This is a genomic window from Paeniglutamicibacter gangotriensis Lz1y (assembly GCF_000348945.1).
Lineage (GTDB): Bacteria > Actinomycetota > Actinomycetes > Actinomycetales > Micrococcaceae > Paeniglutamicibacter > Paeniglutamicibacter gangotriensis.
In genome coordinates this window covers 57,672-173,014 of the sequence record NZ_AOCK01000003.1, presented here as the reverse complement: position 1 = coordinate 173,014, position 115,343 = coordinate 57,672, and the positions used below count along the sequence as shown (strand labels likewise).

General features: G+C 62.7%; 104 protein-coding genes and 3 tRNA genes (2 of these 107 cut by a window edge). 78 read left to right on the top strand and 29 right to left on the bottom strand.

Going from position 1 to position 115,343, the window contains the following annotated elements:
- The 7 genes from ADIAG_RS06100 to ADIAG_RS06070 all read left to right on the top strand — a co-directional run.
- On the top strand, positions 1–228 hold the 3' portion of the coding sequence (locus tag ADIAG_RS06100) for a DMT family transporter (protein ID WP_007270453.1). 762 nt of this gene lie to the left of the window's left edge; the window shows 228 of its 990 coding nt (coding positions 763–990); its start codon lies beyond the left edge, outside the window; its stop codon occupies positions 226–228.
- 184 nt (positions 229–412) lie between these two features.
- The gene (locus ADIAG_RS06095) at positions 413–1,798 is read left to right on the top strand and encodes a glycine--tRNA ligase (RefSeq protein ID WP_007270452.1); all 1,386 of its coding nucleotides are present in this window, start codon (positions 413–415) and stop codon (positions 1,796–1,798) included.
- A 4-nt stretch (positions 1,799–1,802) separates the two neighbouring features.
- The gene (locus ADIAG_RS06090) at positions 1,803–2,720 is read left to right on the top strand and encodes a GNAT family N-acetyltransferase (RefSeq protein WP_007270451.1); all 918 of its coding nucleotides are present in this window, start codon (positions 1,803–1,805) and stop codon (positions 2,718–2,720) included.
- Between the two features lie 325 nt (positions 2,721–3,045).
- Complete coding sequence (locus tag ADIAG_RS06085) at positions 3,046–3,480, top strand: GntR family transcriptional regulator (RefSeq protein ID WP_235045845.1); 435 nt, start codon at positions 3,046–3,048, stop codon at positions 3,478–3,480.
- A gap of 124 nt (positions 3,481–3,604) precedes the next feature.
- Complete coding sequence (locus ADIAG_RS06080) at positions 3,605–4,849, top strand: hypothetical protein (RefSeq protein WP_007270449.1); 1,245 nt, start codon at positions 3,605–3,607, stop codon at positions 4,847–4,849.
- Between the two features lie 397 nt (positions 4,850–5,246).
- Positions 5,247–5,615: a type II toxin-antitoxin system RelE/ParE family toxin gene (locus ADIAG_RS06075; RefSeq protein ID WP_007270448.1), complete on the top strand. Its 369-nt coding sequence runs from the start codon at positions 5,247–5,249 to the stop codon at positions 5,613–5,615.
- Complete coding sequence (locus ADIAG_RS06070) at positions 5,612–5,911, top strand: helix-turn-helix domain-containing protein (RefSeq protein ID WP_007270447.1); 300 nt, start codon at positions 5,612–5,614, stop codon at positions 5,909–5,911. Before ADIAG_RS06075 ends, ADIAG_RS06070 begins: the two co-directional genes overlap by 4 nt.
- Before the next feature lie 121 nt (positions 5,912–6,032).
- Here the strand turns inward: ADIAG_RS06070 and ADIAG_RS06065 are convergent, their stop codons facing one another.
- From ADIAG_RS06065 to ADIAG_RS06045, 5 genes are all read right to left on the bottom strand, one after another.
- Positions 6,033–7,187, bottom strand: a complete 1,155-nt coding sequence (locus ADIAG_RS06065; protein WP_007270446.1) for a calcium:proton antiporter — start codon at positions 7,185–7,187, stop codon at positions 6,033–6,035.
- 340 nt (positions 7,188–7,527) lie between these two features.
- Positions 7,528–8,517 (bottom strand): ABC transporter substrate-binding protein, encoded by a 990-nt coding sequence (locus ADIAG_RS06060; protein ID WP_007270445.1) that lies wholly within the window; start codon positions 8,515–8,517, stop codon positions 7,528–7,530.
- An 89-nt stretch (positions 8,518–8,606) separates the two neighbouring features.
- Complete coding sequence (locus tag ADIAG_RS06055; RefSeq protein WP_152426069.1) at positions 8,607–9,485, bottom strand: ABC transporter ATP-binding protein; 879 nt, start codon at positions 9,483–9,485, stop codon at positions 8,607–8,609.
- Between the two features lie 17 nt (positions 9,486–9,502).
- Positions 9,503–10,588: an iron-enterobactin ABC transporter permease gene (fepG, locus tag ADIAG_RS06050; RefSeq protein ID WP_007270443.1), complete on the bottom strand. Its 1,086-nt coding sequence runs from the start codon at positions 10,586–10,588 to the stop codon at positions 9,503–9,505.
- Positions 10,585–11,670 (bottom strand): iron chelate uptake ABC transporter family permease subunit, encoded by a 1,086-nt coding sequence (locus tag ADIAG_RS06045; protein ID WP_007270442.1) that lies wholly within the window; start codon positions 11,668–11,670, stop codon positions 10,585–10,587. Before ADIAG_RS06045 ends, fepG begins: the two co-directional genes overlap by 4 nt.
- Before the next feature lie 736 nt (positions 11,671–12,406).
- Between ADIAG_RS06045 and ADIAG_RS21365 the strand changes: the two genes are divergently transcribed.
- Together ADIAG_RS21365 and ADIAG_RS06035 are read left to right on the top strand one after the other, a co-directional pair.
- Positions 12,407–12,967 (top strand): hypothetical protein, encoded by a 561-nt coding sequence (locus tag ADIAG_RS21365; protein WP_161623940.1) that lies wholly within the window; start codon positions 12,407–12,409, stop codon positions 12,965–12,967.
- A gap of 472 nt (positions 12,968–13,439) precedes the next feature.
- Complete coding sequence (locus ADIAG_RS06035) at positions 13,440–14,684, top strand: ISL3 family transposase (RefSeq protein ID WP_007270440.1); 1,245 nt, start codon at positions 13,440–13,442, stop codon at positions 14,682–14,684.
- A gap of 548 nt (positions 14,685–15,232) precedes the next feature.
- Here ADIAG_RS06035 and ADIAG_RS06025 read toward each other — a convergent pair.
- Both ADIAG_RS06025 and ADIAG_RS20805 read right to left on the bottom strand, forming a co-directional pair.
- Positions 15,233–16,252, bottom strand: a complete 1,020-nt coding sequence (locus tag ADIAG_RS06025; protein ID WP_007270439.1) for an LLM class flavin-dependent oxidoreductase — start codon at positions 16,250–16,252, stop codon at positions 15,233–15,235.
- A gap of 491 nt (positions 16,253–16,743) precedes the next feature.
- On the bottom strand, positions 16,744–18,129 hold the full coding sequence (locus tag ADIAG_RS20805) for a reverse transcriptase family protein (RefSeq protein ID WP_007270438.1): 1,386 nt from the start codon (positions 18,127–18,129) through the stop codon (positions 16,744–16,746).
- A 571-nt stretch (positions 18,130–18,700) separates the two neighbouring features.
- Between ADIAG_RS20805 and dusB the strand changes: the two genes are divergently transcribed.
- The 13 genes from dusB to ADIAG_RS05955 all read left to right on the top strand — a co-directional run bounded on the left by dusB (position 18,701) and on the right by ADIAG_RS05955 (position 32,450).
- Positions 18,701–19,897 (top strand): tRNA dihydrouridine synthase DusB, encoded by a 1,197-nt coding sequence (dusB, locus tag ADIAG_RS06015; RefSeq protein WP_007270436.1) that lies wholly within the window; start codon positions 18,701–18,703, stop codon positions 19,895–19,897.
- An 11-nt stretch (positions 19,898–19,908) separates the two neighbouring features.
- Entirely contained in the window at positions 19,909–21,189 is a 1,281-nt protein-coding gene (locus ADIAG_RS06010; RefSeq protein WP_007270435.1) for a deoxyguanosinetriphosphate triphosphohydrolase, read from the top strand.
- A gap of 72 nt (positions 21,190–21,261) precedes the next feature.
- Positions 21,262–23,139 (top strand): DNA primase, encoded by a 1,878-nt coding sequence (dnaG, locus tag ADIAG_RS06005; RefSeq protein ID WP_043473689.1) that lies wholly within the window; start codon positions 21,262–21,264, stop codon positions 23,137–23,139.
- 65 nt (positions 23,140–23,204) lie between these two features.
- Positions 23,205–23,280, top strand: a tRNA-Asn gene (locus tag ADIAG_RS06000).
- A 68-nt stretch (positions 23,281–23,348) separates the two neighbouring features.
- A complete protein-coding gene (locus tag ADIAG_RS05995; RefSeq protein ID WP_007270433.1) occupies positions 23,349–24,809 on the top strand; it encodes a lipase maturation factor family protein in 1,461 nt (486 codons plus the stop codon).
- Positions 24,810–24,936: 127 nt separating this feature from the next.
- On the top strand, positions 24,937–26,619 hold the full coding sequence (locus ADIAG_RS05990; protein ID WP_007270432.1) for an ABC-F family ATP-binding cassette domain-containing protein: 1,683 nt from the start codon (positions 24,937–24,939) through the stop codon (positions 26,617–26,619).
- Between the two features lie 96 nt (positions 26,620–26,715).
- Positions 26,716–26,788 (top strand) — tRNA-Asn (locus ADIAG_RS05985).
- Between the two features lie 162 nt (positions 26,789–26,950).
- On the top strand, positions 26,951–27,823 hold the full coding sequence (locus ADIAG_RS05980) for a phage holin family protein (protein ID WP_007270431.1): 873 nt from the start codon (positions 26,951–26,953) through the stop codon (positions 27,821–27,823).
- A gap of 156 nt (positions 27,824–27,979) precedes the next feature.
- Complete coding sequence (locus tag ADIAG_RS05975) at positions 27,980–28,600, top strand: CDP-alcohol phosphatidyltransferase family protein (RefSeq protein WP_007270430.1); 621 nt, start codon at positions 27,980–27,982, stop codon at positions 28,598–28,600.
- The gene (locus ADIAG_RS05970) at positions 28,588–29,499 is read left to right on the top strand and encodes a DMT family transporter (protein WP_007270429.1); all 912 of its coding nucleotides are present in this window, start codon (positions 28,588–28,590) and stop codon (positions 29,497–29,499) included. The genes ADIAG_RS05975 and ADIAG_RS05970 overlap by 13 nt, the downstream gene beginning before the upstream one ends.
- Positions 29,500–29,591: 92 nt before the next feature.
- Positions 29,592–30,779, top strand: a complete 1,188-nt coding sequence (locus ADIAG_RS05965) for a glycosyltransferase (RefSeq protein WP_007270428.1) — start codon at positions 29,592–29,594, stop codon at positions 30,777–30,779.
- A 126-nt stretch (positions 30,780–30,905) separates the two neighbouring features.
- Positions 30,906–30,979: transfer RNA gene (locus ADIAG_RS05960), tRNA-Ile, on the top strand.
- 277 nt (positions 30,980–31,256) lie between these two features.
- Entirely contained in the window at positions 31,257–32,450 is a 1,194-nt protein-coding gene (locus tag ADIAG_RS05955; RefSeq protein ID WP_007270427.1) for a glycosyltransferase, read from the top strand.
- Positions 32,451–32,456: 6 nt separating this feature from the next.
- On the opposite strand, the gene ADIAG_RS05950 is transcribed toward ADIAG_RS05955, so the two are convergent.
- Complete coding sequence (locus ADIAG_RS05950) at positions 32,457–32,978, bottom strand: murein hydrolase activator EnvC family protein (RefSeq protein WP_007270426.1); 522 nt, start codon at positions 32,976–32,978, stop codon at positions 32,457–32,459.
- Positions 32,979–33,412: 434 nt separating this feature from the next.
- Here ADIAG_RS05950 and rpsB point away from each other — a divergent pair, with 434 nt between their 5' ends.
- The 6 genes from rpsB (at position 33,413) to ADIAG_RS05920 (ending at position 38,571) form a co-directional block, all read left to right on the top strand.
- Positions 33,413–34,342, top strand: coding sequence for a 30S ribosomal protein S2 (rpsB, locus tag ADIAG_RS05945; protein ID WP_007270425.1), 930 nt, complete (start codon positions 33,413–33,415; stop codon positions 34,340–34,342).
- A gap of 135 nt (positions 34,343–34,477) precedes the next feature.
- Entirely contained in the window at positions 34,478–35,317 is an 840-nt protein-coding gene (gene tsf / locus ADIAG_RS05940; RefSeq protein WP_043473682.1) for a translation elongation factor Ts, read from the top strand.
- A gap of 209 nt (positions 35,318–35,526) precedes the next feature.
- A complete protein-coding gene (gene pyrH, locus ADIAG_RS05935) occupies positions 35,527–36,270 on the top strand; it encodes a UMP kinase (protein ID WP_007270423.1) in 744 nt (247 codons plus the stop codon).
- 100 nt (positions 36,271–36,370) lie between these two features.
- Positions 36,371–36,928 (top strand): ribosome recycling factor, encoded by a 558-nt coding sequence (frr, locus tag ADIAG_RS05930; protein ID WP_007270422.1) that lies wholly within the window; start codon positions 36,371–36,373, stop codon positions 36,926–36,928.
- Positions 36,928–37,860, top strand: coding sequence for a phosphatidate cytidylyltransferase (locus ADIAG_RS05925; protein WP_007270421.1), 933 nt, complete (start codon positions 36,928–36,930; stop codon positions 37,858–37,860). The genes frr and ADIAG_RS05925 overlap by 1 nt, the downstream gene beginning before the upstream one ends.
- Before the next feature lie 126 nt (positions 37,861–37,986).
- Positions 37,987–38,571, top strand: coding sequence for a DivIVA domain-containing protein (locus ADIAG_RS05920; protein ID WP_043473804.1), 585 nt, complete (start codon positions 37,987–37,989; stop codon positions 38,569–38,571).
- Positions 38,572–38,744: 173 nt separating this feature from the next.
- Here the strand turns inward: ADIAG_RS05920 and ADIAG_RS05915 are convergent, their stop codons facing one another.
- The 3 genes from ADIAG_RS05915 to ADIAG_RS05905 are packed head-to-tail and all read right to left on the bottom strand — an operon-like array spanning position 38,745 to position 41,367.
- Positions 38,745–40,232: a sodium/solute symporter gene (locus ADIAG_RS05915; RefSeq protein WP_007270419.1), complete on the bottom strand. Its 1,488-nt coding sequence runs from the start codon at positions 40,230–40,232 to the stop codon at positions 38,745–38,747.
- Positions 40,229–40,654, bottom strand: a complete 426-nt coding sequence (locus ADIAG_RS05910; RefSeq protein WP_007270418.1) for a hypothetical protein — start codon at positions 40,652–40,654, stop codon at positions 40,229–40,231. The genes ADIAG_RS05915 and ADIAG_RS05910 overlap by 4 nt, the downstream gene beginning before the upstream one ends.
- Positions 40,651–41,367, bottom strand: coding sequence for a LytR/AlgR family response regulator transcription factor (locus ADIAG_RS05905; protein ID WP_007270417.1), 717 nt, complete (start codon positions 41,365–41,367; stop codon positions 40,651–40,653). Before ADIAG_RS05905 ends, ADIAG_RS05910 begins: the two co-directional genes overlap by 4 nt.
- A 380-nt stretch (positions 41,368–41,747) precedes the next feature.
- Here ADIAG_RS05905 and ADIAG_RS05900 point away from each other — a divergent pair, with 380 nt between their 5' ends.
- Together ADIAG_RS05900 and ADIAG_RS05895 are read left to right on the top strand one after the other, a co-directional pair.
- Positions 41,748–42,179 carry a sugar-binding transcriptional regulator gene (locus tag ADIAG_RS05900; protein ID WP_007270416.1) on the top strand — a complete coding sequence of 144 codons (432 nt, stop codon included), beginning with the start codon at positions 41,748–41,750 and terminating at the stop codon, positions 42,177–42,179.
- A 1-nt stretch (position 42,180) separates the two neighbouring features.
- A complete protein-coding gene (locus tag ADIAG_RS05895) occupies positions 42,181–43,077 on the top strand; it encodes a zeta toxin family protein (RefSeq protein WP_007270415.1) in 897 nt (298 codons plus the stop codon).
- A 33-nt stretch (positions 43,078–43,110) separates the two neighbouring features.
- On the opposite strand, the gene ADIAG_RS05890 is transcribed toward ADIAG_RS05895, so the two are convergent.
- A complete protein-coding gene (locus ADIAG_RS05890) occupies positions 43,111–44,307 on the bottom strand; it encodes a sensor histidine kinase (RefSeq protein ID WP_007270414.1) in 1,197 nt (398 codons plus the stop codon).
- 242 nt (positions 44,308–44,549) lie between these two features.
- Here ADIAG_RS05890 and ADIAG_RS05885 point away from each other — a divergent pair, with 242 nt between their 5' ends.
- Together ADIAG_RS05885 and ADIAG_RS05880 are read left to right on the top strand one after the other, a co-directional pair.
- On the top strand, positions 44,550–44,894 hold the full coding sequence (locus ADIAG_RS05885; protein WP_007270413.1) for a DUF485 domain-containing protein: 345 nt from the start codon (positions 44,550–44,552) through the stop codon (positions 44,892–44,894).
- A gap of 3 nt (positions 44,895–44,897) precedes the next feature.
- Positions 44,898–46,526 (top strand): solute symporter family protein, encoded by a 1,629-nt coding sequence (locus ADIAG_RS05880; protein WP_007270412.1) that lies wholly within the window; start codon positions 44,898–44,900, stop codon positions 46,524–46,526.
- A gap of 158 nt (positions 46,527–46,684) precedes the next feature.
- Here ADIAG_RS05880 and ADIAG_RS05875 read toward each other — a convergent pair whose 3' ends face one another.
- On the bottom strand, positions 46,685–47,206 hold the full coding sequence (locus ADIAG_RS05875) for an Lrp/AsnC family transcriptional regulator (RefSeq protein WP_007270411.1): 522 nt from the start codon (positions 47,204–47,206) through the stop codon (positions 46,685–46,687).
- A 186-nt stretch (positions 47,207–47,392) separates the two neighbouring features.
- Here ADIAG_RS05875 and pdhA point away from each other — a divergent pair, with 186 nt between their 5' ends.
- The 11 genes from pdhA to ADIAG_RS05820 all read left to right on the top strand — a co-directional run bounded on the left by pdhA (position 47,393) and on the right by ADIAG_RS05820 (position 63,381).
- Entirely contained in the window at positions 47,393–48,523 is a 1,131-nt protein-coding gene (pdhA, locus tag ADIAG_RS05870; protein WP_407636052.1) for a pyruvate dehydrogenase (acetyl-transferring) E1 component subunit alpha, read from the top strand.
- Positions 48,520–49,527 carry an alpha-ketoacid dehydrogenase subunit beta gene (locus ADIAG_RS05865; protein WP_007270409.1) on the top strand — a complete coding sequence of 336 codons (1,008 nt, stop codon included), beginning with the start codon at positions 48,520–48,522 and terminating at the stop codon, positions 49,525–49,527. The genes pdhA and ADIAG_RS05865 overlap by 4 nt, the downstream gene beginning before the upstream one ends.
- Entirely contained in the window at positions 49,524–50,885 is a 1,362-nt protein-coding gene (locus ADIAG_RS05860; protein ID WP_007270408.1) for a dihydrolipoamide acetyltransferase family protein, read from the top strand. The genes ADIAG_RS05865 and ADIAG_RS05860 overlap by 4 nt, the downstream gene beginning before the upstream one ends.
- A 233-nt stretch (positions 50,886–51,118) precedes the next feature.
- Positions 51,119–52,759: a peptide ABC transporter substrate-binding protein gene (locus ADIAG_RS05855; RefSeq protein ID WP_007270407.1), complete on the top strand. Its 1,641-nt coding sequence runs from the start codon at positions 51,119–51,121 to the stop codon at positions 52,757–52,759.
- A gap of 166 nt (positions 52,760–52,925) precedes the next feature.
- Positions 52,926–53,852, top strand: coding sequence for an ABC transporter permease (locus ADIAG_RS05850; protein WP_043473681.1), 927 nt, complete (start codon positions 52,926–52,928; stop codon positions 53,850–53,852).
- A 19-nt stretch (positions 53,853–53,871) separates the two neighbouring features.
- A complete protein-coding gene (locus ADIAG_RS05845; RefSeq protein WP_051059858.1) occupies positions 53,872–54,858 on the top strand; it encodes an ABC transporter permease in 987 nt (328 codons plus the stop codon).
- A 4-nt stretch (positions 54,859–54,862) separates the two neighbouring features.
- Complete coding sequence (locus tag ADIAG_RS05840; protein WP_007270404.1) at positions 54,863–56,563, top strand: ABC transporter ATP-binding protein; 1,701 nt, start codon at positions 54,863–54,865, stop codon at positions 56,561–56,563.
- A gap of 589 nt (positions 56,564–57,152) precedes the next feature.
- Positions 57,153–58,961, top strand: a complete 1,809-nt coding sequence (locus ADIAG_RS05835) for an ABC transporter family substrate-binding protein (protein ID WP_007270403.1) — start codon at positions 57,153–57,155, stop codon at positions 58,959–58,961.
- 117 nt (positions 58,962–59,078) lie between these two features.
- Positions 59,079–60,596, top strand: coding sequence for an ABC transporter permease (locus tag ADIAG_RS05830; protein WP_007270402.1), 1,518 nt, complete (start codon positions 59,079–59,081; stop codon positions 60,594–60,596).
- Between the two features lie 41 nt (positions 60,597–60,637).
- Positions 60,638–61,681: an ABC transporter permease gene (locus ADIAG_RS05825; protein WP_051059857.1), complete on the top strand. Its 1,044-nt coding sequence runs from the start codon at positions 60,638–60,640 to the stop codon at positions 61,679–61,681.
- Entirely contained in the window at positions 61,678–63,381 is a 1,704-nt protein-coding gene (locus tag ADIAG_RS05820; protein ID WP_007270400.1) for an ABC transporter ATP-binding protein, read from the top strand. Before ADIAG_RS05825 ends, ADIAG_RS05820 begins: the two co-directional genes overlap by 4 nt.
- Before the next feature lie 140 nt (positions 63,382–63,521).
- Here the strand turns inward: ADIAG_RS05820 and ADIAG_RS05815 are convergent, their stop codons facing one another.
- Together ADIAG_RS05815 and ADIAG_RS05810 are read right to left on the bottom strand one after the other, a co-directional pair.
- The gene (locus tag ADIAG_RS05815) at positions 63,522–63,986 is read right to left on the bottom strand and encodes a GNAT family N-acetyltransferase (protein ID WP_007270399.1); all 465 of its coding nucleotides are present in this window, start codon (positions 63,984–63,986) and stop codon (positions 63,522–63,524) included.
- A 37-nt stretch (positions 63,987–64,023) separates the two neighbouring features.
- On the bottom strand, positions 64,024–64,638 hold the full coding sequence (locus ADIAG_RS05810; RefSeq protein ID WP_007270398.1) for a TetR/AcrR family transcriptional regulator: 615 nt from the start codon (positions 64,636–64,638) through the stop codon (positions 64,024–64,026).
- A 226-nt stretch (positions 64,639–64,864) separates the two neighbouring features.
- Here ADIAG_RS05810 and ADIAG_RS05805 point away from each other — a divergent pair, with 226 nt between their 5' ends.
- A complete protein-coding gene (locus ADIAG_RS05805) occupies positions 64,865–66,028 on the top strand; it encodes an acyl-CoA dehydrogenase family protein (protein WP_007270397.1) in 1,164 nt (387 codons plus the stop codon).
- A 142-nt stretch (positions 66,029–66,170) separates the two neighbouring features.
- Positions 66,171–66,701 carry a MaoC family dehydratase gene (locus ADIAG_RS05800; protein ID WP_007270396.1) on the top strand — a complete coding sequence of 177 codons (531 nt, stop codon included), beginning with the start codon at positions 66,171–66,173 and terminating at the stop codon, positions 66,699–66,701.
- A 3-nt stretch (positions 66,702–66,704) separates the two neighbouring features.
- On the opposite strand, the gene ADIAG_RS05795 is transcribed toward ADIAG_RS05800, so the two are convergent.
- Together ADIAG_RS05795 and ADIAG_RS05790 are read right to left on the bottom strand one after the other, a co-directional pair.
- Positions 66,705–67,376 (bottom strand): response regulator, encoded by a 672-nt coding sequence (locus tag ADIAG_RS05795; protein WP_007270395.1) that lies wholly within the window; start codon positions 67,374–67,376, stop codon positions 66,705–66,707.
- A complete protein-coding gene (locus ADIAG_RS05790) occupies positions 67,373–68,965 on the bottom strand; it encodes a sensor histidine kinase (protein WP_043473676.1) in 1,593 nt (530 codons plus the stop codon). Before ADIAG_RS05790 ends, ADIAG_RS05795 begins: the two co-directional genes overlap by 4 nt.
- Before the next feature lie 245 nt (positions 68,966–69,210).
- On the opposite strand from ADIAG_RS05790, the gene ADIAG_RS05785 reads away from it, so the two are divergent.
- The 9 genes from ADIAG_RS05785 to ADIAG_RS05750 all read left to right on the top strand — a co-directional run bounded on the left by ADIAG_RS05785 (position 69,211) and on the right by ADIAG_RS05750 (position 77,932).
- Positions 69,211–70,218 carry a Bug family tripartite tricarboxylate transporter substrate binding protein gene (locus ADIAG_RS05785; protein ID WP_043473781.1) on the top strand — a complete coding sequence of 336 codons (1,008 nt, stop codon included), beginning with the start codon at positions 69,211–69,213 and terminating at the stop codon, positions 70,216–70,218.
- Positions 70,215–70,625, top strand: a complete 411-nt coding sequence (locus ADIAG_RS05780) for a tripartite tricarboxylate transporter TctB family protein (protein WP_007270392.1) — start codon at positions 70,215–70,217, stop codon at positions 70,623–70,625. The genes ADIAG_RS05785 and ADIAG_RS05780 overlap by 4 nt, the downstream gene beginning before the upstream one ends.
- 107 nt (positions 70,626–70,732) lie before the next feature.
- Positions 70,733–72,367 (top strand): tripartite tricarboxylate transporter permease, encoded by a 1,635-nt coding sequence (locus ADIAG_RS05775; protein ID WP_394366982.1) that lies wholly within the window; start codon positions 70,733–70,735, stop codon positions 72,365–72,367.
- Between the two features lie 151 nt (positions 72,368–72,518).
- Positions 72,519–73,745, top strand: a complete 1,227-nt coding sequence (gene dxr, locus ADIAG_RS05770; RefSeq protein WP_152426068.1) for a 1-deoxy-D-xylulose-5-phosphate reductoisomerase — start codon at positions 72,519–72,521, stop codon at positions 73,743–73,745.
- A complete protein-coding gene (locus ADIAG_RS05765) occupies positions 73,742–75,121 on the top strand; it encodes a M50 family metallopeptidase (RefSeq protein WP_007270389.1) in 1,380 nt (459 codons plus the stop codon). The genes dxr and ADIAG_RS05765 overlap by 4 nt, the downstream gene beginning before the upstream one ends.
- 326 nt (positions 75,122–75,447) lie before the next feature.
- The gene (locus ADIAG_RS05760) at positions 75,448–75,732 is read left to right on the top strand and encodes a ribbon-helix-helix domain-containing protein (protein WP_007270388.1); all 285 of its coding nucleotides are present in this window, start codon (positions 75,448–75,450) and stop codon (positions 75,730–75,732) included.
- Positions 75,733–75,802: 70 nt separating this feature from the next.
- Positions 75,803–76,042, top strand: coding sequence for a type II toxin-antitoxin system RelE/ParE family toxin (locus tag ADIAG_RS22645; protein WP_200859377.1), 240 nt, complete (start codon positions 75,803–75,805; stop codon positions 76,040–76,042).
- Between the two features lie 1,117 nt (positions 76,043–77,159).
- Positions 77,160–77,486 carry a helix-turn-helix domain-containing protein gene (locus ADIAG_RS22640; protein ID WP_407636051.1) on the top strand — a complete coding sequence of 109 codons (327 nt, stop codon included), beginning with the start codon at positions 77,160–77,162 and terminating at the stop codon, positions 77,484–77,486.
- On the top strand, positions 77,483–77,932 hold the full coding sequence (locus ADIAG_RS05750) for a hypothetical protein (protein WP_007270384.1): 450 nt from the start codon (positions 77,483–77,485) through the stop codon (positions 77,930–77,932). The genes ADIAG_RS22640 and ADIAG_RS05750 overlap by 4 nt, the downstream gene beginning before the upstream one ends.
- Positions 77,933–78,125: 193 nt before the next feature.
- Here ADIAG_RS05750 and ADIAG_RS05745 read toward each other — a convergent pair whose 3' ends face one another.
- The 3 genes from ADIAG_RS05745 to ADIAG_RS05735 are packed head-to-tail and all read right to left on the bottom strand — an operon-like array spanning position 78,126 to position 79,807.
- A complete protein-coding gene (locus tag ADIAG_RS05745) occupies positions 78,126–78,581 on the bottom strand; it encodes a GyrI-like domain-containing protein (RefSeq protein WP_321162810.1) in 456 nt (151 codons plus the stop codon).
- Between the two features lie 8 nt (positions 78,582–78,589).
- A complete protein-coding gene (locus ADIAG_RS19995) occupies positions 78,590–79,507 on the bottom strand; it encodes a VOC family protein (RefSeq protein ID WP_007270382.1) in 918 nt (305 codons plus the stop codon).
- Positions 79,508–79,516: 9 nt separating this feature from the next.
- Positions 79,517–79,807 (bottom strand): hypothetical protein, encoded by a 291-nt coding sequence (locus ADIAG_RS05735; protein ID WP_007270381.1) that lies wholly within the window; start codon positions 79,805–79,807, stop codon positions 79,517–79,519.
- A gap of 325 nt (positions 79,808–80,132) precedes the next feature.
- On the opposite strand from ADIAG_RS05735, the gene ADIAG_RS05730 reads away from it, so the two are divergent.
- From ADIAG_RS05730 to ADIAG_RS05700, 7 genes are all read left to right on the top strand, one after another.
- Positions 80,133–80,432: a YciI family protein gene (locus ADIAG_RS05730; protein WP_007270380.1), complete on the top strand. Its 300-nt coding sequence runs from the start codon at positions 80,133–80,135 to the stop codon at positions 80,430–80,432.
- Between the two features lie 169 nt (positions 80,433–80,601).
- Positions 80,602–81,747 (top strand): flavodoxin-dependent (E)-4-hydroxy-3-methylbut-2-enyl-diphosphate synthase, encoded by a 1,146-nt coding sequence (gene ispG, locus ADIAG_RS05725; protein ID WP_394366983.1) that lies wholly within the window; start codon positions 80,602–80,604, stop codon positions 81,745–81,747.
- 43 nt (positions 81,748–81,790) lie between these two features.
- The gene (locus tag ADIAG_RS05720) at positions 81,791–82,609 is read left to right on the top strand and encodes a GNAT family N-acetyltransferase (protein WP_235045843.1); all 819 of its coding nucleotides are present in this window, start codon (positions 81,791–81,793) and stop codon (positions 82,607–82,609) included.
- Positions 82,610–82,687: 78 nt separating this feature from the next.
- Positions 82,688–83,503, top strand: coding sequence for a hypothetical protein (locus ADIAG_RS05715; protein WP_149620302.1), 816 nt, complete (start codon positions 82,688–82,690; stop codon positions 83,501–83,503).
- Positions 83,504–83,671: 168 nt separating this feature from the next.
- Positions 83,672–84,379 carry a hypothetical protein gene (locus ADIAG_RS05710; RefSeq protein WP_007270376.1) on the top strand — a complete coding sequence of 236 codons (708 nt, stop codon included), beginning with the start codon at positions 83,672–83,674 and terminating at the stop codon, positions 84,377–84,379.
- Between the two features lie 492 nt (positions 84,380–84,871).
- On the top strand, positions 84,872–86,671 hold the full coding sequence (locus ADIAG_RS05705) for a proline--tRNA ligase (protein WP_007270375.1): 1,800 nt from the start codon (positions 84,872–84,874) through the stop codon (positions 86,669–86,671).
- A gap of 3 nt (positions 86,672–86,674) precedes the next feature.
- Positions 86,675–87,490 carry a sulfite exporter TauE/SafE family protein gene (locus ADIAG_RS05700; protein WP_007270374.1) on the top strand — a complete coding sequence of 272 codons (816 nt, stop codon included), beginning with the start codon at positions 86,675–86,677 and terminating at the stop codon, positions 87,488–87,490.
- 166 nt (positions 87,491–87,656) lie between these two features.
- On the opposite strand, the gene ADIAG_RS21180 is transcribed toward ADIAG_RS05700, so the two are convergent.
- On the bottom strand, positions 87,657–88,520 hold the full coding sequence (locus ADIAG_RS21180) for an Ltp family lipoprotein (RefSeq protein WP_007270373.1): 864 nt from the start codon (positions 88,518–88,520) through the stop codon (positions 87,657–87,659).
- Between the two features lie 304 nt (positions 88,521–88,824).
- Between ADIAG_RS21180 and ADIAG_RS05690 the strand changes: the two genes are divergently transcribed.
- Entirely contained in the window at positions 88,825–89,277 is a 453-nt protein-coding gene (locus ADIAG_RS05690) for a hypothetical protein (protein WP_007270372.1), read from the top strand.
- A 178-nt stretch (positions 89,278–89,455) separates the two neighbouring features.
- Positions 89,456–89,887: a DUF6069 family protein gene (locus ADIAG_RS05685; RefSeq protein ID WP_007270371.1), complete on the top strand. Its 432-nt coding sequence runs from the start codon at positions 89,456–89,458 to the stop codon at positions 89,885–89,887.
- Positions 89,888–89,940: 53 nt separating this feature from the next.
- On the opposite strand, the gene ADIAG_RS05680 is transcribed toward ADIAG_RS05685, so the two are convergent.
- Entirely contained in the window at positions 89,941–91,197 is a 1,257-nt protein-coding gene (locus ADIAG_RS05680) for a hypothetical protein (RefSeq protein ID WP_152426067.1), read from the bottom strand.
- A 119-nt stretch (positions 91,198–91,316) separates the two neighbouring features.
- On the opposite strand from ADIAG_RS05680, the gene rimP reads away from it, so the two are divergent.
- The 5 genes from rimP (at position 91,317) to rbfA (ending at position 97,012) form a co-directional block, all read left to right on the top strand.
- The gene (gene rimP / locus ADIAG_RS05675; RefSeq protein ID WP_007270369.1) at positions 91,317–91,892 is read left to right on the top strand and encodes a ribosome maturation factor RimP; all 576 of its coding nucleotides are present in this window, start codon (positions 91,317–91,319) and stop codon (positions 91,890–91,892) included.
- 1 nt (position 91,893) lies between these two features.
- Positions 91,894–92,868, top strand: a complete 975-nt coding sequence (gene nusA / locus ADIAG_RS05670) for a transcription termination factor NusA (protein WP_043473673.1) — start codon at positions 91,894–91,896, stop codon at positions 92,866–92,868.
- Between the two features lie 207 nt (positions 92,869–93,075).
- Positions 93,076–93,426 carry a YlxR family protein gene (locus ADIAG_RS20780; protein ID WP_007270367.1) on the top strand — a complete coding sequence of 117 codons (351 nt, stop codon included), beginning with the start codon at positions 93,076–93,078 and terminating at the stop codon, positions 93,424–93,426.
- 165 nt (positions 93,427–93,591) lie between these two features.
- Positions 93,592–96,465, top strand: coding sequence for a translation initiation factor IF-2 (gene infB, locus ADIAG_RS05660; RefSeq protein ID WP_043473669.1), 2,874 nt, complete (start codon positions 93,592–93,594; stop codon positions 96,463–96,465).
- Positions 96,466–96,577: 112 nt separating this feature from the next.
- Positions 96,578–97,012, top strand: coding sequence for a 30S ribosome-binding factor RbfA (rbfA, locus tag ADIAG_RS05655; protein WP_007270364.1), 435 nt, complete (start codon positions 96,578–96,580; stop codon positions 97,010–97,012).
- A 144-nt stretch (positions 97,013–97,156) separates the two neighbouring features.
- Here the strand turns inward: rbfA and fmdA are convergent, their stop codons facing one another.
- The 3 genes from fmdA to ADIAG_RS05640 form a co-directional block, all read right to left on the bottom strand.
- Entirely contained in the window at positions 97,157–98,416 is a 1,260-nt protein-coding gene (fmdA, locus tag ADIAG_RS05650; RefSeq protein WP_007270363.1) for a formamidase, read from the bottom strand.
- A gap of 47 nt (positions 98,417–98,463) precedes the next feature.
- On the bottom strand, positions 98,464–98,754 hold the full coding sequence (locus tag ADIAG_RS05645) for an FmdB family zinc ribbon protein (RefSeq protein WP_007270362.1): 291 nt from the start codon (positions 98,752–98,754) through the stop codon (positions 98,464–98,466).
- 68 nt (positions 98,755–98,822) lie between these two features.
- Positions 98,823–99,458 carry an AmiS/UreI family transporter gene (locus ADIAG_RS05640; protein WP_007270361.1) on the bottom strand — a complete coding sequence of 212 codons (636 nt, stop codon included), beginning with the start codon at positions 99,456–99,458 and terminating at the stop codon, positions 98,823–98,825.
- A gap of 283 nt (positions 99,459–99,741) precedes the next feature.
- Here ADIAG_RS05640 and ADIAG_RS05635 point away from each other — a divergent pair, with 283 nt between their 5' ends.
- Positions 99,742–99,975 (top strand): hypothetical protein, encoded by a 234-nt coding sequence (locus ADIAG_RS05635; protein WP_007270360.1) that lies wholly within the window; start codon positions 99,742–99,744, stop codon positions 99,973–99,975.
- A gap of 2 nt (positions 99,976–99,977) precedes the next feature.
- On the opposite strand, the gene ADIAG_RS05630 is transcribed toward ADIAG_RS05635, so the two are convergent.
- Positions 99,978–101,081, bottom strand: coding sequence for a ScyD/ScyE family protein (locus ADIAG_RS05630; protein ID WP_007270359.1), 1,104 nt, complete (start codon positions 101,079–101,081; stop codon positions 99,978–99,980).
- Positions 101,082–101,794: 713 nt separating this feature from the next.
- Complete coding sequence (locus tag ADIAG_RS05625) at positions 101,795–102,526, bottom strand: alpha/beta fold hydrolase (RefSeq protein ID WP_007270358.1); 732 nt, start codon at positions 102,524–102,526, stop codon at positions 101,795–101,797.
- 73 nt (positions 102,527–102,599) lie between these two features.
- On the opposite strand from ADIAG_RS05625, the gene ADIAG_RS05620 reads away from it, so the two are divergent.
- A complete protein-coding gene (locus tag ADIAG_RS05620; RefSeq protein WP_043473667.1) occupies positions 102,600–103,298 on the top strand; it encodes a helix-turn-helix transcriptional regulator in 699 nt (232 codons plus the stop codon).
- A gap of 214 nt (positions 103,299–103,512) precedes the next feature.
- Here the strand turns inward: ADIAG_RS05620 and ADIAG_RS05615 are convergent, their stop codons facing one another.
- Positions 103,513–104,922: an MFS transporter gene (locus ADIAG_RS05615; RefSeq protein ID WP_007270356.1), complete on the bottom strand. Its 1,410-nt coding sequence runs from the start codon at positions 104,920–104,922 to the stop codon at positions 103,513–103,515.
- Positions 104,923–105,165: 243 nt separating this feature from the next.
- Between ADIAG_RS05615 and truB the strand changes: the two genes are divergently transcribed.
- The 3 genes from truB to ADIAG_RS05600 are packed head-to-tail and all read left to right on the top strand — an operon-like array spanning position 105,166 to position 106,966.
- The gene (gene truB, locus ADIAG_RS05610) at positions 105,166–106,044 is read left to right on the top strand and encodes a tRNA pseudouridine(55) synthase TruB (protein WP_043473758.1); all 879 of its coding nucleotides are present in this window, start codon (positions 105,166–105,168) and stop codon (positions 106,042–106,044) included.
- A 59-nt stretch (positions 106,045–106,103) separates the two neighbouring features.
- Positions 106,104–106,478 carry a hypothetical protein gene (locus tag ADIAG_RS05605; RefSeq protein ID WP_007270354.1) on the top strand — a complete coding sequence of 125 codons (375 nt, stop codon included), beginning with the start codon at positions 106,104–106,106 and terminating at the stop codon, positions 106,476–106,478.
- The gene (locus ADIAG_RS05600) at positions 106,475–106,966 is read left to right on the top strand and encodes a hypothetical protein (RefSeq protein WP_007270353.1); all 492 of its coding nucleotides are present in this window, start codon (positions 106,475–106,477) and stop codon (positions 106,964–106,966) included. The genes ADIAG_RS05605 and ADIAG_RS05600 overlap by 4 nt, the downstream gene beginning before the upstream one ends.
- Positions 106,967–107,060: 94 nt before the next feature.
- Here ADIAG_RS05600 and ADIAG_RS22360 read toward each other — a convergent pair whose 3' ends face one another.
- Entirely contained in the window at positions 107,061–107,678 is a 618-nt protein-coding gene (locus ADIAG_RS22360; protein ID WP_007270352.1) for a DUF937 domain-containing protein, read from the bottom strand.
- A 175-nt stretch (positions 107,679–107,853) separates the two neighbouring features.
- Between ADIAG_RS22360 and ADIAG_RS05590 the strand changes: the two genes are divergently transcribed.
- From ADIAG_RS05590 to narJ, 5 genes are all read left to right on the top strand, one after another.
- Positions 107,854–108,801 carry a bifunctional riboflavin kinase/FAD synthetase gene (locus ADIAG_RS05590; protein WP_007270351.1) on the top strand — a complete coding sequence of 316 codons (948 nt, stop codon included), beginning with the start codon at positions 107,854–107,856 and terminating at the stop codon, positions 108,799–108,801.
- Positions 108,802–108,868: 67 nt separating this feature from the next.
- Complete coding sequence (locus ADIAG_RS05585; RefSeq protein WP_043473756.1) at positions 108,869–109,612, top strand: class I SAM-dependent methyltransferase; 744 nt, start codon at positions 108,869–108,871, stop codon at positions 109,610–109,612.
- A gap of 354 nt (positions 109,613–109,966) precedes the next feature.
- Positions 109,967–113,683 carry a nitrate reductase subunit alpha gene (locus tag ADIAG_RS05580; RefSeq protein WP_007270349.1) on the top strand — a complete coding sequence of 1,239 codons (3,717 nt, stop codon included), beginning with the start codon at positions 109,967–109,969 and terminating at the stop codon, positions 113,681–113,683.
- Positions 113,683–115,314: a nitrate reductase subunit beta gene (gene narH / locus ADIAG_RS05575; protein WP_007270348.1), complete on the top strand. Its 1,632-nt coding sequence runs from the start codon at positions 113,683–113,685 to the stop codon at positions 115,312–115,314. Before ADIAG_RS05580 ends, narH begins: the two co-directional genes overlap by 1 nt.
- Positions 115,311–115,343, top strand: the 5' end (the start) of a protein-coding gene (gene narJ / locus ADIAG_RS05570) for a nitrate reductase molybdenum cofactor assembly chaperone (RefSeq protein ID WP_007270347.1). Its footprint extends 624 nt past the window's final position; the window shows 33 of its 657 coding nt (coding positions 1–33); it begins with the start codon at positions 115,311–115,313; its stop codon lies beyond the right edge, outside the window. The genes narH and narJ overlap by 4 nt, the downstream gene beginning before the upstream one ends.

Genomic DNA, 115,343 nt, shown 5'->3' with positions numbered 1-115,343 from the left:
TGTGTGTTCATCGGGCTTTCCGCGTTCCTGGTCAAACACCTGGGAGTACTGTTGACCGGATTGGGAATGATCTGTGGGCAGCTGGTGGGCTCGCTGCTCATCGACGTGATCGTGCCTGCCCCCGGCTCCGTCGTTAATGCAGCTACCGTCGCCGGGACGCTGCTGACCCTGACCGCGGTGGCCCTGGCATCGACTCCCGGCAGCATGCTTCGGCGACTACGGAGTTAAGACACCGGTTGCAACATTCTTCTCGGGCGCGTCTTCCCACTGCCGTGGTCGGGGCGCTGTACTGAGGAGGAGCGGCGGCGGAAGCTAAACTCGGACTTCAGTTGGCAAACACGTTAGGCTTAGCGGGTATGTTTTCGCCCAAAACGGACCGCAACCAGCGGCCTCGTGAACCATTGGAGTTGTTATGGCGCCTCAGTCAAAGCTCGATCAAGTCATTTCCCTCGCCAAACGGCGCGGCTTCGTTTTCCAGGCCGGTGAAATCTACGGTGGCTCCCGCTCTGCTTGGGACTACGGACCCTTGGGCACCGAGCTGAAGGAAAACATCAAGCGTCAGTGGTGGCAGACCTTCGTCCGCGGACGCGAGGACATGGTGGGCCTTGATTCCTCCATCATCCTGCCCAAGACCGTCTGGGAAGCCTCCGGTCACGTCGCGACATTCACCGACCCGCTGGTCGAGTGCACCTCCTGCCACAAGCGCCACCGTCATGACCACCTCGTGGAAAACTTCGTCACCAAGAAGAAGCGCGAACCGGTCGACGGCATGAGCGAAATCGCCTGCCCCGACTGCGGCACCAAGGGCCAGTTCACCGAACCGCAAATGTTCTCCGGTCTGATGAAGACCTTCCTGGGACCTGTCGACACCGCAGCCGGCATGGCCTACATGCGCCCGGAAACCGCCCAGGGTATCTTCGTGAACTTCAACAACGTGCTCACCGCCTCGCGCAAGAAGCCGCCCTTTGGCATCGGCCAGATCGGCAAGGCGTTCCGCAACGAGATCACCCCGGGCAACTTCATCTTCCGCACCCGGGAGTTCGAGCAGATGGAAATCGAGTTCTTTACCGCTCCCGAGGACGCCCCGGCGTTCTTTGATACCTGGGTCGAGGACTGCTGGGCCTGGTTCCTGGACTTGGGCATCAACGAGGAGAACCTGCGCCGCTTCGATGTCCCTGACGGGGAGCGCGCCCACTACTCGGAGGCCACCATCGACTTCGAATACCGCTTCGGCTTCCAGGGCTCGGAGTGGGGCGAGCTCATGGGCGTTGCCAACCGCACCGACTACGACCTCTCCTCGCACTCCAAGGCCTCGGGCACCGAACTGTCCTACTTCAACCAGGCCACCGGCGAGCGTTACACCCCGTACGTGATCGAGCCGTCCTTCGGCCTGACCCGTTCGATGATGGCCTTCTTGGTCGATGCCTACGTCGAGGACGAGGCCCCGAACGCCAAGGGCGGGGTGGACAAGCGCACCGTGCTGAAGCTCGATCCGCGCCTGGCACCTGTCAAGGCCGCGGTGCTTCCGCTCTCGCGCAACGAGGACCTGTCCCCGAAGGCCAAGGCACTGGCCGCCGAGCTGCGCAAATCCTGGAACATCGACTTCGACGATGCCGGGGCCATTGGCCGCCGCTACCGTCGCCAGGATGAGATTGGTACCCCGTTCTGCATCACCGTGGACTTCGACACCCTCGAAGACCAGGCCGTGACCATCCGCGACCGCGACACCATGACGCAGGAACGTGTGGCGCTGGATCAGGTGCGCAGCTACCTCTCCGAGCGCCTCAACGGAGCCTAGGGCCATGTCGAGACTCGAATTCCGCCCCTGGACCGACGGGGATGACCTGGCACTGCTGCAGATCCTCGGCGATCCGGCGTCCCCGCACGCCCACCAGGACCGGACGATGTTCCGCAAGGATTCGAACGCACCGTTCAGCCGGGCACTGGTGGCCACCGATCAGGGTGTCGCCGTGGCCGCGGCCGTGGTGTTCGCCTCCACGCTGCACCCCACACGGCTGTGGCTCTATGTGGAAGTGGCGCGCGAACACCGGCGCACCGGGTTGGGCACTGAACTAGTGACGCGTCTGCGCGCCTTGGTTCCGCGGGACCAGCCGGCCGAGCTCAAGGCCCGCTACACCGTGACCGCCGGAACCGACGCGGCCACCGCCGCGGGGTTCTGTGCTTCGCTGGGCATGAGCGAAATCCAGGTGGCCCGCGACGTCGTGGTGGAGCCCGGCGGCCTGGCGCTGCCGCTTTTCGATGACGACGGGTTGACCCTGGATGACATCGGCACCGGCAGCGTCGAGCTGACCAAGCTGGTGGTGGAGTTCTACAACTCCATCCACGGCTGGGATCCGGCGAACATGACGTTGGGCAGTGCGCAGAAGATGCTGCTCGATGACAACACCGGAGCCCAGGGCGTGATCGTGTTCCGTGACAGGCCCAAGGCCAAGGGCGGGAAGATCCTGTCCTTTGCCATCAGCTACACCCCGGCACGCGTTGACGCACCGGCCGATGTGTTGCTGGGTTGGAACCCGGAGCTGAGCCAAGACGATTCGGCGGAGCCGATCCGCGGGATGCTGGCGATGCTGGCCCACCAGTACCCGGTGAAGCTGGAGGTCGACGGTTCCATGGTCGTGCTTTCCTCGCTGATCGACGTGCTGGTTGCCGCGAAGCACGCGACGGTCATTGCCACCACGCACATTGTGGCGACCGCGTAACACCAAGCAGTCAACGCCGATGGCGTCGGTTCGTATCCCTCACGGGGTGGGAGCCGACGCCATCGTTGTTTATCCGGTGCCGCTTATCTACGGGTAAATGTCGGTGCTGCTCAGCCCATGAATTCGAGCAATCCCAGGTACACGTTGAACGCGGGCGCGCTCTCGGGATCAGCTGTCGAAGCTTCCGCCCATTCCTTCTGCAAGAGCACGGGGGAAGCCTTCAGAGTTGGGTCGTGCCCATTTGCGGTCTTGTATCAGAGTCTTGACACAACGGGGTAAGGCTGCTTGTATTGTCGCACTGATACAAGTTGGGGGGGTGGGATTCGTGAAAGCGTCGATGGCGTCCGGCGGAATTTCCCGCCCACCGACTTCGTTGAACGAGCAAGCCATAGGAGCCGGCTCGATCATCGTTGACCCGGCCCATCCGTCGGGTCCAGCCGAACAGGTCCGCAGTCAGCTCACCGCGCTCATCCACGGAGGAGTACTTCCGGCCAACGCCAAGCTGCCCACCGTGCGGCAACTCGCCGGAGACCTGCGTCTGGCCGCCGGTACGGTGGCCAAAGTCTACAAGGATCTGGAGGCCGCGGGGCTGGTTCGCACGGGTAGGGCCGCCGGAACTCGGGTGAATCCGGGCCAGGGCCTGGCCGAACCGGCACTCGTTGAGGCGCAGATTTTTGCCCATGCTGCCCAAACCGCGGGCCTGAGTCTCGAACAGGCACAGGGATTGCTCGCCGTGGGGTGGGACCGTACGGCCAGCTGAAAATTTCGTATCATCTCCGCCACCACCTGCCGGCGTCCGCACGCCAGGTGGCGGGGCATCGACACAGCGTCGAAGTCTGCGGATGGCGGACCCCTGCGGGTCCTGGCACATGGTGGGATGAACGATGGAAATTCTGACAAGTACGAACCTGATTTTGATAGCAGCGACGATCCTCGTGGCGGGTCTGGTGTGGGTGGTCATCCGCTCCGTGCCGCGCACCCGCGGCAAACTCAAAGCGGAAACCGCAAAACTTGATTCGCCAACCCGGAGAGCCGCCGCCACGCTGCTGGCCGGATGGGGTGCTGCCGCGGGTTGGGCGCTGGGTGCGGGGATTGCGGTTTACCTGGCGTCGCGGGTGGCCGCCAGTGTCTGGCTGAGGGCGCGGACTGATGCGGATCTTGGGCCATACTATGATGCAACCGAGGAAAATTTCCAAGGTTTCATGGCCTGCCAGAGGTTGCCAGAGTCAAGCTCCGGGGCCACGGAGACCGAGGTTCAACACTGCATGGATGCGCTGGGGGAGGCGCCCATCGGCCCGCCGGAAGTTAATGACGCGTGGCCATTATTGTTGGGATGGATTTCGCCCTTGGTTGCTGCGCTGGTCGTCTTGGGCCTGTTGGCACTGCTGTTGGCCCGCCGCCGTGCTGCTGCCGCCGGGGAGCTCGCGGTTCATTCTGCGGCGCTACGCCCGCGGGGCATCATGAGCTTTGGTCCACGCTGGGCCCTGGCCATCCCCGGGATCGCTGCCCTCTTGCTGGTGGGATTGCTCGTGGTCACCGGCCTGAACTCCAGTCCGGACAGCTGGGGCAGATTTACCCAGCTGGTGGTCCCACGCAACAGCTCGGCGGCTGCCCCGGATGGGGGATACGGGCTGCCGTTGACCCCTGGAACCGAATCGACGTTGTTCCCCGGGTGGTTCTTCGGTATCCCGCTCATGGTGGTGGCCCTCGTACTTCTGCTCACTGTGGGCATCTTGCTGCGTTCACTGGCCCAGTCACCGAGGCCAGTGGATCCGAGCATTCTGGAGATTGACGACCTGGCCCGCACGCTAAAGGCCAAGTTTGTTGCCGGAGTTTCCGGAGCAGGATTACTGACCGTGCTGGGGTCGATGGGAATCCATACCGGCGGTGCCATGCTGACCATGGCGGGGGATGTGCGTCAGGTTGAAGGCCAGGCTGAGTTCTTTTATCACGACAGCATGCTTAGCGGTGTTTACCTTGCCGTTGCCGGCTTGCTGTTCTGGGTGCTGGCGATACTGATGCTGGTCCTCGCCGTCTCCGCAATGATTGAGCTGGTGGCGGCACGTTCGTTGGCAGTTGCAGTGGCACTGGATGAAGAAAATCAGGGCACGACATTTGGTACCCACTGAGCCCTCCACGGCAAGGAACAGAGAGATGAACGCGCCGCGGGCTCCGTTTCGCTTTCCCATCGGCAACGTGAAAAGGAGTCATCGGACGTGCTAGGTGCCGCGCATCCTGAGGTGAGCATGGCACCGACCCCAACCATACGGGGGTCGGTCCAGGCAGGCCGATGTTGATTGAACCTGTACGCGGGAATGCGTTGCCAGTCCCGCTGGTCGGGGAACCGTTTGGTTCCTGATCGCAGGTGAGCCGGTGTGGGTAAACATTTCCGCCAAGGGTCATCACGGCAGTCGCAAAAGGCGCATCGCCGGCTGAAGCGTTGTTTGCTCCTGAAGCAGAACTCAAGTTATCCCGAATGTCCGATATCCGTAGCTTCGGATATCCTGTCCTTGGTATGCTTCGGATATGAGGTGGACGGTACTATTATCCGACGAAGTTCGCACGTGGTACGTGGGATTGAGCCCGTCGGGCAAGGCGGCCACAGATCGGATCATCGAACGCTTGGCCACCTACGGATATATGTTGCGGATGCCCCATTCGAAGCCGTTGGGCGATGGGCTGCACGAGTTGCGGTTTGTCGCCGAGGACGTTTCTAGGCGCATCACTTACGTACTTGACCGGGAACATCAGGCAGTGACATTGACGACGTTCCGCAAGCAGCGGCTGAATGAGCGGGCGGAAATTCTTCGGGCCAGACGTGCTCAGTCAGCACATGAAAAGGCACGAGCTGCTGACAAACATGAAGCTATGAAAAAGGGCAGGAAAAAACCATGATGACCAACAGCACACCCTGGGAAAAGGTTCGCGACGATTCGCTGTCGACCATGACTGCCGGCGAGCGTGAAGAGTACGATGCTGCTGCCATCGAAGCCGAAGCTCGGCTGGAACTGGCGGAACTCGTTTACAGTGCCAGGAAGGCAGCAGGTCTCTCACAGACCGAGTTGGCACGTCGTGCCGGAACCCGTCAGTCCGTAATATCTGCCATCGAAAATGGTGCACAAGCTCCGGGTGGGGTCATGCTATCGAGGATCGCGCACGCTCTGGGTGGTTCGCTTCGCATAGCCGCATAACCTCCCCTCGAGAGGTTGTTGGGTAGCTTAGCCCCGAAGCATCCGCGGACGCGAACCAAGGGCCTTCAGTTCGGTGGACCGCCGCTGATACCGACCGGTCTGCTGGGTTGGAATGCCTAGATCATGAAAACACCGTGATGCCGTAGACGGCGAAGAGCACCAAGTGGGCGGCGCCGCTGACGGCTGTGACTTTCTTCGCTGCAAAAGTCGCCACCGACAGCAGCAACGTGATGCCCAGCAGGGCCAGCCCCACGGGGGACTCGGCCAGAACTACCGGCTGGCCGGTGAGCAGACCGATGATCAGGACCGCGGGAATCGTCAGGCCGACCGTGGAGACCAGGGCACCGTGGCAGAGGTTGCTGACCCGTTGGATTTCTCCTTGCATTGCTGCGCGCACCGAGGTGATTGATTCGGGCAGGAACACGATCATCGCGATCAGGATGCCGGACAGGGCCACCGGGGCACCGAGACGGTCCAGACCGTCATCGAGCAGCGTGGCCATGTCGTGGGAGAGCAACACGATGGGCAAAACCGTCACGACCAGCAGCCCCAGCCGCAGCAGGATCTCGGTGCGGTGCTTGGCGAGGATGACGGTGATGTGTTCCCGCTCCCGCGGCACAGCGGCTCCGAGCGACGGGGCCGCGAGGAGTCGCGGGTCAACTTCGCGGAAGTTCTCGGCCTGCTGGCCCATCTGCCGGATGAGGAAGAAGGCATAGAGGCCAAGGGTCAAGACGATGATGGGGATTTCCTGGCCCACCGTGTAGGAACCCGCGTCTCCGATCAAGGCGGGCAAGGCGAAGGCCAAGGAAACCAAGACGACGAGCATGCCGAGGTAGGCGGAGGCTCCGGTGCGGTTGTGTTCCATATCCCCGTGCCTGATGCCGCCGACCAGCAGGGACAGCCCAATGACAGCATTGAGGATAATCATCGACACGGCCATCACCGAGTCACGGGCGATCGTGGCATGCTCACCGGGCCCAAGCATGACCGCGGAAATGAGCACCACCTCGATCAGCACGATCGAGAGTGTCAGCACCAAGGAGCCGTAGGGGTCGCCAAGCCGGCGGGCGAGGTGCTCTGCCTCGTGCACCACGCCGAAAGAACAAATGAGGATGACACCGACGATTGCGGCAAGGACCAGCACCAGTGGCGCGCCGGGCAGCGGGGCTTCGAGCAGTGGCCCGGCAGCCAGCATTGCAAGGACCGCGCCCCAGCCGATGCCCAGGCGCATCATGGCCGAGCGCGTGAAAATGGATCGGTTGGTAGTGGAAAGCATGGGGATGAACCCTATTCCACGAGGTCGTCCTCGTGTTCAGTGTTTCGAACGGGCCGTCCCGTCCGTATTCCTTTCAGTCGCGCCTAGCGGGCAAACGACTGCTGCAGCGCCGCGGTGCACAATGCGGGCGGCGTCCACCACCGAGGATATGCCAATCGGCGGGCGGAGCGGGAATCGGGCCACCGAGCCGGTGGCCAACCGGTTGCCGGAACCAGGCAACCGAAGGCAAAAACTTTCCCGCCGCAGGGGCCCGATGAAGCGGACCCCGGCGGCGGGAACGGCCGGGCGGCCAACAGTCGTCGCGCCGCACGGCGCCCGCCGGGAACCCGCGGAAAATCGGTTAAGACGCCACGGGTTCGGCGGCCTCGAGGACCTCGATCAGCTCATCGAACCACTGCACGTAGCTGGCGTAGGTGAAGGGACGCTTGTCATCCCATTCGACGACCTGTCCGGCCTTCACCGCGGGCAGGGCACTGAATACCGGGTGGTCCTTGACCTGTTCGGCGGTGCCGGAGTAGCTGAGCACGATGTCGGCTGGGTAGTCGCCGACCTTTTCCCAGCTCAGTGAGGCCCAGCCGCTTTTGTCGGTGGGCCCGGTGAGGGTGAAGCCCAGTTCCTCCAGCAGCGCCAGCTGGCCCAGGGATTTTTGGCCGACATACAGTTCGTCGTAGCCGTTGAGGGCAATGATCTTTAGCTCCGGTTTCTCCTGGGCCAAGGTCTTGAGGGTCGCCAGGCGTTCGTTGAATGCGTTCTTGGCGGAAATCGCCGCCTCGGATTCGATGTCCCCACCCAGGGCCTTGGCCAACGATGCGTAGTCCTCGATGACCTCCTGGACGGGGCGGCTGCCGAACTTCACGGGCAGGAACGGGGCCGTCGCGGTGGCATCCGATTGGACCTTCTCGTCCCACCAGGTCCACCCGGAGCCGTCGGTGTTGCCGAAGCCGACGATGACGTCCGGTTTCAGGGAGAGTAGCTTCTCGAGGTTGAACTCGGCGTCCTTGCCGACGATGGCCATCTGGCTGACATCGGCGTTGCCCACGGACAGGCCACCTTCCTCGGTAAGCCCGAAGCCGAAGACTCCGGTGGGGCGTACCCCGTAATCCCACAGGGCCGCGGCGGAATAGGCATCAACGACAATCGAATCGGGCGCTTCATCCAGGGTGGTGGTCTTGGAGAACCCGGTATCTGTGAAGCTCCACGGGCCGGAGGAGGGACTCGTGGCAGTGGAAGTGTCTGCCGCGGCACCGTTGGATGCGCCGCACCCGGTCAGCGCGATTAATGCGGCCATTGATGTCGCGGTCAGGAAGGTACGACGGGTGGGTGTTCTCATGGTGCGGGTATTCCTTTGCAGCGGTGCGGGCCGACCGGGAACCGGCCGACTTTGGTGGGTGTTCGTGGGGGAGAATCCCGGTGCCGGGCCTACTCCTCGGGGTGGCCCAGCGGGATGACCAGCGGGGTGTGGGAGACGGGGTCCTGAATGATGCGGCAGGGCAGGCCGAAGACCTCCTCGACCAGTTTCTCGGTCACGATCTCGGCCGGGGCGCCTTCGGCGATGATCGCACCGTCCTTCATCGCGATCAGATGGTTGGCGTAGCGGCAGGCATGGTTCAAATCGTGCAGCACCGCGACGATGGTATGTCCGCTGCCGCGGTTCAGCTTCCGGCACAGCTCCATGATTTCGATTTGGTGGGCGATGTCCAGGAAGGTTGTGGGTTCATCAAGCAGGAGCAGCGGGGTTTGCTGGGCGAGGACCATGGCCACCCAGACGCGTTGGCGTTGTCCACCGGAGAGCTCGTCCACCAGCCGTCGGGAGAGTTCGGTGGTGTTGGTGGCGCGCAGCGCCTCGATGGTTGCTGCCTCGTCGTCATCGGACCACCGGGAGAGGATCTTCTGGTGGGGGTAGCGGCCGCGGGCCACGAGGTCCGCGACGGTGATGCCATCGGGGGAGATCGAACTCTGCGGCAGCAGCCCCAGCCGCGTGGCGACCTGTTTGGCCGGGATTGAATGGATCGGCTTGCCGTCCAGGATCACCCGTCCGGAGCTGGGCTTCAGCAACCGGGAGAGGGCGCGCAACAGCGTGGACTTGCCACAGGCATTCGGCCCGATGATCACGGTGAAGGAACCGTCCGGCACGCAGACGTTCAAATCCTTGGAGATGACGCGTTGATCGTAGCCCAGGGTCAGGTCGTGTCCGGAGAGCCGGCCTGCGGTCGGGGCGGGGTTTGGTGCTGGGGCGGTTCCGGTGCGCGCCAGGGTGCCGGCCGGTGACGTGGACACCGTGGTGGTGTTGGTGTTCATCTGCTCTGTGGTTCCTCTCATTGTCGTTTGGCCTCGCGGATCAGCAGCCAGATCAGGTAGGCGCCGCCGAGGCTGACGGTGACCACTCCGACCGGCAATGCCGTATCGGTGAAGGCCCGTTGGGCGATCAGGTCGCTGGCCAGCAACAGCACTGCGCCGAGAACCGCAGCAGGTGCCATACGGACCCCCGGGGTGCGCGCGAGGCGCCGGGCCACCTGTGGGGCAGCTAAGGCGATGAAGGCAATGGGACCGGCCGCGGCGGTGGCCAATGCGGTGAGGCCGACCCCGACCACCATCAGCAGTAGCCGGGAGGATTCCACACGGATTCCCAGGGCGCTGGCCGCGTCGTCACCCATTTCCATCATCTTCATCCGCGGAGCCAAGGCGGCGGCCGCGGCAAAGAAAACAGCCGTGACAAGCAGTGCCGGCACCCCCTGTTCCCAGCCGATGGCATTAAGCGAACCGGCGCCCCAGATAGCTGCAGACATGGCTTCTTCGAGGTTGGCGCGCAGGATCAGCCAGGTGTTCACCGAGGCGAGGAAGGCGCTGAAGGCAATGCCGACGATGATGAGCCTGAAGCCCTGGGAACCGCGCTTGTAGGCCAAGAGGTACACCATCGCGGCGGTGGCCAGACCCCCGGCCAAGGCGCCGACGGCGACCTGAAGGTAGCCGCCGCCGAGCACCAGGATGACCAGCAGTGCGCCGGTGTAGGCACCGGTGTTAAAGCCAATGATGTCCGGGCTGCCCAGGGGGTTGCGGGTCATGGACTGGAAGATCGCACCGCTGGCACCCAGTGCGGCCCCGAGCAGCAGGGCCATCAGGACCCGCGGCAGACGCCACGTGAGGACCACAAGTTCGCTCTGCTCGCTGCCCTGGCCAAGCAAGGTGCGGACCACCTCGCCCAGAGTCAACGTGAAGTCTCCGGTCGCCAGAGCATAGAGCGCCAGTGCGATTCCCGCAATCGCCAGCACGGAGCAAACCAGCATGGTTCGCAGTTCCAGACGCAGGGTGAAACGGCCGGTGCGCGAGGTCAGGATCTTGTGACCGGGGCCGAAATCCACACCGGTTTCAGGAGGTGTCGCCACCCGAGTCCACGCGCTCACAGCCCACTCACCTTGCTGCGGCGGACCAGCCAGATCAACACCGGGGCGCCGATGAACGCGGTGATGACGCCGACCTGCAATTCACCGGGAGGGATGACTACCCGCCCCGCCACGTCGGAGACCAACAAGAGAATGGGGCCCATGGCCAAGCTGTAGAGGATGATCCAGCGCTGGTCAGGGCCCACGATCCAACGGGCGATGTGGGGGATCATGAGCCCGATAAACCCGATCGGGCCTGCGGCAGCGGTGGCGGCTCCGCACAGGAGCGTCACAGCAATGATCACCACGGTGCGGGTGCGGTTGATGTTGGCACCCAGCGCGCGGGACATATCGTCGCCCAGCGACAACGCGTTCAGGGCCCTGGCACAGAAGAAGGCCATGATGAGGCCCACGACGATGAACGGTGCAATGGTCAACGCCATTTCAAGCGTGCGGTTGTTCAGCGAGCCGGCGCCCCAAAAACGCATGCGGTCAAACGCCGCTGGGTTCAGCAAGGTGATGCCGTTGGAAATGCCACCGAGCACGGCGCCCAACGCCACCCCGGCAAGTGTCAGTCGCACCGGTGTCACCCCGCCGCGTCCACGCGATCCGATCACATACACGGCGACGGTGGTGATGATTGCGCCGCCGAAGGCAAACCAGATGTAGTCCTGGATCGAGGTCAGTCCGAATACGGCGACGGCAATCACCACGGCGAAAGCAGCGCCCGCGTTGACACCCAGGATGCCAGGATCGGCCAGCGGGTTGCGCGTTAATGCCTGGATGAGCGCACCGCCGACCGCCAGGGCCAGTCCGACCATGAGTCCGACGATGGTTCGCGGGACCCTCAGCTCGTTGAGGATCACCAGATTCTCCGGGCTGCCGCTGCCGGCCAGGCCGCGAAAAACCTCAACGGGGGGAATCGCTTTGGCCCCAACCGCCAGGGAAAGCAATACAACCGCGCACAGTGCGGCAAGGGCTAGCAGGAGCCCGGAGAGCCGGGAAGTGTTGGAATCCGCCAGGCCCGAGCTTTCCTCGGCGGGTTCTGCCTCGGGGGTCGCCGCTGCGCGTGGAGCGGCCGGGCGTTGCAGGAAAGTGGTCATTCAACAATCCGATTGATTAGGTAACGCTAACCTTATCGTCGGCGCAATAGATCACGCTACCATGTGGATATTGCTTGGCCGACGAAGATGACCAAACTCGTCGCCGGGCATCGACTTTGGCCGGCAGTGGCAGGTGGGGGCCGGGCTGGCGCTGGCGAACCACCGTTGCAGCCACGCTGGCGGTCGCACCTTCCGCCACGTGCGCCGGGTTTTCGTCTCATAGCCCCTGTGGACCTTCTGCGTGGTCCCCACAAACTCCGATTGGAAGGTAATTCACCCGCTGTTGGTGGCGAGCCGAGAGTCTTGCCATTGCGTGTTGCCACGGACCATTTGCCTAGTGACGTCCGGTCCATGAATGATGTGGACGCTCCGCTGAAAGGCACTCGTTGTCCCTGAACACTCGCCGCATCCTGGGCTTTGCCAAACCAATGACGGATCACCCGGAGCCGGGCTCTGCCGTCACAATCTCGGGCTCCGAGCGCGACATCGTTCGGTCCTCCGGTTCCGATTAATCAGCCACTGACCGTTGGCGGGCGTGTTGTGGAAACGGACGTCGACACTGATCTGCTCGCCTCGATCCAGTGAGCAGATCCGTGTCGAACCGGTTGAAATCCCGGGCGGTGACTCATCCACGGGCAAGGTCAGCGCATGAGCAGCCACCCACCTAATGAAATAAATCCCGGTGGTGCACCGCGTGCGTCGGACCTGTGGTTCCTGGGGAGACTACGCTGAAACGATGAGACAGAGAACGCCCGTGCTCCCCGCGAAAACGCTGAGAACCGCTTCAATCATCATTCTGGCATTCGCCGTTGCACTGGTGCTCTTTGGGCAGACAATGTTTCAAACCGGGAGCAAACCTGTAACAACCGCCCGAGATCTTCAATCTTCGGGCCTGCCGGGCACCGTAGTCGATGCCCGGGTCCAAGTAGGACGCATTGAAAGTGGCTCGTTGAGTGCCGGCCCCGTTGAACTGACGTTTATTGGTTCCGAGGGGCAGGAACACGTCATAGAGACGAACCACTTTCCCCGCTTCAATCCGAACATCAACTCCAAGCGCGGCTGGATTGATGAGTTTCCCACCAAGGATCAGATCATCGCCCAGCCCGTCACCTACCGGCTGGGAGAACATCCCGCGGTCGAACTGACCAGCAATCTACAAACGCTCGCCACTGCGGGCTGGAGCTTTCCAAACTATCTTGGGTTGGCGTTGATGGTGCTCGGCGGAGGGGCCGCTATCGGTGGGGTCATCAGCCTACGGCGGGCCCTGCGCCGCATCAAGGCAACAGACGATCGCTAGTATTCCGCCAGGCGAGGGTGCATGGATTCGCCACGGAGCAACAGCCGTGAACTTGCAGCAGGCCGAGGGCACTCCGTCTTATTCGAGGGGTCGGGTAGTAGTCATCGAGCACAATAATCCGGAGGGGTGCCGAGCAGAATTCGCTGAAATGGATCTGTGGACGCTGGCGCCGTGCGGAGGAAATGAGCGGAAACTGGCTTGGTGCAGGCTGAGTGAACACGGTTCCACCGTGATTTGAGCAAGCACGCCGGCACGTCTTCTATCCGTCTGTCTATGGCGTCGGGGTACTGACCATAGGGGTAAACGTCATTAATCTTGCGCAGCTGCTCGTGCTCAGGAGGAGCCCGCGGTGGTGGCTTTTTCGGCTCTCCGGACGTAAATGTGGGTCAGAGAAAACGTGGTAAACGAGAAAGCATGGGCAACCCGGTAAGTTTGTAAGTTCCTCAACCATCAAACTTCACCGGAGTTACCCATGCGAGCTACCACTCTACTCAATCGCGTCCTCAAATTCAGCGGCACCAACATCACCACCGTCGAATTCGATGGTCAAGGCCCGGTCATCGCCACGGTGAAACTCACCGCCCGGAAGAAGCTTTCCTGCCCGCACTGCCCCTTCATCACCAAGGCCGCATACGACACCCGGTGGGCCGAATCCACGTGGCGGCACCTGGATCTGGGCGGCACCCCACTGGTCCTGAAAATGCTTCGCCGGCGGCTGCGCTGCCCCGAGCACGGAGTCGTGGTCCAGGCCGTTCCTTTCGCCCGCCCCAACGCGAGATTCACCCGAGACTTCGAGGACCTCGTCGCCTGGCTGGTCACCCGGGCGGACAAGAGCAGCGTTTCGGCCTTCACCAGGATCGCCTGGCGCACCGTCGGAGCCATCTGTGAACGCGTCGTGGAGGAACAACTCGATGACACACGCTTTGAGAATCTGGTGAGCCTGGGAGTGGACGAGATCTCCTGGAAGAAACACCACAACTACCTCACCCTGATTTCGGACCACGAAACCTCCACCATCCTCTGGGGAGCAGCCGGAAAGAACGCCGCCACCCTGGATAAATTTTTCACGGAAATCGGCCCCGAAAACACTCAAAGCATCGAGGCAGTCAGCATGGACATGGGAGCGGCATTCATCAAATCAGTAACGAAGAATGCACCCGATGCCGCCATCTGCATTGACCCGTTCCACTGCGTCCAGCTGGCCACCAATGCCCTGGATGCCGTCCGTCGCGCCTTCTGGCAAAAGGCCCGTGAACTACCGGACCAGGCCTTCGCCAAAAAGTACAAGGGCAACCGCTGGGCCCTGCTGAAAAACCCCGGGAAGCTCACCGATATGCAGGACGCGACCCTGAAGCAAATGGAGGAGGACGGAGGGGAACTGTGGGAGGCCTACCTGCTCAAGGAATCCTTGCGGGAGGTCTTCGCCGGGGACCTCGAAACAGAGGACGTCATGGGCATGATCAGTCAATGGTGCGACGCCGCAACCGCCAGTGGGATGGCCCCTTTCATGAAGACCGGGGCTACCCTGCGAGGACACATGGAGGGCATCTACCAAGCGGTTACCCGCAAAATAAGCAACGGCAAACATGAGGGCCTAAACAACAAAATCAGGACCATGACCCGACGTTCCTACGGGTTCCATTCACCGGAGGCCACGCTGGCACTGATCATGCTCGCTTGCGGGCCTGTCACCACCCGGCTCCCGTACCACAAATGACGCCACCCACATTTACGTCAGGAGAGCCGCTTTTTCTAGCGCCGAGAGGTTATTTTCGCGTGGCGCTGCTTCGACTGGACTTTGTTTGGGGGGACAGCTGTTTCTTCCAGCCGATTCCCCAGGCGAAGTTCGCGATCACGGTCATGACGCGGGCGTTGTAGTCCGCTCCCAGTCTGTTGGGACGCTTGATAAGTTCTCGTTGCGTGGCATTCTCGGTGGGTCTGCCTCTCGAAAACCAGACCCAGTCGTTGCTCTAGTCCTTGCGGACTTGGCTCTTTCGATAGGCGAGGACAGACTTGACGAGGAACCGAAACTGAACGAGGCAAGCACCTGCAAGGAAAACGAACCCTAGGATTCGGAGGAAGCCCTCAGGGCTGCGCACTAAGGAGAACGCACCGAGGAGCAGCACTGCGGTCAACAGGAATGTTCTGTTGATTCTCATGCGGGGAGTTTATCAGCCAAGATCTCCGGGACAGGAAACCCGACGACTAATCGCTGTTGAGGAGTCGGAGGGGCCTTAGCGCGCAGGTTCCGCAACGGGACGCTGGCTATTTCTTCCAACCGATCTCCCTGGCGATGTTCGCGATCTCGGTCATGACGTGGGCGTTGTAGTCCACTCCCAGTTGGTTGGGGAGTGCGAACAGCACATAGTCGGCCTCGGAGATCGCCTCGTCGGCCATGAACTGTGCCGCGACCTCTTCGGGGGAGCCCGCGTAGGTGGGGCCCGAACGTGCCCGGGAGCCGTCAAGGACTCCGACTGAGTCGCCACTTTCGCGGCGTCCGAAGTAGATTTCGTCCTTGTCCGTGGTGATAGGGAAGGCGCTGCGCGTCACCGCGGTCTTCCCTCCGGTGCTGTGTCCGCTGGCCGCATAGGCGTCCTTGTACTGGCGCAGCTGGTCGGCCTGCAAGACGTGGAAGGGTCGGCCGTCGTCTTCGAGCAGCAGGGTGGAGGAGAGCAGGTTCATGCCCACCGCGGCGGTCCACAGCCCGGCGCCGATGGTTCCCGCGCCCCACCAGATCCTGTTTTCCAACCCCGGGGAAATCGGGTTGATCGGCAGCCGTTCGTCCGCATCGTGGTGAGGACCGCCGGGAACCGGATGGGCAAGGCCCGCTCCGGTGATGGCGTGACGGAAGCGGGCGGCGCGTTCGCGGGTCTCGTTGGCCCAGTCGTTGCCCGGTTCCAGGTCGTATCCGAATTGGTGTTGCCCGTCGCGGGCAGGCTCGGGTGAACCACGGCTGATGCCCAGCTGCAGGCGCCCGTTGCTGATGGCATCGGTGGCCCCGGCCATCTCGGCCATGTACAACGGATTCTCATAGCGCATGTCGATCACCCCGGTACCTACCTCGAGGGTGGTGGTCTTCGCCGCCATTGCAGCGAGCAGCGGGAAGGGGGCGGAAAGTGAGTTGCCGAAGTGATGCACTCGCATCCAGGCGCCGTCGAATCCGGATTCCTCGGCAGCGACGGCCAAATCAAGCATCTGGCGTACGGCATCGGCACCGGTGGGCACGGGAGAGTTGCTCGAACCACCCGAATGACCGAAGGTTAGAAACCCGATCTTCTTGGACACGTTTGCTCCGTTCGATGGTTACGTGCGGGGCCTCCCGCTGTCAGTTACAAGCTGTGCGAGCGAAAAATCATTCCATCATGAAATTGAACTAGAGCAGCACGCGGTCCGGGACTACTCATACGACAACTCTGGTCTGCCGCTGACAAAATTGAACGGGACGTTATTACTGGTTTTCTGGTTTTCGCCCCACGGGATCAAACGGACTTCCTGTACCCCTGTGGAGCCGCCCCAGCCTGACGCATAGGAGAATGCCAACATCGTCAAAGTCAGAACTCAGTGTAGGAGAGCACCATGTCAGCTCGGAATTATGGGCCCTCAGTACGACGACGAAGAAAATTTAGAACCACAAGTTCAGATTCAACATAGAGCTGACCGGTGGCGACAATTAGTTTCGCCTGCCAATAACCACGAAGTATGTGGAAGACGCGGTCGGCTTCGATGGGTATCAGTCTTGACGGGGGATGCCAGGGCCCGGGCATCAATTCGACGCTTCACCACTGGATTCGATAAAACTCCTGCAGCAGTTTGGCTCCTCTGTCTGGATTGAGAGTGGCTACCCAAGAAATATGTCCCAGGAGGTAGCTGCGGAAATCAGCGTGTGCTCCCCGGTTTTGCGATTCTGGTCCGTACGAAAGGCAGTTGTGGAGGACTGCCTTGAGCCGGTCAAAGTCCGCACGAGTCACATTGGTGTGCTTGTTGACCACCACGGATGTTACCAATTGCCGAACACTGGCTGGGCGTACACGTGTCTTTAGCCGGTTGGCTTCGTGGCCCTCAGCTTCAACGATGCTCGTGGCAGTCCGAATGAAAGCTTTGGTACGCCGTCCTAGTTCCATGCCGCCGCTAAAGGCAAGGTCATCGGCATAGCGGGTGTAGCGAGCATCGAACTTATCCGCGAGACCCGAGAGGCGCGAATCCAGCCTCCGTAAAGATAAATTGGCAACCATGGGTGAAGTTGGTGCACCTTGTGGAAGATGCGGCCGTGAGAGTGCCTGTCGTAACGCAAAACGCTCGTTGAGGTCGCCGCCGGGAGGCATCAGGGACAGTACCCGAGGCGGAACTGCGTGCGTGCAAATGCCGGTGAGTCGATGCGCTACGGCTTCAGTAAATCCAGCCTGCCGCAGCGTGCCAAATACCCGCCCGGCGGGGACCTTGGCGAAAAATGTCACCAAATCTAAACTGACCACCACGTCCTGACCGGTGTGCTGTGCCGCGCCTGTGCCGGCGCTTCGGCCTGGAACAAATCCGTGTGCGGCACCATGGAGCTCAATGGGGTACAGCAGTTCCCGCAGAACGGTTCTCTGAATGGTCCGCAATCGCGGGGCAGGAATCTCCAGCAAACGCGGAAGCCTGCCCGGGCGCTGCCGCCACTCGTAGCGGTAATGCTGAAGCTTCCCATCTGCCCTCCGGTTCCAATGCTGCGGATCAGCAAACCATTCCAACTCCCCGGATGTGAGCTCAAGCATTGCCGCGAGACTGGCCAGGGTGTCAAGGCGGGGAACTCTGGGCTGACTGTTTTCCCGGGCTGCCGCAGGCCGAAGTACAAAGTTGGCCACGCGAATTGGTTTTCGTTGATGAATTGCCTTGGCTACGGCCTCAGCGAAAGGCTCACACAGGAGGATCGCTGCGGCCAGTTCGCGCGGAGCGTCCACCGGCGGCCGTGGATACACCTGCAGAATCTGGGTTGCCAGGGGACCCAGCCAACGTCGTCTTGCGCCTAATACATGGGTACCGGCATTGACGAGTTCGGTCTTTGACCACTGCGGGGAACCGAGGAAGCCCTGCGCCAGTATCGCTGCTACGGAGGACGCGGTGGGGTGGGGCGTGCGCTTCAACGTTGCCGAGGCACGAGTCACCGGGGCATAGTCAGGTGTCATGGGGTGCGATGGCTTCTCGATGACCTAGCTATCTGTGCGGGTGCCGTGCTGCGCGGAGCGCAGAGACGCACCTGCGGTGCATGGATCAGGCAATACTGCATACCCCGGGGTATCCCCGGAGAGGAACGCGTACTAAAAGACGCATCCCACCTCATCAAAGAAACCATCGCATAGTGCCATGCTAACCGAAGGCCATGGCACTGGCGCGGGGCTCGCCAGTGGGATCACGAGCTCCAGTTCCAAACCGACCGACTGTCCCGATCGCCGTTTGATGCCACCCATCCGATGCTCCTGGACCCATGGGGCTCCTCCGCGCTGTCGAGTCGTCGGACCGATCGTAGCTGTGTTCAGTCGGACGTCATCCCTCTACGTGGTGGATCAAGTGGTCTATCTTGGGTCGGTTCATCCAAGCCGTCGCCACGCGACCAAGTAATTGGGTTCACGTGTTTTCCTTTGCCTGCAAACGTTTTCAGACATGGTCGAATGGTGACAGCCCACGGAATATTCCCCTGTGATGCACAAGTCTGCCCAGTAACGTCGCGGATTTGCTTCTATTTGAGAGAATAGGTAGGTGACTGTTATTGCCGATGCACCCGAAAACGCCGCGCCTACCCCGGCGAAGCTTGAGCTGCCCCCGTTAAAACTGGGAAAGCACACCATTGAGACCCCGGTGATCCTGGCCCCCATGGCCGGCATCACCAACAAGGCCTTCCGACGGCTCTGCCGCGAATACGGTGGCGGCGTGTACGTCACGGAGATGGTCACCTCCCGGGCTTTGGTGGAACGAAACACCGAATCGATGCGCATCATCTCCCATGATGACGACGAATCCCTGCGCTCAATCCAGCTCTACGGGGTGGACCCCAAGACCGTCGGCGCAGCAGTGCGCCTGATTGTCGAAGAAGACCGCGCCGACCATATCGACTTGAACTTCGGCTGCCCGGTTCCCAAGGTCACCCGCAAGGGCGGGGGAGCGGCGCTTCCCTGGAAGACCGACCTGTTCACTGCCATCATCAAGGCTGCCACCACCGAGGCAGCCCGCGGCGATGTGCCCTTGACCATCAAGATGCGCAAGGGCATCAACGAGGACCACCTCACCTACATCGAATCGGGCAAGATCGCCCGTGACCACGGTGTTGCGGCTGTGGCCCTGCACGGGCGCACCGCCAGCCAGTACTACTCCGGCAAGGCCGACTGGGACGCCATTGCGCGCCTGCGCGAAGCCCTTCCCGACATGCCGGTGCTGGGCAACGGGGACATCTGGAGTGCCGAGGATGCGGTGGCCATGGTCGAGCAGACAGGTGTCGACGGCATCGTGGTGGGCCGCGGCTGCATGGGCCGGCCCTGGCTCTTCGGTGACCTGCAGGCCGCCTTCGAAGGAACCGACACTCGCTTCCGTCCCGGCCTGGCCAAGGTCGCCGAGACGGTCTACCGTCACGCTGAGCTGCTGACCGAGTACTTCGAAGATGAATTCAAGGGCCTGCGCGACATCCGCAAGCACATGGCCTGGTACTTCAAGGGCTACCCAGTGGGCAGCGACATCCGCTCCGCACTGGCCCAGGTCCCGACCCTTGAAGTGCTGCGCGAGTTGCTGGACCAGCTGGATCTTTCCATGCCCTACCCGGGCAAAGACGCCGAGGGTCAGCGCGGACGCGCCGGTTCCCCGAAGAAAACCCACTTGCCCGACGGCTGGCTCTCGACCCGCGAAATGAACGAGAACCACAAAGCCATGATTGCCGCGGCCGAACTCGACATCTCCGGCGGCTAAGGAAAACAACCATGGATATACCCGGATACAGCGAAGCGGACCAGGAACGATGGGCCCCCGAACCGCCCAAGAAGGCCTACCGCACCTCGTTTGAACGAGACCGAGCCCGGGTGCTGCATTCCTCGGCACTACGCCGGCTCGGCGCCAAGACCCAGGTCGTTGCCCCGTCCTCGGACGACTTCGTACGCACCCGGCTGACCCACTCCCTAGAAGTGGCCCAGGTGGGCCGCGAGCTCGGTGCCACCTTGGGCTGTGACCCGGACGTGGTGGATACCGCCTGCCTGGCTCACGATCTGGGCCACCCGCCCTTCGGACACAACGGGGAGTCGGCGCTCAACGACCTGGCCGGCGGCATTGGCGGGTTCGAGGGCAACGCGCAGACCCTGCGCCTGCTGACCCGTATCGAAACCAAGACCTTCAGGCACACCGGTGCCTCCGCGGGGCTGAACCTCACCCGCGCCACCCTAGATGCTGCGTGCAAGTACCCGTGGCTGCGCGCGGATGCCCCGCAAAAAAACGGTAAACAAACAGGAAAGTTCGGCGTGTACGCCGACGACGCCCCGGTGTTCGACTGGTTGCGTGCCGGCTCCGGTGCCCAACCCCGGCAAACCTGTGTCGAGGCCCAAGTCATGGACCTGGCCGATGACATCTCCTACTCGGTGCACGACGTCGAGGACGCCATCAACGCCGGGCGCTTCCAGCTGCGCTGGATCAACGACCCGGACCAGCGCGCCCGGGTCATCGGATTCACCCGCCAGTGGTACCTGCCGCAGGTCGAGGACGAGGTCATCGACGAGGCCTTCAAACGCCTCGAAGCCACCAACGAGTGGGTGCCGCACAGCGACGGCTCACGCCGCTCCATGGCCGCGCTGAAGGATATGACCAGCCAATTCATCGGCAGGTTCTGTCAATCGGCCATCGACGCCACCCGCGAGCAGTTCGGGCCCGGCGCGCTCACCCGCTTCAACGCAGCGCTGATCGTCCCCGAATCCACCGAGCACGAGATCGCCGCCATGAAGGGCCTCGCGACCGCCTTCGTGATGACCAGCGACGAGCGCAAGCCGATCTATGCGCGGCAACGTGAAACCCTGACCGAACTGGTGAACCTGCTGGCCGAGACCGGGGACAAATACCTGGAACCGATCTTTGCCGCAGACTGGCGAGACGCCGGAGACGACGCCGCCCGGCTGCGCGCGGTCATCGACCAGGTGGCCTCGCTCACCGATGCCTCGGCCATCGAATGGCACTCCACCTTGGTGCTGGGCAAAAGCTTTTCCGTCCCGCTGTTCTAAGGTCCCGCGCCTGGATCCACAGCCGGCTGACCGGTGGCGCTCGCATTTGCAAAGGTCATTAGACTGGAGGGCATGGCAGGCCTGATTAAGCGTGAAGATATCGACGAAGTCCGCAACCGCACGGACATCAAGGAAGTCATCGACGGATATGTGACGCTCAAATCCGCGGGTGTCGGCTCCTACAAGGGGCTGTGCCCGTTCCACGACGAGCGTTCCCCGTCCTTTCACGTGCGTCCGCAGGTCGGCACGTTCCACTGCTTCGGCTGCGGGGAATCCGGTGACGTCATTGCCTTCCTGCAAAAGATGGACCATGGCACCTTCTCCGAGACCGTTGAGCAGCTGGCCGCCCGCGCCGGCATCGAACTGCACTATGAGGACGGTGGATCGGGCCCGCGCCGCGAGGATATCGGACGGCGCCAGCGCCTGCTCGATGCCCACAAGATCGCCGAAGAATTCTTCCGTGAACAACTGGCAACCCCCGGTGCGGCCGAGGGCCAGAAGTTCCTCTCCGAGCGCGACTTCGATGCCGAGGCTGCGGCCCAGTTCGGTGTCGGCTACGCACCCCAGGGCTGGGACGCGGCGCTCAAGCACCTGCGCGGCCGCGGGTTCCAGGACGAGGAGCTCAAACTCACCGGAATTTTCTCCGAGGGCAACCGCGGGATCTACGATCGTTTCCGTGGCCGGCTCATCTGGCCCATCCGCGACCTGACCGGGGCGACCATCGGCTTCGGTGCACGCAAGCTGTACGAGGACGACCAAGGTCCCAAGTACCTCAACACCCCCGAGACACAGCTGTACAAGAAATCTCAGGTCCTCTACGGCGTCGACCTGGCCAAACGCGAGATCACCAAGACCCGCCAACTGGTGGTCGTCGAGGGCTACACCGACGTGATGGCTTGCCACCTCTCGGGCGTCGGGACGGCGGTGGCCACCTGCGGTACCGCCTTTGGTGCGGACCACATCAAGATCGCCCGCCGGCTGCTGCGCGATGACGGATCCGGCGGCGAAGTCATCTTCACCTTCGACGGCGACGCCGCAGGCCAGAAGGCCGCGCTGCGCGCCTTCGAGGAAGACCAGAAGTTCATCGCCCAAACCTACGTGTCGGTGGAGCCCACCGGCGCTGATCCCTGCGACCTGCGCCAGACCCGCGGTCCCGAAGCGGTCCGTGAGCTCATCGATTCCAAACGTCCCCTGTTTGAATTTGCGATCAAGGCCGGGCTGAAGAACTACAACCTGAACACCGTCGAGGGCAGGGTTCAGGCGTTGCGCACCAGTGCCCCGATCGTGGCAGGTATTCGAGACTCCGCCATCCAGCCCGCCTACGCCCGCGAGTTGGCCGGCTGGCTGGGCATGGACATGGAGGACGTCAACCGGGCCGTGGGAGCGGCAGTGCGCCGCAACAAGATGCCCAAGTCCGCCGAACCGGCCTCACGCAACGCCGGCCACGCCGCCACGGAACAGCCTTCGGGGCCGGCGTACTCCCGCCCGGACCCGCGCGACCCGGTCTCCCGGATGGAACGCGAAGCCCTGGAAGTGGTGCTGCAGCAACCCGCGCAGCTGACCGCACAACAATGGCAGGCGTTCTATGATGCCCGCTTCATGGCCCCGGCCCACGCTGCGGTGCATGATGCGGTGCGCGCCGCCGGGCAGTCCGGTGCCACACCCTCCCAATGGGTCGAGGCGATCCGGCAGGAAGTCCCCGAGCCGTTGCGCTCATTTGTCTCGGAACTCGCCGTCACCCCGTTGCCGGCCAACAGCAACGAGGCGCTCATGCGCTACTGCAACGACATCATCAACCGCCTCTTCGAGCTGCAGATCACGCACCTTAAAGCGGAGAAGATGGGGGAGCTCCAGCGCATGGATCCTGCCGGGGATCCGGAAGGCTTCCAGCGCATTAACCGAGAACTTCTGGAGCTAGAATTACGTCGCAGGGCGCTGCGCGAGGAATAGTTTTCACGCGTCAAGGAACGATTTTTGTTTTCCATAGACGTTGTGTAAAGTATTACCCGTTGCCTTCCCCCGTAGCTCAATTGGCAGAGCGTCCGACTGTTAATCGGAAGGTTACTGGTTCAAGTCCATTCGGGGGAGCCAGAACGGGGAATCCCGGACCGTGAGGTCCGGGATTCCGTCATTTAACACCTATTCCGTAAGCCGCAGGGATGGCCGAGACGGCCCGCCGGATCTACGCTGGGCCCATGGAATGGCTGGTGGCCCACGACTACTACACGGCCCGTGAAATCCTGCAACGCGGGGTCGCGGCAATCTACCTAGTTGCCTTCATCTCCACCCTGAACCAGTTCAGGGCCCTGGCCGGCGAACACGGATTGCTACCCGTGCCCCAGCTGTTGGACGGGGCAGGTGCACGAGGCCCCTCGTTGTTCAGCCACGTCGGCTATTCAGACCGGAAACTGGTGGCCGTATGTGCCGCCGGTCTGGTCATCTCCTCGCTGCTGGTGGCAGGACTTCCACAGGCCGGCCCACCGTGGCTGGTGCTGGTTGCATTCCTGGCCCTGTGGGGCCTGTACATGTCGATCGTGAATGTGGGACAGGTGTTCTACGGTTTTGGCTGGGAGATGCTGCTGCTGGAGGCGGGCTTCACCGTGGGCCTGCTTGGCTCCCGGCAGGTTCCGCCTCCCGTGCCGATCTTGCTGCTGGTCGCCTGGCTGGTATTTCGCGTGGAATTCGGTGCCGGCATGATCAAATGGCGCGGGGACCCGGCGTGGCGAAACCTCACCGCCATGTATTTCCACCACCAAACCCAGCCGATGCCCGGTCCATTCAGCAGGACGGCCCATCTGGCTCCGAACTGGTGGCATCGCTGCGAAGCCGCGGGAAACCACGCTGCCCAGTTGGCGATCCCGTTCCTGCTTTTTGCGCCTCAACCTTTCGCAACAGTCGCTGCAGGTATCATCATGGTCACACAGTTGTGGTTGGTATTGACCGGCAACTTCGCGTGGCTGAACTGGCTCACCATCGTGCTGGCTTGCGCCCGGATTAGTGACCCGGTGTTGTGGCAGATTTTCGGCCGGTCGCCGCAGGAATCGGGTCCGCAGCCTGCGACACCGATTTGGTGGACCATGCTGGTGCTGGCAGCAACACTGCTGTTGGTGGTGCTTTCCCTTCCGGCGCTGCGCAACTTATTTTCCTCCCGCCAGCGCATGAACGCGTCGTTCAACCGGTGGCAATTGGGCAACGCCTACGGAGCTTTTGGTTCGGTCACCCGGGTGCGCATTGAGATCGTCATCGAGGGGACCGAAGATACTTCGCCGAACTCGGCAGCCTGGCATGAATATGGGTTCAAGGGAAAACCTGGGGACGTGTCCAGTCGCCCGCGCCAATTCGCGCCCTATCACCTGCGTCTGGACTGGATGATGTGGTTCCTGCCGTTGGGCTCGATCCACCAGCGTTGGTTTCACACATTGCTGGATAGGCTCCTGCAGGCCGATGCCCGGACCTTGGCCTTGTTGGGCCGTGATCCGTTCTCCGGTCGGGCGCCGCGCTTCATCCGGGTGCTGACTTACCACTACCGTTTTGCCACCGCTGCAGAGCACCGGGACACCGGGGACCATTGGGTGCGCGAGGGACGGCTGCTGGTGATCGGCCCCGTCGCCCGCTCATGATCGGCGGCACTGCGCGTTGGGCTGGCCCCGTGAAGGCTCGTGGCCGGGCCTCCCGCAGTTCCGCGCGCTACAGGCACGTACCTGCTGCCCGGCGACAGGCAGGTCCCCGGATCAGTAGGATGTAACGGTGGCTCACATCGACGTATCCGACATCCATTACTTCCTCTCCGACGGAACCCAATTGCTCGGCGGTGTCACCTTCAAGGTGACCAGCGGCAGCAAAACCGCACTGATCGGCCCCAATGGCGCCGGAAAGACGACGCTGTTCAGGATCATCGCCGGCGACATCAAGGCCGATGAAGGCGCGATCAGCCGTTCCGGAGGCATGGGCATCATGCGCCAGTTCGTGGGCCAGGTCCGGGACGAATCCACGGTGCGTGACTTGCTGGTCTCCACCGCATCGGCCGACATCGTCGCCGCGGCGAAGGCCGTAGATGAAACCGAGCTCCTGATGATGGAGTCGGAGGATGAAAAGGTTCAGATGCGCTACGCGCAGGCCATCATCGACTGGGGGGATGTTGGAGGATACGAACTGGAAACCGTGTGGGACAAGGTCTGCACGGCAGCCCTCGGGGTGTCGTTCGAGCGGGCCTCCCACCGGCTTGCCTCCACGCTCTCCGGCGGCGAACAGAAACGTCTGGTGCTCGAAGCACTCTTCGAGGGGCCGAACGAGCTACTGCTGCTTGATGAGCCCGATAACTACCTCGACGTCCCCGGCAAGCGCTGGTTGGAAGCAACGCTGAACGAATCACCCAAGACGGTCCTGTTCATCAGCCACGACCGCGAACTGCTCAACAATGCCGCAAGCCGGATCGTCACGTTGGAGCCGGGGCATTCCGGGGCTACCGCGTGGGTCCATGGTGGCTCGTTCGGTTCCTACGTCGAGGCCCGCCGCGAACGCAATGAGCGCTTCGAGGAGCTGCGCAAGCGCTGGGACGAGGAACACGCCAAGCTCAAGGAGCTGGTGAACATGTACAAGAACAAGGCGGCCTTCCGTTCCGACATGGCCAACCGCTACCACGCGGCCCAAACACGCCTGGCAAAGTTCCTCGAAGCCGGGCCGCCCCAAGCCATCCCGCTGGAACAAAACGTGAACATGCGACTCAAGGGAGGACGCACCGCCAAGCGTGCCATCGTCGCCGAGAAGCTCGAGCTGACCGGGCTGATGAAGCCATTCAGTAACGAAATCTGGTTTGGCGACCGCGTGGCGATCCTCGGCTCGAATGGTTCGGGCAAGTCCCACTTCCTACGGCTGCTGGCGTCGGGCGGCACCGACCCCGAACGTGAACACTTGCCGGTCGCCGACTTCGAGATCGCCGAGGTCCCGCACAACGGCACCGTCAAACTTGGCGCACGGATCCGGCCTGGCTTCTTCGCCCAGACCCACAGCCGACCGGACCTCATGGGCAGGACCTTGCTGACGATCCTGCATCGCGGTGACGAACACCGTTCCGGCATGGCACGTGAAGCGGCCTCGGGAGCCTTGGACGGCTACGGACTGGCAGGCCAGGCCGAGCAGAAATACGACTCGCTTTCCGGTGGCCAACAGGCACGGTTCCAGATCCTGCTTCTGCAGCTCTCCGGAGCGACGCTGCTGCTGCTCGACGAGCCCACTGATAACCTCGATCTGCACTCGGGCGAGGCCTTGGAAAAGGCCATTGAAACATTCGAGGGAACGGTACTTGCCGTAACCCACGACCGCTGGTTCGCGCGGTCCTTTGACAGGTTCCTGGTGTTTGGTTCCAGTGGCAAGGTCTACGAATCTGACGAGCCGGTCTGGGATGAAACCCGGGTGCAACGCGCGCGGTGATCCAGCAGGTCCTGGGGTGTCAAATGCCACACCGGGAAAAGCGGGTGTGGGATTTGGGATCCATTTGGGCCTCTGGTAACGTATAACTCGCTTCATTCCCCCGTAGCTCAATTGGCAGAGCGTCCGACTGTTAATCGGAAGGTTACTGGTTCAAGTCCATTCGGGGGAGCATAATCAAGAACCCCGCATTCCTTTCGGAGTGCGGGGTTCTCTTGTATCTTGGTGGACTCATACCGTAGGTGTACCTCTTGAGGTTGAGGCTTTTAATCACGTCCGGGTGATAGTTTTGGGGTGAGCGTGCCGGGCCGAGGCCGCATGAAATGGAGACAGCATGTCTGGATCACAATCCACTGGTAACGAATACCAATCAGTGCCAAGAACTATAAAGGGACAAGTCAGCGGACTTGCACGCCTTATCCCTGAACAAGTTGCCGATGAAGCACGTATCGCAGCCAACACCCTGAAATCGAAGGGAGTCAACGTTGGTGTAGCCGCAGGCGCAGGAATTCTTGCCCTGGTGCTGCTCACTTTCATGCTCGTTGCCCTCATCGTCGCCTTGATCATGGGCATCGGAACCGTTATCTCCCCCTGGCTGTCGGCGCTTCTGGTTGCCGCAGGCTTTCTGGTGCTCGCACTGATCCTCGCCGCCGTTGCGTTCTTCAAGATCAAGAAGGCTATGCCACTGGTTCCTGAGGAGGCCATTCGGGGTATTCGACACGATCTTGGTGTGGTCAAGGATGGTAGCGCCTTCGACGTATCGACCCTCGACCAGCCCAAGCCTTCGAAGAAGGACAAGGAGAAGGACACGGACGACGAAGACACCAAGCCCAAGGCCGCAAAGCCAAGCCACAACGAACTGATCATTCGCACGCGTGAGCGCCGTGAAGAGATCGCCTGGCACCGCGACGGACTGGGACAAAAGCTCGAAGCGCCGCTGCACCTGGGAGAGAAAATCGCGGACGCCAGCAAATCCGCGGGCGAGGCAGTGACCAAGACCGCCGGCCAAGCCCGCCACATGGCCGACACAGCCGCAGAAAAGGTCGCTGCACGTGTCGACCGGGCAACCGACAAGCTTGCTTCGCGCAGCGGATTCGAAGGAGAGAACAGTAAGGAAGCCTTGCGCGAACGCTGGCAGCCGCTGGCGATCATGGCCGGTTCCGTGACCATGTTCTTCGTCTTTCTGCGCAAACTGTTGCGCAAATAGTCGGCCACAGCCCACTGGGCACCGGCCGCACCGCCTCCTGCAATATTGTGGCCGCCGCCCGATATACCCCGGGCGGGCCGGAACCACTCATCGAAAAGCCACCCTCGGCACCTCGGCCCAATCAACCAACCAACCCAAAACATCTAGGAGGCGAGCATGCGCATCATTGGAGCAGGAACACGCGACAATTTCGAGTACCGCTTGCTCACCACCTTTTGGACCGTCCCGAACCTGATCACCATGGTGCGGTTCCTGCTGGTGCCGTTGTTCGTCTGGCAGACCCTGAGCACGCACTATGGGTGGGCCACACTGACCTTGGCGGTCCTGGGCTCCTCGGACTGGATCGATGGTTACGCTGCCCGACGTCTTGACCAGATCTCCACAGTTGGGAAATGGTTGGATCCGGTGGCCGACCGGGTCGCGCTGATCGTCATTGCTACGACGTTCGTGGCCACAAAGATTGCCCCGGCCTGGCTGGTATTTTCGATCGTGATCCCGGATATCATTTTGATCACCAACGCCCTGGTGCTTTTCCATGGCAACCCCAATCTCCGGGTCAGCACGCTGGGCAAGGTCCGTACTGCACTGCTGTTGGTGGGCACCCCGTTGCTTTTGTTGGGCAACACCGACTGGGGCAAGGGGACGGTCCTGGGGGACATCTCGACGTGGGCCCTCGCACTGGCCTGCGTGCTGCACGTGGTGGCGGCCGTTCAATACTTCGTGCAAGCGCATCGCAAGTCACGCGCCCTAAAGTCGGGTAGTGAATGGTCTGGCTAGCGGTTTCAGCCGCGATCGCCGGGGCCTTCTTCCTGGCCTTCGGCACGCAACGACAGTCCACTGCGGTGCGCGCCAGCGCCGGTGGACTGAGCGTTACCGGGATGGGGCTGCTGCGCCTGTTGCGCTCTCCCCGATGGGTGTTCGGGTTGGTACTGCTGGGCATGGGGATGACCCTGAACGTCTTTGCGTTGGCTAGTGCACCCCTGACCGTGGTGCAACCCATAGGTGCGATTGCCCTGGTGATCACCACTGTGGTCAACGCACGCGAACACCACATCAAGATGAACAGGCCCACGATCCTGGCCATCACCGCCTGCATGGTCGGTAGCGCCGCCTTTGTCCTGCTGGCGATCCAGGTCAGCGCCGACGAACATGCGATCACCCGTGGCCAGGAACTGTTCACCATCCTGATCCTTGCCGTTGTCGTAGTCATCTTCGGTGGCTCCGTGGTGTTGTTAGGCCACCGGCTGGGGGCGTTCTTCTGTATCCTAGGCGCAGGTGTGCTCTTCGGATTCGTGGCGGTGCTGGTCCGCACGATCTCGGTGGCGCTGCTTGATGCCAACGGCCGATTCCTCGGTAACGTCTCCTGGTACTCGGTGCTGGCAGTGATAGTGGCCGGGCTGCTCGGTTCCTACTTCGTGCAGAACGCCTATTCAAAGGGCCCACCGGACCTGGTGATTGCCGGATTGACGGTCATTGACCCGATCGTGGGGATTACGATCGGCATCGCAATTTTTGGTGAACTAGATCGCAACGTCCAACCCGCCATGGCGATGAGCCTCGTGGGTGCAGGTTGCATTGCTATCGTGGGAGTGATCGCCTTGTCACGGCATCACCCCGACGTCCTGGAACGCAAGGCAGATGCCAAGCGTCGAGCCAAGCTCGTCGAGGGCAGATAGATGCTCCACATAACCTGTGACGTGCCAATCAAGACAATGAAACGACAACCGTGGCCCCGCATAGTGGTCATGTCGAGGAGTGAATACACCCTGTGACGGGCGAAAAACCACTGAAAATCGTGATTGCGGCGGACACTTACCCGCCGGACGTAAATGGTGCAGCTGTGTTTTGCCACCGGCTGGCGACCGCCATGAGCGAACGCGGACACGAAGTCCACATCATGGCCACCCGGCCCGACAAAGGGCCGACGATCACCGAGATTCGGCCCGAGGCAACCGTCCACCGGTTGCGGTCGCATGCGGTTCCCACCCATGAATACTTCAGGATCTGTTTCCCCTGGGAAATCAACACGGAGATCAAGGAGCTGCTGAATACGATTCAGCCGGATGTGGTTCACGCTCAGTGCCATTACATGATCGGCCAAGGGGCCCTGGCCTTCGCGAACAAACGAGGCATCCGGACGGTGGCCACCAACCACTTCATGCCGGAGAACCTGGACCCGTTCTTGCCCTTCCCCCAGTGGTTCAAACGTATCGTTGCCCGCAACTCCTGGCGCGACATGGGCAAGATCATGGGCAAGGCAAACGTGGTGACAACCCCGACTCCGCTGGCCGCCCGCGCCATGAGTCGTTATGCCCGGCTATCCACGGTCCTGCCGCTGTCAAACGGAATCGACTCCAGCCATTACGAACGCGGGGCCACCGAGAAGATCGGGCGGAACCCGTTCCCCACGATCTTGTTTGTCGGCAGGCTCGCGGTGGAAAAGAACGTCAACGAAATCATCGATGCCCTGGCCCTGATGAAGACTGTTCCTGATGCACACCTAGAGGTCATCGGTGGCGGGGAACAGCGCGAACCGTTGGAAAAGCTGGCTCGTGAAAGCGGGCTCGCGGATCGCGTGCGCTTCCTCGGGCATGTCGATGACGAGGAGCTGCGCACCGCCTACCTCAGGTGCGACGTATTTTGCCAGCCGGGCACCGCGGAGCTCCAATCGCTGGTGACCTTGGAGGCGCTGTCGGCTTCGAAGCCCGTGGTGCTGGCTAACGCCATGGCGTTGCCGCACCTGGTCGACAATGGGATCAATGGCTATCTCTTTGAGCCAGGTGACCGCAACGACTTGGCCGAAAAACTCGACGCGATCCTTGCTCTGGGACCGGAAGACCGGGCATTGATGGGCAAGGCCGGACACGAGAAGGCTTCCTTGCACAGCCATAGCAAGACCATGGATACCTTCGAAGCGATCTACCGGGGTGCCGGGGCCGAGGACTTCCTGCCCTGATTCACTATCCGAGGTGGACGAATCGGTGCAGGAAGATGAAATCACGGCCGTGAATCCATTAGGATGGCTGGGGATGATTCGCAGATCACCGTCTGTCGACGAAAGGATCGCGTGTCAGTCCGGATTGGGGCGGTAGCTCAGTTGGTTAGAGCAGAGGACTCATAATCCTTTTGTCGTGGGTTCAAGCCCCACTCGCCCTACACATGAACGGCCTAGTCTGACCCCACCGCAGGGTTTTTGACTAGGCCGTTTTTCGTTTCTGTGGAAAACACTGAGCGTAGTCATGCTGAGCGTTTTCGCTGCAAGAGCTTTCACCGAAACGAAGGATGCGTGCCGGTATCAGCGTTGCCCGCCACGACGGCGAGTTCCATTAGGCTCAAGGGGCGGCGAACATCGCTCCGGACACGAAGAGCCCGCCCGAATTTCGCCCGCAACGTTTCACCTTGAGTGCACCTTTTGAAAGGACCCCGCCGGTTCATGCATTGCGTCATCTTCGTCGACCAACACCCCGACACCCTCGGAGGCATGCAGACCTCCGTGCGGTTGCAACGGCGCTTTCTCGAACTGGCAGGCCACCAGGTCACCATCGTTTCCCCGCGGCACCGCGGAAAGCATGTCCAGGACCCGTCCATCATCGAGCTGCCATCGATTCCGCTGGGCCCGGGGGAGTACTCGATGTGCATCCCCGGCAGGGCCAGCGATAAGACGTTGGGCCAAGCCATCTCCCGCCGTGGTCCCGTGGACGTGGTGCATGTGCAGGCAGATTTCTGGCAGGCCATCATCGGATACCGCTTCGCGAGACAGCACAAACTACCGGTGGTGCACACCATGCACAATCGCCTCGACGTGGGAATCGCCGCGACCATGCCGTGCCCCGGGCTCGTGCAGTGCGGATTCGGGCTGGCGCAGAAGGCGTTCCTGCGCACCGGGGAGAAAGCGGCGGCCAACGCCTGGACGTACCTGGCACGATTCACCAAGCACGCCCAGCGGGTGACCGCACCGTCAAGCCACTTCGCCCGCCTGCTGCAGGACCGTGGCGTCTTCGGCCACGTCGAGGTGGTGCCCAACGGCATGGATGATGCCATCGCCGTCGAGCTGCTTGCCCAACCCGCAGCAGCACCAAACCCCCGCCCGAGGCTGGCCTGGGTGGGCCGCTTCAGCGCCGAAAAGCGGCTACTTCCTTTCCTTGACGCTGTGGCGATCGCCGACATCGACGCCGAGATCCACGTCTTCGGCGACGGAGCCGACCGCGCCAAGGCCGAAGCCAAGGCCAAAGCCATGGGCGTCCCTACGGTGCTGATCCGCGGAAAGGTTCCATACCGGCAGATGCTCACCGAACTGCGGCGTGCCGACGCCTTGGTGCAGACCTCCCAAGGATTCGAAACGCAGGGCATGACGGTCTTTGAGGCAGCGGCGTTGGGGACCCCATCGCTGCTCAGTGACAGCAGCATTGCCGAAGACCTGCCGAAGGGAGCTTATTGGCTCACCGAGGGGGACTCGATCGAGGCGCTGGCCGAGGCGCTGGGTCGGTGCGTCGCCCAGCTCAAGGACGGCTCGGGGCCGGACACCGATTCCTTTGACTCCGCATCGTTTTTGCAGAGCAGACAGACAGCACTGATGGTCACGGTCTACGAAGAGGCCATCAGCGACTTCGCAGGCCGCACCGTTTAAGCGTCGCTAATTCACCGGCAACAAGATTGATGGCCGGGTGTCACGGATCGTCAGCAACGGATCGATGTACTGTCCATCAAGGCGCAGCCCCCAATGCAGGCAACGCCCATCGCAATGGGCGCCGGTCCCGATGATTCCCACCTCGTCCCCGGCCGCGACGATTGAACCGACCACCAGGGTGCTGCGCACCGGCTCCAGGCTGGTGAGCAAACCCGAACCGTGGTCGATGACCAGTACCGGACGGTCAACGATCCGTCCGACGTAGGACACGATCCCGGATGAAGGCGCCGAGACTTCCTGACCCGGGGGGCCGGCCAGATCGACGCCGCGGTGGCCGGCGAGCCAGCGTTGGGCCGGTGGATCGAACCCGTGCAGGACCGCAGGGGTGCCGGGCAACGGCCATTCCCAAGCGCCGGTTGGTGCGCGGGCACCGGCGGCAGGGCTTCCGGGAGGTGCGGTGGCGGTGGTTGGGGCCAGCAGCATCACGGTGCCCACCACGAGGCTTGCAAGAGCGGAAACGGTTTTCATGCTTCCCAGCGTGGGCTTGTTTCCGCGCCCCGCGGCGGGCCCTGACGCCGAGAGTGGACCCGGCGCGTGTGTGATGCAAGTCCCGTTACCTTGTGCGGATCAGTCAATTTCAGGGCGCCCGCGCTGTAGTACACTTGAACACGCGGTTATCTGTGCCTTCTTCTCGCCTGCGCGAAAAGCGGAACACATGAAACTGACTTCGCGTATGAATGATCCATACGGCCAAATCCAACACATTCGTGGTGGGTGGCCGTCTGCGAACGCCAGGCCCTCGGTCCGAAGCATTTCGGTTGGGTGTTGGCGGGAACGGTTAGCCGTTTTCTTTCATGCCAGGGGTCGCGTCCAATTCCGGATGCGCACCATCAACCGATAACAATGGCAGTTACCGCGGTCCAGTGATGGGCCGGCCAGCTACTGCCGGAAGGAGTTGCGACATGCCAGTCGTAACCATGCGCCAGCTGCTCGACAGCGGCGTTCACTTTGGACACCAGACCCGTCGTTGGAACCCGAAGATGAAGCGTTTCATCTTCACGGAGCGCAACGGCATCTACATCATCGACCTCCAGCAGTCGCTGTCTTACATTGACCGCGCCTACGAGTTCGTCAAGCAGACCGTTGCCCACGGTGGCACCGTGCTGTTCGTTGGCACCAAGAAGCAGGCCCAGGAATCGATTGCCGATCAGGCAACTCGTGTGGGCCAGCCGTACGTCAACCAGCGCTGGCTCGGTGGCATGCTCACCAACTTCCAGACTGTTGCCAAGCGCGTGCAGCGTATGAAGGAACTCGAAGAGATCGACTTCGAGGACGTCGCCGGTTCGGGACACACCAAGAAGGAACTGCTGCTCTTCAAGCGCGAGCTCACCAAGCTGCAGACCAACCTTGGCGGTATCCGCAACCTGACCAAGACCCCTTCGGTCCTCTGGGTTGTTGACACCAAGAAGGAGCACTTGGCTATCGACGAGGCGCAGAAGCTGGGCATCCCGGTTGTCGCCATCCTCGATACCAACTGCGATCCGGACGAAGTCACCTACCCGATCCCGGGTAACGATGACGCCATCCGCTCCGTCAACCTGCTCACCCGCGTCGTTGCAGACGCCGTTGCTGAGGGCCTGATCGCCCGCAACAACAAGGCTGCAGGCAACGCCGAAGCACCGGCAGAGCCGTTGGCCGAGTGGGAGCGCGAGCTTCTCGAGGCTTCCAAGACCGAGGCACCTGCTGCCGAGGCCGCCAAGACCGAGGCACCTGCTGCCGAGGCCGCCAAGACCGAGGCACCTGCTGCCGAGGCCGCCCCGGCAGCCACCGAAGCACCCGCCGCAGAAGCAGCCCCGGCTGCAGACGAGGCACCGGCCGCTTCGGCCGAGTAGTCACAAAAACAAGATTCCGGTTGCCGGTGCCCCCTCACCAGGGGGCACCGGCATCGGGGACCAACCGCGGGACGGGCCACATTCGGCCCGTCCTTCGGCGAAAAAGCTCAAAACCACTTATGAATGGGGTTGCACGTGGCAAACTACACCGCTGCTGACATTAAGGCACTGCGCGAGCGCACTGGCGCTGGCATGATGGACGTCAAGAAGGCCCTCGACGAGGCCAACGGCGACGCCGACAAGGCCATGGAGCTCATCCGCGTCAAGGGCCTCAAGGGCGCCACCAAGCGCGAAGGCCGTTCGACCTCGGAAGGCCTCGTTGCCGCCAAGGTCATCGATGGCACCGTGGGCGTCATGATCGAGCTTTCCTGCGAAACCGACTTCGTCGCCAAGAACCAGAAGTTCGTGGACCTGGGCAACCTGGTCCTGAACACTGCCGTTTCCTCCGGCGCAGCCGACCTGGAGACCCTGTTGGCCTCCGACGTCAACGGCAAGGCACTTGTTGACGTTGTCACCGAAGAGGGCGCAATTCTGGGCGAGAAGGTTATCGTCCGCCGCATGTTCCGCCTCGAGGGTGCAACCGTCGACGCATACCTGCACAAGACCTCCAAGGACCTTCCGGCCCAGGTTGGCGTGCTGTTCGCCGTTGACGGCGCAGGCGACGACGCATTCACCGTTGCCCACGACGTTGCCGTGCACACCGCTGCCATGGCACCGTCCGTGCTGAGCCGCGATGAGATCGACGCCGATGTTGTCGAGTCCGAGCGCCGCATCGCCATGGAGACCGCAGTTGCCGAGGGCAAGCCCGAAGCCGCACTGTCGAAGATCGTTGAAGGGCGCCTCACCGGCTTCTTCAAGGAGCAGGTACTGGTCGACCAGGCCTTCGCCAAGGACGCTAAGAAGACCGTGGGCAAGGTGCTGGAAGAAGCCGGCGTCAACGCCACCGGCTTTGCCCGCTTCCGCGTTGGCGCCTAAGAGGCTCCAACAAGGTAAATTGGTTTCCGATGGGGCTCAGGTCCCGGTAACCGATAGCAATACACCAAGGTAAAGGGGGTGGCCACTTCACGGTGGCCGCCCCTTTTTCCTGCCAGCACCCCGATCCGTGCCCTTTGCACCGGAACGATGAAAAATGCAGCAACGACGTGGGCCGGCAGCGGCCCGCACGCAGGAGGAATGAGACCCCCATGGACGCAACCCTCGAACCGAACCACCACACCCTTGCCCCGCGCCGCCGGCGGGTATTGCTGAAGCTTTCCGGTGAGGTCTTTGGCGGCGGCAAGCTGGGCGTCGACCCGGTCACCGTGCGCGGCGTCGCCGAGCAGATCGCGGCAACCGTCGGAAAGGTCGAGGTCGCCATCGTCGTGGGCGGCGGAAACTTCTTCCGTGGCGCCGAACTCTCGGCCTCCGGCATGGACCGCTCGCGCGCCGACTACATGGGAATGCTGGGAACCGTGATGAACTGCCTGGCCCTGCAGGACTTCCTGGAACAGGCGGGCGTCGACACGCGCGTCCAGTCAGCGATCTCCATGGCCCAGGTCGCCGAGACCTACATTCCGCGCCGTGCCATCCGCCACATGGAAAAGGACCGCGTCGTGATCTTCGGCGCCGGCGCCGGCCTGCCCTACTTCTCCACCGACACGGTCGCTGCCCAGCGTGCGCTGGAGGTCGACGCGGACGTGGTGCTGATGGCCAAGAGCGGGGTTGACGGCGTGTACACCGCGGACCCGAAGAAGGACCCGACCGCCACCAAGCTTGAGCACCTCACCTACGACGAGGCGCTGATCAAGGACATCCGGGTCATGGACCAGACCGCGATGACCATGTGCAAGGACAACAAGCTGGAGATGATGGTCTTTGGCATGGAAGGGGACGGAAACGTCACCCGTGCGATCCTTGGCGAAAATATCGGTACCCGCGTCACCGTCTAGGTGCTCCGTGCCATGCCCGTGCGTGGCATAGGATTGTTTGTAAGCCCAAAATTATCCGGCCCGACCCGTCCAGCGGGTGGCCGATTCTAAGGAGTAGACCGTGATTGAGGAAGTACTCGCCGAAGCCGCCGACAAGATGGAACGAACCATCGAATCCGCGAAGGAGGATTTCTCCGCGATCCGTACGGGCCGCGCACACCCCGGAATGTACGCCAAGGTGATGGTGGACTACTACGGCACCCCGACCCCGCTGCAGCAGCTGGCGTCCTTCGCGGTTCCCGAAGCCCGCACCATCCTGATCAACCCCTACGATGTCACGGCATTGCGTGCCATCGAAAAGGCCTTGGGCGATTCCGAGGTCGGTGCTAACCCGTCCAACGATGGCAAGACCATTCGCGTGATCATGCCGGTGCTGACCGAGGAACGCCGCAAGGAATACGTCAAGGTTGTCCGCACCAAGGGTGAAGACGCCAAGGTCGCGCTGCGCAACCTGCGCCGCAAGGCCAAGGACACCATTGACAAGCTGGTCAAGGACGGCGACATCGGCGAAGACGAAGGCTCGCGTGCCGAGAAGGAACTCGATGCACTGACCAAGTCGCACGCCGATGGCATCGACGACTTGCTCAAGCGCAAGGAAACTGAGCTGCTGGAAGTCTAATGTCCAACCCCACCGAGCCGAGCGAGGGAGCCGCAGGGTCCCTTCCGGAGCCGTCGCCGGGCACCGGCGGGCTTGAACCACGGACACGCCGAAGCAGCAGAGGCACCAAGAAGAAAACGTCGCGGGCCGGCCGGGATCTCCCGGCGGCCATCGTCGTGGGGTTGTTGCTGCTGGCGGTTGTCCTCACCGGTCTTTTCTGGCTGCCGCTGGCGTTTGTCGCCACGGTGGCGGTCTTCGGGGTCGTGGGCTGTTGGGAGATTGCCCGGGCCCTGAACGGCACGGGCATCGACACGCCGCTGGTGCCGTTGGCCGTGGGCGGCATTGCGATGCCGTTCTGCGCCTACTACGGCGGGCTGGAGGCCCTGGGCCTGGCGTTCACCGCCAGCGCACTGCTGGTGTTCCTCTGGCGCATCTTTGAGGGCCCGGCCAAGTCGGTGGCCTCCGTGGTGAGCAGCATCTTCGTGCTCACCTGGGTGCCGCTGCTGCTGTCCTTTGCGGTATTGCTGCTCAACGAACCGCGTGGCTACCTGATGGTGACCACGATGCTGTTGCTGGTCGTTTCCAACGACACCTTCGGATATCTGGTCGGTGTGCTCTTCGGCAAGCGGCCGATGGCCCCGAAGATCAGCCCGAAAAAGTCTTGGGAAGGCTTCGCCGGTTCGGTGGCAGGGGCCACAGCGGTAGGTATCGCCGCGGCCGTGTTCCTGCTGGATGTGCCCTGGTGGGTCGGCATCCCGCTGGCGGTGGCGACAGTGACTGCCGCAACCGCGGGGGACCTGTCCGAATCCATGGTCAAGCGGGAGCTGGGCATCAAGGACATGAGCAACATCCTGCCGGGCCACGGCGGGGTCATGGATCGGCTCGATTCGGTCGTCTTTGCTGTCCCGGTAACGTATATCCTCACCATTTTTCTGATCCCCGGCGCGCGCTGACCCTCACGTCGGCACCGCTTCCCTAAAATAGATATGCTGGCAGGGGAGAAAAGGCCAGGAATGCTCCGCCCGCCGCACCACAGTGCCGGTTTACCGGCACGCAACACCGAGATCAAGGAAAGAATTGTGAGTCAGGAAAAGGCACAGACGGCCCCCGCACCTTTTGAACGTGTCGGGGAGAAGGACTTTGGTTACAACACCAAACAGGTCGATGTCTTCCTCGCCCGCGCCCGCGCCACGTTCAATGGAGACGGTGACGACGATTCGATCGTCACCAGCCATATGGTCCGACGCACGGTCTTCCCGGCCCAACGCGGAGGCTACAGCGCCCGCGAGGTCGATGGGGCGCTGGACCGCCTCGAGGACGTTTTTGCCCAGCGTGAGCGTGACGCCCTGATCCAGTCCAACGGCGAAGAAGCCTGGCTGCAGCAGGTCGGCCGGCTCTCGGCCATTTTGCGCGGCCGACTGCACCGTTCCCCGGGCGAGCGTTTCCGCCGCCCCTCACGCGCTAACGCTCCGAGCTACAACGTGCAGGATGTGGACAAGCTCTGCTCCCAACTCGTTGACTACTTCGAAAAAGACGTCCCGATGAGCGTGGACACCGTGCGTCGGGCCGAATTCCGCCGCGCCGAGGGCGAGCACGGATACGAGGAGTCGCAGGTTGACGCGTTCCTTGATCGCGTCGTGGAGCTGATGGCCTCGATCGACTGATCGATGAGCTGAAGCGCTCAAGGATTCAACACGGCTGGCGCCGGGCACCGGGGGAAGAACCTTCTGGAAGCCCGGCGCCAGCCGTATTTTTATGTGGGCAGGCAGGGCCAGAAGCCGGCGGGCCGATGATCTGGGCCAACGACGGGTGGTTGCTTCTAACCGTTGGTGAAGGCTTAGGGCAGCGTGTCCAGGCGTGCCTCGGGCACGTGCAGCCGGGCCATGACCGCGTCGATCCGGGCCGGGGTGCTGCGCCGGGTAGCCAGCGAGACGGTGATCATCACCAGGAACGCCAGCGGCACGCACCAGGCGGCCGGCTGGGCTAGCAGCGCATGCATGGAGCCGGGCTCGTTGGGCAACACGCTGGCAAGCCCCAGGGAGACCCCGCAGCTGATGGCCCCGGTGAGCATCCCGGAGATCGCCCCGGCCACGCTCAGCCCCCGCCACCAGATCCCTAGCAACAGCAGCGGGCAGATGGTTGCAGCGGTGAAGGCAAAGACCGAGCCGATGGCCCCGGCCAACGCCAAGCTGGAGGTGCCCAGGGCCACCAGCAACGGGACCACCGTGGCAATGACCGTGGAGATCCGAAATCCGCGCACCGTGCCACGGAACAAATCCTGGGAGATGGTTCCGGCCAACGACACCACCAGCCCGGATGAGGTGGACAGGAACGCGGCGAAGGCCCCGCCGATGATGATCGCGGTCAGTGCGTCCCCGGCGGCGGTGCCGCCCAGGATCCGGCCGGGCAGCAGCAGCACCGTGGCATCCGCGTTTCCGCTGATGGCTAGTTCCGGGGTGTAGGCCCTGCCCAGCACGCCAAGGATCGTGGGGAAGATGTAAAACAGTGCCAGCAGACCCAGCACTATTGCTGTGGTCTTGCGCGCTGAAGGTCCGTCGGGGTTGGTGTAGAAACGCACCAGCACGTGGGGCAGCCCCAGCGTGCCAAAGAGCAGGGCCACCAGCAAGGAAATGTTGTAGTACAGGCCCTTGTTGGCGCCCGATCCGGTGCCCCGGTCAAAGACGGCCCCGTCGAGGGTCGCCGATTCCCCGATCACGCTCAGGTGCAGCAGCAAGAACACCACCGGGATCGCCAGCGCGGCTAACTTGAGCCAGTACTGGAAGGCCTGCACGAAGGTGATCGAGCGCATGCCGCCGGCCAGCACCGTGACACAGACGATTCCCATCACCAGCACCGAGCCCAACCATCCGGGCAGTCCGGTGCTGATCCCCAGGGTCAGCGAGGCGCCGTGCAGCTGCGGGACGATGTACAGCCAACAGATGACCACCACCAAAAAGCTGGTCAGCCGGCGCAGTGTCATGGACCCCAAGCGGATCTGCGCGAAGTCCGGGATGGTGTAGGCCCGTGAGCGGCGCAGCGGGGCCGCGACGAAGAGCAACAGCATCAGATACCCGGCCGTATAACCGATCGGGAACCACAAACCGTCCTGCCCGGAGACTACGATCAGCCCGGCAATGCCCAGGAAGGACGCCGCGGAGAGATATTCCCCGCCGATGGCGCTGGCGTTCCACCAGGGTTTGACGGTGCGCGAGGCCACGTAGAAGTCCCCGGTGGTCCGCGAGAGCCGTAACCCGTTGATGGCAATCAGGACCGTGGCCACGCAGACCAGCAGCACGGAAAGGATGGCGACGGCAGAATTGATCATTTCTTGGCGATGCTCCGGTACTGGGCCTCGTTGCGGGCCGCTGCCTTGTTGAACAGCATGGCCGAGACCATGATCAGCGGGTAAACACCCACGCCCAGCAGCCACCAGGGCAGCGGGATGGTGGCCAGGCGGATGTCGTTGATCTGCGGCCAGGTGAACACCATAACGGCCAAGCCCACCAGTAGCAGCAGGAAGCCCAGGGCCACCGAGACCGCCAGGCGCAATTGCGAGCGGATCAACGAATGCACATAGAAGGTGTCTGCGGCATCAGGGGCCGTGCGTCGGGGGAGGTTGAGTATGGTTCCGGCCGGTGCACTGACTCGCACCCGGGTGCCGGTGGGCGCCGGCAGGCTCGCTTCGAACGGGGAACCGGCGCTTTCCCCGTTCGAGGCAGGCGCTGTCTCGGGACCCGGTTTGGTCACAGCGGGCGGACCCGGTTGGCGGCCAGACGTTCACGCAGATAGGGCAGGGCCCGGCGCGAGACCGGCAGCTCGATGCCGCCGATGAGCACCGCGGCCTTGCCGGTGGCCAGCTTGACGGTGTCGATCTTATCCATGGCGACCAGGTAGGAGCGGTGGATGCGGACGTAGCCGGCGGAGCCCCATTGCTGCTCGAGGTCGTTGAGCGGCACCCGGATCAGGTAGCTGCCGTCCTTGGTGTGCAGCCGGGCATAATCGCCCTGGGCCTGTACGTAGCGGATCTCATCACGCAGGATCATCTTGGTGATCCCGCCCTGGTCCACCGTGACGACCTCGGGTTTGGCGCTTTCTTCCTCCGCCAGCTCGCAGATCCGGCGGATCGACTCGGCCAGGCGTTCGGGGCGTACGGGTTTGAGCACGTAGTCCAGGGCCGCCAGTTCGAAGGCCTCCAGGGCTTGGTCTTCATCGGCGGTGACGAAGACGACCGCCGGGGGCCGAGTAAAGCGGGAAATGACCCGGGCGATGTCCAGTCCGGAGAGCGCGGGCATGTGGATATCCAAGAAGAGGGCGTCGACCTCGAATTCCTCGAGGGCCTTGAGCGCCTCGGCCCCGGAATTGGCGCGATGGATGGTTCCCACCCTCGAATCGAGCGACAGCAAATATGCCAATTCCTCGACGGCAGGCAATTCGTCATCGGCCACGACCACATTAATCATGGAAGACATTTTACCCGGCAACCCGGACGAACCTGTAGGGGCGCGCTACTTCGGGAGAGGCAGGTGTGTCGACCTCCGAATCACATGCCGGTAGACGTGGCACAAAAGACCAAGCTTGCGCAGAAGTTTTCAGCGCGGACTTACCCCTTTCCGCAAGGATCCAGCGATCTGCCGTTTCGGTGTAGGTAGTGGGCCATGGCGCAGGCGAGTGTGGTGTGTACGAACTGCAGGAAGAACGGGAGCGACTTCCACCTCGGTGGCGCTCACGCGTTTTCCCGGCGATAAATTTCTGTTGGTCCCCAGCCCCTGTCGGAATGCGCGGGGGAGCAGTAGCGTTCTACTTATACATTATGTATCTGGAACGTATGGAAGGACACCTGATGTTGACCATCCACGATGAGCTGGCGCAGGTCTTCGCGATTGGGGAGCTTAACCGACTGGACCGTTTGCGCGCATGTGCAAAAGCAAACGAAAAGGGACTAGGGCAAGCGGATATTGCTATGCGACTAGGTGTCTCCCAGCCGGAGATACATCGGATGCTACGCAAGATCAAAAACTTTCCCAGTCTGTTGCGAGAAACCCCGCGCGTAGTCATCCTGCAATTTCACGCAGAGAGGATCAGCCATGCACAAATGATGGAGACACTTCGCCAATGGCCATTCACCTTTGGTGAAGATGCAGAACCTTCGAATCCCGAGAGCGTCCTGACGCGTGGAAGCTGGGATGAGATTACTGACGCTTTCCACCGGGATCTGATTGACGTGGACGATTATGAAGAGCTTTGCAAGGTCGTAACAAGCGCGGCTGAGTAGCGTGGCATCAGACGCGCTGCGACTGGTAGAACGGGAACTAAACGAGCTCTCGAAGCCGGGGGCGTCATTTGACAGGAACTCGGTACTCGCTACTTATCGACCGGATAAACCCGTCAGCTCCGACCGCATCAGGTTTCAGCGTCGCCTGATCGACGAGTTCCTTTCAGAAGATGGCGACGAAATAGAAAAGGGTGCCGAGTTTGCCGTGCTCATTACTGCAGGCCCTCCGGGCGCAGGGAAATCGACCCGCATTGACGAGTTCAATCTTGTTGAGAAGGGCTGGAGAAAAATCGATGCCGATCGGATCAAGCTGAAGTTGCTTGCGGAGGCACGTAATTCGGGGCGGTTCGACCCACAAATGTCGACCTTGTTGGCGGATGGGTACCCCGTGATGCTCAATGAGTTGTCTTCGCTGGTCCATAACGAAAGTGTGTTCTTGGCCGATCAGATCATGACGAGATGTCTTGAGGCCGGTGAAAATATCGTGATTGAGGGAACCTTGTCGTGGGAAGGCAGGGGGCCTTACCTCTTGGAAGCCCTTGAACTGCATGACTATCGGAAGGTCGTCATTCTCGACGTTGAAGTCGAACTGGCGACTGCACTTGAACAGGCTTATACCCGCTGGGCGCAGGGCAGAAATGCGACCATTGAAGGTCGTTCGACCGAAGGTGGACGATTCACCCTGAGTGCCGCTATTACCTCGATGTATCAGGGAGGGAAAGCAATCAGCTGCTGCAACAGAAACGCTGTTGATTTTTTTACGGATGAGAAGGCGGCCAGCTTTGACGATATCAAGTTGGTGGTTGCCGTTAATGATTCTGAGGCAACGGTGCAGGAATACCAGCGGATACTCGGTGAATACGCAACGCCGGAACCGACGTACTTGTCCGATCGCTGATAATCCCTCCCTCTTGGTTGGCGCGCAAGGGGTCTAGCCGACCGAGGCCGGAGCCGAAGGTTCCACCCCGGGGCGGAACTTGGGGATGCGCATGGTGATCAGCGTGCCGGCGCCCGGGGCGGTGTCGATGACCAGCCCATGGGCATCCCCGTACACCTGGCGTAGTCGCACATCCACATTGCGCAGGCCCACATGGATGGATTCGGTGGTGCCAGCCAGCACCGCCTGCAGGGCCACCGGGTCGATGCCCACCCCGTCGTCCTCCACGGTGATCAACGCGTACTCCCCGGAGTCAGAGGCGCTGATGGTGATCCTTCCGCCGCCGGGCTTGGACTCTAGTCCGTGGCGCACAGCATTTTCCACCAGCGGTTGCAGACTCAAAAAAGGGATGGCGGTGGCCAGCACCTCCGGGGCAATGGCCAGGGAAACCCTGATGCGTTCGCCGAAGCGTGCCTTTTCCAGCAGCAGGTATCTATCGATGGCTGTCAGTTCCTCGGCCAGCGTGGTGAAGTCTCCGTGCCGGCGGAAGGAATAGCGGGTGAAGTCGGCGAACTCCACCACCAGCTCACGTGCTCGGGCCGGGTCGGTGTTGATGAATGAGGCGATCGCGTTCAGTGAGTTGTAGATGAAATGCGGGCTGATCTGGGCGCGCAGCGCGCGGACCTCGGCCTCCATGAGTAGCGCGCGGGAGGCATCAAGCTCGGCCAGGCCCACCTGTGCGGCAACCCAGTCGGCGACCTCGGCCACCGCGCGGACAAACCCTGCGCCCGCGCGCGGGATGTAGGCGCAGACGGTGCCCACCGGGGTGTCTCCGACCATGATCGGGGCGCAGACCATGTCGGCGGAGTCCGAGCGTTTGACCTGGGTGCGGGTGGTGGACAGCGCGGTGGCGGCAAGCTCGAGGGCGGCGGCAGTGCCGCGGTGCTCGTCCTCGGGGAGGGTTCCGTCCACCGCAAGCACCGCGGAGTTGTCGGTGATCAGCAACGCCTGGGCCGCCAGCAGCGAGCGCAGGTGCTTCGAAGCGGTGGCGGCACCCTCGGGGGTTAACCCCTGGGCCAGGTGCGGGGCCGCGACGGAGACCTGGTGCAGGGTCTCGAACGTGGCTTTTTCGGCGTCGGTGCCCAAGTCGCGGGTGGAGCGGGCGATCTTGAACCCGAGGTAGCCCACCAGGGCGCCGCCGACCACGACAGTGGCCACGATGAGGGTCATTTGCAGTGCGGTGGAGAGCATGATTACCAGCGTACGCGGAGCCGAAACCGGCGTGCCGTTCGTCGCCGCGCGACACCGCTTGGCGCATGCCGGGGACCGCTTGGCGGTTGCCCGGTCCGGCCCCCTTTCCGCCGGATGCGCCCATGCAGCACAGTGATCTTAGTCACCAAGCCAGGTGGCCTGCCTAACAGTCCAGCGATGAGCCGGGTTAGCACCAAGAGGTATAGCACCTGGCGCCTTGAATCCCTTGAGAAGGAGGAATCATGAGCACCACCGAAGAATCGGATCTTGGAACCGGCATAGATTTTGTGCAGGAGCAAGAATCGGCCGAGTTCAAGGATCTGCGCAAGACTCACCGCAGCTTCGTGTTCCCGATGGCCGTCTTTTTCCTGTTGTGGTACTTCGCCTATGTTTTGTTGGCGGACTACGCGCACGAATTCATGTCCATCAAGGTGTGGGGCAACTTCAACATGGGTCTGTTACTGGGTCTGTTGCAGTTTGTCTCCACCTTCGGCATCACCGCCGCGTATGTGTCCTACAGCAATAAGAAGATCGACCCGAAGGCCACTGCGATCCGCACGCGCCTCGAAGCACAGGAAGGGGAGTAGACCATGAACATTTTGAGTGCTTCGGTCCTCGCCGCGGCCGCGGAGTCGACCCAGGTCGGCAACCCGTGGGTTAATATCGGCATCTTCGGCATCTTCGTGGGCATCACCCTGGTGGTGGTGCTCAAGGCCTCGAGCAATAACAAGACCGCCGCCGACTACTACGCCGGCGGGCGTTCCTTCACCGGAACCCAGAACGGCACCGCAATCGCCGGTGACTACCTCTCGGCAGCATCCTTCCTAGGCATTGTTGGCGCCATCGCCATCAACGGCTACGACGGATTCCTGTACTCCATCGGTTTCCTGGTCGCCTGGCTCGTGGCCCTGCTGCTGGTCGCCGAACTGCTGCGCAACACCGGCAAATTCACCATGGCCGATGTGCTCTCCTTCCGTCTGAAGCAGCGCCCGGTGCGCATCGCCGCGGCGATCTCCACCCTCGCGGTCTGCGTCTTCTACCTGCTGGCACAGATGGCCGGTGCCGGTGCACTGGTTTCCCTGTTGCTGGGTATCGATAGCAGGATGGGCCAGTCACTGGTCATCGTCGTGGTCGGCGCGCTGATGATTGTCTACGTACTCATCGGTGGCATGAAGGGCACCACCTGGGTGCAGATCATCAAGGCCTGCCTGCTGATTGCCGGAGCCTTCCTCATGACGATCATGGTGCTGGCAGCCTACGGCTTCAACTTCTCCGCACTGCTCGGTGCCGCGGTTGAATCCGCAGGCACCCCTGACATCCTGAACCCGGGACTTCAGTACGGCAAGTCGGAGACCTCGAAGATCGACTTCATCTCCCTGGCTCTGGCCCTGGTGCTCGGCACCGCCGGGCTGCCGCACGTGCTGATGCGTTTCTACACGGTTCCCACGGCCAAGGAAGCCCGCCGCTCGGTGGTCTGGGCCATCTGGCTCATCGGCGCCTTCTACCTCTTCACCCTGGTGCTTGGATACGGCGCCGGAGCGATGATCGGTGCAGACAAGATCAAGGCCGCCCCGGGCGGCGTGAACTCCGCAGCCCCGCTGCTGGCCTTCGAACTCGGCGGCCCGTTGCTGCTGGGCTTGATCTCCGCGGTTGCCTTCGCCACGATCCTTGCGGTGGTTGCCGGGCTGACCATCACCGCTGCTGCATCCTTCGCCCACGATGTTTACGCCTCGGTGATTGCCAAGGGCAAGAGCACCCCGGAGAAGGAAATGAAGGTGGCCCGCCGCACGGTGGTGGTCATCGGCGTCTTCGCCATCCTCGGTGGCATCGGTGCGCAGGGTCAGAACGTTGCCTTCCTGGTGGCCTTGGCCTTCGCTGTCGCCGCCTCGGCCAACCTGCCGACCATTCTGTACTCGCTGTTCTGGAAGAAGTTCACCACCCAGGGCGCTGTCTGGTCCATGGTGGGCGGCCTCGGCTCGGCCATCTTGCTGATCGTCTTCTCGCCGGTCATGTCGGGTCTGGAGACCTCCATGATCCCGGGCGCGGACTTTGCGATCTTCCCGCTGGCCAACCCGGGCATCGTCTCGATCCCGCTGGCCTTCATCCTGGGCTGGTTGGGTTCGGTGCTGGATAAGAACACCGAGGACCCGATCAAGTCCGCAGAAATGGAAGTCCGCTCGCTCACAGGTATCGGCGCCGAAAAGGCCGTCGACCACTAATACCGCTGATCGACTGATTGCCGCCAAGTCGGTGTGGTTCCTTCCCGGACGGAAAGGAACCACACCGCCTTTGGTTTGCCCGGGGCCGGCCAGTGGCCAGGGGTTGAGCTTGAACGCATCGAAAGTCCGGGATGCGGCCAGCGGATGCGGGAGAAAATTTAGCCGGCGACTTCTGCAGCACTGCCCGTGGATCTGGAGCCGGTACCGTTTCCTGCTGCCAAGCGCAGGTCCATCAGCGAGGTGGTGCGGTGGGGGATGAGCTCGGCCATTGATAGGGAGGTGTCCGCGCGTTCCACCCCCTCGATGGCCAGAATCTGGCCGTTAACCCGGAAGAGCTCCTCGGCGCCGGATGCCACCACGCGGGCCAGAATATCGGCAGAACCGGTGACCCCGTGTGCCTCGATGATTTCCGGGATGGCCTTGAGCTGTTCGACGATCTGGCCCAGCAAACGTTGCTGGACGTGGATGTGCACGAAGCTGACCAGCCCGAAGCCTAGGGCGGCGGGATTGACCCGTTGTTCGAAGGGCAGCAGCGCACCGTTGGATTCAAGCCTGACCAGTCGGGCTTGGACGGTGTTGCGGCTCAGGCTCAGTTCGGTGGCCAAGGCCACGGCGCTGGCTTTGGGGCGGGCGCACATCGCGGACAGGATGCGCAGGTCGGTGGTGTCCAAGTGTTGCATATTGCGCAAGATTAGCACCGTGTGAGGGTCGTGGATAGTGCATGTTGCCCAATCCTGATTCGAAGGATTGTGCGGACTGCATTCTGTGAGTAGCATCACAGGTAGGTGAGGGCGATGAGGCTCCGCCTGGCAGGAGCGTTACGTCCCACCGGAATGCCGCGACTGTTTCCGCAATCGATGCAAAGGATGCTGACCGTGTCCCTCACGTTTGATTCCCCGGCCCCCGAGGAAACCGAAAACTACCTTCAGGTGGTGGCCCCCGACGGGACCCGTCGGCCCTGCCCCGAGCTTGACGAATGGGTCAAGGACCTTGACGTCCCGGCCCTGGAAAAGCTTTATATCGACATGGCCTGCATCCGCCGCCTCGACATGGAGGGCACCGCCCTGCAACGTCAGGGAGAGCTGGGGCTTTGGGCCCCGCTGCTGGGCCAGGAAGCCTCGCAGATCGGTTCCGGCCGCGCCCTAGAGCATGATGACTTCATCTTCCCTTCCTACCGCGAGCATGGTGTGGCATATTGCCGCGGCATCGACCCGCACGACTTGCTGCGCATGTGGCGAGGGGCTGCCCCCAGCGGGTGGAACCCCTACGAGGTCAACATGGCCAACCAGCAGATCGTCATTGGCGCCCAGACCCTGCACGCCGCAGGCTACGCAATGGGGCTGAAGTTTGATGGCTCGCAGGCCGCGGCCATCGCCTACTTCGGTGACGGGGCCACCAGCCAGGGAGATGTCAGCGAGGCCATGGTCTTCGCCGCCAGCTACCAGGCACCGGTCGTGTTCTTCTGCCAGAACAACCACTGGGCCATTTCCGAACCGGTAAGCACCCAGACCACCGGATACATCGCAGATCGCGCGGCCGGCTTCGGGTTGGCCACCTGGCGGGTAGACGGCAACGACGTCATCGCCGTCATGGCAGCCACCCGTGCAGCCCTGGCCCACGTGCGCACCGGAAGCGGACCGGCGTTCATCGAGGCAGTGACCTACCGGATGGGTGCACATACCACCGCCGATGACCCCACCCGGTACCGGGACGCGCTGGAACTCGAGGAATGGGCGGCCAAGGATCCACTGGACCGCATCGCCGCACACCTGGGAGGACTCGGAGCCGACCTCGAGGAACTCAAGCAACGCACCGAAAAGGCCACCAACGATATGGCCGCCGGGTTGCGTGAAGCCATCACCTCGATGCCCGATCCCGAGGTCGAGGACCTCTTCACCAACGTCTACAGCCACCCGCACCCCCGGTTGGATGAGCAACGTGAAAACTACGCAAACTACCTTTCCGGTTTTGCCCAGGAAGCGGAGGCCGCCAAATGACATCACTTACTTTCTCCCAGGCCCTGAACACCTCGCTGCGCGACTCGATGGAACGCGATGACAAGGTTCTGCTGATGGGCGAGGACATCGGCAAGCTCGGCGGAGTCTTCCGGATCACCGACGGTCTGCAAAAAGACTTCGGACAGCACCGTGTCATCGATACCCCGTTGGCCGAGTCCGGCATCGTGGGTGCCGCGATCGGCCTGGCATTCCGCGGCTACCGACCCGTGGTGGAAATCCAGTTCGACGGTTTCGTCTACCCCGCCTTCGACCAGATCGTGTCCCAGCTGGCCAAGATGCATTTCCGCTCGCGCGGAAACGTCAAGCTCCCGGTCACCATCCGCATCCCCTTCGGCGGAGGCATCGGCTCCCCGGAACACCACTCCGAATCTCCCGAGGCTTACTTCGCTCACACCGCCGGGCTGCGGGTCGTTTCCCCCTCGAACCCGCAAGATGCCTACACCATGCTGGCCCAGGCGATCGCCGACGATGACCCGGTGATCTTCATGGAACCCAAACGCAGATACCACACCCGCGGAGAGGTGGACACGGAGCTGGTCCCCGAGCCCGGATCGCTCTACCGGGCCAATGTGCTCCGGGAAGGCCGCGATCTCACCCTGATCGCCTATGGTCCGCTGGTGAAGACCGCGCTGGATGCGGCCGAGGCTGCAGTGGATGAAGGCGTCGACATCGAAGTCATCGACCTGCGCAGCATCGAACCGGTGGACTTTGAAACCCTGACCGCCTCGGTGCGCAAGACCGGGCGGGTACTGATCACCCATGAGGCTTCGATCTCCGGCGGTATCGGTGCCGAACTGTCCGCCAGCCTCACCGAGCGGTGCTTCGACCACCTGGACCACGCACCGGTACGGGTCACCGGGTTCGATATTCCCTACCCGCCGGCAAAACTCGAAAGCCACCACCTGCCCGATCTAGACCGGATCCTTGACGGGGTCGACAGGGCCATGCGCCGCAATCCACCACTGGTGGGAGAGGACGGATGAACACGATCATGGAAAAACTTTTTAACCTCCCCGACCTAGGCGAAGGCCTGACCGAATCGGAGATCCTGTCGTGGCGCGTTTCCGTGGGCGACACCGTGGAACTAAACCAAGTCATTGCCGAGATTGAGACGGCCAAGGCCGTCGTGGAACTTCCATCGCCGTTTTCCGGAGTGGTGAAGAAGGTCTATGAACAGGCCGGAACCGTGGTGAATGTCGGATCCCCGATCATCTCCTTCGACGTTCCTGGGGTCCCCGGGGCCGCGGGCAGCACCCCGGCGCCGGAACCCGCAGCGCAGCGCCAACCGACCTTGGTTGGATACGGCGCCGCAGCCGAGCCCGGCAGGCGCCGGGCTCGCAAGGCCAGCAGCAACGAATCGGTCCCAGCAGCGCAGCCGGCACCCGTTGCCGCAGCACGCCAATCCCCGGAACCAGCCAGTCCCGGACTACGGCTCGTGGACAGCACACCGGCCACCGGCGCACCGGAAGGGATCGGGCACCTGCGTGCCAGGCCCCCGGTGCGCAAACTTGCGCGCGACCACGACATCGATCTGGCAGGACTGCAAGGCACCGGCACCCATGGGCTGATCACTCGGGAGGACGTGATGCGAGCCGTCGAGGCCCCCGCGCTCACCCCGGCTGTGGCGATGCCTGCTGTCGCGGGGGAGACCCGGACCCCGATCCGGGGCGTACGCAAGGCCACCGCCGCGGCGATGGTCGCCAGCGCCTTCACCGCCCCGCACGTCACCGAGTTCCTGAGCGTTGATGTCACCGAAACCATGGAGTTGCTTGAACGACTGCGTTCCTCGCGCCGCTTCAAGGACGTGAAGATCACGCTGACGACGCTGGTGTCCAAGGTCGTGGTCCTCGCCCTGGCCAAGCACCGCACGCTGAACGCACATTGGGATCAGGAACACGGCGAAATCGTCGAATACGCCCACGTGAACCTCGGCAGCGCCGCGGCCACGGGACGTGGCTTGATGGTGCCGGTGATCCACAACGCCCACGAGATGGACTTGGCCACCTTGGCCGAGGCCACCGGGGAGCTGACCCGCGCCGCCCGCGAGGGAACCATCACCCCTGCCCAGCTCAGCGGCGGAACCTTCAGTATCAGCAACGTGGGTGTCTTTGGCATCGACGGGGGAACTCCGATCTTGCCGCCCGGGCAGGCCGGGATCTTGGCGGTGGGCCAGGTACGCAAGATGCCGTGGGAGTACCAAGACGAAATCGCGCTACGACAGGTCATGATGCTTTCGTTGTCTTTCGACCACCGACTGGTGGATGGCGAACAAGGTGCCAAGTTCCTGGCCGAGGTCGGTGCGGTTCTTAAGGATCCGGCGATGCTCATGGGCCTGGTCTAGCCACAGCGGCCGGAGGATCAATCTACGGCCGCTGTCAGTTTGACAACATGAATTATGACGAACTTTGTGTGGTATGTGGTTGCGTATTTGTAAAGATTCAGCAACATCTGCGTCGTTCACTAGTTGTTTCAGAGATTTGTGAGTAGCCTCTCCTATGAGTGATGAGGCTCACCCAGGTTTGGCGCTGCAAAAAACATTTGGTTCGCCGGCCGAAAACTCGTTGAGGAGAAAGTATGCGTTACAACCGCACTTCGAAAGCATTGGTGCTTTCCGCGGCTCTTGCCCTGACCCTGACCGCTTGCGGCGGTGGCGGTGGAGACACTGCAGATCAAGGAACGGGCGGGGATTCGTCGAAGATCATTACGGCGAACTCGACCGAACCGCAAAACGGCCTGCTACCGGCCAACACCAACGAAGTTGGTGGCGGACGCGTCATGGACCTGATTTTCACGGGGTTGGTCAGCTACAACGCTGAAGGCAAGCCGGTCAACGAGCTGGCCGAGTCGATCGAGACCACCGACTCGAAGAACTACACCATCAAGATCAAGGCGGACCAGAAGTTCACCAATGGCGAGCCGGTTACGGCAAAGTCCTTTGTTGACGCCTGGAACTTCGGTGCGGCGGCTAAGAACGCCCAGCTGAACTCGTACTTCTTCGAGTCCATCAAGGGATATGACGAGGTCAGCGTCAAGGATGCCAAGACGGAAACCATGGAAGGCCTGAAGGTCGTTGACGACGCCACCTTCACCGTGGAACTCACGCGCGCGGAATCCGATTTCCCGCTGCGTCTGGGCTACACCGCCTTCTTCCCGCTTCCGACCGCCGCCTTTGATGATCCAAAGGCCTTCGGTGAGAACCCGGCGGGCAACGGCCCGTACAAGCTTGCCGAGGATGGCTGGAAGCACAACGTGGAGGTCGCGCTGGTCCCCAACCCGGATTACTCGGGGCCCCGCGAACCGGCAAACGCAGGCGTGACGTTCAAGATCTACAACAACTTCGACGCCGCCTACACGGACCTCTTGGCCAACAACCTGGACGTCTTGGACCAGGTCCCACCGAGCGCCCTGCAGAACTACCAGACTGATCTGGGTGACCGTTGGGTCAACCAGGCCTACGCCGGCAATGCCACCATGACGATTGCCAGCTACCTGCCCGATTTCAAGGGTGAGGCCGGCGAACTGCGCCGCCAGGCGATCTCGATGTCGATCAACCGTCAGGAGATCATCGACAACATCTTCTTCGGTGCCAAGCAGGTCGCCAAGGAATTCACCTCCCCGGTCCTTGACGGATATTCGGATGCCATTCCGGGCAATGAGGTACTGGCCTTCGATGAAGCCAAGGCCAAGGACCTCTGGGCCCAGGCCGACAAGATCGATCCGTGGCCTCAGGACAAGGTCTTCACCATCACCTCGAACATCGATGGTGCGGGCAACAAGGAATACATCACGGCCATGGCGAACCAAATTTCCAACACCCTGGGAATCAAGGCAGAGCTGAAGCCGCTTGCGACGTTCAAGGAAATGCGTGCGCTGGTCGGGGACAAGAAACTGACCGGTGCCTCGCGTGCCGGTTGGCAGGCCGACTACCCGTCGCTCTACAACTTCCTTGGCCCGCTTTATGGAACCGGTGCCGGATCCAACGACGGCGACTACTCGAACCCAGAGTTCGACAAGAAACTGGCCGACGGCCTGTCTGCGACCTCCGTCGAGGAAGGCAACAAGCTCTTCAACGAGGCCCAGCAGATTCTGCTCAAGGACCTGCCTGTCATCCCGCTGTGGTACCAAGCAGTCCAGGGCGGCTGGAGCGAAAACGTCACCGACGTCGCATTCGGTTGGAACGGAGTCCCGATCTACAACGCCATCACCGGCAAGTAGCTCTGTTCCGTTACCGAGTCATCACGTGAGTGAGGGGGACCCTTTACGGGTCCCCCTTCCTCGCGTGGATCGATGACATAGTTTTCCCCTCCCCACCCGAAAAATTCCTTACAAGGAGTAATCACGTGATCGATCCGATCATTACAACACCACTGGTGGCAGTCCCATGATCATGTTCACCATGAAGCGGATTCTGCAGTTGATCCCGGTGTTCTTCGGGGCCACGCTGTTGGTCTATTTCCTAGTCTTTGCTACGCCGGGCGACCCGATTGCCGCGCTGTCGGGTGGCAAACCGATGGCACCGGCCGTCGAGGCCTCCTTGCGCGCCCAATACAACCTGGATCAACCCTTCTGGGTGCAGTACTTCCTGTATCTCAAGAACCTGGTTACCTTCGACCTGGGGCAGACCTTCTCCGGCCAGGCAGTCTCCGATGTCATTGCTCGGGCCATGCCAGTCACTGCGCGGCTTGCCATCATGGCACTGGCGATCGAAGCAATCTTCGGCGTCATTTTCGGTGTTTTTGCCGGTCTGAAAAAGGGCAAGCTCTTTGACTCGACGGTGCTGGTCGCCTCGCTGCTGGTCATCGCCGTTCCCACCTTCGTGCTGGGCTTCGTGCTCCAGTTCGTGGTCGGAGTGAAACTCGCTTGGGCCAAGCCCACCGTGAGTTCGGGCGCCCCTTGGGGGGATTTGATATTGCCGGCAGTCGTATTGGGGCTGGTGTCCCTGGCCTATGTGATCAGGTTGACCCGTACCTCGATCATCGAGAACAAGAGCGCTGACTACGTCCGCACCGCAACCGCCAAGGGCCTGAGTCGCCGCCGCGTCGTGGTGGTCCACATCCTGCGCAACTCGCTGATTCCAGTGGTCACGTTCTTGGGCGCGGATCTGGGTTCTCTGATGGGCGGCGCAATCGTCACCGAGGGCATCTTCAACGTTCCCGGTGTCGGCAACCTGTTGTATCAGGCCATCCTCAAGGGCGAGAGCGCCACGGTCGTGGCCGTGGTCAGCGTGCTCGTGCTTGTATTCGTTATCGCCAACCTCGTCGTTGACTTGCTCTACGCGTGGCTCGACCCAAGGATCCGCCTTGTCTAAGAATCCAACCCCTGAATTCATTGAACCGGCAGGCCCCACTCCGCGCGTCCGCGCGGGGAAGACCTCCAGCCGTAGCATCGAACATTTCGTCGCCCCGCTGGCGGAAACCCCGCTGCAGTCAGTGGACAAGGTCGATGAAAGCGCAACCCCGCTGAGCATGTGGGGGCAGGCCTGGAGATCGCTGCGTACTCAACCGCTTTTCATCATTTCCGCCTTGTTGATCATCCTGGTGATCGTGGTCGCCGCTTTTCCTGGCTTGTTTACCCACACGAGCCCGACGGCCTGCGCCCTAGAGTTCGCCCGCAAAGGACCGATGCCCGGACACCCACTGGGATTCACCTTCCAGGGTTGCGACATCTACGCCCGGATCATGCACGGGGCGCAAGCCTCGGTGCTGGTTGGCCTGTTCACCACGATCGCCGTGCTCATCATCGGCGGCACCTTCGGTGCACTGGCCGGGTACTACGGCGGCTGGCTCGATGCGATCCTGGCCCGGATCACCGACATCTTCTTTGCCCTGCCGCTGATCCTGGGCGCGATCATCATCATGCAGCTGCCGGCATTCCGAGATTCGAAGAGCATCTGGACCGTCATCATCACCCTGTCGATCTTCGGCTGGCCACAGATGGCCCGCATCACCCGCGGAGCGGTCATCGAGGCCAAGAGCTCGGACTATGTCATGGCCTCGCGCTCGCTGGGGCTCTCCAAGTTCAAGACCCTGGTCAAACACGTGCTGCCCAACTCGCTTGCACCCGTCATCGTGATCGCTACCATCTCTCTGGGCATCTTTATTGTCGCCGAAGCGACACTCTCGTTCCTGGGTGTCGGGCTGCCACCGAGCGTCATGAGCTGGGGCAATGACATCTCGGATGCACAGATCTCACTGCGCAATGATCCGGAAATCCTGATGTGGCCAGCGCTCGCGTTGTCCATCACGGTGCTGAGCTTCATCATGCTCGGCGACGCGGTGCGCGATGCACTGGACCCCAAAGCACGCAAGGGATAACACCATGAGCGAACAATTGAAGGGACAATCCGTGAACGGGTCAACCGATCAAGACCGTCCTCTGCTTGAAATCAGGGACCTGGCCATCACCTTTTCAACCCCCGAGGGGCCAGTCAACGCGGTGCGTAACGCCCGGTTGACGGTGATGCCCGGCGAGACCGTGGCCATCGTAGGGGAGTCCGGCTCCGGAAAATCCACCACGGCGCTTGCTGCCATCGGGCTTTTGCCAGGCAACGGCAAGGTCACCGGCGGAACGATCGTTTTTGATGGTGAGGACATCACCCACGCCAGCGAGAAGCGCATCATCGAGCTGCGCGGCAGCTCGATCGGCATGGTTCCACAGGACCCCATGTCCAACCTCAACCCAGTGTGGAAAATCGGCTTCCAGGTCAAGGAGACGCTCAAGGCCAACGGACTAGCGGGCAACAATTCCAAGGAACGTGTGGCCCAGGTTTTGGCCGATGCAGGGCTTCCGAATGCCGCGGTGCGTGCCGGACAGTATCCGCATGAATTCTCCGGAGGCATGCGTCAGCGCGCACTGATTGCCATCGGGCTGGCTTGCGGCCCGCGCCTGCTGATTGCCGACGAGCCCACCAGCGCACTAGATGTGACGGTCCAGCAGCAGATCCTTGATCACTTGGACACTATGACGTCCGAGCTGGGCACGGCAGTGTTGCTGATTACCCACGACCTGGGGCTGGCCGCGGAGCGTGCCGAAAAAATCGTGGTGATGTACAAAGGACAGGTCGTAGAGGCGGGCCCGGCGCTGGATATCCTGCGCAACCCGCGCCACCCCTACACCCAACGTCTGGTGGCGGCGGCTCCGTCTTTGGCCTCCAAGCGCTTGCAATCCCAGCCGACCGAGGTTGCCGAGGATCTCAACGCCGTGGTGAAGGCGGAGCACCCAACCGTGGGCGAAGACATCCTGCAGATCAAGGACCTGACCAAGGTCTTCAAAATCCGCAGGGGTCTGGGCCGTAGCGACGACTTCACCGCCGTGGACAACGTGTCCTTCTCGGTGAAGAAGGGCACCACCACAGCGATCGTGGGGGAGTCGGGCTCTGGAAAGTCGACGGTGGCCCAAATGGTGCTGAGCCTGCTCAAGCCCACCTCAGGGTCCATCACCTTCGACGGCCAGGACATGACCGGCAGGAACGAACGGGAGCTATTCAAGTTCCGCAGGCGGGTGCAACCGATCTTCCAGGACCCTTACGGATCCCTGGATCCGATGTACAGCATCTATCGCACGATCGAGGAACCGTTGCGCATCCATGGGATCGGGGATGCCAAATCCAGGCAGCACCGGGTGCGGGAATTGCTCGAGCACGTCTCGATGCCATCCTCCACGATGCATAGGTTCCCCAACGAGCTCTCCGGCGGCCAACGCCAGCGCATCGCCATCGCCCGTGCACTGGCATTGCAACCGGAGGTGATGATCTGCGACGAGGCCGTTTCGGCCCTCGACGTATTGGTCCAAGCTCAGATCCTGAACCTGTTGAACAAGTTGCAGGAAGAGCTGAACCTGACGTACTTGTTCATCACGCACGACCTGGCCGTGGTCCGACAGATCGCCGACGATGTCTGCGTGATGCAGCACGGGCGGATCGTGGAGCACTCCACGGCCGACGAGGTGTTCAACAACCCGCAGAGCGAATACACCAGGAACCTGCTCCAAGCGATTCCCGGGGCAACGCTGCTGCTGTAGAAACCTAGTGCCCGGCAGGGACAATAAACGCACTCCATGGATCGGGGTGTGCGACACCGGAAGGCGTCGCACACCCCGATTTTTGTATTAGCACCAGTTGCGGTGAGCCAGCCCGCAGGTGCGGAACACGGATCCCGTCAGAGGCCTGTGAAAGGTGCCGAAGTGCCATCGGTAGGTCCCCTGAAAGCCGGCAAAAACGTCGCGTAGGCCGCATATTTTGATGCGGGGGAGGCCCGCGTCATCGGACGTCAAGTGCGCACATACGCGTCACGTACGTCAATGTTTCCAAACTGTTATAAAATGCCGCGGGCGACGCCAGCCTACTTGCGGGTAGTAGTTGGCAAAGTTCAATGTGAAGCAGATCCTTGAGTTTTCGCGGCTGTAGCGCCCGTCACCTTTTGTCACGTGGCAGGCGCGACGATAATCACTAATGACGCGGCGGGGAGACACGCCAAATGTGAAGCGGTGTTTTTATATCCATCCTGAGGAATCAACGCTATGGTTCTAAATTGTGGGGCATCGCACACTGCATGGACCGCATTCGGGTGAAAGCCCGGTTACCTGAAGATCAAGCTACTTAGGAGGAGAAATGCGTGCTCAGCGTATTTCCAAGGCTGTTGCAGTAGGTGCCGCACTCGCACTTGCACTGACTGCGTGCGCTCCGGGAGGCGGCAACGCCCCCAGCGAATCGGCCGGCACATCTGAATCCAGCAACGGCTCCAACAGCGCCGAACCGGCAAACTCGGGTCTTGCCGATCTCGGCGACATCACGACCAAGGATGATGAAATCAAGGTCACCGTCGGTGCCCCCGAATTCATCGGTTACAACACCAACACCCCGCAGACGTACTCGACCTACAACTCGGCCATCGTTGACCGGGTCCTGTCGGGCTTCTCCTACTTCGGCACCGATGGTGTGATCTACGCGAACGACGACTTGGTCTCCTACGAGAAGACCAGCGACGATCCGCTGACCATCAAGTACACGATCAACCCGGATGCCAAGTGGTCCGACGGCACCGACATCACCACTGCAGATGCAGTGTTGGCGTGGGCCACGCAGAACGCCAACCTGAAGAACGCCAAGGGCAAGCAGCTCTTCGACTCGGTCTCCGCTGACCTGGGTGACACCGTCCCGAAGGGCCCGGAGGGCGATCCCGAGGGCAAGGAATTCACCGTCACCTTCAAGAACCCGGACCCTGACTGGCAGATTCAGTCCTGGATGGGCGCCCCGGCACACGTCGTGGCCAAGCAGGGCGGCATGTCCACCACCGAATTCGTCGAAGCGGTGCGCGCCGACGATGCCAAGGCAATCACCAAGGCCGCAGAATTCTGGAACACCGGCTGGACCACCAAGCCCGGAACGCTTCCGGATCCCGAGCTGATCCCCTCCTCGGGACCGTACAAGCTCAAGAGCTGGAGCGCCGGACAGTCGGTGACCCTGGAGGCCAACGAGAATTACTACGGCACCCCGGCAGCCACCAAGACGCTGACCTTCCGCTTCGTCGATGACGGTGCGATGGTCCAGGCACTGCAGAACAAGGACCTCGACGTCATTTCTCCCCAGCCGACCGTTGACACCTTGGCACAGCTGGAAGCTCTCGGCGATGCCGTGAACATCCAGAAGGGTGACACCCTGACCTGGGAGCACCTGGACTTCAACTTCCGCGACAAGGCGGCCTTCAAGGATTCCGTGGAATTGCGCCAGGCCTTCGCCATGTGCGTTCCGCGTGAAGACATCGTCAACAACCTGATCAAGCCGCTGAACCCGGAAGCCAAGGTGTTCAACGCACGTGAGGTCTTCCCGTTCCAGGAGAACTACGACGCCGTTGTCGAGGCTTCCTACGACGGCCGCTACGACGCCGTCGACATCGAGGGCGCCAAGAAGATCCTCGAGGAGCAGGACGCAGTGGGCACCTCGGTGCGCATCGGCTACTCCGCACCCAACCCGCGCCGTACGGACCAGGTCGCTATGATCAAGTCCTCCTGCGACGCGGCGGGCTTCAAGGTCGAGGATGCCGGCGATCCGAAGTTCTTCGCACCGGGCGGCACCCAGGAACGCGGCGACTACGACGTGGCCCTGTTCGCTTGGGCAGGTTCGGGACAGATCACCTCCGGGCAGAACATCTACGCCACGGACAAGCCACAGAACTACGGCGAGTTCTCCAACAAGGAGGTTGACGCGGCCTGGGAGCGCCTAGCCACCTCGATGGATCCGGCAGTGCACCTGGAGGAAACCAAGAACATCGAGAAGCTGCTGTGGGATGAGCTCTTCGGTATCCCGTTGTTCGCACACCCCGGTCTCTCTGCTTCCTCGGCAGACCTGGAGAATGTGCGCCACACAGCGACCCAGTCGCAGATCGTCTGGAACGCCGAGCAGTGGGTCCGCGCTGAATAATTGCCAGACGGCAATATCAGCGTCTTAGTGTGGGGTCCGGCAATTCAGCCGGGCCCCACACGCCCTTGTTAGCACCACTTTCAAGGGCGGGCCCAGACGGAAAGGTTAGAACCCGCAGTGCTGAAATTTATTCTTAAGAGGCTTGGAGCCTCGATCGGCATCCTCTTTGCCGCATCCCTCCTGCTGTACGTGCTGGTGATCAACTCCGGAGACCCCCTGTGGGACCTGCGCGAGTCCATCGCCGACAACCGCGACTACCTGATGCAGCAACGCAGCGATTACATGAACCTGGACATGCCCTGGTATCAGCGGTACTGGACCTGGTTGGTGGGCGTGGGCGGATGCTTTGCACTCAAATGCGACCTGGGGACCAATATCCAGGGCATTGAGGTCTCGGGCATCCTGGCCTCGGCGGCCACCTCCACACTGCGCCTGGTGGTCTTGGCCACCGTGTTGGCAGCAGTGATCGGCATCGCCATCGGCGTGCTGACAGCCATCCGCCAGTACTCGGGCCTTGACTACGGAGTAACCTTCCTGACGTTCCTGTTCTTCTCACTGCCGGTCTTCTGGGCCGCGGTGATGCTCAAGGAATACATGGCCATCGGCTACAACGACTGGATGAAGGAACCATCCTTCTCCACCACCCAAATCATCATCGTGGCGCTGCTCTTCGGCTTCCTGATGCAGGTCTTCCTGGCCGGAACCATGCGCCGACGGATCATCACCTTCGCCGTCTCGGCGGCCTTTGTCGGCGTGGTGATCCCGTACCTGCTCTGGCTGAACTTCTTCCGCTACCCACAGCTGGGCCCCGCCGCCATCGTGGTCTTGTCCCTGGCCGTCGCGCTGAGTGCCACGGCCATGAGCGTGGGTGTGCGCAACAAGCAGGTGCTCTACCCGGCGCTGATCACCGTCGGGCTGGGCCTTGGCATCTACTACGCCACGTTCTCGCTGATGAGTGAACCGAACACCTGGATCCTGATCATCGGTGGCATCCTAGCCGTACTCATCCCCGGTGCCATCGGCCACTTCATGGGCGGGCGCCACCGCAGGATCGCAGCGTCGGTCAGCGCCGTCACCGGCCTGGTCTTTGCCGGCCTGACCGTCGTGGACCACATCTTCCGTGCGTGGCCCGGATTCCTGTCGCTGAAGCCGCGGCCCATCGGGACCATCGGTTCGGAGACCCCGAACTTCGGCGGCGACTTCTGGGAGATCTTCTTGGACCGCGGGGCCCAGCTCTTGCTGCCCACCATCCTGCTGGCGGTCATCTCTCTGGCCTCCTACTCCAGGTACACCCGTGCCTCGATGCTGGAAGTTGGGCAGCAGGACTACATCCGCACCGCCCGCTCCAAGGGGTTGAGCGAACGCACAGTGATCTTCCGTCACGCATTCCGCAACGCGCTGATTCCGATCGCCACCATTGCTGCCTTCGACTTTGCCGGGCTGATCGGCGGAGCGGTGATCACCGAGTCTGTGTTCGGTTGGAAGGGCATGGGAGACATGTTCATTACCGGCCTCAAGGGCATCGACCCGGCACCTGTAATGGCCTTCTTCCTGATCACCGGGACCGCGGCCGTGCTGTTCAACATGCTGGCCGATATCTTCTACGCACTGCTTGACCCGAGGATCCGGGTATGAGCGGGGTCAAGGACAACGAGGAACTGCGAGGTCCCCACAACATGAAATCCGATATCGAACCCGGCGAACAGCAACTCGTCTCCTTGGTCGAGGTCGAAGATGCGGAGCTCGCCCGCAAGCAGGGTGAGTCCAGGTCCCAGGGCCAACTGGTCCGCCGGCGCTTCTTCAACCACAAGGCCGCGATGATCTCCACCGTGGTCTTGGTGTTCATCACGCTCATGGCTTTCACCTCCATCGGTTTTGCCGGGATTCCCGGCTGGTGGGGCAAGAGCTACATGATGTCCGGCACTGTGATCAACGGCGGCGCGCCCACGATGAGCCTGCTGCCCAGCTGGCTTGGCGGCAGTGGCCTGGCCATCGGCGAACACCCGTTTGGCCAAGACAACACCGGCAAGGACTACTTCGCCCTGGTGATGCGCGGGACGCAGAAATCCATCATCATCGCGGTGACCGTCGGTGCCGTGGCCACGGTCATCGGCGCCATCGTCGGAGCCCTGGCCGGATACTTCCGTGGCTGGGTCGACGAAGTGCTGATGCGGATGACCGACCTGTTCATCGTGATCCCGCTGCTGGTGCTGGCAGCGGTGCTGGGCCAGATGGCCGGTTCCAAGTTGGGTGGTTCGATCTTCGCCCTGGCCCTGGTGCTGGGCCTGCTGACCTGGACCGGGCTGGCACGCCTGGTGCGTGGGGAGATTCTGTCCCTGCGCGAGCGCGAATACGTCGCAGCAGCGCAGGCCATGGGTTCGAAGACTTCCCGGGTGATCTTCAAGCACCTGCTGCCCAACACCATCGGGGTGATCGTGGTCAACGCGACCTTCGCGATCGCCGGGGCGATCCTGCTGGAGACCTCGCTGTCCTTCCTGGGCTTCGGTGTTGTGGCCCCCGAGTCCTCGCTGGGCCTGTTGATCAGCCAATATCAGAACGCATTCACCAACCGCCCCTGGCTCTTCTGGTGGCCGGGCATGATCATCGTGGCCATCGCGCTGAGCGTGAACTTCCTTGGCGACGGGCTACGCGATGCGTTTGACCCGCGCCAGACCAAGAAGACCAGGCGACGGAAGAAGACGGAAGAAGGACAGGCATGAGTATCGCATCCGAGCAGGCCACCAAGGGTGGCACTGCGCTGAGCTTCGAGAACCTCTCGGTCTCCTTCGAAACCGAATTCGCCGACGTGCACGCGGTCAAGGGCCTGTCCCTTGAGGTGTACCCCGGCGAGGTCGTGGCACTGGTGGGCGAGTCCGGTTCCGGCAAATCAGTGACCTCCACCGCGGCCATCGGGCTGCTGCCGCCCAACGCCTACATCACCGGCAAGGCGCTGGTCGGTGGGGTCAACGTAGTGGGTATGCCCGAATCCAAGCTGCGCAAAATGCGTGCCACGGACATCGCCATGGTCTTCCAGGAGCCGATGACGGCACTGAACCCGGTGCTCACCATCGAACGCCAGCTCACCGAGTCTCTGGAATTGCATGGTTTGGCCTATGGCAAGGACGCTACGGCACGGGCCATCGAGCTGTTGGAAATGGTCGGGATCCCCGAGCCGCGCAAGCGCATCAAGCAGTACCCGCACCAGTTCTCCGGCGGTCAGCGCCAGCGCATTGTGATCGCCATGGCGATCTCCTGTGACCCGAAGGTCATCATCGCCGACGAGCCCACCACCGCGCTGGATGTCACAGTGCAGGCCGAGATCCTTGACCTGCTGCGCGAGCTCAAGGACAAGCTGAACACCGGCATCCTGCTGATCACCCACAATATGGGCGTGGTCGCCGACCTGGCCGACCGCGTGGCGGTGATGTTCCGCGGCTCGCTGGTAGAAACCGGCACCGTGGACCAGGTGCTCAACCACCCCGAGCACCCCTACACGCAGAAGCTGCTGGCCTCCGTGCCGCGCCTGGCGGTCATGGATGTCACGGATACTTGGGTGCCGGAACCCGCCGATGTGGTGGACCCGGACCGCAAGCTGGTGCTCGAGGCCAGGAACCTGGTCCTGGAGTACGACATGCGCGGTTCCAAGTTCCGTGCCGTGGATGATGTTTCCTTCGAACTGGGTCGCGGGGAGATCTTGGGCATCGTGGGCGAATCTGGCTCCGGCAAGTCGACCGTCGCCAAGGCGGTCCTCGGGCTGTTGCCCGTGGCCTCGGGTGTGCTGGCGGTCCAGGGCACTAACCTGGCCGCGCTGCGGCCAAAGGCCGCCCGCGCGATCCGCGCCAAGATTGGGGTCATCTTCCAGGACCCCGCCGCCTCGTTGAACCCGCGCTTCCCGATCGGTGACTGCATCACCGAGCCGATGGTGGTGCACAAGGTCGGCAACCGGGCATCGCGTACCAAGCGTGCTCAGGAACTGCTCGACGCGGTACACCTGCCGCGCACCGTCATGAACCGCTACCCGCACGAGCTTTCCGGCGGGCAGCGCCAGCGCATCTGTATTGCCCGGGCGCTGACCCTTGACCCGGAACTGCTGATTGCCGACGAGCCGACCAGCGCGTTGGATGTTTCGGTGCAGGCAGCGGTGCTGGAAATGATCCAGGAGCTACAGGAAAGCTACGAGTTCGCTTGCCTGTTCGTCAGCCACGACCTGGCCGTGGTGGACCTGCTGGCGCACAACGTGGTGGTTATGAAGGACGGCAAGTCCGTGGAACAGGGGCGGGTCACCGATGTGCTGCACTCTCCGCAGCATGACTACACGCGCCGCCTACTGGCAGCAGCTCCGGTTCCCGAGCCCGGCGAGCAGGCCGAGCGCCGTGAGGCCCGCCGTCTGCTGATGGCCATGGAGAACCCGGACAGCTGATCGCTCCCTTGACGCCCCCAGGGTCTGGCAAGGGACCTTGGGGTACATGACAAAAGGCTGGGACCCCCGCGGGGGTCCCAGCCTTTTGTACTGAGCTGCTCACGCCGGCGCGTAGGCCGGCGCGTGTAGATCAGGAAATTCTAAGCGAGCTCCATAATGAATTCCTTAACGACCGCGGCGCGGGCGTTGGAGAAGTCGGCCGACTCGTCGATGACCTTGAAGCCGCGGCGTTCGAGCACCTTGATGGAGCCGATGTTGTCCTGCGGCACGCGTGCGCGCAGCGGGCGCGTGGTGTACTCGGCCAGAAACGCATCAACGGCGGTGGTGGTGATGCCCTGGCCCCAGTAGCGGCTGGCGGTCCAGAAGCTGATCTCCGGGACTTCCTCGTTCTCGAAGACCAGAATGGAGCCTGCGACCTCGCCGTCGTGCTCGATGGTGCGCACAATGACCTTGGGATCGTTGATGATCGCACCCCAGTGGTGGTCGAAGACGCCGCGGTCTGCCGGGTTCCTGGCCGTGAAGGCGGCCATCAGGTTGGCTTCGGGGTCCTGCTGGTGTTCGAAGAACTGGTCAAGGTCCTCAGTCTGCAAAGGCCGTAGCTGCACGGTCACTGCCTCTCTGGTTGTGATGATCGTCTAATGCCTAGCCTACCCGGGTGAACAAGGCCGATGCGGCCATCTGGTTTAGGAGTTTGCGCAACCCTGCCTTGGAGGTCCGCGCGGAGTGCGCCGAATGGGCGGTGGAGTTCAGCAGGCCGAACGCCGCGTGGGCCCGAAACCGGGTCACGGCGGCGGTTTCCTGCGGGTGGACCTGGCGTAGTTGGTCGGTCCACAGTCCGATGTAATCGCGCTGCAGCTGACGCACCAGGGCAAGTTCAGTGGTCGGCAGGGTTTCTAGGTTGCGGTCCTGGACTTGGATGATGTCGGGTTTGGCCAAGGCGAAATCCGTGTGGAAGGCAATGAGCTGCTTCAGGATCTCCTCGGCGGTTCCTCCGGCCGAGACCACCTTTTGGCCTCCATCCAGCAGATCCTGGCTGACGCCCACCAACAACGCGATGAGCATCGCGGGTTTTCCGGAGAAATGTCGGTAGACCGCCGGGCCACTGATGCCGCAGGCGGCACCCAGATCTTCGAGCGAGACACCCGCGTAGCCGTGGATGGCAAAGAGTCGGGTGGCCTCCGCCAGGAGGTGTTCACGCCGTTGAGCCTTGGCGCGTTCGCGGTCAGTTCCTGCCGGGGGATTGGCCATGGGGCCCATGCTGCACCGTTCCTTGCCTGTTTTCGCTGGGTTACGGGATTTTCCCCGTCCGGATGGTTTCATCCAGGGAGACTGGACAAGTGTGTTCCGCGCCACTAGCCTCGAACTCAGTTAATGATCACTAACAATACGTGGTCACCGGACAAAGCCCAAGCGGCCCGCTACAGCGCACCACCCACCGGCTAGGCCACATCCATGCCAACCTAAGGAAAGGGGCACAGGGATCATGATCAACCTGGAACTCAACGAGGAATATCTCGAACTGAAACAGACGGTGCGCGAGTTCGCCGTGGAGGTCGTGGCTCCGGTCTCGGCCAAACACGATGCCGAGCACTCCTTCCCCTATGGGGTCATGGCGCAGATGGGCGAGATGGGCCTGTTCGGGTTGCCCTTCGACGAAGAATACGGCGGCATGGGTGGTGACTACTTTGCCCTGGCACTGGCCATCGAGGAACTTGCCCGGGTCGACCAGTCGGTCGCCATCACCCTGGAAGCCGGCGTGAGCCTGGGGGCCATGCCGATCCACCGGTTCGGCACCCAGGCGCAGAAGGAACGCTGGCTCCCGGCACTGTGTGCGGGCACCGAACTTGCCGGGTTCGGCCTGACCGAGACCGGTGCGGGTTCCGACGCCGGCGGCACCGCGACCACCGCCACCCTGAGAGATGGGAACTGGGTGCTGAATGGTTCCAAGGAGTTCATCACCAACTCCGGCACCGAGATCTCCACTCTGGTCACGGCCACCGCCGTCACCGGAACCAAGACACGTGCAGACGGCTCAACGGCCAAGGAAATCTCCACCATCCTGGTTCCCCGCGACACCCCCGGTTATACCGTGGAGAAGGCCTATGACAAGGTCGGCTGGCGAGCCTCGGACACCCACCCGCTGCGTTTCGAAGACGCAACGGTCCCCGAAGAGAACCTGCTGGGCGAACGCGGGCGCGGCTATGCGAACTTCCTCTCGATCCTTGATGAGGGCCGCATCGCGATCGCCGCCCTGGGCACCGGAGCGGCCCAGGGCTGCCTGGACGAGGCCACCGCCTACGCCAAGACCCGCGTCACGTTCGGCAAGGCCATCGGCGAAAACCAGGGGATCTCCTTCAAGCTCGCGCGCATGGCAGCCCGAGTCCACGCCTCACGCTTGGCCTACTATGCCGCGGCAGCCAAGATGCTGGCAGGGAAGGACTTCAAGACCGAGGCGGCCATCGCCAAGCTGGTCGCCGGGGAAGCGGCCATGGACAACGCCAGAGATGCCACACAGATCTTTGGAGGCTACGGTTTCATGAACGAAACCCTCGTGGCCAGGCACTACCGCGACTCGAAGATCCTGGAAATCGGTGAAGGCACCACCGAGGTCCAGTTGCTGCTCATCGCCCGTTCGTTGGGACTCTAACGAACGCAGGCCCACTTCCGGGGCCATAGCTTTGTAGGATACGAGAACCAACGAAGTAAGACCGGTTGTGCTGCGCACCGACCCGGCAGGGTGCGGGTGCGCAGCAGCTCCGGCACTGAAGACGTAAGGAAACGTGGGCGAGATGGCGCAGCAGGAGCAAATACACGAAGTCCACCAGCGTGGGCTGTACTTCGACGAACTGGATCCCTCGGCGGTCTACGTGCATTCACCCGGACGCACCATGACCGAGGCCGACAACGTCCTGTTCACCACGCTGAGCATGAACACCCAGGCCTTGCACCTGGATGCCGCGTTCGCCGCCACCCAGCCGTTCGGGCGCCGAGTCATGAACTCGATGTTCACCCTGGCCACCATGGTCGGCCAATCCGTTTCCCAGCTCACCGCCGGAACCTTGATGGGACAGCTGGGGCTGACAGATATCCGCTTCCCGCACCCGCTGTTCCCGGGCGATACGCTCTACACCCAGACGCACATCGTGGACCTGCGCCCCTCGAACTCCCGGCCCGGGCTCGGGGTTGCGACCTTTGCCCACGTGGGCAAGAACCAGGACGGCATCACCGTGGCCGAAGCCACCCGGGTATGCCTGATGTTCACCCGCGCGGCCCACGAACAACTGAGCGGCGGGGATCTGGGCAGCGACGACTGGCTCTAAGGATCAGCTCCGCGGACCCTGCCAGCGGTACCGTCGCTCCGGACGTCCACTGCCGTAGCGCAGCTCCACCTGCACCTGCCCGAGCTCGTTGAGGTACTCGAGATAGCGGCGCGCGCTGACCCGTGAGAGGCCCAGCAGCTCGCCGACCTCCAGTGCCGAGGAATCGGCCTCGGCGGAGCGCAGTGCCGTCTGTACGCGCACCATGGTCTCGGCCGAGCACCCTTTGGGCAGTGGTTTGTCAGTTCCCGACATGCCAAAGACCGCATCCACGTCGGATTGATCGGCGGTGTCCGCCGACTCCAGCGAACGATAGGTGCGCTGGTAGTGATCCAGTCGCTGGTGCAGGTCCGCTTGGGTGAACGGTTTCATCAGGTAGTGCACAATGCCACCGCGCAGGGCTTGACGCACGGTATCTGCCTCGCGTGCGGCACTGATCACCAGAACATCGATCTCCGGTGCCGCGGCACGCAATTGCCCCAACAGCTCCAGCCCGGAAATGTCGGGCAGATGGATATCCAGCAGGACCAAGTCCGGGCGAAGGCGCCGGACCTCGGCCAGGGCCTGTGCCCCGGTGTGCGCGACCCCGGAAACCGTGAAGCCGGGCATCTGGGCCACAAACCCGGAATGGATGCGCGCGACCATAAAATCGTCATCGACAATGAGCACCTTGATCATGATTGCACCTTAGTGCCGAGCCGGGCGGTGAATACGGCACCTTCGTCGTTTTGAACCGTGACATTCCCTCCGCGGCGCAGGCACACCAGCCGGGTCAGGGCCAGTCCGAACCCGCGTCCGGCCGCGGAGTTTGAGGATTTGGTGCTGTAGCCCTGGGTGAAGATCCGCCCGAAACTCCCGGAATCGACGCCCGCGCCAGAGTCGTGCACCGTCACCACAACCCATCCTTCCTCCTGGGAGATCCCGATTCCGATACGCGCATCGGGGACCCCCGCCACGGCGTCAATGGCGTTGTCCACGAGGTTGCCCACCACCATGGCCACGTCCCTGGAGAGCGCCTCATCGACGCGGCCCAGCATCGTGGCGGGATCCAGATCGATCCCCACCCGGCGTTCGGAGGCCAACGAGGACTTGGCGATGAGCAAGGCGGCCACGCTCGGGTCGGCGATCCTGGTGGTGACGTCATCTAGCAGCTGGGAGCGGCTGAAGCTGACACCGTCCACGAAGGAGAGCACTTCGTCGTATTCCTGCAGCTGGATCAGCCCGGAAATGGTGTGCAGCTGGTTGGCGAACTCATGGGTTTGGGCCCTCAGCGTTTCTGTGGTCATGCGGGTGGCTCCCAATTCCTTTTCCAGCGTGCTCAGTTCGGTGCGATCTCTCAGGGTGGTCACGGAGCCGACCAGTCGCCCGTGGGATTCTATGGGCCGGCGGTTGAATACCACCAGTTTTTCGCCCACCAGCACCAGACGATCGGCGTCGGGCTGCTTCAGGGTCAGCACCTCGCGCAATGCCGGGTCGATGGACAGCTGGGCGAGCGTGCTGCCCTCGCAGTCGTCGGGCCAGTCCAGCAAGCGCCTGGCCGCATCGTTGGCCAGGGTGATGCGTTCACGCAAGTCGATGGCCACCACTCCCTCCTTCACCCCGTGCAGGATCGCTTCGCGGTGTTCGACCAGCGCGGTGATTTCTTCCGGCTCCAGGCCCAGGGTCTGACGCTTGACCCGGCGGGAGAGCAAAAGCGAACCGGCGGCGCCCAGAGCGATGGAAATCCCCAAATAGACCATGAGATTGGGGGTGGCGTCGAGAAGTCTTTCGAGCACCGAGGGATAGGTGCGACCCACCATGGCAAAGCCCACGAGCTTCCCGTTGTCATCGAGCACCGGCACATGGGCCTCGAGCATCTTGACCCCGCCGCGCAGCGTCGAACCGGTCCACGCGCGGCCCTCCATGACTTCGGAAGCGCCGAGCTGGAACGTTTCACCGAGTCGGGAAGGCTCCGAGGACGTCACCACGGTGCCGCGTGTATTGGCCAGCAGTGAGTCGCTGCTTCCGGAAACCGAACGCACCGATTCGGCGATGGCCGGCAGTGCGGCGCCCAAGCGCGGCCGAGCCCCGGGCAGCAGGGCACGCACGGTGGGGTTGGAAGCAAGGTTTTCGGCGGCCGAGAGTGCCCGCCGTGACTCGACACGCTCAAAGGTTGCGGTGGACTGCGCCATGGACATGGCCAGGACCCCGACCAGCACCGCCACCAGGATCAGCAATTGCAAGACCAGAAACTGGCCGGCCAGAGATAGCCGCGTGCGGCGGCCCATGCGTGGGCCAAGAGTGGACCTGGGCACCGGTGCTCCTTTTTCCATGCCTTGCGTCGGATAGGGCGCCGATCGCCCGATCCGTTGATTGCCAGCCGGGTGAACTCTACCGAAAGCACTGGCCGGGACCGAATGTGAGCGTGAACACAATGAACACAACTTTGTTTGCGAACACAAGAATTGCCTCGGGACGCTCGCGCCCTAGTGTGGTCCGCATCGTACATTCGCTTTTTGAGATGGGAATCACCATGGCTCGTACCAAGTTTCTTCGTCTAGCCGCCGTTGCCGCCGGCCTGATGCTTGCCGCTACCGGCTGCGGGGTGACCGGCGATGACGCCGGCGCATCCGGCAGCTCTGCCGAATCCGGGCCGGTCACCGGCCTGCGCATCATGGTTCCGAACAGCCCCGGTGGTGGCTACGACACCACCGCCCGGGTTGCCGGAACGGTCATGGAAGAGGCCGGGATCGCCAAGTCCTTGGAGGTCTTCAACCTTGCCGGTGCCGGAGGCACCGTAGGTCTGGCCCGGATCGTCAACGAAAAGGGCAACGAAGACCTGGGGATGCTCATGGGTCTGGGCGTGGTGGGTGCCAGCTACACCAATGACACCGACGCCAAACTGACCGATACCACCCCGATCGCCCGTCTGATCCAGGAGCCGGGAGCCATCATGGTTTCCAAGGACTCCCCGTACAAGAGCATCGAGGATCTCGTTGCGGCGTGGAAGAAGGATCCCTCCAAGCTGGCCGTCGGCGGAGGCTCCTCGCCGGGCGGACCCGACCACCTGCTGCCGATGCAGCTGGCACAGACCGTGGGCATTGACCCGACCAAGGTCAACTTCGTTTCCTACGACGGCGGCGGCGACCTGCTGCCGGCGATCCTGGGCAACAAGCTTGGCTTTGCCGCCTCGGGCGCCGGCGAGTTCCTCAAGCAGATCGAATCCGGTGACGTCCGTGTCTTGGCGGCCTCCGGTGCGGAGCGCCTCGAGGGCGTCGATGCTCCGACCCTGAAGGAATCGGATATCGATCTGGAATTCAGTAACTGGCGCGGGCTCGTGGCGCCTCCCGGGATCAGCGACGAAGCCAAGACCCGCTGGATCTCCACCCTGGAAAAGATGCACGGTTCCGAAGAGTGGAAGAAAGCGCTGAAGGACAATGGCTGGACCGATGCCTTCATCACCGGGGATGAGTTCTCCACCTTCCTCACCGATCAGGACAAGCGGGTTTCCGACGTCCTGGCCAAACTCGGCCTGGCATGAAACCAGTAGCTTCACCGATCAAGAGCCGCGCCGAGCTGGGCTTCGCAGCCCTGCTCGGCACGGTTGGGGTCACCGTGGTGATCGATGCGATGAACCTGCATGTGCCCTACCAGCAGTCCGACGGACTGGGACCCAAAACTGTTCCTTATATGGTGGGCGCACTGCTCCTGGTGTGTGCCGTGCTGCTCGTCATCAACGTCCTGCGCGGTGGATCCGCGGAACCCGACGAGGGGGAAGACATTGAAGCAGGAACACCCATCGACTGGAAAATCGTGGTGCCGCTGGGACTGGTGTTCATCATCAACATCGTCTTCATCGACATGCTCGGCTGGGTCATTTCCGGAACCATCCTCTTCTGGGGAAGCGTCTGGCCCTGGGCGGGCGCAACTACATCCGCGACGGACTGATCTCCGTGGGCATGGCCGTGGGCACCTTCTACGGTTTCTATCTGGGTCTTGGCATTCACCTGCCATCAGGCCTGCTCGAAGGAGTGTTGTAAGTGGATACACTCAATATGCTCATGCAGGGGTTCAGCACCGCGCTGACCCCCATGAACCTGCTCTTCGCCGTGATCGGTGTGCTGCTGGGCACCGCCGTCGGAGTGTTGCCGGGCATCGGTCCGGCGATGTCGATCGCGCTGTTGCTGCCGGTGACCTATGGGATGGAAGCCACCGGCGCCATGATCATGTTCGCCGGCATCTACTACGGCGGAATGTACGGCGGCTCGACCACCTCGATCCTGCTGAACACCCCCGGTGAATCCTCGACGGTGATCACCGCCATCGAGGGCCACAAGATGGCCAAGGCAGGCCGCGCCGCCCAGGCGCTGGCCACCGCTGCCATCGGCTCCTTCGTGGCCGGCACGATCGGCACCGCGCTGCTGGCAACCATCGCCCCCTGGGTGGTGAAGTTCGCCGTCAGCCTCGGAGCCCCCAGCTACCTCGCGATCATGTTGCTTGCACTGATCGCTGTCACTGCAGTCCTGGGGTCCTCCAAGTTGCGCGGCTTTGCCTCGCTGGGCCTTGGCCTGGCCATTGGCCTGGTCGGCATGGATCCCGTCACCGGGCAGGGCCGGCTGATCTTCGGACAGCCGCTGCTGGCCGACGGGCTGGACATCGTGGTGGTTGCCGTGGCGATCTTCGCCGTCGGCGAGGCCTTCTGGGTTGCCGCTCACCTGCGCAAGACCAAGACCTTCACCATTCCCGTGGGCCGCCCGTGGATGGGCAAGGCCGATTGGAAGAGGTCTTGGAAGCCATGGCTGCGCGGAACCGCCTACGGATTCCCGTTCGGTGCACTTCCGGCAGGCGGCGCGGAGATCCCCACGTTCCTGTCGTACGTCACCGAGAAGAAGCTTTCCAAGCACCCGGAGGAATTCGGGCACGGAGCCATTGAGGGCGTCGCCGGACCTGAAGCAGCGAACAATGCCTCGGCCGCCGGTACGCTGACCCCGATGCTGGCCCTGGGACTGCCCACCAACGCGACGGCCGCTGTCATGTTGGCGGCCTTCATGCAGTTTGGGATCCAGCCCGGCCCGCTGCTCTTCGAAGATGAGCCGCAGCTGGTCTGGGCCTTGATCGCGAGCCTGTTCATCGGTAACACGCTGCTGTTGATCATCAACCTTCCGATGGCCCCGCTATGGGCCAAGCTGCTGCAGTTGCCGCGACCTTACCTGTATGCGGGGATCCTTTTCTTCGCCACCTTGGGCGGCTACGCGGTGAACCTGCAAACCTTCGACCTGGTCTTGCTGTTGCTGTTGGGCCTGCTGGGCTTCGCCATGCGTCGCTTCGGTATTCCGGTGCTTCCGCTGATCATCGGGGTGATCCTTGGCCCCCGTGCCGAGGCACAAATGCGCAAGGCCATGCAGCTCAGCGGAGGGGACCCGGCAGGACTCTTCAGCGAGTCCATCGCCGTGGTCGTCTACGTGATCATCGCAGTGGTCCTGTTGTGGCCACTGGTGGCCAAGCTGCTTCGCCGCCTGTTCCCGAAGACCTCGGCCGAATTTGCCGACATCGTGGAGCCGGTCCTGGTCGAACCCGACACAGACTCGGTTGCTGCTGCGCAACCAAGGCCCGAGACAAACGGCGAGCCAACGGAAACGCCGGTTGAGGAAACGCGTCGCTCCCGCCGCGACGACAAGCCACGAGGTTAGCCGAACCCGACCTCGCCTCAAGTGGCCCATACGTTCCCTGCCCTGCAGTGAACGTGTGGGCCACTCGTGCTTGAGACGCGGCGCAAAGGCCCTGTTCCGCGAAATCCGTGGCTCATTGGTTCGACACAGCATCAGCGACCATAATGGTCAGGTGAGTACAGCGCAGCCATCGAACACCTTTATCCCTCCGGTTCCCGGAACCATCCGCCGCATCACGCTGATCGGCTCCACCGGTTCCATCGGCACCCAAGGCTTGGAAGTCATTGCCGCGGCACCGGACCGCTTTGCCGTGGCAGCGCTCTCCGGTGGACACAACCTGACGCTGCTGGCCAGTCAGGCGGTAGCCACCCGGGCGGCGGCCGTGGGCTGCGCCCACCCCGATATCGATGCGCTGGCCGCCGCCATCAACGCGGCCAAGGACGCCGCCTCGGTGCGCGACTACGACCCGCAGCTCGTTGCCGGTGAACACGCCGCCACACAGATCGCCGCGTTCGGCGACGCCGAGGTGGTGCTCAACGGGATCACCGGTTCCATCGGCCTGGCACCCACCCTGGCGGCACTGAACGCCGGGCACCTGCTGTCCCTGGCCAACAAGGAATCCCTGATCGTCGGCGGTGCGCTGGTCAAGGCCGCCGCAGCACCGGGACAGCTCGTACCGGTGGATTCCGAACACTCAGCCCTGGCCCAGGCGCTGCGCTCGGGCGCCCCCGAGGAAGTCCACAAGCTCATTGTCACAGCTTCCGGAGGCCCGTTCCGCGGCTACGATTACGCGCAACTACGCGAGGTCACTCCGGCCCAGGCGCTGGCACACCCCACCTGGGACATGGGCAAGGTGGTGACCACCAACTCGGCCACTATGGTCAACAAGGCCCTAGAAGTCATCGAAGCGCACCTGCTCTTCGATGTGCCGTTTCAGCGCATCGAGGCGGTGGTGCACCCGCAATCCATCGTGCATTCCATGGTGGAGTTCATCGACGGATCCACCATTGCCCAGGCCTCGCCGCCGGATATGGCGCTACCCATCGCACTGGGGATCGGCTGGCCGCACCGGGTGCCGGGCTCCGCCGCCGCCTGCGATTGGTCCGCCGCAGCGTCCTGGACGTTCGAGCCGCTGGATGAAGAAGCCTTCGGTGCGATCAAGCTGGCCAAGGCCGCCTGCGCTGCCTCACCGACTCATATGGCCGTGTACAACGCCGTCAACGAGGAAGCCGTCGAAGCCTTCCACGCAGGGACCATTCGCTTCACCGACATCGTCGAAACCATCGAGGACGTCCTGAGTACCTATGCCCCCGAAGCCGGGGAACTGTCGCTTGATTCGGTGTTGGCTGCCGAACGGTGGGCACGAAACGCCGCCGCCAAACGTTTGGAATCACTGTGAGCATTCTTCTTTTCATTATCGGCGTGCTGGTCATGGTCGTTGCCGTGGCCTTTTCGATCGGCCTGCACGAGGTAGGGCACCTGGTGCCGGCCAAGCGCTTTGGCGTGCGCGTGCCGCAGTACATGATCGGCTTCGGCAAGACGGTGTTCTCGTTCAAGCGTGGGGAGACCGAATACGGTTTCAAGGCGATCCCGCTGGGCGGCTACATCGCGATGATCGGGATGTACCCGCCGGCCAAGAACAAGGGCAACGTGGGTGCTACCGACGCCCCGATCCTGCGCAAGTCTTCCACCGGCATGTTCCAGCAGATGGCCGACGAGGCCAGGCATGCAGCTGCCGAGCAGCTGCAGCCCGGCGACGAGGACCGGGTGTTCTACAAGCTGCCGGTGTACAAGCGGATCATCATCATGCTCGGCGGACCGACGATGAACCTGCTCATCGGCATCGTGATGATCGGCATCGTCACCGTCGGCTTCGGATTGCCCACCCAGACCAGCACCGTCGACGAGGTCTACCAATGCGTGGTGCCGCTGGGTCAGGAAGGGGATCGGGACTCCTCGGTCAACAACGGATGCCTCGCCTCCGACGCCCCGGGGCCAGCCTACGCCGCGGGCCTGCGCCCGGGGGACACTGTCACCTCCTTCGACGGCGCCCCGGTTGGTAACACCGACTGGGTGACGCTGACCCAGGCCATCCGCTCACACGCGGGAGAATCCGTCCCTCTGACTTATGAGCGCGACGGGGTCGAACACTCCACCTCCATCACCCCCTATAAGACCGAACGGCCGGTGATCAACGAGGAAGGCCAGCTCGTCACCGATGCCTCGGGCGCAGCCAAAACCGTCGAAGTTGGTTTCATCGGCATGGGCTCGGAAGTCCAAAACATCTCCCAGCCGGTCTCCGCGGTGCTTCCGGCGGTGTGGACTCAGGTCAAGGGAGTCACCGCCGTGGTGCTCGATTTGCCGGCGCGCATGGCGGCCGTGGGTAAAGCGGCCTTCTCCGATACTCCGCGTGATCCCAACGGGCCGATCTCCGTGGTCGGTGTGGGACGTATTGCCGGGGAAATCAGCGCCACGAACCTGATCGGCATCAACGACAAGGTGGCATCGCTGATCTCGCTGATCGGCGGACTGAACATCGCGCTCTTCGTCTTCAACCTGATTCCGCTGCTGCCGCTGGATGGCGGGCACATCATCGGTGCGCTCTTCGAATCGGTGCGCCGTTTCTTCGCCAAGCTCTTCAAACGCCCGGATCCGGGACCGGTGGACATCGCCAAGATGCTTCCGCTGACCTATGTGGTCGCGGTGGGCATGCTGGCCATGGGTGCGGTGCTGATCTACGCAGACATCGTCAAACCTGTGTCGATCTTCGGCTGAGCTGACCCAGCGATGCGAAGCGGCCCCTTGCCTACCCCCGACCGGGGACGGGCAAGGGGCCACTCTTGTTTCCTCGTCTTGTCCGACGACCGGAAAGACAGGCCATCGGGCCGCGTCGAAACCGCTGTGGAACTGCCTCCCCCATGACTTTTCGATGAGGGATCAGCACATCTTGGGACTGAACGGTCCAGTCCACCGATGACGTCACTGGACGAGTCCATTGTTCTGAGATAGGCGTCCGCTAAGGGCCACGGATCGGTCCTGGTCCTTCTCCTCTCACGAGGTGAAAGAGTAGGATTGAGTCATATTGGAAAGGCAGTTTTCCCATGCGAACCACGAAGCAGCTGAGTGTGACCATCCCTATTTCCATGGCGGATGCGCTGAAACAGCGTGTCGAGTCCGGTGCGTATGCGAGCGAGAGCGAAGTCGTCCGCGACGGACTCCGGACACTTTTCGCTCGCGATGAGGCCGTCGAAACTTGGCTTCGGACAGAAGCCGCTGCGGCTTACGACGACCTGCGCACTGACCCAGCTCAATCGATCAGCGCTGATGCTATGCGTGCCCGGCTCGCCGCCGTCCATACCCAGAGGTTGGCCGACAACGGATCATGAACCGATCCGTTGTCTACTCGCCGCAAGCATCGCAGCATCTCATCGATCTGTACCTCTGGATAGATGAGGAATCAGGGCCCCTGAGAGGGCCGCACGGTTTGTCATAACAATCGCTGAGTACTGCGGAAACCTCGCAGCTTTTCCCCTCATCGGTACAGCTCGCGATGATATTAGGCCAGGGATGCGCACGATCGGTTTTCGCCGGCTCATAGTCATCGCATTTGCAGTGACAGATGAAACGGTCGAGATACTCGGGGTCTACTACGGTGGCCGCGGCTACGAATCTTTGTTTTCTGCCACATGGGAATAGAACCAGTTCGAAATCGGCGAATAACCCGCTTGCCATTTCCGCAGGGGCAGGCAATGCGCGGTCGTCAATGAGCGTCAAGCCCGCGGGCACCGCGCGGGCACGGCCACAGGCACTTGCCCCGCGTTGTGCTCTTCGGAAACCTGGCCGCGACTTTGCTCATCATCGGTCTGTCGCTGATGCACGGACTGGGCTTGCGCGGTACGCCCGCAAGCCAACACCGGAGCATGGTTTTTGGCCGTTCCCGCCCACGCAAGAGCGGTCAACATGACCAGCGGCCAGCCAAGCCGATCTGCGTTTTCTTCGGAAACAGCGTGTGAAGAATGCGGCCATGGTGGCCTTCACGCCAGCACTCCACCCTCCCGATGCCCCCGTGCGCGGGCTATCGCCGTGTTCTCTGCCCGCTTCCCGATGTTTACCATTCCTAGGCCGTAAAGATTCCTTCCACGCCACCTTCCCTTTCCGCGAAGTGGCCCAAGCCGCTGTCCTCCCACCTCCTTGCCCCGCTGGCAATCGGTATCTTGGCGCTTACCGGGTGCACCAGCAATACCCCTGCCAGGCGTCACTGAGCGCAGGTCCCTCTGCCCGCCCATCCCGGCACCATAGTGACGGGCATGGAGAGGCGCGCAGATTGGAAGTCTGGCAGTGCCAGGTACACGACGGCACTCACAGGAAATGACCTGCCCCCTGTCGGTGCGGATCTGGTGAAGAGCTGCTATTCGTTGACGACAGGCAATGGGACGAGCCAAGCAGTAGCTCCGGATGGATTGACCGGCCTTGTCCTGGTCGCGGGACGTATCTGGTGGTCCGGCCCCCAGTCGCGGCCCTGGAGACCTGAACGTTCGGGAGTAGAGGTCGTTGACGTACGCATAGCCAGGCACTGGAGCCAAGCCATCGCGGGGGAGCCTCTGGACAAATACGTCGACGCCCAGGTACCGGTCGACGAACTCCCTGGCTGGCCCACTCAACACCACTCCGAGCCGCGCCTTCTTCCGGGAACACCCGCGGATCAATTGACGGCAATCGTCAATGAGAGAGCCTCACACCTGGCCATCGATCCGTGGATTGAGGAGGCCGTCGGCTGGATTCGGGCGAGCACAGCGTGGCCGAACTGGCAGAGATGTTCGAGCTGTCCGTCCGCCAGCTGCACGGCCGATGCCTCACATGCTTCGGGCTGCCGTCCTCGATACTGATACGGATCTCTCGACTGCACCGCGCCGCGGCCAAAGTGCCGCGGCTCGGGAACCTGGACCTGTCCAACCTGGCGGTGGCAACGGGATACTTCGACCAGTCCCACCTCACCCGGGTATCCCGCCAACTGGCAGGCGAACCTCCCACCCGGGCGTTCGCGGTCGCCTCGATTGTCCGATTCGTCCAAAATCCACAAAGGACCGCACAGCAGCGTTTGATCCAACAAGATCATTCAAGCGTGAAGGACCGATCATGAGCGACTGGACAAACATCACTGCTGCCATCTCAGTGGCACTTAACGGCGAGAAGGACCGCGGGCAAGAACTTCTGCTGGAATGCTGGGATGCCTCGGGCCCTGGTGACCATGCCCCTCGTTGCATCCCGGCGCACTCCCTGGCCGACACCCAGACGGAGCTGAAGAAGGAAGTCGCCTGGGACCAGACCGCACTGGACGAACACGGGTTCTTGGCAGACGACGACCTCGCCCCGCTCGGAATTGCCTCCGCACTGGGAATGCAGCCATCGCTGCAGCTGAATCTTGCCGATGGGTACCACCGCCAGGGCAGGATTGCGCTGGCCCGGGAACACCTGAATCAGGGACTCGCACACGCCGACGCACTGCACAACGATGGTTACGGAAAGATGATCCTCGCCGGCCTGAACAACCTGGCCCAACGGATCGGCGCGTCGGAGTCCGATTAGCCGGCAGCAGCCGATGCTTGTCCGGCGTGCGGAGCCACCGCGTTAATCGCGCCTGGACACCCGGCGGTCACAGGTCCAGGGCGTTCGCCTGCCACGGCGCACCGAGGGCGAGCGCCGATGCCCGGCTACGCCGCGGCGACGGGTTGCCGCAGGATGGTGCGCTGCTTCTCCGGGGCGCTCCGACGGAAATCGCTCAAATTGATCTCGTGGTGCTTGCCCTCGAGCCGGAACTTCGGGCGGGGATGTACTCGTGGTGCATCCGTTCCAGGACCGGCCCCTCGTCGTCGAAGGAGCCTACGTGCAGCGTTTGCACGCAAAGGCCCTCGGCCAGTGACCCAAGGCGGATATCGCCCAGACGCGCCGGCGGGTTCTTCGCGCCCACCTTCCCGAAGACGGCCCCGAACATGTCCTGCTCGATCCAGTCGGGCACCATCAGCATCATCGTCCAGTCCCACCGGGACTTGTCGCGGGAGACCGTGGAGGAGTCCATGCCCCTGGCCCACCACTGGCCCTCCAGGGGTGGGACGACATAGTCGCGATCGAGCTCCAGCTTGCTGGCGAACTTGAGCTTGTACGCCACCGGGTACAGGGCCTCGAGTGTCTCGGCAAAGGCCGGTGAGCTGTTCGGGTCGCCATGCCCGTCAATCATGAGGTAATTCATCTCGGGCAAGTCCACGATTCGGAAGTCACCGCACTTCGCCCGGTAGCCTCCAACCGTCTTCTTGAAGTCGATTTTCGCTGCCATGTGATCCTTGTGTTCGGGAGACGGGTTGCTACCTTCCCTCGGCTCAGGGTCGCGGGGCCGAGATGATCCAGCGGGGGGCCACCGGGGTCGGAGATCGTGGCCGATCCCGGGTCCAGGGAGTTCCCCTGTCCGGTTTGCGCGCAGCCACCGGCGAGGGCGGCCGAAACGATCCGCTCGGCTTCGGCATGCGAGGCGGACTGGTGCCTGAGTGTCACCGAGGAGGTGCCCACGTGCGGGTCGCTGGCGGCCACGTCCTTGGCGAGCACGGGCTCCTGCATCAGGCAGAGCCAGGAGGCGCCGTCCGCGGGCAGGAAGTCGATGTACTTGTTGCCGTAGTCCCGGTCAACGCTCATTCCGAGCGCGGCGTAGAACGCCTTCGAGACCTTGGGCTCCCTGACGCCGAGGGTCACCGTGGTCTCCGTGGGCCGCGCGGCGCCTTCCAGGGAAGCCGTGTCCTTGCCGGCAGCCGCCAGTTTCCAGACGGTCCCCTCCGGTGCCATGAAGGAGCCGGAGAACGCGCCGAAGAGTGCCTTCCGGGCTGGCTTGAAGATGTCGGCGCCGTGGGTGGCGGCGGCGTCCGTCATGGTCCGGACATCGCCGGGTCCGGGACGGATGTAGGTCAGCACGGCACGCTGGTACGCGGTGCCGGAGGCGGCGGACGGTTCGGCAGGTTGTGCCGGGACGAGCTCGAGGCGTCCGGTCCCGTGCAGGTCGGTGGCGATGGATTCGCCATCGGTCGTGCTCGGAGCGGAGAAAATGTTGCGGTAGAAGTCGGCGGCCGCGGGCACGTCGAGGCAGGAAACGGAGAGGGACTTCAGTGCGAAGGACATGGGCGTTCCTTAGGAGTCGGAGGGGCCGGTTGCCGCGCGATCGATAAGTTCGGCCAGCTGGTCCCAGGCCTTCTCGGTGGCGTTTTGCAGTGCGAAGGACGTCGGCCACAGCCCGTCGTCGGTGTCGAGTGCGGCTTGCGGACTGAGACCGAAGGTGGAGTAGCGCTGTTTGTCCATCTGCCGGTCGCACTCAGGCACCGCGGCGATCTTGGCCGACACATCGGCGGCATCCGCTGCGGCCTTCTGGGCGGCGCTGGCCCGTTTAGCCTCGGTCTTCAGTTCCTTGGCGTGGGACTTCATGGCCGCACGTTCCTGGGCGGAGAAGCTGCTGTCGGCGGTGGCCGAATCTGTGTTGGACGTGGTCCTTTTTCTCCGTGGTGGTTGCCTGGGTGTTCCTGAAACCCATCCTACGGAGGTTGTGCCCCGGCGGCTTCTCGAATCCTGACCGATTCGGATCCCGGCCGGATCAGCCAGCGAAGCGGCAGGCCCCATCGCTGTCTGGAGTCAATCCGAGGAATCGGCAGCTGCAACGCTGGACTACATGGGGGTACCAAGGCTCAGGGACCCGCGGCCACACGGAGCCGGAAGGACGCGTTTCACGGCCCCACGGTTTAGGCTGTAGCCCATGAGTGTTTTCGCAGTTGAATATGTGTACGCCGTCGGTTCCGAAGCCGCCCGCGATGAGCATCGTCCCAAGCACCGCGAATTTCTGGCAGAGCTGGGGGCAGCCGGCGACGGGCTGGCCCTGGTTGCTTCCGGTCCGTATGTGGATGGCTCCGGTGCCCTGTTGCTGATTTCCGCTCCGACCCAGGCCGCGCTCGCCGAGACCTTGGCGAAGGACCCGTTCGCGGTCAACGGCACCATTGCGGCGCTGCGGATCAGCGAATGGAGCCCCGTGACCGGTGAGCTCGCTCACCACGCCTAATCCGCGATTCCCCGCATGATTACGGCCATTTGATGCCGTGCCCGAGTCCCTGGGCTTCGCCCTGCGAGATTACTGCCTCGCAACAGGGCGCGCAGGGGGGATAATGGATAAAGCTTCCACACTCAACATCACGGAGGAAATCTTGACCTCGATTCCGGTCAGCCTCGGCATGCCATCGGCTCCACCACCGGTCCTCGCCCCACGGCGTAAGACCCGCCAAATTAAGGTGGGCTCTGTCGGCGTAGGCTCTGAGAGCCCCATCAGCATCCAGTCGATGACTACGACGCAGACCACCGACATCAACGCCACGCTGCAGCAGATCGCCGAACTCACCGCCACCGGCTGTGACATCGTGCGTGTAGCCTGCCCGGCGCCCGAAGATGCGCTGGCGTTGCCGATCATCGCAAAGAAGTCACAGATCCCGGTGATCGCCGACATCCATTTCCAGCCCAAGTACGTCTTCGCTGCGATCGACGCCGGCTGCGCCGCGGTCCGGGTGAACCCGGGCAACATCCGCAAGTTCGACGACCAGGTCAAGGAGATCGCCGCAGCAGCCAAGGCCGCCGGCACCTCCATCCGCATCGGCGTCAACGCCGGATCGCTGGATCCGCGCCTTTTGGCGAAGTACGGTAAGGCCACCCCCGAGGCCTTGGTTGAGTCCGCGGTCTGGGAGGCTTCGCTCTTCGAGGAACACGACTTCCACGACTTCAAGATCTCGGTCAAACACAACGACCCGGTCGTCATGGTCCGTGCCTACGAGCTCTTGGCCGAACGCGGCGACTGGCCGTTGCACCTGGGCGTCACCGAGGCAGGACCGGCCTTCCAGGGCACCATCAAGTCCGCGACCGCGTTCGGCGCGCTGTTGTCCAAGGGTATCGGCGACACCATTCGCGTCTCGCTCTCGGCCCCGCCGATCGAGGAAGTCAAGGTCGGCGCCCAGATCCTGCAGTCGCTGAACCTGCGCCCGCGCAAGCTGGAAATCGTCTCGTGCCCGTCCTGCGGCCGCGCCCAGGTGGATGTCTACACCCTGGCCGACCAAGTCACCGCCGGACTGGAGGGACTCGAAGTCCCGCTGCGCGTTGCCGTGATGGGTTGCGTCGTCAACGGGCCGGGCGAAGCTCGCGAAGCCGACCTCGGCGTGGCCTCGGGCAACGGCAAGGGCCAGATCTTTGTGAAGGGCAAGGTCATCAAGACCGTGCCAGAAGACCAGATTGTTGAGACACTGATTGAAGAGGCGATGCGCATCGCCGAGGAAATGGGGGACGTGGATGGAGAAAATCCTGTCCAAAGTGGCCCCGTGGTTACCGTCAGCTAGACGCAACCCGGGGGCCGGAGAGTCGCTCTCCAAAGATATTCGCGTGCTCGACGAAGCGGATACTGCGGCTCTCCGCGCCCTCGTTTCGACCGATCCTGTCGCCAACATTTTCATGGACGCCCAGCTGACCGTCACCGGCTCGGCGCGTCCGGGCCTGGGCGGTTCGCTGGTCATCGGACGTTTTGAGGGGGAGTTGCTGGTCTCCGCCTGCTGGTTGGGGGCCAATATCGTCCCGATCAACATCACCACAGCCGACGCCGAGGAATTCGGTGTGGTGGTGCGCTCCCTCAACCGCACCTTTGCGTCCTGCTTCGGTCCTGCCGAAGCGGTCATGGGCATGTGGAAGGTGCTGGTCGATGGACCGCAGCAGGCATTCAGTGTGCGTGCCAGCCAGCCACTGATGACGCTGACCGGGGCGCCTGTCATCGAACCCATCCGTACGTTGCGTACCAGCGCTGCTCAAGAATACGAGCTGGTGCTGCCCGCTTGCGCTCTCATGTTCGAAGAAGAGCTCGGATATTCGCCGTTGACCAACGGTGGATCGTTTTATCGTTCCCGAGTCAGATCGCTGATCCATTCCGGGCATTCCCTCATCGATCTGGATGATGCCGGTGAGATCCGCTTCAAGGCCGAGCTGGGAACCGTCACCACCCGTGCGACCCAGATCCAGGGTGTCTGGATGAACCCGGATCACCGCGGCAAGTCCTTGGCCGCTGGATACATGGCCGCGGCCGCGGAATACGCGCTGACCCTGGCACCAACGACCAGCCTTTATGTCAATGACTACAACGCCCCGGCCATTGCCACCTACCGTAAGGTCGGTTTTGAAACCGTGGGCGAATTTGCCACCATCCTCTTTTGACCCCGTGCCGGATTTTCCGACACCACCTGTCCCTGACATAGCGCTCCACCCCGCGGGCCCGCAAGCCGAAAGCCAGACGTGACCTTTCACCGACCACGGAGAGAACTTTCCCACGCCAGGGTCCTCACCGCCATGGCCGCGGCAGGGCTGCTGCTGGCCCTGGCCGGATGCACCGATGAGCAGGGTAGCCCCGGAGCAACCTCCACGGTCACCCCACCGCCGGTGACCGTGGAGGGCCCCGGAGGCTCCACCGGGACCCCGGGCAGCCCCAGCGCCGTCGCCGCACTGGGCCACCTTGATGCCGCGGCGCTCAATACAGCCGTGGAGCAGTGGGCCTCGAACTTTAAAGGTGCCCAGGTCAATGACCAGGAAAAGCTGCGCAGCCAGCTGCCGCAGGCGGAGAAATGGCTTGAGGGGATCACCGTGGTCCCGGCCACGTGTGGGCTCTATGGTTTGGGCAATCTCAAGGATCAGCTCGGGAAGGCCGACATGGCCGCGGTGGTGTTTCCTGCCGGGGAAGGCGGAGACCTGACTGTTGCTTCCTACCGGGATCGCGACGCGCTGGTGGCAGATGTCGGTGCCCAGCAGCATCTGGATGAATCCTGTGGCAAATACACCGTTAAGGCCGACGGGCAGGAGATCACCTCCACACTGACGCGGCTCGAAGCGACGAGCTCGGCCGCGTATACCTCGGTGAGCATGCTCGAAAGCGTCAACGGGAAGTTCAAGTCCAAGCGGGTCTCGGTCCGAGCCATCGACGGGCACGTGATGGTGACCGCGACGCGTACCGTGACCGACACACCAGAGGACGCCACAGCACTGGCGCTGGGGGACGCTGAATCGCTCCTGGAGATCCTGCACGGCATCCAACCCGAAGCGGCTGCCGCGCATTAGCTTCCCTGCCTGGCGTAGTCTGCCGCCGGGTTTATGTATCGCGACTCGCCGGGGCCAGCCCGCCGGTTCGGTGGCCCGGGTAGCGTTCTTCTAGGCTTGTCGTTTGGGCTGCAGCGCCCGGCGCCGCATCCATGCCCGTACGCCCATGAGCCACTTTGAGGATTCCCCGTGAAGAAACGCGCCCTGTTCTTGCTCCCGCTGACCGCCGCACTGTTGCTGGCTGGTTGTTCTGATTCTGCCCCTGATGCTGCAGCCGGCACTTCCGCCGCTGCTTCCTCGGATCAGCTGGATACCCAGACCCTGGCCGATATCGCCAAACAAATTGCCGGGGACAACGAACAAGCCGTCATCATGGACAACGATGCGCTCAAGGCTCAGCTCCCTGCAGCCGAGCAAGTACGCAAGGCGATCAAGGTTACTCCTGAGACCTGCTCGAACTTCGCCACCAGTGACCTGGGTGCGGAACTGGAAAAGATGAACGTGGTCTCCGTGGGACTGCCCGGGGCTACAGCGCTGGAGGGGCTCCAAGTGCAGGTTGCCTCCTTCTCCGACTCCGTAGATGCGGAGGCCAACTTTGCGCAGGCCGATGACATCCTCAAGGACTGTTCCGAGTTCTCCTTCAGCCTGCAGGGGCAGGAGACAACGATGAAGATGAAGGGGCTGGAAGCGACTACCTCGGCGGAGAAGACCTCGGCGATCCAGTCCACCACGGTCTCGAAAGAGACCACGGTGACGACGGTGTCGGTCAATGCTCTGGAAGGCTCCACCGCCATCGTGGTGACTGTCCTGGGCGGTAAAGATCCGAAGAAGGACCTCGCCGAAGCGAACCAAAAGGCTGAGAACGTGCTTGAAATGGTGGCCAAGGCAAGCGCCTAGCCACTGGCCGCTTTTTCCGTCGGCTCCGACGAGGACTCATGAACCGTGGGTAGCAAACCCTCCAAAAGCTAACTCAGAACGGCACCCACGGAAGAGACACCGCCGGTATCAACGTGCTCAGCCCCAACGCCGACTCTCGGGGCGGAAAACCTCTGTGCTCCACCCAACAGGGGGAGCACAGAGGTTTTTTCGGCCCCTTTGAGGTTCCGGGGATAAACCCGGATCGTGCTGGTGGCTAGGTGCCACAGGAATGCGGAAGGGGCCACGGTGTCCGGGTGGCGGCTTGCTGGCGACGTAAGATGTAACAAGTGCCTTGTGGCGCCCGGACCACCGGCTTTTGCTGGCATGGCCGCGGCCCGCACCATCCCTTGGGCAAGGAGCCGGGCCTCCACCGGCCCACGCCCGCGGCGACACCCGCCAGGGGCACCTTAGATTTGCACTCCCACCACTAAGTTGTGGTCTGGCAACAGGCCGCGGAAATGGAAAGTTAGCGTGGTCCTCAAGCTCTCCACACTGTTCCTGCGCACGCTGCGCGAAGATCCGGTTGATGCGGAGGTTGCCAGCCACAAGCTGCTGGTCCGCGCCGGGTATATCCGCCGTGCCGCACCCGGGATCTACACCTGGCTGCCGCTGGGCCTGCGCGTGTTGGGCAAGGTGGAAGCCATCATCCGCGAGGAAATGAACGCCATCGGCGCCCAGGAAGTCCACTTCCCGGCCCTGTTGCCGCGCGAACCTTACGAAACCACCGGACGCTGGACCGAATACGGCGAAGGCCTCTTCCGCCTGCAGGACCGCAAGGGTGCCGACTACCTGCTGGCCCCCACCCACGAGGAAATGTTCACCCTCCTGGTCAAGGACCTCTACAGCTCCTACAAGGATCTGCCGGCCTACCTGTACCAGATCCAGAACAAGTACCGCGATGAGGCACGTCCGCGCGCGGGCCTGCTGCGTGGACGAGAGTTCATCATGAAGGACTCCTACTCCTTCAACATCGACGACGAGGGCCTCGAAGAGGCCTACCAGGCGCACCGCGCCGCCTACCTGAAGATCTTCGCGCGCTTGGGTCTGGAGATCCTTCCGGTGTTCGCCACCGCAGGTGCCATGGGCGGGTCCAAGTCCGAGGAATTCCTGCACCCGACCCCGGTTGGCGAGGACACCTTCGTGCGCTCGGCCGGCGGCTACGCAGCAAACGTCGAGGCAGTGACCACCATCGTGCCGGAGGCCATCGATTACACCGATGCTCCTGCCTTCGAGGTCAAGGACACCCCCGATACCCCGACCATCGAAACCCTGGTGGAGTGCGCCAACGAGGTCGCCCCGCGCACCGGCAACCCCTGGACCGCGGCAGACACCCTGAAGAACGTGGTGTTGGCGGCCAAGATGCCCACCGGCGAACGCCGGCTGGTGGCCATCGGCCTGCCGGGGGATCGCAACGTCGACCTCAAGCGCGTCGAAGCCAACATCTCCTCACACCTGGAAACCGGTGGCGAGGTCGAACTTGAGGCAGCGACCGAAGACGACCTGAAGAAGCACCCCACGCTCATCAAGGGCTACATCGGCCCGGCACTCGGGACCGATGACGCGGTCCTGGGCCTGGAAGGATCCTCCAAGATCCTTTACCTGGTGGACCCGCGCGTAGTTGCCGGCACCTCCTGGGTCACCGGCGCCAATGCACCGGGCCAGCACGTCTTTGGGCTGGTCGCCGAGCGCGACTTCACGACGGACGGCACCATCGAGTGCGTCGAGGTCCACGCAGGGGACCCAGCACCGGATGGATCCGGTCCGCTGGAAACCGCCCGCGGCATCGAGATGGGCCACATCTTCCAGCTCGGCCGCAAGTACGCCGAGGCCTTGGACTTGAAGGTCCTTGACCAAAACGGGAAGCTCAAGATCGTCACCATGGGCTCCTACGGCGTGGGCGTCACCCGTGCGGTGGCCGCCCTGGCCGAATCCAACCACGACGAAAACGGCTTGGTCTGGCCACGCAACGTGGCCCCGGCCGACGTGCACCTGGTGGTCACCGGCAAGCAGGTCGAACTCTTCGAAGCAGCACAGAAGATCGCCGACGAGCTGGATGCCGCGGGCGTCGAGGTCATCTACGATGACCGTCCCAAGGTTTCGGCCGGCGTGAAGTTCTCCGACGCGGAGCTCATCGGCGTACCGACCATCGTGGTCATCGGCCGCGGCTTGGCCGACGGTGTCGTAGAGGTCAAGGACCGTGCCACCGGCACGCGTACCGATATTGCCGTTGACGAGGTCGTCGCGGAACTGATCGCCCTCGCCAAGGCCTAGTTCATGATCGAGGCGACAAGCCTGCTTGAGGGTTCCGGTCTGCAAGGATTGCAGACCGGAACCCTGATCTTGATCATTGTTGCTGGCTTTGCTGCCGGGTGGGTCGACGCGGTGGTCGGTGGCGGGGGACTACTACAACTACCTGCTCTACTGCTGGTGCCGGGCATCTCCCCGGTACAGGCCCTGGCCACCAACAAGCTGGGGTCCGTCTTTGGCACCACCACCTCGGCGGTGACCTACTACCGGCGCGCCCAACCGGATTTACGCACGGCCATCCCGATGGCGTGTATTGCCCTGGCTGGTTCCTTCGGCGGAGCGATCCTGGCCACGCTGCTACCTGAGAATCTCATCAAGCCGATCATCATTGCCGCGTTGGTGGCGGTGGGCCTATTCACGCTTTTTAAGCCCACCGCGGGGGAGCTAACGCAGCTGCGATACACCGGCCGGCAGCATTACGCGGTGGCCGGTGTCATCGGACTGGTCATTGGCGGCTACGACGGACTCATCGGCCCGGGTACCGGATCGTTCCTGATCATCGCGATGGTCGCGTTCATGGGCTACAACTTCTTGGCAGCCAGCGCCAAGGCCAAGATCGTGAACATGGCCACCAACCTCGGAGCTCTGGCCTTCTTCTTGCCCACCGGTCACCTGCTCTGGGGGATCGGGTTAGTCCTGGGCGCCGCCAACATGGCCGGCGGATATCTGGGGGCACGGATGGCGGTGAGCAAGGGCAGCAAGTTCATCCGGATCGTGTTTCTGTCTGTGGTGGGCGCGCTGATCCTCAAGCTGGGCTACGACGTGCTGTTCCCTGCTTCCTAACTGCTCCACGGATGCGCGCCGCGAACGACGCGGCGTCCACCTAATCCCTTGAGCCAGAACCTAAACAGCTTCGCCTGTCATGCCGACTCGGCATGACAGGCGAAGCTGTTTATTGGGCTATCTCTGGAATCGCAGCTCTCTGGGAGCCTTGCGGATAGATTGAGTGCTACAGACCCGTCTTGCTCACCCCGTGCTCTGCCTGCTTCCGGGTGTACCCCTCAAAAATTAGCTGGTCGACCAATCCCTTGCGCGAAAAGGACATCGTGTCCAAATAGTTTTCGGCGGACTTGGCGGCCTGCTCATTCCAGTCCGCGTCCACGCGATCCACGGCCCACGTCGCATCTTTCTTGGAGTAATCTTCGAATGCCAGTTGCTTGATCAGCCCTGTACGCGAAAATGGCATGAATCCGAGGTAGTTCTCCGCGGCCCGCAACGCATTTTGCTGGCTGACCGTTCCTGCTTCCGCCTCGGCCTTAGCACTGGCTTCCGCCTCCGCTTTGGCGCTGGCCTCGGCTTCGGACTTGGCCTTCGCCTCTTCCTCCGCCTTGGCTTCGGCCTCAGCCTTGGCGCTAGCTTCTTCCTCTGCTTCGGCGCTGGCTTCCGCTTCTTCCTGGGCCTTGGTATTGGCCTCAGCTTCGGCCTTGGCACTGGCTTCATCCTCCGGCGACGCGACGATGACCTCGGCGGCTTGGGCTTCACTCGGCGAAGCAATTGCCGATTCCGTGGGCTCCGGTGTTGAAGAGGGCTGTTCGTCGCTGCCGCCGCAGGAACCCACGATGATCGAGAGGACCACAAGGCCGACGACCCCAATACCGATCTTCTTGCCGCGGGACATCTTCTTCTTCAGGTTTTGGGCTCCGGCCTCGGAAGTCTCGAAGCTCGCAAAATTGGGACCAGTGGGGCCGGAGCCGGACGGAGGAGTTGCACCTGCTGGGACCGCACCGGGCATCACGGACATATATAAATAGGGATTGGCGGAATACTCCGCCGGCGGGTTCGCCGGGTGGCCATCGGAGAGGTTGACCCACATGGGCCAGCCTGCAGGAGGGGCGCCCCATGCCGCATCCGGAACCCATGACGGCGTGGGTCGGAAATTTGCCGGAAGGTGCTGCAACCAGAGCGGTGGTGGATTGAAACGAACAGACATGGTTCCCCCTAATGACGGTTTCGAATTGGAACCACCCGAATCCCCGACGGCTCCTATGGGCGAGAGTAGCCCCAGCCACAGACACTTTGGTTTCGGGGAGGTATCAGGGCAAAGTCCTTGCCGCGAGCTCCACGTAAGCTGGACGTCAAGGCTTGAATGAGGCACGACCAGACACCGGGAGCAGCAGATGAGGTTTGAACAAACGTCCACCGTGGTTCACGAAGATGATTCCCGGCCGTCCGTGCAGGATGACAAAGCCATGGTCACCCTCGGATTGAGTGTGTTTCTTACCCTGTTGATCACCGCAGGGATCATGCTCTCCGGAGCCGTATTTCACGCAATCTTTGTGGTGTATGCGTCGATTCCCGTTTTTGTGGTCGCTTTCGCGACCGCACCATTACTTGCCCGACTGCCCCTAAAGAATTGGTCGACTCGCGGCGCCGCCTTGGGGGCGTTGCTCGGATGGGCGCTTTCCGCGCCGCTCGCGGCCTTGCTCTATATGCCCGGCAACGCCATGTCCGAACTCGAGGACCCGTTCGAGTTCCTTCCCGGTACGTGGCTCTGGGCATTGGTTCCTTTGGCCGCTTCGCTGGTAGTGGCGGGGATCCGACAGTATCGCTTCGGCCAAGACCGTCATTAGCAAGTGCTGTTGAGGAGCTGAGCGCGGAATGCAGCTGGGCGTGTACTGGGAGACTTTGAACGCAACTCTCGGCCGTGCGCCGATAAGCACCAATCACCTGCGGGAACAATCGAAACAAACGGGCGTACAGTAAAAATTGGGGGGTCAAGCGAACAAGTCGTCGAGGAGATGTTCAGCAATGAGCGCCCAAGTACAGCAATACAAAAAGTTCAAGATGCCGTTCAATTACGTCCAGGTGCTGATCGCGGCATTTGGTGCGATGATCTCCAGCATCTTTGTGTTCTTTGTCAGTGAGGCCGCCGGGGCCAGCATGCAATTCAGCGGGGGACTGTTCCAGCAGCTGACCGTGATGGAGATTGTCCGCTTCACGGTGCTTCCCTTCGCCATCCTCGGGCTCATCACGTTCTGGATCGGCCGTGCCACACCAGGGTTCTGCAGGATCGCCCAGTGGATCGGAGTGGCGGTTGTTGTCGTTTCGCTGATCAACCCGATCCTCTACGCAGCGGATCTCGCAAGCGGTATCGGCCTCGCCGTCATCCACTTGATCGTGGGGGCCTCGTGGTACTTGGCGGTCAACAACTCCAACAAGAAATACAACGAAGCGACCTGAACCGGCCGAGGCGCGGGGTCGGCACAGAAACCTACCCCATCAGCTCTTGCCGACTAACCCGCCGCTGCCTCGAGTTGGGTGAAATCCGGTGTGGTTCCGGTGACCTGGCGGGTCAGCAGGGCTTGGGTCCAGGCCGCATTAAACAGGTACGCACGTGCTTGGCCGGTTTGGGCCGCGCCGGCGTCGCGTAGCAACAAGGCCAATTGCCCCTCGCCGCTGCGTGCGGCATCCATGGGGTTGGCCGCCGCATCCTTCGGCAACTGGTAGGCGGGTTGGCGCAATGGCTCGCAGTCGTGTGCAGCATCAAACTGCTGCTCGAGCAGTGCCGCGAAGTCCACCAGGAGCGTTGAGCGCTCTCGGGCCGTGGCACCCAACCCCGCACTGGTCCGTGCCCCGGCCACGTCGTAGGCGTAGCCCAGTCGGTAGGAAGCATCGATGACCTCGCCGAGCAGCACGCCTGAATCGGGCGAGGCTTCCACGTCCTTAGCTGCACTGGATGGTGTGGCGGAGGCCGAGCTGTCCACCGTGCCTGAATCAGTCACCGGGCAGGAAGCAATCACGAAGTCTGGCATCAGGGCCTGCGCTGCGCGCCCGGTTGTGGGTCCACTGTCGGAGGCCCCGGAAGCATCTGTATCTTCCGAAGCCGTCGGGGAAGGGCTGGGGCCGTCCTCCGAGGATCCTGAAACAAGCACCTGCCTGGGGGTGGGGAGCTCATCGAGCTCAGCTTGCGTGGCCCCGGTGGCCGAAAGCAGCGTGCGCGAAGCGAACACCAAGTCGATTCCGGCACCCGAGAGTCTGCGGGCTTCCTGCTCGGGTGCGGTGAGTCCCTGGTCCAGTAGCCCGTTGCCGGACCGGGCCAGGGCCATCGCCACTTCGGCGGGTTTCAGGGGCGGGACCGCCGCCGGGGGAGGCGGCGGAGCGCTCTCGGCTGCCTGCGCCGCGGCGCCAGCCCGGGCCTGCAAGGCACCGGGTGTGAGTAATTCGACATGCCCCGCTACCAGCTCCCTGACACTACCCAGTGCGGTGGTGGTTTTCCTGCTGGTGGAGGAGTCCGGATACTCCAGCGTGTGATCGATCTGCTCGAGTAGCACCGGCAGCTCGTCGGTGGCCGTGGGGACTACCTCGATCACCGGTTCGGTGCCGAGAATTCGTTGCCATGTAGGGGAATCCCGATTCAGGTACACCCCGGTGCCGAGGGTGCCTGCGGCTACGACGAACATGGCCACCACGGCCGCGAAACGGCGCTTGGCCAAGGACCTGCGGGGTGTCGGGGAAACGGGGGGTCTGGGGTCATGGGAGTGCTGAGCCATCACCATAGATCATCCCATGTGCCCCGCCGATGGCATCGCAAGCGCAAGGTACGCAAACGCCCGAGCCTAAAAGTCGATACCCTAGTGTTCACAACATCGAATAATGTGGGAGGACCTTTATGACCGGCAACCCGGCAGATACCCAGATCGAGGCAGCCCGCCTCACCGAACTACTGGAGCCCACCGTCGCCTCCCACCAATTGGTGCTCGAAGAAGTCGAGGTCCGCCGCGTCGGGGACCAACGCATCGTGCACGTGGTTGTCGACGTCGCCGAGGGCACCGAGGGCATCGTGCTCGATCAGGTGGCCGAGGTCTCCCGCTCGATTTCCGAGGCCCTGGACAAGGACCCGCACGACACCTCCGATGCTTACGAGCTGGAGGTTTCCTCCCCGGGAACCTCGCGGCCGCTGACCCTGACGCGCCACTGGCGCCGCAATGTCGGACGCATGGTGAAGGTCAACCTGATCGGTGAGGACAACATCACCGGTCGCCTCACCGAGGTAGACGACGCAGGGATCACCATCATCCCGGAGATCACCGTAAAAAAGGGCATGAAACCCAAGGTCGGCGAAGCTCGCACCCTGGAATTCGGTTCCATCCGCCGCGGCCACGTAGAAGTGGAATTCTCCCGCGCCGAGCAGGCGGAATTGGCCGAGCTGGAACTTGACGAAGACGACGAAAACGCGGAGGCCTGAGTTGGACATTGATATGAGCGCGCTGCGCATGCTCGAAAAAGAGCGCGAAATCCCCATCGAGGTGTTGATCCCCACCATTGAGCAGGCCTTGCTCCTGGCCTACCAGAAGTCACCCGGGGCGATGCCGCAGGCACGTGCCGAGGTCGACCGCCGCAATGGCCACGTGACGATCTTTGCCACCGAGACCGAGGAAGACGGCACCGTCGTGGGCGAGTTCGACGACACCCCGACCGGTTTCGGGCGCATTGCCGCCTCGACCGCACGCCAGATCATCCTGCAGCGTCTGCGCGACGCCGAGGATGACAATGTGGTGGGCGAATTCAAGAACAAGATCGGTGAGATCGTCTCCGGACAGATCCAGCAGGGCAACAACCCGATCATGATCCAGGTGAACCTGGGTACCGTCGAGGCCTTGCTGCCGCCACCGGAGCAGGTCCCGGGGGAGAAGTACACCCACGGTAACCGCATCCGCTGCTACGTGGTGGATGTGACCCGCGGGCCCAAGGGCCCCGCGGTGACCTTGTCGCGTTCGCACCCGAACCTGGTTCGTCGACTCTTTGAGCTCGAGGTCCCGGAGATCGCCGATGGCGCCGTGGAAATCGTTGCTCTGGCCCGCGAGGCCGGACACCGCACCAAGATCGCCGTGCAGGGCAATGTTGCCGGGGTTAACGCCAAGGGCGCTTGCATCGGTGAAATGGGTTCGCGCGTGCGCGCGGTCATGAACGAGCTGGGCGAGGAGAAGATCGACATCGTCGACTACAACGACGATCCGGCCAAGTTCATCGCCGCGGCGCTGTCTCCGTCGCGCGTGGTCTCGGTGACCATCACCGATGAGGCGACCCGCTCGGCTCGCGTGGTGGTCCCCGATTACCAGCTCTCGCTGGCCATCGGCAAGGAAGGGCAGAACGCCCGCCTGGCGGCCAAGCTCACCGGCTGGCGCATCGACATCATTTCCGATGCGGTGGCCGAGGACTAAATCCTCGCACTTTCATACAGGCCGCTGGCCCCCAGAATCCTCGGGGGACGGCGGCCTGTTGCGTGTCTCACCACTTACAGCATTAACCGGGTGTTTCTGCTCGGTGTTGCGGGTCAAAGACCGGATCCACGTGTTCCACGGCACGTTACGCGGATTGCCGAAACGCGCTAGACTTGTCTGTGGTCCACTTTGCATCGTGGAAAATCAATGGCGGAAAGTAGTTTCAACGTGTCAACGCAGCAACAGCCGCAGCGCACGTGCATTGGTTGCCGCGAAGTCGTGGACCAGAACCAGCTGAAACGCTGGGTGTTGCGAGAGCAGGACGGCAAAACCGTTCCGGTTTTCGATCCCACCCGGAGTTTCGCCGGGCGGGGTGCTTGGTTGCACCCCAACCCGGTTTGTTCCCAACGCGCGGTACAGCGCGGGGCGTTCGCCCGGTCCTTCAGGACCGCCGTGGATGTTTCCGCCCTCGTTGCCCAGCTGCGGGACAAGGACAGGACCCAACCTGGGAAACCGGCCTTTATTATCGTCCAACCTGAAAGCGGGTCAGAAATCTGATGGAAACCCGATGAGTTCCAAGCGATGAGCGCCTAACGATGACAAATCGATTAAGCGTCACAGCGCCTGTGGCATCCGTTTTGGATGCTGGGCTAGACAGCAAACGTTGGTTCGTGCCAAAAACTTTGTAAGAAGAAGTGGTGCGGACCTTCAGACAGGAGAAATGTGGCTAAGGTCCGCGTACACGAGCTCGCCAAAGAGCTCGGAATCACTTCAAAGGATGCAGTAGCAAAACTGCAGGAAATGGGCGAATTCGTCCGTTCCGCATCCTCAACTATCGAGGCACCGGTAGTGCGCAAACTGCGCGCTTCGTTCCCGAACGCTGCTCCGGCAGCACCCAAGGCGAAGGCTCCGGCAACCCCGGGCGCCGCAGCACCGAAGCCGGCCGGCAACGCGCCGACTCCGGCAGCTACGCCAGCCCCGGCAGCTACGCCAGCACCTGCCGCCGAGGCTCCTGCCGCTGCTGCACCCGCCGCCGAGGCTCCCGCCGCACCAGCGGCACCTGCCCCGGCAGCGCCCGCAGCACCACGTACGAGCGCCAAGCCTGGTGCTCCGCGTCCGGGTAACAACCCGTTCTCCACCCAGCAGGGCATGCGCCCCACCGGTGAGAACGCACGTACCGAGCGTTCGGACCGTCCGGCTTCGGCCCCGCGTCCGGGTGCCAAGCCAGGTGCTTCGCGCCCGGGCAACAACCCGTTCGCATCCCAGCAGGGCATGCGCTCCGGTGGTCCCGGTAGCGGCGGCCCACGTCCGGGCGGTCCCCGCCCGGGTGGCCCGCGTCCTCCGGCAGGTGCCGGTGGTCCCCGTCCCGCAGCAGGCGCCGGCGGTCCCCGCCCGGCAGCCGGTGCAGGCGGACCCCGTCCGGGCGCACCGCGTCCGGCAGGTGCTCCGGGTGCAGGCCCGCGTACCCCGGGTGGCGCTCGCGCAACTCCCGGCATGATGCCTAACCGCACCGAGCGTCCGGCTCCGGCCGCAGGTGCTCGTGGCGGCGCAGGCGGCCGTGGCGGCCCCGCACGTCCGGGCGGCGCCCCGGGTGCTCCGGGTGCAGCAGGCGGCGGCGGCGGTTACAAGGGCGGCGGCGGTCCTAACCGCGGTCGCGGTGGAACGCAGGGTGCCTTCGGTAAGGGCGGCGCCGGTCGCGGCAAGCAGCGCAAGTCGAAGCGCGCCAAGCGCCAGGAATTGGAGCAGATGAGTGCTCCGTCCCTGGGCGGCGTCAGCATCCCTCGTGGCAACGGAACCACCGAGGTTCGCCTCCGTCGTGGTTCCTCGATCACCGATTTCGCCGACAAGATCAACGCCAACCCGGCAGCTCTTGTTACGGTCCTGTTCCACCTGGGAGAAATGGCCACAGCCACCCAGTCACTGGATGAGGCCACCTTCGACGTGCTCGGTGCCGAGCTCGGCTACGTAGTCACCGTCGTATCCCCGGAAGACGAAGAGCGCGAATTGCTCTCCTCGTTCTCCATCGACTTTGACGCCGAACTTGAGGCCGAGACCGAGGACATGCTTGAGGCACGTCCCCCGGTTGTCACCATCATGGGCCACGTTGACCACGGTAAGACTCGCCTGCTTGACGCAGTGCGTAAGTCCAACGTGATCGAGGGCGAAGCCGGCGGCATCACCCAGCACATCGGTGCCTACCAGATTCACCACATGCACGAAGAGCACGATCGTGCGATCACCTTCATTGACACCCCGGGTCACGAGGCGTTCACCGCCATGCGTGCACGTGGTGCCAAGGTCACCGACATCGCGGTGTTGGTTGTCGCAGCGGATGACGGCGTCATGCCGCAGACCGTTGAGGCATTGAACCACGCCAAGGCGGCCGGTGTTCCGGTAGTCGTGGCAGTGAACAAGATCGATAAGGCAGCGGCAAACCCGGACAAGGTCAAGGGCCAGCTGGCCGAATACGGCCTGGTTCCCGAGGAATACGGTGGCGACACCATGTTCATCGAGGTCTCCGCCTTGCAGAAGATCGGTATCGACGAGCTGCTTGACGCGGTGCTGTTGACCGCCGATGCCGCGTTGGACATGCGTGCCAACCCGGACAAGGATGCTCGCGGTATCGCCATCGAAGCGAACCTGGATAAGGGCCGCGGTGCTGTTGCTACAGTGCTGGTCCAGTCCGGAACCCTGGCAGTCGGCGACACCATCGTTGCCGGTACCGCACACGGACGTGTGCGTGCCATGTTCAACGAGAACGGTGAAAACCTCGACGTTGCACTGCCCTCGCGCCCGGTTCAGGTCCTTGGCCTGTCCTCCGTGCCGCGTGCAGGCGACACCTTCCTGGTGACCAACGACGAGCGTACCGCTCGCCAGATCGCCGAGAAGCGCGAAGCCGCGGACCGCAATGCGGCCCTGGCCAAGCGTCGCAAGCGCGTCACCCTGGAAGACTTCGACCAGGCCGTGGCCGAAGGCAAGATCGACACCCTTAACCTCATCCTCAAGGGTGACGTCTCCGGTGCCGTGGAAGCCCTCGAAGATTCGCTGCTCAAGATCGATGTGGGAGACGGCGTGCAGCTGCGCGTCATCCACCGCGGTGTTGGTGCGATCACCCAGAACGACGTCAACCTGGCGACCGTTGATAATGCCATCATCATTGGCTTCAACGTCAAGCCCGCCGAGCGCGTTTCGGACCTGGCCGACAAGGAGGGCGTCGACATGCGCTTCTACTCGGTCATCTACGGCGCCATCGATGACATCGAGCTGGCCCTGAAGGGCATGCTGAAGCCGGAATACGAGGAGGCCCAGCTGGGCACCGCGGAGGTCCGCGAGGTCTTCCGTTCCTCGAAGTTCGGCAACATCGCCGGCTCGATCGTCCGCTCGGGCACGATCCGACGCAACTCCAAGGCACGGGTGCTTCGCGATGGCAAGGTCATCGGCGAGAACCTGTCCCTGGATTCGCTCAAGCGCTTCAAGGACGACGCCACCGAGGTCCGCACGGACTTCGAATGTGGTATCGGTCTGGGCTCGTTCAATGACGTCAAGGAAGGCGACACGATCGAGACCTACGAGATGCGCGAGAAGCCGCGCGTCTAATCCCTTTGATTAGGGAGTAGTGCAAGGCAATGGCGGGGCCGCCGAGAAGGCGGCCCCGCCATTGCCCGCCTCATCGATATCGTTAAGCAGTGTTTCAATTGAAGGAGTGATCATGGCTGATTCGGCTCGCGCCGCAAAGCTGGCCCAACGCATCAAGGTGGTTGTTGCCCAGGCGCTGGGCAAGGTCGTGAAGGATCCCCGCGTGGAGGCCATCACGGTCACCGATGCACGGGTGACCAACGACCTGCAGCATGCCACCATCTACTACACGGTCCTGGGCGAAGACGAAGCCAAGACCGACGCCGCAGTGGCCTTGGAGAAGTCCAAGGGTGTACTGCGCAAGGAGGTCGGACGGAACCTGACGGTTCGCCTGACCCCCACCCTGGAATTCGTTGCCGATGAGATCCCGGTGAACGCCTCGAACCTCGAAGCGTTGCTGAGGGTCGCCAAGGCCAAGGACGCCGAAGTTGCAGCCCTGGCCCAGGGCAAGGACTTCGCCGGCGAAGCGGATCCGTACAAGCACGATGAGGAAGAAGAAGACGCCTAGGCGTTGAACCTTCCGCCCGGTTCTCCGGGCACCGAGAAGCCCCGGGGTGGGAACCTTTATAGGTTCCCACCCCGGGGCTTTATTCGTTGACGTCACCTGACGCCGGCGAGTACCAGCTTCTCTGCCAGGCCGGACGCCGCGGAGCTATCCGTTGTTGGCCGCCCGAGGTGCCCCGATGCCCGGATCGATCTGGTGAGGTCCGGATGCCGAAGGCCGCACATCGAAGTCGAACATCGCCGTGGGCAGATACACCGTCGAACACGAGTTCGGGATATCCACCACCCCGGAGAGCCGGCCCTCGATCGGTGCGGCGCCGAGCAACAGGTAGGCCTGTTCCGGGGCGTAGCCGAACTTCGAGAGATAGTCGATGGCGTGCAGGCAGGCGCGCTGGTAGGAAAGGTGTGAATCCAGGTACTTCTGCTCCCCGTCGAGGGTCACCGAGGTACCGGAGAACGCCAGCCATTCGCTGAACTGCGGCTCCACCCGGCCGGGCATGAAGATCGCGTGCTCGGAGACCCCATAGGTGTCCATGCCGCCCTTGATGATATCCACGCGCAGGTCGATGAACCCGCCCATTTCGATCGCCCCACAGAAGGTGATTTCACCGTCGCCCTGGGAGAAGTGCAGGTCGCCGACCGAGAAGTTCGCGCCGTCGACGAACACCGGGTAGAAGATCCTTGAGCCCTTGGACAGGTTCTTGATGTCCTGGTTTCCACCGTTTTCCCGTGGCGGTGCGGTCCGGCCTGCTTCCCCGCCCACCCGAGCCCATTGGTCGCGGGGTAGCCCGCCCAGCACCGCGTGTTCGGCTTCCGGCGGCAGGGCCAGCGGTGGCATGCGGTGCGGGTCGGTGGCAATCAAGTCGCCCTCGCGCTTGTTCCACTTGGCCAGCAGTGCCGCAGAGGGCGCGGTGCCCATGAGCCCGGGGTGGATGATGCCCTCGAACTTGACCTCGGGAACGTGCCGGGAGGTGGCGACCTGTCCGGTGAAGTCCCAGATGGCCTTGTAGGCGTCGGGGAACTGGTCGACCAGGAAACTGCCACCGTTGTTCTTGGAGAAGATGCCGGTGTATCCCCAGCCTTGCCCGGCCAGCGGACCGGAATCCTCCTGCGGGATGGGACCCACATCGAGGATGTCGATGATCAGCAGGTCTCCGGGCTTGGCTCCTTCGACGCCGAAGGGACCGGAGAGCTTGTGGACGGTCAAGAGCGGGGCATCGAGGATGTCTTGGGCCGAGTCGTCGTCCTTGATGGCGCCGTCGAACCACTCGCGGCAGTCCACGCGGAAGACATCTCCGGGTTTGACCACTGCCACCGGCGGAATCTCCGGGTGCCAACGGTTGTGTCCGAGTTTCTCCTGGTCCTCGAACTTCTTGGACGAATCGAGAGGGAACAATACTTCGGGCATTGAATTTCTCCTAACGAATTTTTCGTGCGGTGTATATTCTTCGCGGCTTAGGGCCGGGGAAGTTTTTGGTGCAGCGGGTTGTGCGTGTACCGGGTGGCAGGTGCCGTGCCGCCGGCCGGTGGGCGGTTGGACACGATCTCGGGCTCATGGGCACTGCGCTTGGTTGAATCGATGAGCTTGAACTCCGCTGTGCCGGAGATCGAAAGTCTCGGCGAACTGATCCGTCGCCGGGACGCCTGCCCACAGGTGGGACAGTCCAGTGACTGCGGGGCCTGGCTCATGGAAAACGACGCCTCGAACTGGGTGCCTTCGGGACAACGGAACTCATACAACGGCATGGATAAATCTCCTGGAGTGAAATCGGATGGGATGGAAGGAACAGCGCGGTGGCGGTGGACGAATGGAATCAACCGGCCTGGGGTGCCGGGACCTGCGGTTCGGCGGACTTGTTGATTGCCGCGCGGCGGCCCATGGCGAAGGCAAAGAGCAGGGCGAGGAGCCCGGCAACGGCCATCCACAGGGCATTGGGAACGGTGGATTTGAACGTGCCGGTCAGCAGCAACAGGGCGGGAATGGTGGCGGAAATATGGGCCACGATCAAGGTGAACCAGCCGGTGGTGATGGTCAGGTTGTCCATGTGAAGCCCCAACACCAGGAAGAACAAGAACCACAACACTGCCCACAAGAACCACATCACCGCGGTGACCGGATCCTGGAACTGGATGGCCAAGACCGTGCCGAAGACGACGGCGCACACCGCGACGAAGAGCGAGAACCACCCCAGTCCGTCACCGGGCAGGTCGTACAGCTGGTTGATCCCGACGTACAGGTAGGTGAAGGCAAAGAGGTAAAGTCCCGAGGCTCCGAAGATGACCGCTGGGTCCTCGTTGGCCTGGGCGATGATGATGGTGGGGAAGATCGACTGCATGCCCCCGACAAAGAGGTTCATCAGGGCACCGGATTTCCCGGGCACCTTGCCGATGAGCATGAGTCCGTTGATGAAAAGGACCGCTCCGACGTATAGCAAACCAACGTTACTCACGTGAACTTCCTTCAAACGCTTATGTGGGTTGAGGAGTGGAACGCCGGCAGGTATAAAAACCAAACCTTGCCGGGTATATCACGAGCTGACCTCAATCTAGCCACAACGTTTGATCAATGTCAATGGGTGCTGAGCGAAGCCCCGGTGGCAAAACCTGACGCGGAACCTGGGCCATCTTGGACCCATCGCATGGAAGAATCTGTCACGAAGAATTCACCGCTGCAGCAAGCTTCGGCCACAAATCGTGGTGCTTCACGTACGGGATGCAAGGAATCCCGCGGTTATGGGACTGGAAGCGCTTGGTACCAATTCGTTGGGGCAATCCCTGGGCGTGGGCCTGCTGGTGCAGCCGGGGCTCTCGCCCGTGAATCGCGAAACAGCATGGGTCAAGTCGGGGTCGCAGGTCGCTGAAAGGACGCTCTCGGCCACACTGTTTTCCGCCCCGCTGACCGGCCACCACGAAACCCCGGGAAGGGGCCTGCAGCGCAGGTTCCCGTCCCGGGGTTTCGTTTCTTGAAATTACCTGATGCGTGCGGTCACCAGCTTCCCCGAAGGCATGAGGGCCTCGGAGCTGGCAATCAGCCTGTGGCCATGGATGGCTACATCGCTGGCCATGACCGCCGGGAGCACTGTCACGGCTTTGCCCCGCACAATTTTTGCGACACCTTCGCCGAAGAGCTGGGCCACATACACGCTGCCCTTGCTATCAAGTGCGATGCCGGTGGGTGCGTTCAGGCCCGTGGCTACGGTATAGGTCTTCTTGGAGTGCAAACTCATCTTGTAGACCTTGCCGACCGACATGGATTCGCCCGGTACCCCCGGCAGCACGGTGTAGTAGAGCCAGCTGCCCTTGATGGTGATGTCGGTGGGAACAGGCTGGGCCCAATACTTGTGGCCGACCATGCAATCGGGAATGTCCATGCCCGCCTCGGCACCTGCGGTCTGCACGGCCTTGGTGATGAGGATGGGTTCGGCCGGGACCGTCTTGACCAGGGAGACCTTGCCGTGGTTGTTCACGTGCAGGATGGCGTTGGCTCCGGAGTCCCCGACGTACAGGCCGTTGCGTGCCGGGACGCTGGAGTACGGGTGGGAGTAAAGCTCACCCTTTGACTGCAGCTCCGGGGACTGGGCCAGGCAGCTCTTGGAGACGTCGCGGACCCCGTAGACGGTCTTGCCGTCGGGATCGTGCTCCTTCTCGAACCTGGACATGTCGGTGACGGTGCGGGTTTTGCCCCGGTGATCGATCTTCTTCAACAACGCCGGGGTGAGTCCCGGTGCCGGTTCGGAGCCGTCGGATCCCGCGTTCTCAAAGTAGTTCGTGGTGCCGCGGGCGTAGGAAAGCCCGACGATTTCCTTGCCCGGCGCCGAGACCAGCGTCTTCTTCTTGCCGGAGGGAGAAACCGAGGTGATCATTCCGGCCATGGACTCGGCCACGAGAATGTTCCCGTGCGGGCCGAAGGCTACCTTGAGCGGTCCGCCGAGACCTTCGGCGAGGATCTTCACGTTGGTGATTGCCGGCGGGTGATGGTGGCGCTTGTTGTTGTGTGCCTGGGCTGGGGCGACGCCGAGTGTCACCGTCAGGGCCGAAGCCGCGGCAACGGCCGCGAATACGCGAAACTTCATGATGGGTTGTCCTAGTCAAAAGAACCGGGAGCAGCGCAGGAATGTGCGGTGCGTGAATCATTGGACTGACTCGCTTCATCCCGCCAGGTGGCCCGGAACAACAGGGAACTAGCCGCGCGTCAATCGATGTTGATGGCAGGCAGCACGGACGGGTCAACGTGCGTGAATGATGAATTTTGCGAGTGGATGCCGTGAATACGGGATGAGGGTTTTGGTGCCCCAGCTGCACTTTGCCCAACACATACGTCTCCGGCCCCAAGACCGGATAAGGAGAACGCTAGAACTAGCAGACAGCGAAGTCAATGGAAGTGCGTGCCTCAGTGAAAATGCTCGCGAAAGGTGGTGTGGGCCAGTCTGCCGTCTGCCGTCTGCCGCCGCCCGAGAAAATGCGCATGATGTTGCGATTAAGAGACTTCTTAATTCAATAGCTCTGAAAGGAGAATCGAAAGCTACCCGATGTTTGGCTTACTCCCCTCAAAGAATTGGTTTCACGTTGGGGAGGTGCAAAGAGCCACGCCCAGGTCAGCTGCCGGGACCATGATGGTTACTGGGGACAACCGTCGTTTTCGACGGTCATCCTTCATCGCTAGCAAGGCCAGCGGTTTCTAACCAGCGGCGTTGGGCTAGAGCCGCACTTGGGCTTGACTAGGATCCGCTTCGGAAGCGGGAGAAGGCCAGCCACATTTAGCTAACTCTCTCCCGTTGCTTGCGGTCTAGTTGTCTAGTGAGGTCGCTGCGTCAATGATCTGGGCGAGGTCGAGAGGACGGCTCCACATGGGCCAGTGCCCTGTGGGGAGGTCAATGCAGTCGAAGTATTCGAGGTTCGCGACTTCGGCAAACATGGGATGGCCTGCTTGGACCAGCTCCATCACCTGTCCGCTTGAGATCGAGCAGCACACGAGGGTGGTCGGGACGTTGTGGCGGGCCTCGTTCGTGAGCTCGACCGGCTGACGAAGCACTGGCCCGGGCTCGGGGACGGCCATGACCCGAAAACGCTCGAGGACCTCTGCGCTCAGGCCTTCGAGGCTCGCCTGCTGCGCGAGCGCATCGAACGACGGCAGCGGCAACTCCTTGGACTCATCTGGGAAATCGGGGGCGACGATGCTGCCCGCCGCCACAGGGCCGGAATCGACCCACACCACCCGGCGGACAAGCTCGGGGTGCCGGTCAATCACGAGGCTGACGGGGGCGTTAGCCCCACTGTGGGCGACGAGAATAGCGGGCTGGTTTCCGTGGTCAGAAATGACGCCGAGGATCGCTTCTGCCTGGTCGTCGAGAGTCTTCGAAGCGCGTTCTGGATCCTTCCCGTCAAGACCAGGCAGCGTCATCGCGATTGTATAAGAGGGATCGGTTTTTAGGTGTTCAAGGACTTCATCCCATGCCCAGTCGCCCAGCCAGTGGCCGGCGATGAGAATGATGGGCGGACTAGTGGCAGTTATTGTCATGTCGCTACTCTCGCAGGCGTCACGGACAATAGTGTGTCACTATTTATGTCATGAATTCGTTGGGGTCTGAACTGTGAAGCGATCCGAACGGCTCCATGCGCTATCCGAGATGTTGCGCCGCAGCGGTGCTCGGGGAGTCTCCGCCGATCGGTTGGCGCAAGAGTTCGAGGTATCTGTCCGCACGGTCAAGAGGGACCTCGATGCGTTAGAGAACAGCGGTGTGCCTCTATGGTCGCGCCCAGGCCCGGGCGGTGGCTACGGAATGGCCGTCGGCGCGTCCCTGCCGCCTGTCAATTTGTCCCCGGCCCAGGCCGTGGCGCTCATGGCCGCTGTGTCCGCTGCACCCGATGCCCCTTACGCCGATCTGGCAGCGGCCGGCATCCAGAAGATCATGGACGTCCTCGATCCCAGAACCCGAGCTAGGGCCGACGAGCTGGCCCGCCGCGTCTGGGTCAATGGGGCTCCCTCACCTTCGCGCGCCATGCGGTCGGCGCTGGAAGAAGCGATGGTTGAGCAGCGGGTAATCCGTATTCGCTACACCTCGGGAGACGGCGCCACGACCACCCGCGAGGTTGAACCAGTGCTGTTTGCCTCCGCGAACGGCAAGTGGTATCTGGTTGGGTGGTGTCGACTGCGCAACGCGATGCGATGGTTTACCGTGTCGCGTATCGAGCGGGCCAACGTTACTAAGTCTGCCTGCAACGGCCACACTATCCACGAAGTGGGAGTACCACCGGTGAACGCTAGACCGGTGCATGGTCGGAGCAAATGAATCACTGAAGAGTCGTGTTCGGACAAATTCGCTAGAGACCATTTCATGCCGGTAATTGTCGCTTTCAACCTGCAGCCCTGAGGCAAGGCGTTGAAAAAAGTTGACATGCGAACGGTAGTGTTTGCCTCACCTAAAATGCTCGCGGAACGTTATCCGCGGTAAGGCTGCCGTCCGCCGAGTCTTAGTGGATGGTGCGGTGAGCCCACGGAACAGGTCAGTCAGGTATCACGCGGTCGTGGCAAGCGGCAGTGGCCTCCGGAGGGATGGGCGGGGCCGCCGCGTGCCTGGTGTTGCTGATGCCCAAGGCTGAGACGATGCCGGAGACGAACATGAGCAGCGCCGCCAGCAGCACCACGCGGTGAAAAGCACCGTGGTCCAGCACCGGACCGGTGACCAGCCCCAGGGAGGCAATGGCCAGCAGCCCGGCAACCCTGGACACCGCGTTGTTGATGGCCGAACCGATCCCGCTTTGAGCAGGGGTGACCGCGCCGAGGACGGCTGCGGTCAGCGGGGCAACCGTCACCGCCAGGCCAAGGCCGAACACCACCACGCCCGGGAGGATCTGCCACCAGTAGTCCAGCGGGTCGGCGGCGGCGAGCATCAACAAAAACCCCGCTCCCGCCAGCACCGGGCCCGCGGACATGAACAACCGCGGCCCGTACTTGCCCGACAACGTCCCGAAGAGCGCGGAGAAGACCAACGACATGAGTGTCAGCGGGATTGTTGCCATTCCTGCGGCAAACGCGGTGAAGCCAGCGGCTTCCTGCAGGAAGACCGGGATGATGAAGGTCCCCAACGAAATGCCGGCATAGAACGCCGCGGTGGACAGATTCCCGATCCCGAAATTCCTCTCCCGGAACAGGTGCAACGGCATCATCGGATGCGGTGTCGAACGCTCGCGCCGGATCAAGAGGGCAAGAAGCAACAGGCCCACCGTGAATGGCAGATAGACCACCGGGCTGTCCCAGCCCCACCCGCCCTGAATGATCAGGGCAAAGACGGTTCCGGCCAGCCCAAAGGCCGCCAACAGGGCCCCGGGAATGTCCAGCGGTGTCCGGGAACCGGATCTGCCGGGGTCGCGCAACCGGGACAACAGCAGCAAGGTGGCAGCGATCGGCAGGATATTAATGGCAAAAACCAGGCGCCAGGAAACCGTGTCAACCAAAAGCCCGCCAAGCAGCGGACCTGCAACAAACGCCGTCCCCGTCCACGCGGTCCACTGCCCGATGGCTCGGGCACGCGGCCCCTCGTCGAAAGTGGCGGTGATCAATGACAACGAACTGGGGACCAACAGTGCAGCCGCGGCGCCCTGCAGCAGTCGGGCGATGACCAGCACCGTCCCGGAAGGTGCCGCGGCACACAGGAGCGAAGCAACGCCGAAGAAGAGGAGTCCGATGCGCAGGATCCGCACCCGGCCGAAGACATCCGAGAGGCTTCCTGCCAGCAGGATCAGGGAACCGAGCGTGAGCAGGTAACCGTCAAGGACCCACTGCTGGGTGGTGAGCCCGCCACCCAGGTCCCGGGCAATGGCAGGCAAGGCAACGTTGACGATCGAACCATCCAAGAAGGCCACGAAGGAGGCAAGGATGGCCACCCAGAGCACGGTGCGTTCACGCCCACCCATGATTTTCCTCTCCACTTATCCGCCCGACCTGGTCCCGACCGTAGGAGCCGGAACCCCGGCGAGTCAATGCCTGCTTGCCGGATTCGGGTGGGTGCCGCACGGAGCTGGCCCGAGAACCATGTCGAGTGCTGTCCAACAAACACCAAACGTCGGCCTCCGTGGAATAGAGCAAGGAAAAAGCTTTCAGGGAACCGGCCTATACTGGAGGGCGTGAAAACAGCGTCGCAGAACCCCACGGATCCCATAGGCTCAGGCCTTGTCATCGTCGACAAACCACAGGGTTGGACGAGCCATGACGTGGTCGGACGCACGCGCCGGCTGGCAGGAACCCGCAAGGTCGGCCACGCTGGCACCTTGGACCCGATGGCCACCGGTGTGCTGGTGCTGGGCATCAACAAGGCCACGCGCCTGCTGACCTACATCGTGGGCGCCAACAAGACCTACACCGCGACCATTCGCCTAGGCGAGTCAACGATCACCGACGACGCCGAGGGCGAGCTGGTGCAGGCACGGATCGCCGCGGCACTCACCGAGGAACAAATCCGTGAATCGGTCGCCAAACTCACCGGGCCGATCGAGCAGGTGCCCTCCTCCGTGAGCGCCATCAAGGTCAACGGGGAACGCTCCTACGCACGCGTGCGTGCCGGGGAAGAAGTGAAGCTTGCCGCCCGCCCGGTGACCATCCACCGCTTTGAGATCCATCAGATCCGCCGCGAACGCGGCGGCAAGGTCCAAGACATCGACGTGACCGTCGAATGCTCCTCGGGCACCTACATCCGCGCGTTGGCCCGTGACCTGGGCGAAGACCTGGCCGTGGGTGGGCACCTGACCGCGCTGCGCCGCACCGAGGTCGGACCCTACACCTTGAATCGGGCACGCACCTTGGAACAGTTGGCCCAGGACTTCGAGTACCTGCCGATGGAAGATGCGGCAGACGCCTTGTTCCCACGCCGGGATTTGAGCGAGCACGAACGTTCCGAGCTTTCCTTTGGCCGTCGGATCGGTGTGAACCAGAGCGAGGAGACCACCGCGGCGTTTGCCCCGGATGGATCGCTGGTGGCGCTGCTAAAAAACAAGGGCGAAAATGCCAGGCCCGAACTGGTGTTTACTCCCGCCTCCTAAGGATGGAGACGAGTATGGACAGTAACAACAACAAAAAACGTTAAGGGGTAACTTCCGCCGTGATCGTTGACGGATTCTTCATAGCCGGGGTCATCCTGTGCGCGCTGGCCGTGTTGCTGGGTGTGCTTGCCACCATCATGCGGGACTACCCCGATGACTTTGCGCTGGTGTCCGTGGCCCTGCTGGAGGTGTTCCTGGTGGTCTACGGGATCGCCGCGGCCATCCGGCAGGCCGGGGGACAAACGATCAACGGGGAACCTTGGGAATTCTGGGGCTACCTGCTCACCGCCCTGCTGATTCCCGCCCTGGCCTTTATCTGGGCGGTGACCGATAAGTCGCGATGGTCGAACACGGTGCTGGCGGTCTCCGGGGCCATCGTCTTTGTGATGTTGTTCAGGATGGAACAGATTTGGGACGGGGCGTTGCCGGCATGAGCGAGCACGGAAAAAACCAGGTGAAGCGTTCGCGCATCGTCGATGCAGCCTCACGCGAGTCGGGGAAGAAACCTGCACGCTCCAACGGGGGTCGATCCTCGGGCCTGGGCCGGATCATCATCGCCGTCTACGGGGTGCTGGCACTCTCGTCCACGGTAAGGGCTGTCTACCAGATCCTTCTGGATTTCTCCGCGGCCCCGCTGGCCTACCTGCTCAGCGCCCTGGCAGGGATCGTCTACATCGTCGCGACGCTCGCGATGGCCTCCAAAAAGCCAGGCAGCTGGAAGCTGTCTTGGTATGCGGTCTGGTTCGAGCTGATCGGTGTGCTGGTGGTTGGCACGCTGAGTTTCGTGCTGCCGGTGCTCTTCGCTCACCCGGCGGTGTGGTCGCACTTCGGCTCCGGCTACGGCTACGTGCCGCTGGTGCTGCCGTTGATCGGCATCTGGTGGTTGCACAAGCACCGGATGCCCGCCGAAGCTCAGGCGTAGCGCCTAAGCAGAGATCCATACGATCCGGGTTTCCTTGCCACTGCGCCCAATGGACGGGGACAAGGAAACCCGGCTCGTGTGCTTCGGGGCGCCGCTACTTCTTGCCGAAGAGCCCGCCGAGGATTCCACCCAGGTCCAAACCTCCGGGTGCCTGGCCTTGTTGCTGTTGCTGCTGGGCGGTGCCGCCCCCACCGAATAGCCCGCCCAGAATCCCTCCAAGGTCAAGGCCTCCTGGGCCCTGGCTGCCCGCGCCACCCTGTTGGCCCCCGAGCAGACCTCCCAGCATGCCGCCCAGGCCGCCGGAAGATGCGGAGACCTTCTTGGCCAGGAAAGCCATCACCACCGGGGCCAGAATCGGCAATGCCTTCTGCACCAGGGCGCCCAAATCGACACCGGCAGGCGCCGCACCGCTGAGCCGGGCGGCCAAAGCGGATTGGTTCTCGCCCAAGGCATGCTGCACGATCTTCTGCCCGTCATCGGTGTCCACCGCATCGATGTCCACCCCGCCGTCCAGGAAGGTGGCGTCATGCTGCTTGATGGCGGCCGAGAGGGCGTCGGCGCCGTCGGGGGATGCTGCGTTGTTCTGCAGCCCGGCAAGCAACGAGGGAAGGGCTGTCGCTGCGGTGGCACGCGCGGTGTCGGCATCAACACCGAGCTTGGCACCCAGCTGGTCCAACGGGATCAGGTTCAGCAGTTCATTGAGGTCGGCCATCGAATGCTCCTTGGGGTTCGGGGGCCGGGGATGCGGCCCTGCGCTCATCCTACGGGCGCTCCGGCCCCGATGGCGTGATGTTTGAGGTAAAAATCGGTGGTTGGTGTCTTTGTCGTCCATAATGGTTATGGCCGTGTTCAAAACGGTAGCGACAACCTCGATTTGAAGGAGCAACGTGCACTATTGGAAAGGCCTTGAAGCCGTCCCGCCCGGCATTGGCCCCTCGGTAGTGACTATCGGCAACTTCGACGGAGTCCACCGCGGGCATCGCGAGGTGCTCTCCGCGGTCGTAGCCACGGCGGCCGAACGCCACGCCAAGGCCGTGGCCATCAGCTTCGACCCGCACCCGGCGCAGGTGCACCGCCCCGATGATGCCCCCGAGCTGATCATGGGCCTGGAAGACCGCATCGAGACCCTGGCCGAGGAAGACCTCGACGGCCTGCTGATGATTCGTTACACCCTTGATTTCGCCCGGGCCACCGCCGAAGAATTTGTTGCCAAGGTTATCGTCGGCGCCCTGAACGCCTGTGCCGTGGTGGTGGGCCACGACGTACGCTTCGGCCGCGAGAATTCCGGGGACTTCAACGTGATGGTCGCCCTGGGCAAGCAATATGGTTTTGAGGTCATTGGCATCGAGGACGTGGGGGAGCACCGCCGATGGTCCTCGACCTGGGTACGCGAGGCATTGAACCGCGGGGAAGTTGCCACCGCCGCTCAGATCCTGGGCCGGCCGCACCGCATGCGCGGCGAAGTGGTGCATGGGGCGGCACGCGGGCGCGAGCTAGGTTTCCCCACCGCAAACCTCGACCCCACAGCCTCGGGCATCATCCCGGCCGACGGCGTATACGCCGGATGGCTGGTCGATGAGGCGCAGGTGCGCTGGCCCGCAGCCATTTCCGTGGGCTCGAACCCCACCTTCGAGGGCGTCAGCCGGCAGGTCGAGGCCCATGTGATCGACCGCCCGCACGAGGGCGTGGAGGACTTCGACCTCTATGGCCAGCAGATCATCGTGGAATTCGTCGAGCACTTGCGACCCATGGTGGCCTACCGGGGCGTCGAAGCCCTGATCGAACAGATGCGCGAGGACGTTGAGCGCACCCGAACCGTCTTGCTCGATGCCTGACTCGGCCCCCAATACCGGAGACCGGGCCCCGCGGCCCGTTCCCGGTTTACCCTCCCGCGCCTTCACCATGGATTCAACACGCCGCCGCGAGCTGGCGACTGCCTTCAAGGTCGGCGGCGCCCACTACGATGCAGTGCGCCCGAACTACCCCGATGCGGCGCTGGCCTTCATGCTGCCCGCCGCGGCACGCGATGCCGTGGACGTGGGAGCCGGCACCGGGATTTTCACCGCACAGCTGCTGGCCCTGGGGCTGAACGTCACTGCCGTGGAACCCTCGAGCGACATGCTCGAGGTGCTGCGGGTTCGCCTACCCGAGGTCCAGGACAAGGCCGGGACCGGTGAAGAGACCGGGCTGGAAGAATCCAGCACCGATGTGATCACTTACGCCCAGGCCTGGCATTGGGTGGATCCCAAGGCTGCCAGTGCAGAGGCCGCGAGGGTGCTGCGTCCGCATGGTCAGTTGGCGTTGGTATGGAATCAATTTGATGTCTCGGTGCCCTGGGTGCACCGGCTGGCCCGGATCATGCATGCCGGGGATGTACACCGCCCGGACTTCGTCCCGCCGCTGGGTCCCGAATTCCACACCCCCGAATCCGGATCGTGGACCTGGGAACTGCCGATGAGCCCCGAGCAGGTCATCGAGCTGGCCAAGTCCCGCAGCTACTACCTGCGTGCCGGGGCAGCTACCCGGGCACGGGTGGAGCACAACCTCTCTTGGTACCTCTACGACCACCTGGGCCACACCCCGGGGGAGCCGTTCGCTTTGCCATACCTGACCCATGCCTGGCGGGCCCGGCTGCGCGCAGCCTAGCCACCCGCTGTCCCCACATGTCAGGCACCGGGCACTGAAGCACCGGACGCACCGAGGGCTTCCCGGACCGGCGTGGGGAAACCCTCGACGGTTGGATGTCCCACGCACCGGTATTGTCTTCACGCCGTCGTCAGGGGAAAACGTTCCCTGAACCGTTTTGACGGATAAGGACTGCGTATTTTCCGATCTTGGTGACCCCTTCGCCGACCCAAATGTGATGGTAGTCTCAACTTTTCGTGTTAGCGTGAGTGGACTTTGAGGCTCCGGATTCGGTTGCAGCGGTATTGGCCAAACGGGTTCGGACATGGGCACTGATTCATTCCGGCGTTTCGGCGCCGGGGGAGAAGGATCAACATGGGCACCAGCATGAACTCCGGCCTGACCGACGCGCTGATTAAAACACGAAGATTCTTTACTCCCAAAGAGGTGGTGTCCCCCGATGGGCGGTCCCTGCTCAAGGTCGGAGGACGCACCGGGGATGCGTTCCACCGCGATCGCTGGAGCCACGACAAGGTGGTCCGCTCGACGCACGGGGTGAACTGCACGGGATCCTGCTCATGGAACGTGTACGTCAAGGACGGCATCATCACCTGGGAAACCCAGGCCGTCGATTACCCCACCACCGGACCTGACAAACCGGAATACGAGCCGCGCGGCTGCCCACGCGGCGCTTCTTTCTCCTGGTACACCTACTCGCCTACCCGCACGCGTTATCCCTACATCCGCGGGGTGCTGCTGGAAATGTACCGCGAAGCCAAATCGCGGCTCCAGGACCCGGTGCTGGCGTGGGCTGATGTCACCGAGGATCCCGAACGCGCGGCGAAGTACAAGCGTGCCCGCGGCAAGGGCGGTCTGGTGCGTGCCAGCTGGGACGAGGCCATTGAGATCGTCGCTGCGGCGCATGTGCACACCATCCGCAAATGGGGGCCGGACCGGGTGGCGGGCTTCTCGCCGATCCCGGCAATGTCGATGGTCTCCCATGCCTCGGGGGCACGCTTTGTGAACCTCATCGGCGGGTCCATGCTCAGCTTCTACGACTGGTATGCGGACATGCCCGTGGCCTCTCCGCAGGTGTTCGGGGACCAGACCGACGTCCCGGAATCCGGGGATTGGTGGGATGCCGGGTACCTGATCATCTGGGGAACCAATGTCCCGGTGACCCGGACCCCCGATGCGCACTGGATGATCGAGGCTCGTTACCGGGGACAGAAGGTGGTGGTGGTCTCGCCGGACTTTGCCGACAGTACCAAGTTCGCCGATGAGTGGCTGCCCGCCGAGCCGGGCACCGATGGCGCCCTGGCCATGGCCATGGGCCATGTGATCCTCAAGGAATTCCACGTCGAGAAACAGACCCCCTACTTCACCAACTACGTGAAGAAGTACACCGATCTGCCCTTCCTGGTCACCCTGGACGAGGCCCTGGACGAGGCCCGGGATGCTGCCGGGGAGCGGACCTTCACCGCCGGAAAGTTCCTCACCGCGGCGGACCTGACCGATGAGATCGCGCCTGAGGAAGAAAACGCCGCCTTCAAGACGGTGCTGGTGGATGCGGCCACCAACCAGCTGGTCGTGCCCCCGGGCACGCTGGGCCACCGCTACGGTGAAACCGGCAACGGCAAATGGAACCTGGATCTGGGGGAAATCGACCCCAAACTCACGCTGCTTGAGAGTGCCGATGAAAACGTGCCGGTGGAAATGCCGCGCTTTGATGCGGGGCAGGGCAACATCGGTGTCATCCGCCGCGGGGTCCCTGCACGCAGGGTCGCAGGCCGACTGGTGACCACGGTCTTTGATCTGCTATTGGCCCAGTACGGGGTAGGGCGTCCCGGGCTGCCCGGTGAGTGGCCCACCGGCTATGACGACGCCAACTCGCCGAACACTCCGGCCTGGCAGGAAAGAATCACCGGGGTGAAGGCCGCCTCGGCGGAGAAGATCGCCCGGGAGTTCGCGCAGAACGCCCAGGATTCCACGGGCCGCTCCATGATCCTGATGGGCGCCGGAACCAACCACTGGTTCCATTCGGACACCATTTACCGCACATTTTTGACCCTGACCACGATCACCGGCTGCCAGGGCGTGAACGGGGGCGGCTGGGCCCACTACGTGGGCCAGGAAAAGGTCCGCCCGCTCACCGGCTACACCCAGCTGGCCAACGCCCTGGACTGGATGCGCCCGCCGCGCAACATGGTCCAGACCGCGTACTGGTATTTGCACACCGACCAGTTCCGCTACGACCAGTTCGGGGCCGACGCGTTGACCGCGCAAACCGGCAAGGGCCAGCTGGCGGGCAAGACGATGGCAGATGTCATTGCCCAGTCAGCCCGCCTGGGCTGGATGCCCTCCTATCCCACCTTTGACCGCAACCCGCTGGTGATCGGTGCCCAGGCGCGGGAGAAAGGCCAGTCGGCCAAGGACTACGTGGTGGATGAGCTCAAGGCGGGGAACCTGAATTTCGCTGCGGAGGATCCGGATGCGCAAGAGAACTACCCCCGGGTGCTCTCGCTATGGCGCTCAAACCTGATCGGGTCCTCGGCCAAGGGCAACGAATATTTCCTGAACCACCTGCTGGGGGCATCACACACCATCACGGCGAAGGAAACCGCCGAACGCTTCCGGCCCAAGGAAGTGAAATGGCATCAGGAAGCGCCCATTGGCAAGCTTGATCTGCTGACCACCCTGGATTTCCGGATGACCAGTTCGACCCTGCACTCGGACATCGTGCTGCCGGCTGCCACCTGGTATGAGAAACACGACCTCTCCACCACCGACATGCACCCGTTTGTGAACTCCTTCAACCCCGCGATCTCCCCACCCTGGCTCTCGCGCACCGACTGGGACGCCTGGCAGGAGATCTCCCGGGTCTTCAGCAAGCTCGCGGTGGACCACCTGGGCACACAGACCGACGTCGTTGCGGTGCCGCTGACCCACGACACCCCCGATGCGATGGCCGCCCCGCACGGAAAGGTGCGCGACTGGAAATACGGTGAATGCGAGCCAGAGCCCGGGGTTACCATGCCCAAGATCGTTGAGATCGAGCGGGACTACACCGCCATCGCAGACAAGATGCGCGCGGTCGGGCCGCTACTGGACACCCTGGGTGCCACCACCAAGGGCATCACCTATGAGCTGGGCCCGGAAATCGAAGAACTCAAGAAGAAGAACGGGACCGTGCGCGGCGGTGTGGCCCACGGGCGTCCCGACATCCTCAAGGACATCCAGGCCTGCGAGATGATCCTGATGCTTTCGGGCACCACCAACGGGCGCCTGGCAACCCAAGGTTTCAAGACCTTGGAGAAACGCACCGGGACCAAGCTGCATGACCTGGCCTCGGAGCATGAGGGCAAACGCATCACCTTCGAAGACACCCAACGTGGGCCGGTACCGGTGATCACCTCCCCGGAATGGTCGGGTTCCGAATCCGGGGGCCGGCGGTATTCGCCCTTCACTATCAACGTCGAACGCCTCAAGCCCTGGCACACGCTCACCGGACGCATGCATTTCTACCTGGATCATGACTGGATGACCGAGCTGGGCGAATCGCTGCCGATCTTCCGTCCGCCACTGGATATGACCGCGCTGTTCGATGAACCGGCAATCGGGTCGACCTCGGCGGCGGGCATCACCGTGCGCTACCTGACCCCACACAACAAATGGTCCATCCACTCGGAATACCAGGACAACTTATTCATGCTCTCGCTGTTCAGGGGCGGGCCGGGGATCTGGATGAGCCCGATCGATGCGGAGAAGATCGGGGTGAAGGACAACGAATGGATCGAGGCGGTGAACCGCAACGGCACCGTCACCGCCCGGGCCATCGTCTCGCACCGGATGCCGGAGGGGACCGTGTACATGTATCACTCCCAGGACCGACTGATCGATATGCCGCTCTCGGAGACCAGCGGCCAGCGCGGAGGCAACCACAACTCGTTGACCCGGCTGATGATCAAACCCACGCATATGATCGGCGGCTACGCCCAACAGACCTACGCCTTCAACTACATGGGGCCCACGGGAAACCAACGCGACGAAGTCACAGTGATTCGCCGCCGCAACCAGGAGGTTCAGTACTGATGCGTGTCATGGCTCAAATGGCGATGGTGATGAACCTAGACAAATGTATTGGCTGCCACACCTGCTCGGTCACGTGCAAGCAGGTCTGGACCAACAAGTCAGGGGCGGAGCACGTCTGGTTCAACAACGTGGAGACGCGTCCCGGGCAAGGGTACCCGCGCACCTATGAGGACCAGGACAAGTGGAAGGGCGGCTGGACGCTGACCAAGCGCGGCCGGATCAAGCTCAAGGCCGGAGGGCGGCTGAAGAACCTGGCGACGATCTTCGCGGCCCCCAACCTGCCGGGCATCAAGGACTACTACGAGCCGTGGACCTACGACTACGAGAACCTCACCACTGCCCCGGCCCAGGCCCACATGCCGGTGGCCCGGCCCAAGTCGTTGCTCACCGGAGAAAACACCAAGATCACCTGGTCCTCGAACTGGGACGACGATCTGGCCGGATCCACCCAAAACACCCACAACGACCCGATCCTGAAGCAGGTCGGGGACAAGATCAAGTTCGAATACGAACAAACCTTCATGTTCTACCTGCCGCGCATCTGCGAGCACTGCCTGAACCCGGCCTGCGTCGCTGCCTGTCCCACCGGGGCCATCTACAAGCGCGAGGAAGACGGGATCGTGCTGGTGGACCAGGACCGCTGCCGGGGCTGGCGCCAGTGCGTGGGTGGCTGCCCGTACAAGAAAATGTATTTCAACCACAAAACCGGCAAGGTCGAGAAATGCACCTTCTGCTACCCGCGCATTGAGATCGGCCAGCCCACCATCTGCTCCGAGACCTGTGTGGGGCGCCTGCGCTACCTGGGACTGATGCTCTATGACGCGGACAAGGTGCTGGAGGCGGCGTCCACCACCGACGAACACGGCCTGTACGAAGCCCAGCGCGGCGTGTTCCTGGATCCCAAGGATCCAAAGGTTATCTACGAAGCGAAGTTGGCTGGCATTCCCGATGACTGGGTGGAAGCCGCCCAGCGCTCGCCGATTTGGGCCTTGATCAATGAATTCAAGGTGGCCCTGCCGCTGCACCCCGAATACCGGACCATGCCGATGGTCTGGTACATCCCGCCGCTGTCCCCGGTGGTGGACGCAGTCACCGAGACCGGCCAAGACGGGGAAAAGCAGGAGAACCTGTTTGCCGCCATCGACCAGCTGCGGATCCCGATCGAATACCTGGCGGGGTTGTTCACCGCCGGGGACACCGTGCCGGTGGACAAGGTCCTGCACAAGCTCGCCGCGATGCGCTCGTACATGCGCGACATCAACATGGGCTGGGAACCGCAGGAGTCCATCGCCGAGGCGGTGGGGATGACCGGGCAACAGATCCAGGACATGTACCGGCTGCTGGCGATCGCCAAGTACGACGAGCGCTACGTGATCCCTGCGGCCCACTACGAGGATGCCCACAAGCTGGAAAACATCGCCACCGACTGCTCGTTGAACGTCGAGGGAGGGCCTGGCATGGGCGGGATGGGTGGCATGGACGATTCCTTTGGTGACGAGCCAGGAACCGGGGGACCGGAGGTCCCGGGACGCCCCGAAGGGGTACGGATTAACCTGCTGAACTGGAACGGCCAGGGCACTCCGACAGGTTTGTTCCCCGGTACGCCCCCGGCCCCGGGAGAGACCCCATGACACCCAAGGTCCCGGCGCTGAAGTATTCC

Excerpts from the sequence above, each read along its gene's own strand:
- ADIAG_RS06095 (WP_007270452.1), top strand. The coding sequence starts at position 413 with ATGGCGCCTCAGTCAAAGCTCGATCAAGTCATTTCCCTCGCCAAACGG.
- ADIAG_RS06090 (WP_007270451.1), top strand. The coding sequence starts at position 1,803 with ATGTCGAGACTCGAATTCCGCCCCTGGACCGACGGGGATGACCTGGCA.
- ADIAG_RS06080 (WP_007270449.1), top strand. The coding sequence starts at position 3,605 with ATGGAAATTCTGACAAGTACGAACCTGATTTTGATAGCAGCGACGATC.
- ADIAG_RS06075 (WP_007270448.1), top strand. The coding sequence starts at position 5,247 with ATGAGGTGGACGGTACTATTATCCGACGAAGTTCGCACGTGGTACGTG.
- ADIAG_RS06070 (WP_007270447.1), top strand. The coding sequence starts at position 5,612 with ATGATGACCAACAGCACACCCTGGGAAAAGGTTCGCGACGATTCGCTG.
- ADIAG_RS06065 (WP_007270446.1), bottom strand. The coding sequence starts at position 7,187 with ATGCTTTCCACTACCAACCGATCCATTTTCACGCGCTCGGCCATGATG.
- ADIAG_RS06060 (WP_007270445.1), bottom strand. The coding sequence starts at position 8,517 with ATGAGAACACCCACCCGTCGTACCTTCCTGACCGCGACATCAATGGCC.
- ADIAG_RS06055 (WP_152426069.1), bottom strand. The coding sequence starts at position 9,485 with ATGAACACCAACACCACCACGGTGTCCACGTCACCGGCCGGCACCCTG.
- ADIAG_RS06045 (WP_007270442.1), bottom strand. The coding sequence starts at position 11,670 with ATGACCACTTTCCTGCAACGCCCGGCCGCTCCACGCGCAGCGGCGACC.
- ADIAG_RS21365 (WP_161623940.1), top strand. The coding sequence starts at position 12,407 with ATGAGACAGAGAACGCCCGTGCTCCCCGCGAAAACGCTGAGAACCGCT.
- ADIAG_RS06035 (WP_007270440.1), top strand. The coding sequence starts at position 13,440 with ATGCGAGCTACCACTCTACTCAATCGCGTCCTCAAATTCAGCGGCACC.
- ADIAG_RS20805 (WP_007270438.1), bottom strand. The coding sequence starts at position 18,129 with ATGACACCTGACTATGCCCCGGTGACTCGTGCCTCGGCAACGTTGAAG.
- ADIAG_RS06010 (WP_007270435.1), top strand. The coding sequence starts at position 19,909 with ATGGATATACCCGGATACAGCGAAGCGGACCAGGAACGATGGGCCCCC.
- dnaG (WP_043473689.1), top strand. The coding sequence starts at position 21,262 with ATGGCAGGCCTGATTAAGCGTGAAGATATCGACGAAGTCCGCAACCGC.
- ADIAG_RS05995 (WP_007270433.1), top strand. The coding sequence starts at position 23,349 with ATGGCCGAGACGGCCCGCCGGATCTACGCTGGGCCCATGGAATGGCTG.
- ADIAG_RS05980 (WP_007270431.1), top strand. The coding sequence starts at position 26,951 with ATGTCTGGATCACAATCCACTGGTAACGAATACCAATCAGTGCCAAGA.
- ADIAG_RS05975 (WP_007270430.1), top strand. The coding sequence starts at position 27,980 with ATGCGCATCATTGGAGCAGGAACACGCGACAATTTCGAGTACCGCTTG.
- ADIAG_RS05970 (WP_007270429.1), top strand. The coding sequence starts at position 28,588 with ATGGTCTGGCTAGCGGTTTCAGCCGCGATCGCCGGGGCCTTCTTCCTG.
- ADIAG_RS05955 (WP_007270427.1), top strand. The coding sequence starts at position 31,257 with ATGCATTGCGTCATCTTCGTCGACCAACACCCCGACACCCTCGGAGGC.
- ADIAG_RS05950 (WP_007270426.1), bottom strand. The coding sequence starts at position 32,978 with ATGAAAACCGTTTCCGCTCTTGCAAGCCTCGTGGTGGGCACCGTGATG.
- rpsB (WP_007270425.1), top strand. The coding sequence starts at position 33,413 with ATGCCAGTCGTAACCATGCGCCAGCTGCTCGACAGCGGCGTTCACTTT.
- pyrH (WP_007270423.1), top strand. The coding sequence starts at position 35,527 with ATGGACGCAACCCTCGAACCGAACCACCACACCCTTGCCCCGCGCCGC.
- ADIAG_RS05925 (WP_007270421.1), top strand. The coding sequence starts at position 36,928 with ATGTCCAACCCCACCGAGCCGAGCGAGGGAGCCGCAGGGTCCCTTCCG.
- ADIAG_RS05915 (WP_007270419.1), bottom strand. The coding sequence starts at position 40,232 with ATGATCAATTCTGCCGTCGCCATCCTTTCCGTGCTGCTGGTCTGCGTG.
- ADIAG_RS05905 (WP_007270417.1), bottom strand. The coding sequence starts at position 41,367 with ATGATTAATGTGGTCGTGGCCGATGACGAATTGCCTGCCGTCGAGGAA.
- ADIAG_RS05900 (WP_007270416.1), top strand. The coding sequence starts at position 41,748 with ATGTTGACCATCCACGATGAGCTGGCGCAGGTCTTCGCGATTGGGGAG.
- ADIAG_RS05890 (WP_007270414.1), bottom strand. The coding sequence starts at position 44,307 with ATGCTCTCCACCGCACTGCAAATGACCCTCATCGTGGCCACTGTCGTG.
- ADIAG_RS05885 (WP_007270413.1), top strand. The coding sequence starts at position 44,550 with ATGAGCACCACCGAAGAATCGGATCTTGGAACCGGCATAGATTTTGTG.
- ADIAG_RS05880 (WP_007270412.1), top strand. The coding sequence starts at position 44,898 with ATGAACATTTTGAGTGCTTCGGTCCTCGCCGCGGCCGCGGAGTCGACC.
- ADIAG_RS05875 (WP_007270411.1), bottom strand. The coding sequence starts at position 47,206 with ATGCAACACTTGGACACCACCGACCTGCGCATCCTGTCCGCGATGTGC.
- pdhA (WP_407636052.1), top strand. The coding sequence starts at position 47,393 with ATGCTGACCGTGTCCCTCACGTTTGATTCCCCGGCCCCCGAGGAAACC.
- ADIAG_RS05865 (WP_007270409.1), top strand. The coding sequence starts at position 48,520 with ATGACATCACTTACTTTCTCCCAGGCCCTGAACACCTCGCTGCGCGAC.
- ADIAG_RS05860 (WP_007270408.1), top strand. The coding sequence starts at position 49,524 with ATGAACACGATCATGGAAAAACTTTTTAACCTCCCCGACCTAGGCGAA.
- ADIAG_RS05855 (WP_007270407.1), top strand. The coding sequence starts at position 51,119 with ATGCGTTACAACCGCACTTCGAAAGCATTGGTGCTTTCCGCGGCTCTT.
- ADIAG_RS05850 (WP_043473681.1), top strand. The coding sequence starts at position 52,926 with ATGATCATGTTCACCATGAAGCGGATTCTGCAGTTGATCCCGGTGTTC.
- ADIAG_RS05840 (WP_007270404.1), top strand. The coding sequence starts at position 54,863 with ATGAGCGAACAATTGAAGGGACAATCCGTGAACGGGTCAACCGATCAA.
- ADIAG_RS05835 (WP_007270403.1), top strand. The coding sequence starts at position 57,153 with ATGCGTGCTCAGCGTATTTCCAAGGCTGTTGCAGTAGGTGCCGCACTC.
- ADIAG_RS05825 (WP_051059857.1), top strand. The coding sequence starts at position 60,638 with ATGAAATCCGATATCGAACCCGGCGAACAGCAACTCGTCTCCTTGGTC.
- ADIAG_RS05820 (WP_007270400.1), top strand. The coding sequence starts at position 61,678 with ATGAGTATCGCATCCGAGCAGGCCACCAAGGGTGGCACTGCGCTGAGC.
- ADIAG_RS05810 (WP_007270398.1), bottom strand. The coding sequence starts at position 64,638 with ATGGGCCCCATGGCCAATCCCCCGGCAGGAACTGACCGCGAACGCGCC.
- ADIAG_RS05805 (WP_007270397.1), top strand. The coding sequence starts at position 64,865 with ATGATCAACCTGGAACTCAACGAGGAATATCTCGAACTGAAACAGACG.
- ADIAG_RS05800 (WP_007270396.1), top strand. The coding sequence starts at position 66,171 with ATGGCGCAGCAGGAGCAAATACACGAAGTCCACCAGCGTGGGCTGTAC.
- ADIAG_RS05795 (WP_007270395.1), bottom strand. The coding sequence starts at position 67,376 with ATGATCAAGGTGCTCATTGTCGATGACGATTTTATGGTCGCGCGCATC.
- ADIAG_RS05790 (WP_043473676.1), bottom strand. The coding sequence starts at position 68,965 with ATGGGCCGCCGCACGCGGCTATCTCTGGCCGGCCAGTTTCTGGTCTTG.
- ADIAG_RS05785 (WP_043473781.1), top strand. The coding sequence starts at position 69,211 with ATGGCTCGTACCAAGTTTCTTCGTCTAGCCGCCGTTGCCGCCGGCCTG.
- ADIAG_RS05780 (WP_007270392.1), top strand. The coding sequence starts at position 70,215 with ATGAAACCAGTAGCTTCACCGATCAAGAGCCGCGCCGAGCTGGGCTTC.
- ADIAG_RS05775 (WP_394366982.1), top strand. The coding sequence starts at position 70,733 with ATGCTCATGCAGGGGTTCAGCACCGCGCTGACCCCCATGAACCTGCTC.
- ADIAG_RS05760 (WP_007270388.1), top strand. The coding sequence starts at position 75,448 with ATGCGAACCACGAAGCAGCTGAGTGTGACCATCCCTATTTCCATGGCG.
- ADIAG_RS22640 (WP_407636051.1), top strand. The coding sequence starts at position 77,160 with ATGTTCGAGCTGTCCGTCCGCCAGCTGCACGGCCGATGCCTCACATGC.
- ADIAG_RS05750 (WP_007270384.1), top strand. The coding sequence starts at position 77,483 with ATGAGCGACTGGACAAACATCACTGCTGCCATCTCAGTGGCACTTAAC.
- ADIAG_RS05745 (WP_321162810.1), bottom strand. The coding sequence starts at position 78,581 with ATGATTGACGGGCATGGCGACCCGAACAGCTCACCGGCCTTTGCCGAG.
- ADIAG_RS19995 (WP_007270382.1), bottom strand. The coding sequence starts at position 79,507 with ATGTCCTTCGCACTGAAGTCCCTCTCCGTTTCCTGCCTCGACGTGCCC.
- ADIAG_RS05735 (WP_007270381.1), bottom strand. The coding sequence starts at position 79,807 with ATGAAGTCCCACGCCAAGGAACTGAAGACCGAGGCTAAACGGGCCAGC.
- ADIAG_RS05730 (WP_007270380.1), top strand. The coding sequence starts at position 80,133 with ATGAGTGTTTTCGCAGTTGAATATGTGTACGCCGTCGGTTCCGAAGCC.
- ispG (WP_394366983.1), top strand. The coding sequence starts at position 80,602 with ATGCCATCGGCTCCACCACCGGTCCTCGCCCCACGGCGTAAGACCCGC.
- ADIAG_RS05700 (WP_007270374.1), top strand. The coding sequence starts at position 86,675 with ATGATCGAGGCGACAAGCCTGCTTGAGGGTTCCGGTCTGCAAGGATTG.
- ADIAG_RS21180 (WP_007270373.1), bottom strand. The coding sequence starts at position 88,520 with ATGTGGGTCAACCTCTCCGATGGCCACCCGGCGAACCCGCCGGCGGAG.
- ADIAG_RS05690 (WP_007270372.1), top strand. The coding sequence starts at position 88,825 with ATGAGGTTTGAACAAACGTCCACCGTGGTTCACGAAGATGATTCCCGG.
- ADIAG_RS05685 (WP_007270371.1), top strand. The coding sequence starts at position 89,456 with ATGAGCGCCCAAGTACAGCAATACAAAAAGTTCAAGATGCCGTTCAAT.
- ADIAG_RS05680 (WP_152426067.1), bottom strand. The coding sequence starts at position 91,197 with ATGGCTCAGCACTCCCATGACCCCAGACCCCCCGTTTCCCCGACACCC.
- rimP (WP_007270369.1), top strand. The coding sequence starts at position 91,317 with ATGACCGGCAACCCGGCAGATACCCAGATCGAGGCAGCCCGCCTCACC.
- ADIAG_RS20780 (WP_007270367.1), top strand. The coding sequence starts at position 93,076 with ATGGCGGAAAGTAGTTTCAACGTGTCAACGCAGCAACAGCCGCAGCGC.
- rbfA (WP_007270364.1), top strand. The coding sequence starts at position 96,578 with ATGGCTGATTCGGCTCGCGCCGCAAAGCTGGCCCAACGCATCAAGGTG.
- fmdA (WP_007270363.1), bottom strand. The coding sequence starts at position 98,416 with ATGCCCGAAGTATTGTTCCCTCTCGATTCGTCCAAGAAGTTCGAGGAC.
- ADIAG_RS05645 (WP_007270362.1), bottom strand. The coding sequence starts at position 98,754 with ATGCCGTTGTATGAGTTCCGTTGTCCCGAAGGCACCCAGTTCGAGGCG.
- ADIAG_RS05635 (WP_007270360.1), top strand. The coding sequence starts at position 99,742 with ATGGGACTGGAAGCGCTTGGTACCAATTCGTTGGGGCAATCCCTGGGC.
- ADIAG_RS05630 (WP_007270359.1), bottom strand. The coding sequence starts at position 101,081 with ATGAAGTTTCGCGTATTCGCGGCCGTTGCCGCGGCTTCGGCCCTGACG.
- ADIAG_RS05625 (WP_007270358.1), bottom strand. The coding sequence starts at position 102,526 with ATGACAATAACTGCCACTAGTCCGCCCATCATTCTCATCGCCGGCCAC.
- ADIAG_RS05615 (WP_007270356.1), bottom strand. The coding sequence starts at position 104,922 with ATGGGTGGGCGTGAACGCACCGTGCTCTGGGTGGCCATCCTTGCCTCC.
- ADIAG_RS05600 (WP_007270353.1), top strand. The coding sequence starts at position 106,475 with ATGAGCGAGCACGGAAAAAACCAGGTGAAGCGTTCGCGCATCGTCGAT.
- ADIAG_RS22360 (WP_007270352.1), bottom strand. The coding sequence starts at position 107,678 with ATGGCCGACCTCAATGAACTGCTGAACCTGATCCCGTTGGACCAGCTG.
- ADIAG_RS05585 (WP_043473756.1), top strand. The coding sequence starts at position 108,869 with ATGGATTCAACACGCCGCCGCGAGCTGGCGACTGCCTTCAAGGTCGGC.
- ADIAG_RS05580 (WP_007270349.1), top strand. The coding sequence starts at position 109,967 with ATGGGCACCAGCATGAACTCCGGCCTGACCGACGCGCTGATTAAAACA.
- narH (WP_007270348.1), top strand. The coding sequence starts at position 113,683 with ATGCGTGTCATGGCTCAAATGGCGATGGTGATGAACCTAGACAAATGT.